The sequence below is a fragment of the Streptomyces sp. 8N114 genome (assembly GCF_052245835.1).
Lineage (GTDB): Bacteria > Actinomycetota > Actinomycetes > Streptomycetales > Streptomycetaceae > Streptomyces.
Map to the genome: position 1 here is coordinate 1 of NZ_JBQQBT010000025.1, position 89,461 is coordinate 89,461.

Annotated in this window: 68 protein-coding genes and 4 tRNA genes; 21 read left to right on the top strand and 51 right to left on the bottom strand. The window is 70.7% G+C overall.

What is annotated here, in order from left to right; all coding sequences use genetic code 11:
• Positions 1 to 116: 116 nt before the first annotated feature.
• Both leuS and ACTWQF_RS31175 read right to left on the bottom strand, forming a co-directional pair.
• A complete protein-coding gene (gene leuS / locus ACTWQF_RS31170) occupies positions 117 to 2,990 on the bottom strand; it encodes a leucine--tRNA ligase (RefSeq protein ID WP_443283089.1) in 2,874 nt (957 codons plus the stop codon).
• A 401-nt stretch (positions 2,991 to 3,391) separates the two neighbouring features.
• A tRNA-Ala gene (locus tag ACTWQF_RS31175) sits at positions 3,392 to 3,464 on the bottom strand.
• Positions 3,465 to 3,744: 280 nt separating this feature from the next.
• On the opposite strand from ACTWQF_RS31175, the gene ACTWQF_RS31180 reads away from it, so the two are divergent.
• A complete protein-coding gene (locus ACTWQF_RS31180) occupies positions 3,745 to 5,049 on the top strand; it encodes a glycosyltransferase 87 family protein (RefSeq protein ID WP_443283146.1) in 1,305 nt (434 codons plus the stop codon).
• Here the strand turns inward: ACTWQF_RS31180 and ACTWQF_RS31185 are convergent.
• From ACTWQF_RS31185 to ACTWQF_RS31195, 3 genes are all read right to left on the bottom strand, one after another.
• Complete coding sequence (locus ACTWQF_RS31185; protein ID WP_209241049.1) at positions 5,028 to 5,261, bottom strand: hypothetical protein; 234 nt, start codon at positions 5,259 to 5,261, stop codon at positions 5,028 to 5,030. The genes ACTWQF_RS31180 and ACTWQF_RS31185 overlap by 22 nt on opposite strands.
• Before the next feature lie 7 nt (positions 5,262 to 5,268).
• Positions 5,269 to 5,463: a hypothetical protein gene (locus ACTWQF_RS31190; protein WP_443283090.1), complete on the bottom strand. Its 195-nt coding sequence runs from the start codon at positions 5,461 to 5,463 to the stop codon at positions 5,269 to 5,271.
• Between the two features lie 87 nt (positions 5,464 to 5,550).
• Positions 5,551 to 7,131, bottom strand: a complete 1,581-nt coding sequence (locus ACTWQF_RS31195; RefSeq protein WP_443283091.1) for an MFS transporter — start codon at positions 7,129 to 7,131, stop codon at positions 5,551 to 5,553.
• Between the two features lie 93 nt (positions 7,132 to 7,224).
• Here ACTWQF_RS31195 and ACTWQF_RS31200 point away from each other — a divergent pair, with 93 nt between their 5' ends.
• Positions 7,225 to 8,256, top strand: a complete 1,032-nt coding sequence (locus tag ACTWQF_RS31200; protein ID WP_443283092.1) for a helix-turn-helix transcriptional regulator — start codon at positions 7,225 to 7,227, stop codon at positions 8,254 to 8,256.
• A gap of 107 nt (positions 8,257 to 8,363) precedes the next feature.
• Here the strand turns inward: ACTWQF_RS31200 and ACTWQF_RS31205 are convergent.
• The 6 genes from ACTWQF_RS31205 to ACTWQF_RS31230 form a co-directional block, all read right to left on the bottom strand.
• Positions 8,364 to 8,436, bottom strand: a tRNA-Ala gene (locus tag ACTWQF_RS31205).
• 118 nt (positions 8,437 to 8,554) lie between these two features.
• Positions 8,555 to 9,208 (bottom strand): histidine phosphatase family protein, encoded by a 654-nt coding sequence (locus ACTWQF_RS31210; protein ID WP_443283147.1) that lies wholly within the window; start codon positions 9,206 to 9,208, stop codon positions 8,555 to 8,557.
• A complete protein-coding gene (rsfS, locus tag ACTWQF_RS31215) occupies positions 9,205 to 9,669 on the bottom strand; it encodes a ribosome silencing factor (RefSeq protein WP_443283093.1) in 465 nt (154 codons plus the stop codon). Before rsfS ends, ACTWQF_RS31210 begins: the two co-directional genes overlap by 4 nt.
• 143 nt (positions 9,670 to 9,812) lie before the next feature.
• A complete protein-coding gene (locus ACTWQF_RS31220) occupies positions 9,813 to 11,531 on the bottom strand; it encodes an LCP family protein (protein WP_443283094.1) in 1,719 nt (572 codons plus the stop codon).
• Positions 11,528 to 12,172 (bottom strand): nicotinate-nucleotide adenylyltransferase, encoded by a 645-nt coding sequence (gene nadD, locus ACTWQF_RS31225; protein WP_443283095.1) that lies wholly within the window; start codon positions 12,170 to 12,172, stop codon positions 11,528 to 11,530. Before nadD ends, ACTWQF_RS31220 begins: the two co-directional genes overlap by 4 nt.
• A gap of 36 nt (positions 12,173 to 12,208) precedes the next feature.
• Positions 12,209 to 12,379, bottom strand: coding sequence for a hypothetical protein (locus tag ACTWQF_RS31230; RefSeq protein ID WP_443283096.1), 171 nt, complete (start codon positions 12,377 to 12,379; stop codon positions 12,209 to 12,211).
• Positions 12,380 to 12,605: 226 nt separating this feature from the next.
• Between ACTWQF_RS31230 and ACTWQF_RS31235 the strand changes: the two genes are divergently transcribed.
• Positions 12,606 to 13,718, top strand: coding sequence for a M48 family metallopeptidase (locus ACTWQF_RS31235; RefSeq protein ID WP_443283097.1), 1,113 nt, complete (start codon positions 12,606 to 12,608; stop codon positions 13,716 to 13,718).
• Here the strand turns inward: ACTWQF_RS31235 and ACTWQF_RS31240 are convergent.
• From ACTWQF_RS31240 to proB, 5 genes are all read right to left on the bottom strand, one after another.
• Entirely contained in the window at positions 13,672 to 14,835 is a 1,164-nt protein-coding gene (locus ACTWQF_RS31240) for an SCO2583 family membrane protein (RefSeq protein ID WP_443283098.1), read from the bottom strand. The genes ACTWQF_RS31235 and ACTWQF_RS31240 overlap by 47 nt on opposite strands.
• A 154-nt stretch (positions 14,836 to 14,989) precedes the next feature.
• On the bottom strand, positions 14,990 to 15,661 hold the full coding sequence (locus ACTWQF_RS31245) for an SCO2584 family spore wall biosynthesis protein (RefSeq protein ID WP_443283099.1): 672 nt from the start codon (positions 15,659 to 15,661) through the stop codon (positions 14,990 to 14,992).
• A gap of 70 nt (positions 15,662 to 15,731) precedes the next feature.
• Entirely contained in the window at positions 15,732 to 17,018 is a 1,287-nt protein-coding gene (locus tag ACTWQF_RS31250; RefSeq protein ID WP_443283100.1) for a glutamate-5-semialdehyde dehydrogenase, read from the bottom strand.
• A 57-nt stretch (positions 17,019 to 17,075) separates the two neighbouring features.
• The gene (locus ACTWQF_RS31255; protein WP_443283148.1) at positions 17,076 to 17,450 is read right to left on the bottom strand and encodes a hypothetical protein; all 375 of its coding nucleotides are present in this window, start codon (positions 17,448 to 17,450) and stop codon (positions 17,076 to 17,078) included.
• A 405-nt stretch (positions 17,451 to 17,855) separates the two neighbouring features.
• Positions 17,856 to 18,992, bottom strand: a complete 1,137-nt coding sequence (proB, locus tag ACTWQF_RS31260; RefSeq protein WP_443283149.1) for a glutamate 5-kinase — start codon at positions 18,990 to 18,992, stop codon at positions 17,856 to 17,858.
• Between the two features lie 414 nt (positions 18,993 to 19,406).
• Here proB and ACTWQF_RS31265 point away from each other — a divergent pair, with 414 nt between their 5' ends.
• Positions 19,407 to 21,500 carry a hypothetical protein gene (locus ACTWQF_RS31265; RefSeq protein WP_443283101.1) on the top strand — a complete coding sequence of 698 codons (2,094 nt, stop codon included), beginning with the start codon at positions 19,407 to 19,409 and terminating at the stop codon, positions 21,498 to 21,500.
• 296 nt (positions 21,501 to 21,796) lie between these two features.
• The gene (locus ACTWQF_RS31270) at positions 21,797 to 23,065 is read left to right on the top strand and encodes a phospholipase D-like domain-containing protein (protein ID WP_443283102.1); all 1,269 of its coding nucleotides are present in this window, start codon (positions 21,797 to 21,799) and stop codon (positions 23,063 to 23,065) included.
• A gap of 52 nt (positions 23,066 to 23,117) precedes the next feature.
• On the opposite strand, the gene obgE is transcribed toward ACTWQF_RS31270, so the two are convergent.
• The 16 genes from obgE to ACTWQF_RS31350 all read right to left on the bottom strand — a co-directional run bounded on the left by obgE (position 23,118) and on the right by ACTWQF_RS31350 (position 46,667).
• Entirely contained in the window at positions 23,118 to 24,557 is a 1,440-nt protein-coding gene (gene obgE, locus ACTWQF_RS31275; protein WP_443283103.1) for a GTPase ObgE, read from the bottom strand.
• Between the two features lie 151 nt (positions 24,558 to 24,708).
• The gene (gene rpmA, locus ACTWQF_RS31280) at positions 24,709 to 24,963 is read right to left on the bottom strand and encodes a 50S ribosomal protein L27 (RefSeq protein ID WP_443283104.1); all 255 of its coding nucleotides are present in this window, start codon (positions 24,961 to 24,963) and stop codon (positions 24,709 to 24,711) included.
• 13 nt (positions 24,964 to 24,976) lie between these two features.
• Complete coding sequence (gene rplU / locus ACTWQF_RS31285) at positions 24,977 to 25,300, bottom strand: 50S ribosomal protein L21 (protein WP_443283105.1); 324 nt, start codon at positions 25,298 to 25,300, stop codon at positions 24,977 to 24,979.
• Positions 25,301 to 25,523: 223 nt separating this feature from the next.
• Positions 25,524 to 30,083, bottom strand: coding sequence for an Rne/Rng family ribonuclease (locus ACTWQF_RS31290; protein ID WP_443283106.1), 4,560 nt, complete (start codon positions 30,081 to 30,083; stop codon positions 25,524 to 25,526).
• Positions 30,084 to 30,333: 250 nt separating this feature from the next.
• Positions 30,334 to 31,131 carry a TIGR03936 family radical SAM-associated protein gene (locus tag ACTWQF_RS31295; RefSeq protein WP_443283107.1) on the bottom strand — a complete coding sequence of 266 codons (798 nt, stop codon included), beginning with the start codon at positions 31,129 to 31,131 and terminating at the stop codon, positions 30,334 to 30,336.
• A 311-nt stretch (positions 31,132 to 31,442) separates the two neighbouring features.
• A complete protein-coding gene (locus ACTWQF_RS31300) occupies positions 31,443 to 32,582 on the bottom strand; it encodes a hypothetical protein (protein ID WP_443283108.1) in 1,140 nt (379 codons plus the stop codon).
• Between the two features lie 109 nt (positions 32,583 to 32,691).
• Positions 32,692 to 34,617 (bottom strand): TIGR03960 family B12-binding radical SAM protein, encoded by a 1,926-nt coding sequence (locus ACTWQF_RS31305; protein WP_443283109.1) that lies wholly within the window; start codon positions 34,615 to 34,617, stop codon positions 32,692 to 32,694.
• A gap of 115 nt (positions 34,618 to 34,732) precedes the next feature.
• Positions 34,733 to 35,932 carry a rod shape-determining protein RodA gene (gene rodA / locus ACTWQF_RS31310; protein WP_443283110.1) on the bottom strand — a complete coding sequence of 400 codons (1,200 nt, stop codon included), beginning with the start codon at positions 35,930 to 35,932 and terminating at the stop codon, positions 34,733 to 34,735.
• Positions 35,929 to 38,250: a penicillin-binding protein 2 gene (mrdA, locus tag ACTWQF_RS31315; protein WP_443283111.1), complete on the bottom strand. Its 2,322-nt coding sequence runs from the start codon at positions 38,248 to 38,250 to the stop codon at positions 35,929 to 35,931. Before mrdA ends, rodA begins: the two co-directional genes overlap by 4 nt.
• A 52-nt stretch (positions 38,251 to 38,302) precedes the next feature.
• Entirely contained in the window at positions 38,303 to 39,022 is a 720-nt protein-coding gene (gene mreD, locus ACTWQF_RS31320) for a rod shape-determining protein MreD (RefSeq protein WP_443283112.1), read from the bottom strand.
• Positions 39,023 to 39,027: 5 nt separating this feature from the next.
• Positions 39,028 to 39,963, bottom strand: coding sequence for a rod shape-determining protein MreC (gene mreC / locus ACTWQF_RS31325; RefSeq protein ID WP_443283113.1), 936 nt, complete (start codon positions 39,961 to 39,963; stop codon positions 39,028 to 39,030).
• 133 nt (positions 39,964 to 40,096) lie between these two features.
• Positions 40,097 to 41,116 (bottom strand): rod shape-determining protein, encoded by a 1,020-nt coding sequence (locus ACTWQF_RS31330; protein ID WP_026004902.1) that lies wholly within the window; start codon positions 41,114 to 41,116, stop codon positions 40,097 to 40,099.
• A gap of 266 nt (positions 41,117 to 41,382) precedes the next feature.
• The gene (gene ndk, locus ACTWQF_RS31335; RefSeq protein WP_443283114.1) at positions 41,383 to 41,796 is read right to left on the bottom strand and encodes a nucleoside-diphosphate kinase; all 414 of its coding nucleotides are present in this window, start codon (positions 41,794 to 41,796) and stop codon (positions 41,383 to 41,385) included.
• Positions 41,797 to 41,950: 154 nt separating this feature from the next.
• Positions 41,951 to 42,313 carry a DUF4233 domain-containing protein gene (locus ACTWQF_RS31340; protein ID WP_443283115.1) on the bottom strand — a complete coding sequence of 121 codons (363 nt, stop codon included), beginning with the start codon at positions 42,311 to 42,313 and terminating at the stop codon, positions 41,951 to 41,953.
• Positions 42,314 to 43,873 carry a bifunctional tetrahydrofolate synthase/dihydrofolate synthase gene (folC, locus tag ACTWQF_RS31345; RefSeq protein WP_443283116.1) on the bottom strand — a complete coding sequence of 520 codons (1,560 nt, stop codon included), beginning with the start codon at positions 43,871 to 43,873 and terminating at the stop codon, positions 42,314 to 42,316.
• Between the two features lie 160 nt (positions 43,874 to 44,033).
• Positions 44,034 to 46,667 (bottom strand): valine--tRNA ligase, encoded by a 2,634-nt coding sequence (locus ACTWQF_RS31350; RefSeq protein WP_443283117.1) that lies wholly within the window; start codon positions 46,665 to 46,667, stop codon positions 44,034 to 44,036.
• 132 nt (positions 46,668 to 46,799) lie between these two features.
• On the opposite strand from ACTWQF_RS31350, the gene ACTWQF_RS31355 reads away from it, so the two are divergent.
• From ACTWQF_RS31355 to ACTWQF_RS31365, 3 genes are all read left to right on the top strand, one after another.
• Entirely contained in the window at positions 46,800 to 47,813 is a 1,014-nt protein-coding gene (locus ACTWQF_RS31355; protein WP_443283118.1) for a hypothetical protein, read from the top strand.
• A gap of 257 nt (positions 47,814 to 48,070) precedes the next feature.
• A complete protein-coding gene (locus ACTWQF_RS31360) occupies positions 48,071 to 48,970 on the top strand; it encodes a hypothetical protein (protein ID WP_443283119.1) in 900 nt (299 codons plus the stop codon).
• A gap of 7 nt (positions 48,971 to 48,977) precedes the next feature.
• Entirely contained in the window at positions 48,978 to 49,760 is a 783-nt protein-coding gene (locus tag ACTWQF_RS31365; protein ID WP_443283120.1) for a hypothetical protein, read from the top strand.
• A 105-nt stretch (positions 49,761 to 49,865) separates the two neighbouring features.
• Here the strand turns inward: ACTWQF_RS31365 and clpX are convergent, their stop codons facing one another.
• From clpX to ACTWQF_RS31390, 5 genes are all read right to left on the bottom strand, one after another.
• A complete protein-coding gene (gene clpX, locus ACTWQF_RS31370; protein ID WP_433106620.1) occupies positions 49,866 to 51,149 on the bottom strand; it encodes an ATP-dependent Clp protease ATP-binding subunit ClpX in 1,284 nt (427 codons plus the stop codon).
• A gap of 171 nt (positions 51,150 to 51,320) precedes the next feature.
• A complete protein-coding gene (locus tag ACTWQF_RS31375; protein ID WP_443283121.1) occupies positions 51,321 to 51,980 on the bottom strand; it encodes an ATP-dependent Clp protease proteolytic subunit in 660 nt (219 codons plus the stop codon).
• Between the two features lie 70 nt (positions 51,981 to 52,050).
• Positions 52,051 to 52,656: an ATP-dependent Clp protease proteolytic subunit gene (locus ACTWQF_RS31380; RefSeq protein WP_209238803.1), complete on the bottom strand. Its 606-nt coding sequence runs from the start codon at positions 52,654 to 52,656 to the stop codon at positions 52,051 to 52,053.
• Positions 52,657 to 52,903: 247 nt separating this feature from the next.
• Complete coding sequence (gene tig, locus ACTWQF_RS31385; protein WP_443283122.1) at positions 52,904 to 54,274, bottom strand: trigger factor; 1,371 nt, start codon at positions 54,272 to 54,274, stop codon at positions 52,904 to 52,906.
• A gap of 101 nt (positions 54,275 to 54,375) precedes the next feature.
• Positions 54,376 to 54,452, bottom strand: a tRNA-Pro gene (locus tag ACTWQF_RS31390).
• Between the two features lie 69 nt (positions 54,453 to 54,521).
• Here ACTWQF_RS31390 and ACTWQF_RS31395 point away from each other — a divergent pair.
• Positions 54,522 to 54,592 (top strand) — tRNA-Gly (locus ACTWQF_RS31395).
• 165 nt (positions 54,593 to 54,757) lie between these two features.
• Here the strand turns inward: ACTWQF_RS31395 and ACTWQF_RS31400 are convergent.
• Entirely contained in the window at positions 54,758 to 54,952 is a 195-nt protein-coding gene (locus ACTWQF_RS31400) for a hypothetical protein (protein ID WP_443283123.1), read from the bottom strand.
• A gap of 622 nt (positions 54,953 to 55,574) precedes the next feature.
• Between ACTWQF_RS31400 and ACTWQF_RS31405 the strand changes: the two genes are divergently transcribed.
• Positions 55,575 to 56,771, top strand: coding sequence for an acyltransferase family protein (locus ACTWQF_RS31405; RefSeq protein WP_443283124.1), 1,197 nt, complete (start codon positions 55,575 to 55,577; stop codon positions 56,769 to 56,771).
• A gap of 168 nt (positions 56,772 to 56,939) precedes the next feature.
• Here the strand turns inward: ACTWQF_RS31405 and ACTWQF_RS31410 are convergent, their stop codons facing one another.
• Positions 56,940 to 58,103, bottom strand: a complete 1,164-nt coding sequence (locus ACTWQF_RS31410) for a PP2C family protein-serine/threonine phosphatase (protein ID WP_443283125.1) — start codon at positions 58,101 to 58,103, stop codon at positions 56,940 to 56,942.
• A 148-nt stretch (positions 58,104 to 58,251) separates the two neighbouring features.
• On the opposite strand from ACTWQF_RS31410, the gene ACTWQF_RS31415 reads away from it, so the two are divergent.
• Positions 58,252 to 59,505 carry a GNAT family N-acetyltransferase gene (locus tag ACTWQF_RS31415; protein WP_443283126.1) on the top strand — a complete coding sequence of 418 codons (1,254 nt, stop codon included), beginning with the start codon at positions 58,252 to 58,254 and terminating at the stop codon, positions 59,503 to 59,505.
• Positions 59,506 to 59,581: 76 nt separating this feature from the next.
• Here ACTWQF_RS31415 and ACTWQF_RS31420 read toward each other — a convergent pair whose 3' ends face one another.
• Positions 59,582 to 60,415, bottom strand: coding sequence for an Fpg/Nei family DNA glycosylase (locus tag ACTWQF_RS31420; RefSeq protein WP_443283127.1), 834 nt, complete (start codon positions 60,413 to 60,415; stop codon positions 59,582 to 59,584).
• A 3-nt stretch (positions 60,416 to 60,418) separates the two neighbouring features.
• A complete protein-coding gene (locus ACTWQF_RS31425) occupies positions 60,419 to 60,904 on the bottom strand; it encodes a ribose-5-phosphate isomerase (protein WP_443283128.1) in 486 nt (161 codons plus the stop codon).
• Between the two features lie 205 nt (positions 60,905 to 61,109).
• Between ACTWQF_RS31425 and ACTWQF_RS31430 the strand changes: the two genes are divergently transcribed.
• Positions 61,110 to 62,618 carry an amino acid permease gene (locus tag ACTWQF_RS31430; RefSeq protein WP_443283129.1) on the top strand — a complete coding sequence of 503 codons (1,509 nt, stop codon included), beginning with the start codon at positions 61,110 to 61,112 and terminating at the stop codon, positions 62,616 to 62,618.
• A gap of 104 nt (positions 62,619 to 62,722) precedes the next feature.
• Here ACTWQF_RS31430 and ACTWQF_RS31435 read toward each other — a convergent pair whose 3' ends face one another.
• A complete protein-coding gene (locus tag ACTWQF_RS31435; RefSeq protein WP_443283130.1) occupies positions 62,723 to 63,328 on the bottom strand; it encodes a biotin transporter BioY in 606 nt (201 codons plus the stop codon).
• Positions 63,329 to 63,739: 411 nt separating this feature from the next.
• Between ACTWQF_RS31435 and ACTWQF_RS31440 the strand changes: the two genes are divergently transcribed.
• Together ACTWQF_RS31440 and ACTWQF_RS31445 are read left to right on the top strand one after the other, a co-directional pair.
• Complete coding sequence (locus tag ACTWQF_RS31440) at positions 63,740 to 65,194, top strand: amino acid permease (protein ID WP_443283131.1); 1,455 nt, start codon at positions 63,740 to 63,742, stop codon at positions 65,192 to 65,194.
• Between the two features lie 219 nt (positions 65,195 to 65,413).
• On the top strand, positions 65,414 to 66,061 hold the full coding sequence (locus ACTWQF_RS31445) for a superoxide dismutase (protein WP_443283132.1): 648 nt from the start codon (positions 65,414 to 65,416) through the stop codon (positions 66,059 to 66,061).
• A gap of 127 nt (positions 66,062 to 66,188) precedes the next feature.
• Here ACTWQF_RS31445 and ACTWQF_RS31450 read toward each other — a convergent pair whose 3' ends face one another.
• On the bottom strand, positions 66,189 to 66,827 hold the full coding sequence (locus ACTWQF_RS31450) for a mycothiol-dependent nitroreductase Rv2466c family protein (protein ID WP_443283133.1): 639 nt from the start codon (positions 66,825 to 66,827) through the stop codon (positions 66,189 to 66,191).
• A 191-nt stretch (positions 66,828 to 67,018) separates the two neighbouring features.
• On the opposite strand from ACTWQF_RS31450, the gene pepN (ACTWQF_RS31455) reads away from it, so the two are divergent.
• The gene (gene pepN, locus ACTWQF_RS31455) at positions 67,019 to 69,673 is read left to right on the top strand and encodes an aminopeptidase N (RefSeq protein ID WP_443283134.1); all 2,655 of its coding nucleotides are present in this window, start codon (positions 67,019 to 67,021) and stop codon (positions 69,671 to 69,673) included.
• A 21-nt stretch (positions 69,674 to 69,694) separates the two neighbouring features.
• On the opposite strand, the gene ACTWQF_RS31460 is transcribed toward pepN (ACTWQF_RS31455), so the two are convergent.
• Positions 69,695 to 70,669, bottom strand: a complete 975-nt coding sequence (locus ACTWQF_RS31460) for a LysR family transcriptional regulator (protein ID WP_443283135.1) — start codon at positions 70,667 to 70,669, stop codon at positions 69,695 to 69,697.
• A gap of 244 nt (positions 70,670 to 70,913) precedes the next feature.
• Here ACTWQF_RS31460 and snpA point away from each other — a divergent pair, with 244 nt between their 5' ends.
• Entirely contained in the window at positions 70,914 to 71,603 is a 690-nt protein-coding gene (gene snpA / locus ACTWQF_RS31465) for a snapalysin (protein ID WP_443283136.1), read from the top strand.
• A 161-nt stretch (positions 71,604 to 71,764) separates the two neighbouring features.
• Here snpA and pepN (ACTWQF_RS31470) read toward each other — a convergent pair whose 3' ends face one another.
• Positions 71,765 to 74,338, bottom strand: coding sequence for an aminopeptidase N (gene pepN / locus ACTWQF_RS31470; protein ID WP_443283137.1), 2,574 nt, complete (start codon positions 74,336 to 74,338; stop codon positions 71,765 to 71,767).
• A 187-nt stretch (positions 74,339 to 74,525) separates the two neighbouring features.
• Between pepN (ACTWQF_RS31470) and ACTWQF_RS31475 the strand changes: the two genes are divergently transcribed.
• Positions 74,526 to 76,352 carry a TIGR03767 family metallophosphoesterase gene (locus ACTWQF_RS31475; protein WP_443283138.1) on the top strand — a complete coding sequence of 609 codons (1,827 nt, stop codon included), beginning with the start codon at positions 74,526 to 74,528 and terminating at the stop codon, positions 76,350 to 76,352.
• A 35-nt stretch (positions 76,353 to 76,387) separates the two neighbouring features.
• Here the strand turns inward: ACTWQF_RS31475 and ACTWQF_RS31480 are convergent, their stop codons facing one another.
• Positions 76,388 to 77,299 carry a LysR family transcriptional regulator gene (locus ACTWQF_RS31480; RefSeq protein ID WP_443283139.1) on the bottom strand — a complete coding sequence of 304 codons (912 nt, stop codon included), beginning with the start codon at positions 77,297 to 77,299 and terminating at the stop codon, positions 76,388 to 76,390.
• A gap of 74 nt (positions 77,300 to 77,373) precedes the next feature.
• Here ACTWQF_RS31480 and ACTWQF_RS31485 point away from each other — a divergent pair, with 74 nt between their 5' ends.
• Both ACTWQF_RS31485 and ACTWQF_RS31490 read left to right on the top strand, forming a co-directional pair.
• Entirely contained in the window at positions 77,374 to 78,288 is a 915-nt protein-coding gene (locus ACTWQF_RS31485; RefSeq protein ID WP_443283140.1) for a DMT family transporter, read from the top strand.
• A gap of 11 nt (positions 78,289 to 78,299) precedes the next feature.
• The gene (locus ACTWQF_RS31490; protein ID WP_443283141.1) at positions 78,300 to 79,445 is read left to right on the top strand and encodes a serine hydrolase domain-containing protein; all 1,146 of its coding nucleotides are present in this window, start codon (positions 78,300 to 78,302) and stop codon (positions 79,443 to 79,445) included.
• Positions 79,446 to 79,459: 14 nt separating this feature from the next.
• Here ACTWQF_RS31490 and ACTWQF_RS31495 read toward each other — a convergent pair whose 3' ends face one another.
• The 4 genes from ACTWQF_RS31495 to ACTWQF_RS31510 form a co-directional block, all read right to left on the bottom strand.
• Positions 79,460 to 80,365: a hypothetical protein gene (locus ACTWQF_RS31495; RefSeq protein WP_443283142.1), complete on the bottom strand. Its 906-nt coding sequence runs from the start codon at positions 80,363 to 80,365 to the stop codon at positions 79,460 to 79,462.
• A gap of 163 nt (positions 80,366 to 80,528) precedes the next feature.
• Positions 80,529 to 80,765, bottom strand: a complete 237-nt coding sequence (locus ACTWQF_RS31500) for a hypothetical protein (protein WP_443283143.1) — start codon at positions 80,763 to 80,765, stop codon at positions 80,529 to 80,531.
• 142 nt (positions 80,766 to 80,907) lie between these two features.
• Positions 80,908 to 83,280 (bottom strand): 4-alpha-glucanotransferase, encoded by a 2,373-nt coding sequence (gene malQ / locus ACTWQF_RS31505; protein ID WP_443283144.1) that lies wholly within the window; start codon positions 83,278 to 83,280, stop codon positions 80,908 to 80,910.
• The gene (locus tag ACTWQF_RS31510; protein WP_243085736.1) at positions 83,280 to 83,561 is read right to left on the bottom strand and encodes a hypothetical protein; all 282 of its coding nucleotides are present in this window, start codon (positions 83,559 to 83,561) and stop codon (positions 83,280 to 83,282) included. Before ACTWQF_RS31510 ends, malQ begins: the two co-directional genes overlap by 1 nt.
• A gap of 566 nt (positions 83,562 to 84,127) precedes the next feature.
• On the opposite strand from ACTWQF_RS31510, the gene ACTWQF_RS31515 reads away from it, so the two are divergent.
• Positions 84,128 to 87,475 carry a beta-N-acetylglucosaminidase domain-containing protein gene (locus ACTWQF_RS31515; RefSeq protein WP_443283150.1) on the top strand — a complete coding sequence of 1,116 codons (3,348 nt, stop codon included), beginning with the start codon at positions 84,128 to 84,130 and terminating at the stop codon, positions 87,473 to 87,475.
• Between the two features lie 68 nt (positions 87,476 to 87,543).
• Here the strand turns inward: ACTWQF_RS31515 and ACTWQF_RS31520 are convergent, their stop codons facing one another.
• Positions 87,544 to 88,083: an HNH endonuclease gene (locus tag ACTWQF_RS31520; protein WP_443249612.1), complete on the bottom strand. Its 540-nt coding sequence runs from the start codon at positions 88,081 to 88,083 to the stop codon at positions 87,544 to 87,546.
• Between the two features lie 275 nt (positions 88,084 to 88,358).
• On the opposite strand from ACTWQF_RS31520, the gene ACTWQF_RS31525 reads away from it, so the two are divergent.
• Complete coding sequence (locus ACTWQF_RS31525; protein ID WP_443283145.1) at positions 88,359 to 89,342, top strand: mechanosensitive ion channel family protein; 984 nt, start codon at positions 88,359 to 88,361, stop codon at positions 89,340 to 89,342.
• Positions 89,343 to 89,461: the final 119 nt, after the last annotated feature.

The following is an 89,461-nucleotide window of genomic DNA, read 5'->3' on the forward strand; positions in this document are numbered from 1 at the left end:
TCTGGGTTCCGCAGACCCCGGAGCAGCCCCCGTGAAGTCCCGTAAGGGACGACACCCGCGAAGGGCCTGCCGCTCCTACGCCACAGTCGCTACGCCACGGCCGTACACCGCGACGATCACGCCGGGACGATATTGACCAGCTTCGGCGCGCGGACGATCACCTTGCGCACCTCCGCACCGCCCAGCGACTTCACGATCACGGGCTCGGCCAGCGCCAGGGCCTCCAGCTCGGACTCGGAGACCGAGGGCGACACCTCCAGCCTGGCCTTGACCTTGCCCTTGACCTGTACGACGCAGGTCACGGCCTCGTCCACCAGGTAGGCCGGGTCGGCGACGGGGAAGTCCTCATAGACGACCGACTCCTCGTGGCCCAGCTTGCGCCACAGCTCCTCGGCGATGTGCGGAGCCAGCGGGGCGATCAGCAGCACCATGGTCTCGACCACGGAGCGGGGCACCTCGCGCAGCTTCGTGACGTGGTTGTTCAGCTCCGTGATCTTGGCGATCGCGGTGTTGAAACGCAGGCCGGCCATGTCCTGGGTGACGCCGTCGATCGCCTTGTGCACCGCACGCAGCGTGGCCTCGTCCGGCTCGGTGTCGACAACGGTGACCTCGCCCGTCGCCTCGTCCACGGCGTTGCGCCACAGCCGTTGCAGCAGCCGAAACTGACCCACGACCGCGCGGGTGTCCCAGGGACGGGAGACATCCAGCGGGCCCATGGCCATCTCGTACAGCCGCAGGGTGTCGGCGCCGTAGTCCGTGCAGATCTCGTCCGGGGTGACGGCGTTCTTCAGGGACTTGCCCATCTTGCCCAGCAGGCGGCTGACCTTCTCGCCCTGGTAGTAGTACGCGCCGTCACGCTCCTCCACCTCGGCGGCCGGTACGGCGATGCCGCGCGCGTCCCGGTAGACGTACGCCTGGATCATGCCCTGGTTGTACAGCTTGTGGAACGGCTCGCCGGAGGAGATGTGGCCCAGATCGTGCAGCACCTTCGACCAGAAACGCGCGTACAGCAGGTGCAGTACGGCGTGTTCGGCGCCGCCCACGTACAGGTCGACGCCGCCCTTCGGCTGCCCCTCCCGCGGGCCCATCCAATAGCGCTCGATCTCAGGGTCGACCAGCTTCTCGTCGTTCTGCGGATCCAGATAGCGCAGCTCGTACCAGCAGGAGCCCGCCCAGTTGGGCATGGTGTTGGTCTCCCGCCGGAAGCGGCGCGGGCCCTTGCCGTCGCCCAGATCCAGGGTGACGTTGGTCCACTCCTCGTTCCGGGACAGCGGGGTCTCCGGCGAGGTGTTCGCGTCGTCCGGGTCGAAGGTGCGCGGGGAGTAGTCCTCGACCTCCGGCAGCTCCAGCGGCAGCATCGACTCGGGCAGCGCGTGCGCGATGCCGTCCTCGTCGTAGACGATCGGGAACGGCTCGCCCCAGTAGCGCTGCCTGCTGAACAGCCAGTCGCGCAGCCGGTAGTTGACGGTTCCCTCGCCCAGCCCGTGCTCCTCCAGCCATCGCCGCATCCGCTCCTTGGCCTCGTGCACGCCCAGGCCGTCCAGGGAGATGTCGTGGTCGCTGGAGTTGACGATGGTCGCGTCGTACGAGCTGAACGCGTTCTCCCAGGTCGAAGTGTCCGTCCCGCGGCCGTCGGTGGGCTCGACGACACAGCGCACGGGCAGCTCGAAGGCGCGCGCGAACTCGAAGTCGCGCTGGTCGTGCGCGGGGACGGCCATGATCGCGCCGGTGCCGTAGCCCATCAGCACATAGTCGGCGATGAAGACCGGGACCTTCTCCTGGCTGACCGGGTTGGTGGCATAGACGCCGGTGAAGACACCGGTCTTGTCCTTGGCCTCCGCCTGGCGCTCCACGTCCGACTTGGCCTCCGCCTGCGCCCGGTACGCGGCGACGGCCTCGGCCGGTGTCGCGTGGCCGCCGGTCCACACCTGGTGGGTGTCCTCGGGCCAGGCTTCGGGGGCGAAGGACTCGACCAGCGGGTGCTCGGGCGCCAGCACCAGGTAGGTGGCGCCGAACAGGGTGTCCTGGCGGGTGGTGAAGACGTCGATCTGCGTGTCCCTCACGGGGAAGCTGATCCGGGCGCCCTCACTGCGGCCGATCCAGTTGCGCTGCTGCAGCTTGATCGCCTCGGGCCAGTCCAGGTCCTCCAGGTCGTCCACCAGGCGGTCGGCGTAGGCGGTGATCCGCATGTTCCACTGCCGCAGCTTGGCCTTGAAGACGGGGAAGTTGCCGCGCTCGGAGCGGCCGTCGGCGGTGACCTCCTCGTTGGCCAGTACGGTGCCCAGGCCGGGGCTCCAGTTGACCGGCGCGTCGGAGGCGTAGGCCAGCCGGTACTCGCCCAGCAGGTCGGCCCGCTCCCGCTCGCTCAGCTCGCCCCAGGCTCCCCAGCCCTCCGGCGTCTTACGGGCGCCCGAGGCGAACTGCTCGACCAGCTCCTCGATGGGGCGTGCCTTGCGCGCCTCGGTGTCGTACCAGGAGTTGAAGATCTGCAGGAAGATCCACTGGGTCCAGCGGTAGTACGAGGGATCGATCGTCGCGAACGACCTGCGCTGGTCGTGCCCCAGGCCCAGGCGGCGCAGCTGGGCCGTCATCTGGACGATGTTGGCCTCGGTCGAGCTACGCGGATGGGTGCCCGTCTGGACGGCGTACTGCTCGGCGGGCAGACCGAAGGCGTCGAAGCCCAGGGTGTGCAGCACGTTGTGCCCGGTCATCCGCGCATAGCGGGCGTAGACATCCGTGGCGATATAGCCCAGGGGATGCCCGACGTGCAGCCCCGCACCCGAGGGGTACGGGAACATGTCCATGATGAACTTCTTCGGCTTGGCAGCCTGCTCCGGGGCACCGCCCAGCGAGCCCTCGCCGGGGTTGGGCGCCTCGTAGGTGCCGTGCTTCTCCCAGAAGTCCTGCCAGCGTGCCTCGATGTCGGCGGCCAGGGCCGCCGTGTAGCGATAAGGGGCCGCGATCTCGGCGGCGGTGGTCGTCTCGCTCATCGTCCTCAAAGCTCCATCGGTCGTCTCTGCCCGGCTCTCCTGAAACGAAAAAACCCCTCGCACAGGAGGGGGAGCCGCGCCGATCCCGGTCCGCGGGAGAGGGACCGGTGCTGGTTCAGCGCGGCTCGCTAAGCAGAAGGCGTACGGCACGCATAGGGCACAGGGTACCGCACCCGCCGAACCCCCCGCCTGGAGACCACCTACAGCCCAAGCCGAGAGACCACCCCCAAACGAGAGGGCCGAACCCTCACACCGAGGGGCCGCTCCCCCACATCGAGGGGGCCACCCTCCAAAGGGGGTGTGGGTGGCGAAGCCCCCACAAGCGGCGAAGCCGCAAAAACAAAGGAAGCGAGGCGGCTACCTGCCATACGGCAGGAAGCACACCTCGCCTCTCGCTTCCGTGGAGCTAAGGAGAATCGAACTCCTGACCTCTTGCATGCCATGCAAGCGCTCTACCAACTGAGCTATAGCCCCAGATTTCTGGTCCGCCGGGGCTTCCCCGCGGCGGCTTCGCCAGCTTACACGGGGTACACCGCGTTCTGCCAAATCGCTTTCCGATATGCCCCGACCCGGGCCGAGTTGCGACCGGGCAGCTCCGCCCCGGCGATGCCGGGCGCCGGCCGGTCGATACTGTCGGCCCGTGAGCACGTTGTACCAGGCCGCCGAGAGCAAATGGTCATCGGCGCTCAGGGGATACCTTGGGCTCAAGGGATATCTGCTGCGTCGGCCGGTCACGCTGGCGACAGCCCTGTCCATGGTTTCCTTCGCCGCCTTCTGGGCCGCGCAGCGCACGGCGAACGTCTCGATGATCGACCTGATGGTCTACCGGGCCGAGGGCTGGACCGTGCGCAACGGTTACGACCTGTACTCGATGCGCGCCACCTACGCCGACCTGCCCGCCACCTATCCGCCCTTCGCCGCGCTGCTGTTCCTTCCGCTGACGCTGCTGGACGTGGCCGACATGCGCGGGGTGGCGACGTTCGCCAATCTCGGGCTGCTGGTGGTGCTCGTCCATCTGTCCCTGCGACTGCTGGGCCGCCCGCTGCACGTCCCGCGGGGCGCTGCGGCCCTGGGGATCGCCTCGTTCGTGGTGTGGTGCGAACCGGTGTGGACGACGCTGCGCTACGGGCAGATCAACCTGCTGCTGGCCGCACTGGTGCTCTGGGACCTGACCCGCCGCCCGGGGACCCGCTGGGCGGGGATAGGCATCGGCATCGCGGCGGGGATCAAGCTGACGCCCGCGCTGTTCGCCGTTTTCCTCGCACTGTGCGGACTGGTCCAGGGCTGGCGGCGGCTGCGGCACACAGGGCGCACAACAGCGCTGTGGAACCCGTGGCTGCGGCAGGCGACGGTCGCGACAGTGACGTTCCTGGGCACCGCCCTGCTGTCCGCAATTGTGCTGCCGCACGACTCCCGGCGCTTCTGGGGCTGGGCCCTCTTCCAGTCCGACCGGGTCGGGCGTACGGAGATCACCGACAACCAGTCGCTGAGCGGCGTGGCAGCGCGGCTGCTGCACACCGGCGACCCGGGCTGGCTGTGGATGGTGCTCGCCATCCTGGCGGCCGTGCTCGGCCTGGGCGTGGCCGTGGCAGCGGCTCTGGCGGGGCAGCGCGGGCTGCCGCACGGGACCGCCTGGGCCGCTGTCGCCTGTGCCGTGACCACACTGCTGATCAGTCCGATCTCCTGGTCGCACCACTGGGTGTGGTGCCTGCCGCTGTTGCTGCTGCTCGGCGCGGAGGCGCAGCGCCGCGGCAGTCGCCGCTGGCTGGCCGGGACACTGCTGACCGGCTTGGTGTTCTGCTCGTACGCGCTGTGGTGGGTCCCCCGGGACGCGGGCTCCTCCCATCCGCCCGAACTCCACCAGAACGGCGCCCAGATGCTGCTGTCGGCCTGTTATCCGCTCGCAGGGGCGGCGTTCCTTGTCGTCACGGCCGTGGTGACGAGGGACGCACTGCGCGGACGGGGCTGCCGGCGCGGCCCCGGAAGGAGGGAGACGGCAGCGGGGCCGGAGGCCGGAACGGTGACCCGGGCGGGGGCTCAGGCCGTCGCGAAGGAGTAGAAACGCTTCAGCGTGCAGTGGGCCTCCAGCAGGCGGCCGTAGATCGGCTCACCGTCCAGCTCCCGGTAGGTCTCGATCGGGTCGCCCTTTATGATCAGCGCCCGAGCGCAGTCCTCGCACCAGTACTGGTAGTCGCTGTTGACCGGCTCCATGTCACGGACGATCGGGGTGCCGCTGCCGCACCAGTCGCACTTCCTGCTGTGGGCGCCCATCCCTCACTCAGCTCCAGATGTGGCCGCAAGCCGTGCACACGTAGGACACTCCTCCATTGTCGCCGAGCACTTGAGCGACGTTCGCCGAACCGCAGGACGGGCACTGAAGGTTGCACGGAGCGCCCCGGGGGAGCTCCGTACGGGGCGGAGGCCACTCGGGCGCGGGCCCGGAGCCGTCCTCGTCGAGGACCGTCGCCGACATCGCACTCGTCCCTCCCCTTCCCCCTCGGCTCTCCCCCTTCCAGCCGTCACGATTCTGCCACGTTCCGGCGTCCGGCCTAAGGGCCGGTCAGCGATCCCCTGGCAATCCTCTTACCCGGCGCACCAGCCCGTTCAACGGCCCCGCCGCAGCACCGACGAGCGTTCCGGTCACCAGTGCCGCACAAGTGACGACAAGCGCGTGGGCCGAGGTGTCGGCGGACGGCGCCGTACCCTCCACCCGCTCCAGGAAGACGGCGCCGAACAGCGCCACCCCGCTCAGCAGTCCGAGCTGCGCGGTGGTCACCAGCAGGCCGCTGGCGTCGGCGGCTTCGCTCTGCCGCACGCTCGACAGCGTGCGCGACAGTACGGGGTTGTAGGCGAGGGACATCCCGATGCCGCTGACGGCCTGGCAGACGTAGAGCCATGCAGCGCCGTCGCCACCGTCCGACAGGAGCACCCCCAGCCACCCGAACGAGGCCGCGGCGGTCAGGAACCCGGCGGCCGACAGCCGCGGGTGCCATGACTGCGGGAGGCGCCGCCAGTTCGTACCGACCAAGGCGAACATCACGGCCGTCGGGACCATCGAGAACCCGGCCGACAGTGCGCTCTTCCCCAGCCCGCTCTGCAGGTGCAGCATCAGCACCAGGACGAATCCGGCGTTGACTGCCATCATCCAGAAGATCCGTACGACCGCCAGTGGTACGCCCGGCGCCCGCAGCACCAGCGGCGAGATCAGCGGCCTGCCGCCGCGCCGGGCCAGCTGTATCTCGTAGCGCGCGAAGGCCGGAACGAGAGCGGCGCACAGGGCCAGGGAGAGCCATCCCCACAGCGGCCAGCCCTGCTCCCGTCCGAGCACCACGGGGACGGTGAACAGCAGCAGCACCGCGCCGAGCAGCGCCAGCCCCGGCAGATCCAGCGCGCGCCGCTCCTCGGTGCCGCCCCTGGCCTCACCGCGTACGCCCATCAGCCAGGGCGCGAGGGCGAGCAGGGCGATGCCCACCGGGACGTTGATCAGGAAGACCGGGCGCCACCCCCAGCCGAACAGGTCGGCGCTCACCAGCACTCCGCCGAGCAGCTGCCCCGCCGCCGCACCGACGCCGAGCACGGCCGCGTAGGCACCCAGCGCGCGGGTGCGGGCGAGCCCGGTGAAAGTGCGCTGGATCAGGCTGAGCACCTGCGGCAGCATCGCTGCGCCGCCCGCGCCCTGCACCAGCCGGAAGGCGATCAGCTGGCCGGTGCCCGTCGCCAGTCCGCAGGCCAGCGAGGCGACGGTGAAGAGGGCGAGGCCGGCCAGGAACACCCGGCTGTGGCCCAGCAGGGCCCCCAGCCGCGCCCCGGTGATCAGCAGCACCGCGTAGGCGATGGTGTAACCCGCGATCACCAGTTGGAGCCCGGCGCCCGAGGCGTGCAGGTCCGCGCGCAGGTCGGGGGCGGCGACGTTGACGATGAAGGTGTCCAGCAGCGCCATGAACTGGCCGGTGAGCACGATCGCCAGCAGCCACCCGGGATGCGGGCCGCGACGTGCGGTGCCGGGTCCACTGTCAGTGGCGTGCTCTTTACTGAGAATACGGTCGTCGGGAATCCGGCGCTCGGAGGCGGTACTTGTCGCCGGGACCGAAGTCCGCGCGGCCGGAGCCGGAGAAGCGGAAGACGAAGGAGCGAAGGTCATGCACCGAGCCTGGCCGGGTCGGGCCGAAGATCACGAGAGCCCCGCGATGCTGGTACTGACAGCACCTGGCAGCCGGTTCACGCTGCCACGACGATGGGGGATGTGACAGTCATCGCCGAGACAGGAACGGAGCCACGAGCGGCGGGCCCCGCCGCCGGAACGTCGCGTTCGGCAGCCCGGCGCCGCCGGTCCGAGCTGGCCGCTTTTCTGCGTGGCCGTCGCGCCCGGGTCTCCCCCGCCGACGTCGGGATGCCCGCAGGCCCTCGCCGCCGCACCCCGGGGCTGCGCCGCGAGGAGGTCGCCCAGCTCTCCGGCGTGGGTGTGACCTGGTACACGTGGCTGGAGCAGGGCCGGCCAATCAACGCGAGCGCACAGGTACTGGACGCGGTGGCCCGCACGCTGGGCCTGGACGAGGCCGAGCGCGAGCATCTGTACCACCTGGCGGAGGTGCCCCACCCACCGTCCCCGGAGCGGATCGCCGAGACCGTCGAGCCGGAGGTCCACCGCATCCTCGGCGCGATGGACCCGATGCCCGCCGTGGTCTACAACGGCCGGTACGACGTGCTGGCCGCCAACGGCGGCTATCGGAGCCTCTTCCCGGTCCTCGATCTGGTGGGCCAGCCCGAACGCAACGTGCTCTGGCAGCAGTTCGTGACGATGCCGCCCTGCTGCTGCCCGATCCTCAACCGCGAGGCGGAGCTGTCGCTGATGGTGGCGACGCTGCGCGGTACGTACGGCCGACACGTCGGTGAGGCTCCCTGGGAGCAGTTCATCAGCCGCATGTGCGAGGCGAGCGAGGAGTTCACGCAGCTGTGGCGCAGCGGGGATGTGGCCCCGCCCGGAGCGCGGATCAAGCTGGTGCGGCACGCCTCGGTCGGTCAGCTGCGGCTCAGCTCGACATCGCTCCAGATCAGCGGTGCGGCCGAGACGCGGATCGTGGCCTATGTGCCGCACGACGATGAGACGGAGAAGCTGCTCGCGCGGCTGCGTACGACAGAAGACCCCATGATCGGCTGCCCGGAGCACGCCCAGCCGCTGTCGCGCATACGCGAGCGACTACTGCACGCGAGCCGACGGAAGACGAAGGAGCTGTGCACGATGGGCCTGGACGTGGACGTGGACTGAACGCCGGGAGCGCCCCCGCCCCCGGGCGCACACAGGCACACAGACACACAGGCACACAGCAAAAATCCCGCCCTCCGTGGCGGAGGACGGGATCCGAGAGGTCCGTGTGGAGCTAAGGAGAATCGAACTCCTGACCTCTTGCATGCCATGCAAGCGCTCTACCAACTGAGCTATAGCCCCGAGGACCGGCGCCGGAGCGCCGAGAACGAGATGCAGCTTAGCGGGTGGCCAGACCGAATGAGAAATCCGGCTTCCCGCCACCACCCTTCGACCGCCCAGCGGCCGCCCGTGGGCGTCCTCAGTCGTCGTCGCCGAGCACCGGCTCGGGCAGGCTGCCCGCGTTGTGCTCCAGCAGCCGCCAGCCGCGCACCGTCTCGCCCAGGACGGACCAGCTGCAATTGGACAGCCCGCCCAGCGCCTCCCAGGTGCCCGGCGGCAGCCCGATGAGCTGCCCGATGGTGGTGCGGATGGTGCCGCCGTGGCTGACGACGACGAGCGTGCCGCCGTCCGGCAGCTTGTCCACGCCGCGCTCGACCACGGGCGCAGCCCGCTCGGCGACCTCCGTCTCCAGCTCGCCGCCACCCCGACGCACTGGCTCGCCCCGCTTCCAGGCGGCGTACTGCTCGCCGAAGCGGGCGACGATCTCCTCGTGGGTGAGGCCCTGCCAGTCGCCCGCGTACGTCTCCCGCAGGCCCTCGTCGTGCGTGACGTCGAGCCCGGTCAGCGCGGCCAGCTCGGCGGCCGTGGCGGCGGTGCGCCTCAGGTCGGAGGCGAGGATCGCGTCCGGACGCAGTGCGGCCAGCAGCCGCGCCGCGCGCCGCGCCTGGTCGAGACCGGCGTCGGTGAGCGGGATGTCCGTCGAGCCCTGGAAGCGGCGCTCGAGGTTCCACGCCGTCTGGCCGTGCCGCCACAGAACGATCTTGCGGTTCCGTACCGCCCCCGTGCCGTTCAGCGCAGCTCTCCGTCCAGTTCGTCCACCGGCTCGGGGACCTGCTCGTCACCTGCCGCCGCCGCGTTCGCGTGCTCGGCGGCCTTGCCGCGGGTCGCCTTGGCGTCCTCGGGCAGCTCCAGCTCCGGGCAGTCCTTCCACAGCCGCTCCAGAGCGTAGAAGACACGCTCCTCGCTGTGCTGGACGTGGACGACGATGTCGACGTAGTCGAGGAGCACCCAGCGGCCGTCACGCTCGCCCTCGCGGCGGGCCGGCTTGGCGCCCAGTTCCTTGTTCAGCCGCTCCTCGATCTCGTCGACGATGCCCTTGACCTGCCGGTCGTTGGGCGCCGAGGCAAGCAGGAAGGCGTCGGTGATGGCGAGCACGTCGCTGACGTCGTAGGCGACGATGTCGTGCGCGAGCTTGTCGGCCGCCGCCTGGGCGGCGGTGTTGATCAGCTCGAGAGAACGGTCCGTGGCGGTCACAGGCAAGGCTTTCGGGTCGGAAACATCTCGTGTTCCAGGGTCTCACGGCCGCGCGACCGGATTTCAGCCTTGTCGGCGCGGCCGTCCCTCGTCGGGCCGTCCTCGTCGCAGCCAGGCCCGGCCCACGGAGCCGGCTCGGCGGCTCAGCCCCGGTAGTCGGCTCCCAGCAGGACCGTGACGTCCGCGTTGGCGGCGCCCCTGGCCTTGCGGACCGCGCTGCCGGGCAGCCCCAGCGTCTTGGCGATCTCCTGCGCCTTGGCCTTCTGCCCGGCCTCGGCATAGGCCACCAGCGACCTGGTGCGGGTGGTGCCCGTGCCGCCCTTGACGACGGTGTAGCCGCCGTTGACCAGCGCGGCGGAGGCGGCGTTGTCCAGGCCGCGCTTGCCGGTGGCGTTCTTCAGGCTCACCCGGGGCGCCGCGTCGGGGTCGGAGTTCTTGACGCTGCCGCCGAGCACCTTCTTGACGACCTCGTCGCTGACCTGCGAACTGAGCGTTCCGTCGGCCCGTACGGGCAGGGTCCGGGTGCTGTAGTTGCTCTGCTTTGCGTGGTTCGCCAGCTTGGCCAGCGAGGCGCCCAGCTGGGCCTCGGAGAGCGAGGGGTCGGGGATCTGGCCGAGGGACTCGACGGTCTTGGTGACCGCTCCCGGGTCGCTGGAAAGCTTTTTGAGCACCGCCTGCATGACCTGCCCGAACCGGGCGAGCTGCTTGGTCTGGAGCTCGCCCTGGGCCCGGTACGTGGCGTAGGCGACGGCGGCCCGGCCGTCCAGACCCTGGTTGCTGCCCCGCTTGACCTGCGGCTCTTGGCCCCTCTTCGTGCCGGGCACGGTGGTGTCGGTGTCCACGGCGATACCGCCGACGAGCTCGACGAGGTTCTCCAGATACGGGGTGTCCAGCCGCCAGGTGCCCTTGATACCGGAGCCGAGCAGGGTGTTCAGGGAGTCGCGCGTGGGCCCGGCGCCCTCGTCCTCCACGGACTTGCCGAGCGTGGTCGTCCTGCCGTCCTCCGTGGAGACGGCCAGCGAGTTCGGCAGCAGCACGGTGGAGCCCTCGCCCGCGCCCTCGTTGTCCACGAGCAGCGCCGTGGAGCTGACGCCGCCCCGCTCGCGCAGGTGCACCACGACGACGTCCCGGTGCGCGCCGGCCGCGGCGCCGCCCTTGCCCTGGCCGTCGCCGGTGCCCGGCAGCATGCCCGCGTACCAGAGGTAGCCCACGCCGCCCGCCAGCAGCAGCGCGAGGACGACGACGAGCGCGACGACGCGGTTGCGGCCCTTGCGCTTGGCCTCCTCGCGGCGCTCGGTGCGGCTCTCGGTGAATTTGAGCCAGTCGATGACGTCCTCGGAGTCGTCGCTGGTCTCCTCGACGAACGAGAACTGCTCGGTGCGGTAGTCGCCCGCCGGACCGGAGGAGGGCGAGGAGGGCTTCGCCGACTGCTCGTCATGCTGCTGACCGTACGGCTGCCGGCCGTACAGCTCGGGCTGCTCCTGCTGCGGCGGCTGTGCCTGGGTGGGCACCCAGTCGGATTGCTGCTGCACCGGCTGCTGCGTCTGCGGCTCGGTGTACTGGGCGGCCTGCTGCTGCGGCTGCGGGGCCTGCTGCTGCGCGTACGGGTCGTAAGCGTCGTAGTAGCCGCCCTGTTGCGCGCCCTGCTGCGTTCCATAGCCCGAGCCCGCATACGGGTCGTACGACGGGTACGCGTCCCCTCCGGCCTGTGCGGCCGGTGCGGCCTGTCCGCCGTCGTACGGATCAGGGCCGGGGCCCTCCTGCTGCGCTTCCTGTCGGCGGTATACGGGCCTGCCGTACTCGTCGTAGCCGATGATCTCGGGCTGCCGGCCGTACGGGTCGTATCCGTAGCCGTCGCTCACGCTCGCGGGTCCCCCTCCGTGCCGCCCCCGTCCTGCCGGTACAGCGCACGCTTGTTGATGTACCGCACGACGCCGTCAGGGACCAGGTACCAGACCGGATCCCCGCGTTCCACCCGGGCACGGCAGTCCGTGGAGGAGATGGCCAGCGCGGGGACCTCCACCAGGGAGACGCCGCCCTGCGGCAGCCCCGGGTCGGCCAGCGCGTGCCCGGGGCGGGTGACGCCGATGAAGTGGGCCAGCGAGAACAGCTCTTCGGTGTTGCGCCAGCTCAGGATCTGCGACAGGGCGTCGGCGCCCGTGATGAAGAACAGGTCCGTGTCCGGATTGGCCTCGGCGAGCTCGCGCAGCGTATCGATCGTGTACGTCTTGCCACCGCGGTCGATGTCGATCCGGCTGACCGAGAACTGCGGATTCGACGCCGTCGCGATCACCGTCATCAGATAGCGGTCCTCGGCCGGCGAGACCTGCCGGTGGCTCTTCTGCCACGGCTGCCCGGCCGGCACGAACACCACCTCGTCGAGGTGGAAGCGTGCCGCCACCTCGCTCGCGGCCACCAGGTGACCATGGTGGATGGGGTCGAAGGTCCCACCCATCACGCCGAGCCGCCGCTTACCGGTCCCGGGCACTATGTCCTCTCCCATGCGGGACGACTTTACGCTCAGCGATTCCGCTCGGGCTCAGCGATCCCGGTTGAAGCGGGTGGTGATCCACAGCAGCAGGAACAGCGCGAGCAGCGCACCCCCGCCGGTCACATACGGGTTCAGGCTCTCGTGCTGACCGCTCTCGCCGTGCTCGCCCCCCGAGGCGAGGGTCAGCAGGGCGTCATGTGCGGTGCTGGGCAGAGTCATCGTCGCGGAACCTATCCCGTGAGGCGCGGACAGTGGCTGCGCCGTACCCGTGCCGCACGCCGGTGAACACACCGGTGCGGCGCGGAACTGCGCAGCCACATCGTAAGCGGGGACGCTTCGGCGCCTCACCCCGACTCTTCCGGGACTGTTCCGGACGCAACGGGAAGGCCCCGCTCCGCGTCCCACCCTTTAGTGTGGACAGCCCAGTCGAAGAGGGGGAAGCACCATGACAGACGGCACAGGCGGCACGGAGCGCCTGCCCGGCCGCGAGAGGCGGCGCTTTGAGGGGATCTCGTCGCGCGCGTACGAGCACCCGACCGACCGCTCGGCCCTGGTCGCGCTGCGCAAGCTGAGCGGGTTCGACACCGCGGTCAAGGCACTGAGCGGTCTGCTGCCGGAGCGCAGCATGCGACTGCTCTTCCTCTCCGACTCGGTGCGGGTCAGCGACCAGCAGTTCGCCCATCTCAACGCGATGCTGCGGGACTCCTGTTACATCCTGGATCTGGAGAAGATCCCGCCGATGTACGTCACCCAGGATCCGAAGCCGAACGCGATGTGCGTGGGCATGGACGAGCCGATCATCGTCCTCACCACCGGCTTGGTCGAGCTCCTGGACGAGGAAGAGATGCGGGCTGTGGTCGGCCACGAGGTCGGGCACGCCCTCTCCGGCCACGCGGTCTACCGGACGATACTGCTGTTCCTTTCCAACCTGGCGTTCAAGGTCGCCTGGATCCCGCTGGGGAACGTCGCGGTCATGGCGCTGGTGACCGCGCTGCGCGAGTGGTTCCGCAAGTCGGAGCTGTCGGCCGACCGCGCCGGGCTGCTGGTGGGCCAGGACCTCCAGGCGTCGATGCGCGGGCTGATGAAGCTGGCGGGCGGCAACCACCTGCACGAGATGAACGTCGACGCCTTCCTGGCGCAGGCCGAGGAGTACGAGGCGGGCGGCGATCTGCGCGACTCCGTGCTGAAGATCATGAATGTGCTGCCGCGCTCCCACCCCTTCACCACCGTGCGCGCCGCGGAGCTGAAGAAGTGGGCGGCCAGCCGCGACTACCAGCGGATCATGGACGGCCACTACCCCAAGCGCGCGGACGACAAGGACACCTCGGTCCGGGACTCCTTCAAGGAGTCGGCGAACCACTACTCCGAGTCGGTGCGCAACAGCAAGGACCCGCTGATGGGCTTCGTCCGCGACCTGGCGGGCGGCGTCGGTGACGTCGGCGGCAGGCTGCGCGACACCTTCACGGGCCGCGGCGCCTCCGGCGGCGGCCAGGACGGCACGAACGGGCACGCTAACGGCTCGGACGGGAAGGATGGTCCGGGCTCGGCTGAGCGTTAGACGCCAGCAGCCCGCACATCGAGGCGGTGGACCGGCCCCGCGCGTAGGGGTCGGTCCCCGCCTTTCCCGCGTCTTTGGCCCGCTCGCCCGCCAGCAGCGGTGTCAGCGCGTCGGCGGGGTCCTCACCGCAGTTCATCGGCCCGGCGCGCATGGCGACCTGCCGCACGTTGACCTGGTGGTCGCGCAGGTCCTCGCGCTCCAAACGGAAGCGCACCTGGCGGCGTACGGAGAACAGGGAAGCGCCCTTGTGCACGTCCTCGCCCCTGCCCGCCTTTTCGCCCCTGCCCGGGTTCTTCCCCGCGCTCTTGCCCCCGTCGGCCGGGCGTACGGCATAGACGAAGACGTGGTCCGCGGTGACCTCCAGCCCGTCGCCGACCTCCTGCACCGTGAGGGTGCCGTCGACCCGCACCTTGGTGCTGGCCAGGGCCGCCTTGCCGCGGTCGAGGCGGACCATCCAGGCCGTGGCACCGTGCCGTCCGTCGTTACGGGGTTGCTCGACGCTCTGGTCGAACTGGCGCTGCTGGTGGGGGTTGAGCAGTACGCGCACCGGACGCACCGCGCCGCCGGTGAGCACGTCCGGGTCGAGCGAGCTCTCCACCACGTAGTCCTTGGCCACGGTGAGGGCGGACAGCACCTGGCTCTCGGAGAAGTGGTCGCTGCTCCGAACGGGTGGCAGTGCCACTCCGTCGGCCCCCGTCGCGAACCGGGCGGCGGGGCTGTTCGCGAACAGGTCCGCCGGGGTGCTGCCCGGGACGGGTTCGGTGGGTGCCAGCGGCAGCACTTCGCTGTGCAGCGGCTCGGCGCCGGTCCGCGTGGGGGACCGGTACGGGTTCCGTATGCCCATGTAGATGGCGGTGCCGAAGGCGAGGGCGATCAGCAGCACCAGGATCAGCCCCTGCCGGGAGAGGCCCAGGGCCGTCCTGCCGCTGCGCTCGGCCTCGGGGCGGGCGCGGACCGCGGCGTGCTCCTCGTCCTGGAGCCGCTCCTGCGCCGAGAACTCCTGGAGCCGGGCAGCCTTGATGAACGACTCGTCGAACACCAGGGATCGGTATTCGTCGTCGCCGCCGTTGGGACCGCCGTCGGGCGTCCCGTCAGGAGGATCCACTCGCCCGCCCATAACAACAGGGTAGGACCGACCGGGCGGACGCGAACGGCGCGGCCCCGGCCAACTTGCGGAAACCTGCAGGTCCTGTTCCACTCCTCGACCATGCCGCGATCGGCCACCGGGCGGGCTCGGCGGACTCTGGCGGGCTCGGCCACCGGGTGCGGGCTCAGCCGCCGGGCGGTTCGGCGGAGACGCTCGGCAGGGCGCCCGGCCCGCTGGGGTCCACGCCGGTGGTGGCGGGGGGCGGCGAAGGGTGCTGTCGCTGGCCGGAGGTGCCCCGATAGACGGCCGAGAAGGCGAGCGCCACCATGCCGATCCCCATCACCACGGCCAGCACCCAGGCGACGGGCCGCTGCCAGCTGCGGTGGCCGCGGTAGGGGCGCTGGCCCCGGCCGTGCGGCGCGTAACGGCCGTAGCCGTACGGGTATCCGAAGTCGGCGCCGTGCTCGTAGGCAGGGTCCAGCTCCGGGGGAAAGCCCTCGGAACCGTCGTACTCCGTGCGGTAGTCGGAGCGGTCGAAGCGGCCCTCGTCGTCGTCCGGGTCTTCGTCGAAGGCGTCGTCCGCGTCGGCGAACTCGTCGTGCGTGAACTCGCCCTCGCCGCGCGGATAGCCGAAGCCGTCCTCCGCGGACCGGAGGTTCTCGTTCTCCGTGTGCTCCGCGTGCGACTGGGCGGAGGCGAGTATCCGTTCGGCCGCGCTCGGCTCGTGGACCTCGGCGGCGCGTACGAAGTCCTCGTCGAGTACCACGGAGGCGAACTCGTCGTCCGCCGCCCCGTGGTCGCGGTACTCGGGCTCCTCGCCGTCCGGGAACGGCCTGCCCCCCACGTCGTCCGGCACGCGATCCAGCGTAGACCTGTGCGGTCGATTTGGGCAGGGCCGGAGGGAGGCGGGAGGAAAATCGGTACGGTCAGTTCCGGATGTGACCGTCCCCGGTGACCACGTACTTCGTGGAGGTCAGCTCCGGCAGGCCCATGGGACCCCGCGCGTGCAGCTTCTGCGTGGAGATCCCGATCTCGGCGCCGAAGCCGAACTGGGCGCCGTCCGTGAACCGGGTGGAGGCGTTCACCATGACGGCTGCGGAGTCCACCAGCGTCGTGAAGCGGCGGGCCGCGGCGGTGTCGGCGGTGACGATCGCCTCGGTGTGCCCGGAGGACCAGGCGCGGATGTGCTCGACGGCGGCATCCAGCGAGGGCACCACGGCCGCCGCGATGTCGTACGACAGATACTCGCTCGCCCAGTCCTCGTCGGTGGCCGGCAGCACGGTCCGTCCGGAGGCGCCGGCCGCCGTCTGCCAGGCGTTGTCGCCGTGCACGGTGACGCCGGCCTCGGCGAGCGCTTCGAGGGCGCGCGGCAGGAAGGCGTCGGCGATCCCCGCGTGCACCAGCACGGTCTCGGCGGCGTTGCAGACGCTGGGGCGCTGGGCCTTCGAGTTGACGAGGATGGCGAGCGCGGTGTCGATGTCGGCGCGCTTGTCCACGTAAACGTGGCAGTTGCCGGTGCCGGTCTCGATGACGGGGACGGTGGACTGCTCCACCACGGTCTTGATCAGCGAGGCGCCACCGCGCGGGATCAGCACGTCCACCAGGCCCCGGGCGCGCATCAGCTCGGTGACGCTCTCCCGGCTCTCGCCGGGCACCAACTGCACCGCGTCGGCGGGGAGTCCGGCCTCGGCGACCGCGTCGCGGAGCACGGCGACCAGCGCCGTGTTGGAGTTGTGCGCGGAGGACGAGCCGCGCAGCAGCACGGCGTTGCCGGATTTGAGGCAGAGGCAGAGCGCGGCGGCGTCGACGGTGACGTTCGGACGGGCCTCGTAGATGATCCCGACGACGCCGAGCGGGACCCGCACCTGGCGCAGCTCGAGGCCGTTGGGCAGCGTCGAGCCGCGCTGCACCTCGCCCACCGGGTCGGGCAGCGCGATCACATCGCGAACGTCGGAGGCGATGGCCGCGACCCGCTCGGGGGTCAGCGTGAGCCGGTCCACAACGGACTCCGCCGTGCTGGCGGCGCGCGCCTTGGCGACGTCGTCGGCGTTGGCGGCGACGATCTCGTCCGTCCTGGCCGTGAGCGCCCCGGCGATGGCCAGCAGCGCGGCGTCACGGGTGGTGCGGGGGGCCGGGGCGAGGTCGGCTGCCGCTGTCCGCGCGCGGCGGGCCGCCTGACGGACGGGGGTGTCCGGGGTCTCGGATGCGCTCATGGCGCGATGGTAGCCGGGGCACGCGGCGGACCGCCCCGGCGTCTCAGAACGGGCCGCTCAGAACGGGTGCACCCCCACCGGGCTGGCGGGCGGCGGGCCGTAACCCTCGGCGACCCGCTGGTGATAGGTCTCGCGGCCGATCACTTCCAGCCCCACGATCTCCCAGGGCGGCAGCTTGGCCGAGGAACGGTGCTCGCCCCACAGCCGCAGCGCCACGGCAGCGGCGTCGTGCAGGTCGCGGGCCTCCTCCCAGTACCGGATCTCCGCATGATCGTTGGCGTAGCGGCTGGTCAGCAGGAACGGATGGTCATGGGCGAGCTGTTCGAGGGCGCGCCGTACGTCGGCCAGCGGCGCCTCCGGCCCTGCGACGCTGAGCGTGATGTGCCAGAGCCGGGAGCCGACTCGTGTCTCGGGCTGGGGAGAAGACGCCATATCGACGCTGGCCAGTCGTCTCACCGGTGGCCTCCTGGAGTGGTGCTGGTGCTGCTGCGCTGGTGTCGGTGGGTAGCTGGTGCTGTGGTGTTCCGCGGGGTGGTGCTGTGGTGTCCGTGAAGGTTGGTGCTGTGGTGTCGCTCTGTGTCCGTGGGACTGCTCTGTGACTGTGGGTACCACTGAGGGAACGGTGCGTGCACGTGCGGGTGCACGTGCCGCTCGCATCGCCCGCGTCAAAGTTGACCAGTCCGGGAGCGCGTGCGGGGCCGTTTTACGGAAGGTGTCCGTGGAAAGGCTGGACTTTTTCCGGTACTGCAACCGTCCGCCCGAATCGGAAGCGCAGCAGACAGCAGCGATCAGCCGAGCATCGGACAGCACCGGTCGGCCGCGCGGCGGACGCACCGCTCAGGACCGCAGCAGCACCAGGTCGTCGCGGTGGACGACCTCGCGCTCGTAGGCCGGGCCCAGCTCCCTGGCCAGCTCGTACGTGGTGCGGCCGAGCAGCCGCGGCAGCTCCTTGGCGTCGAAGTTCACCAGCCCGCGCGCCACGGCCCGCCCCCTGGTGTCCCGCAGTTCCACCGGGTCACCCGCGGAGAAGTCGCCCTCCACCCCGGCGATACCGGCGGGCAGCAACGAGGTACGGCGGTCCACGACGGCGCGGACGGCGCCCTCGTCCAGCGTGAGCGCCCCGGTGGGTGTGGAGGCGTGCGCGAGCCACAGCAGGCGCCCCGCCGCGCGGCGGCCGGTCGGATGGAAGTACGTACCGGTCTCGCGGCCCGCCAGCGCATCGGCGGCGTGCACGGCGGAGGTCAGCACCACGGGCACGCCGGCGCCCGCCGCGATACCCGCCGCCTCCACCTTGGTGACCATGCCGCCGGTGCCGACACCCGCGCTGCCCGCGCTGCCGATGTCGATGCCCTCAAGGTCGGCGGGGCCGTGCACCTGGGCGATGCGGCGGGTGCCGGGGGTGGCGGGGTTGCCGTCGTAGAGGCCGTCCACGTCGGAGAGGAGGACCAGCAGGTCGGCCCGGACGAGATGGGCGACCAGCGCGGCGAGCCGGTCGTTGTCGCCGAAGCGGATCTCGTCGGTGGCCACCGTGTCGTTCTCGTTGACGACCGGCACCGCACCCATGGCCAGCAGCTGGTCCAGGGTGCGGTAGGCGTTCCGGTAGTGCGCGCGGCGGCTGGTGTCGTCCGAGGTCAGCAGCACCTGGCCGACGCGGCGGCCGTAGCGTGCGAAGGAAGCCGTGTAGCGGGCCACCAGCAGCCCCTGGCCGACGCTCGCGGCGGCCTGCTGGCGGGCCAGATCGCGGGGGCGCTTGGCCAGACCCAGCGGCGCCAGCCCGGCGGCGATGGCGCCGGAGGAGACCAGCACTATCTCCCGGCCGGGAAGTCCGGCGGGCTCACCCTCAGGGCTCCCGGCGTCGACGTGCTTGGCCAGTACGTCGACGAGGGCGTCCACCCGGTCGGCGTCCAGTCCGCCCGCTGCTGTGGTCAGCGAGGAGGAGCCGACCTTGACGACGACGCGGCGTGCCTCCCGCACGGCCCGGCGAGCCGCCCGCTCACTCTCCGTGGCGCTCGCAGGGCCCTGATGGCCGTCCCCCGTGACGCCCGCCACGCGCCCTGTTCCGCTGTCTCCTGTCACGCCCGCCCGTATCCCTCGCGCCTGTGCCGCCGCGGCGGTCCATGGGGCGCCGCTGTGCGCCCATGGCCGTGACCCGCCGTGCTCTCTCCTTCGCAATCTACGTCAGCGCTGCTCCGGGACGCTCATCCGTTTCGCGCAATGGACGCGTGCGGATGGTTACCTTTGACCAGGTAAGCCCGCATCTTGGCCCGGCGAAGATTGTCACTTGACCCGCGGGCGTCATACGGTCGGTGGTCGACCCTGGCCACCGCCACCGGCCACCCCTCAGCCCGTTCCCGTCGACCCTCGATCTCCATGCCAGGAGCCCAGCCCGTGCCCTCTGCCGGACTCTCCACACGACGCGCCGTGCAGCTCGCGGCCCTGCTCGCGCTCGCGGTGTTCTACACCGTGCAGCTCGCGGGTGCGCTGCTGCCGAACGTGCCCGTCTTCGTCGCCGCCTCGCTGGCGGGACTCGCCCTCGACCTGTACCTGACGCACAAGCAGCCGGGACTGCTGGCGCTGCTCGGGAAGGTCCGTTTCGACGTCACCACGCGCCAGCTGCTGCGCGACATGCTGGTCGTCATCGGCCTGGTGCGCATTCCCGAGGTCCCGCCGGACATCGAGCGCCCGCTCACCCTGCTGCTGCTGGCCGCGTACGCCGCGCACTTCCTGTGCCAGGCGGTGGCCCAGCTGGTGCGCCGCACCCGCACGCTGCCGGTCGTCACCCGCAACATCGACACCTCGGCACTGAACCTCGCCGACGCGCCCTCCCGGCTGCTGGCCCGCCAGCCCAGCCGCAGGCTGCTGCGCTTCTCGATCCCGGGCACCGTGGGCCTGATGCTCAGCGCGAGCCTGTCGGTCCAGGAGTGGGGCCTCATCGGCGTGAGCTGCACCCTGCTGCTGTCGCTGAGCAGCGCCTTCTACCTGGCCACCTGGCTGCTGCCGAAGAACCGCTCCAGGAGTGAGCAGGCCGTGCTGGCGTGGCTGGATCAGTGGCTGGAGCAGTACAAGCCCACCGTCGGCATGTACTTCTCCGGCGGTGCGTCCTCCGCCTATCAGGCGAACATGTGGCTGGGCACCCTCGCCCAGCTGGACGGACGCCCGCTGATCGTGCTGCGTGAGCGGTTCATGGTGCAGAAGATCGACGCCACCGACATTCCGATCGTCTGCATCCCCAAGGTCGCCCATCTGATGCGACTGGAGCACTCCACGCTCAAGGTGCTGCTGCACCCGGCGAACTCCGGCAAGACGTCCCAGGTGTTGCGCATCCCCACCCTCAAGCACGCCTTCATCAACCACGGCGAGTCCGACAAGCTCTCCTCCTGCAACCCCTACGCCAAGGCGTACGACCAGGTGTGGGTCGCCGGTGAGGCGGCCCGCGAGCGCTACCAGCTCGCCGAGGTCGGAGTGGACGACAAGGACGTGGTCGAGGTCGGCCGCCCGCAGCTGAGCCCCATCCAGCACGCCGACGAGCGCGCGGCGGCGTCCCGGAGCGAGTACACGACAGTGCTGTACGCGCCCACCTGGGAGGGCTGGGACGGCAACCCGGGCAACACCTCGGTGCCGCTGGCCGGCGAGAACATCGTCAAGGCGCTGCTGGCGGACCCGAAGGTGCGGCTGCTGTACAAGCCGCACCCGATGACCGGCTCGGTCGACCCCCGCGCGGGCGCCGCCGACCAGCGCATCCGCGCCCTGATCACGGAGGCCAACACGGCCCGCGGCGACGCCCGGCGCAATCCGGAAGCCGTCGCCGAGCTGGAGCGCCGCACGGCGGAGCTGGACCAGGTCTCCACCTCCGCGTTCCGCCGCAGCGCGGACGAGATGGAGCGGATGAAGATCCAGGGCACGCCCGAGGAGGGCAACGCCGATCGGGTGCGGGCCGCCACCGAGGCGTGGGAGGCGGCCTACTGGGCGTCCTTCCCGGAGTGGGAGCACCAGATCATCACCGGCCCGCGGCCGGCGATCTTCAGCTGCTTCAACCAGGCCGACCTGCTGATCTCGGACGTCTCCTCCGTCGTCTCCGACTACCTCAGCAGCGAGAAGCCGTACGCGGTCGCCAACACCAGCGGTATGACCGAGGACGAGTTCCGCGGCACCTTCCCGACCGTACGGGCCGGCACGGTGCTCACGCCCGACGCGGGGCAGATTCCCGCGCTGCTGGAGTCGGTGCGCCACCCGGAGAAGGACAATCTGGTGCGGGCCCGCCAGGAGCTCAAGACGCATCTGCTGGGCCCCTCCGACCCGCCCTCGCTCGCCCGCTTCAACGCCGCGGCACTGGAGCTGGCGGTTGAGGCCGAGGCCCGGAACGAGCGCGTCGCGCAGCGTACGACCGAGATCCCCGGCCAGCGGGAAGCGGAGGAAGCCGCCGAGGAAGCCGAGATGGAGGCGCCGAGCACCGCGGACCCGGAGGACGCGGTATCGACATGAGGCACTGACGCCGGTCGCCGACCTGCGCGGCCGGCGCTGCGCCACACCGCCACTCGTTCGCCGGGCCACTCGTTCGTGCGACGCGTACGGCATACACCGGCGCGCAGGAGCGCGGAACGGTGCGGGGCCCCGGGAGGAGTTCACCTCTCGGGGCCCTTTCGTATGCCTGCGTCACATCAGGTTCCACCCGCCCCAGGCCGTTACGTAATGCCCTGAAAGCCGGGCATCGCGTCCCTACGCTCGCTGACGACCCGGCATGCACGTTTGCCGGGTTCCGCACCATCAGCCAGGAGGGCATGCACGTGACACGCCTGAGAACCGCCGCAACACCGCTTGCTCTGCTCCTGGTGGCAGGGCTCCACCTCGCCGCCCCCTCCCCCGCCGCAGCCGCCGCTACCGGCATCGGTCCCGGCACCGGCCCCGTCTTCAACCGGCCCAACGGCACCGCCGCCCAGCAGCGCACCATCCGCAGCGACCTGCTGGCCCGCATCAAGGCCGCAGCGCCCCGCTCCACGATCAAGGTCGCCCTCTACCACTTCTGGGACGCCGAGGTGGCCCGCGCGCTCGCCAAGGCGCACACCTCCGCCAAGCGCCGCGTACACGTCCGGGTGATGCTGGACAAGTCCAGCGTGACCGCGATGCCCTCCAGCAGCTCCTACACGATCCTCCGCAAGGCGCTCGGCACCAACCGGGCGAAACGGTCCTTCGTCGGGCTCTGCCCGAAGGGGAAGTCCTGCCTGGGCAACCCGCGTTCGGGCGCTTCCATCGCGCACAACAAGTTCTGGCTCTTCTCCCGTACCGGCGGTTTACGGAACGTCGTGGTGCAGACGTCCTCGAACCTGTCCACCGGCAGCTACACCAAGTTCTGGAACGACGCGATGGTCGTCTCCCATGCCCCCACCCACGCGGCCTACAGCCGCTACTTCGACAAGGTCGCCGCGGCCGACTGGCGTGCCTGGCGCTACACCCGCTCACGCGCCTCGCGGTACACGGGCTACTTCTTCCCGCGGCCGAACGACCGCGACACCGTGCGCGGCATCCTCGACCACGTCACCTGCCGCTGGAAGGACGCGCGCGGCAGCCACCGCACCAGAGTGCGGCTGGCCATGTTCAAGTTCACCCGGCAGGGCGTCGCCGAGAAGCTCACCGCACTGCAACGGCAGGGCTGCGCCGTCGACATCGTCTACGCCGAGACCGACAGCAAGGACAGCACCGGCTCACCCGGCACCTGGGAGGCCCTGCACGCACGCGGCGGCCCGGCCGTACGGTGCCTGCACTACGACGACGACGCCAACCACAACACCTCACGCCAAGTCATCCACTCCAAGACCCTGATGATCTCCGGCCGCTACGCAGGCACCCCGGACAAGCTGGTGTGGACCGGCAGCCACAACTACTCGGGCCCGGCCCTCACCAGGAACGACGAAGCGCTGTTGAAGATCGACAACTCCGCCGTCCACGACACCTACGTACGCCGCTTCCGCCTCGTACGCGACTCCGCCTTCCCCGGCCTCACCGACAACACCCCCAGCTGCAAGGGAGTGAGCCCACAACCGGAGGACTGACGTCAGCCGGCTCGGAAACGCCGTCCGATCGTCCGGCGGTTGCCGCGGCCCCTCACTCGAACGGGTCGAAGTCCTCGTACTCGCCCAGGACTTCGTCGCGCTCGGCCTCGCGGTCGCGGCGGCGCTGGGCTGCGGGGCGGGGGGCTTCCATGCGGTGGTCCTCGCCGCGGCGGCCGAGCATTTCGGCGCCGGTGACCATGGTGGGCTCCCAGTCGAAGACGACGGCGTTGTCCTCGTCGCCGATGGCGACGCCGTCGCCCTCGCGGGCGCCCGCCTTCAGCAGCTCCTCCTCGACACCGAGGCGCGCGAGGCGGTCGGCGAGGTAGCCGACGGCCTCGTCGTTGTTGAAGTCGGTCTGCCGCACCCAGCGTTCGGGCTTCTCGCCGCGCACCCGGAAGAAGCCCTCCTCGATGCGGGTCACCGTGAAGCCCGCGTCGTCGACGGCCTTGGGCCGGATGACGATGCGGGTGGACTCCTGCGCGGGGCGTGCGGCGCGCGCCTCGTCCACCAGGCCCGCCAGCGCGTACGACAGTTCCTTGAGGCCCTGTCGGGAGACGGCGGAGACCTCGAAGACGGGCATGCCGCGCTGCTCAAGGTCGGGCCGGATGATGTCGGCCAGGTCCTTGCCCTCGGGGATGTCCGTCTTGTTGAGGACGACGACGCGCGGCCGGTCCTCCAGACCCCCGTAGCGGGCCAGCTCGGCCTCGATCACATCCAGGTCGGAGACGGGGTCGCGGTCGGTCTCCAGCGTGGCGCAGTCCAGTACGTGGACCAGCACGGAGCAGCGCTCGACGTGCCGCAGGAACTCCAGCCCGAGCCCCTTGCCCTCGCTGGCACCAGGGATCAGCCCTGGCACGTCGGCGATGGTGTAGACAGAGCCCCCGGCGGTGACCACGCCCAGGTTGGGCACCAGCGTGGTGAAGGGGTAATCGGCAATCTTCGGCTTGGCCGCCGAGAGCACCGAGATCAGCGAGGACTTGCCCGCACTCGGGTAGCCGACGAGCGCGACGTCCGCGACGGTCTTCAGCTCCAGGACGACGTCCCGCGCCTCGCCGGGCTCGCCCAGCAGCGCGAAGCCGGGCGCCTTGCGCCGCGCGGAGGCCAGCGCCGCGTTGCCGAGCCCGCCGCGCCCGCCGCGGCCCGCGACGAAGGTGGTGCCGGCACCGACCATGTCGGCCAGCACCTCACCCCGCTTGTCGAGGACGACGGTGCCGTCCGGTACCGGCAGCACCAGGTCCTTGCCCTCCTGCCCGGACCGGTGCCCGCCCTCGCCGGGCCGACCGTTGGTGGCCTTGCGGTGCGGGCTGTGGTGATAGTCGAGCAGCGTCGTCACATCCGGGTCGACGACGAAGATCACGTCGCCGCCGCGCCCGCCGTTGCCGCCGTCGGGCCCACCGAGGGGCTTGAACTTCTCCCGGTGCACGGAGGCGCAGCCGTGCCCACCGTTACCCGCGGCGACATGCAGCTCGACGCGGTCCACGAAGGTGGTCATAGGGATGTGCCTCCAAGGCGTGCTGGGGGGTGTACTACGCGCGTACTACGCGCCGAGGGCGGACCCGCTTCCCGTACGTACGCATACGCCGTACGTACGGGAGAAGGAGGTCCGCCCTCGGATGTGGAGAGTGTGTCGTCCGGTGGCTTGCTCAGCCGGCCGGGACGATGTTCACGACCTTGCGGCCGCGGTGGGTGCCGAACTGCACCGCACCCGCGTCCAGCGCGAACAGGGTGTCGTCGCCGCCGCGGCCGACGCCCTTGCCCGGGTGGAAGTGGGTACCGCGCTGGCGGACCAGGATCTCACCCGCGTTGACGACCTGACCGCCGAAGCGCTTCACGCCGAGATACTGCGGGTTGGAGTCGCGACCGTTCCGGGTGGACGATGCGCCCTTCTTGTGTGCCATCTCTCCTCAGTCCTTACTTCTTGGCCGGAGCGGGGATGTCGGTGACCTTCAGCGCGGTGTGCAGCTGGCGGTGGCCGATGCGCTTCTTGTACCCGGTCTTGTTCTTGTACTTCTGGATCCGGATCTTGTCGCCCTTGTGGTGGTCCACCACCTCGGCCTGGACCTTCACGCCCGCCAGGACCCAGGGGTCGCTGGTGACCGCTTCCCCGTCGACGACGAGCAGGGTCGAGAGCTCGACGGTGTCGCCGACCTTGCTTTCGGAAATACGGTCAACCTCGATGACGTCGCCCACAGAGACCCTCTGCTGGCGCCCGCCGGTGCGCACGATCGCGTACACGCGGAACTCTCTCTCGCTCGAATCGAAGCTCCTGACGCCAGCCGCCCGCCCGCGCCGAAGCGCGGATCTGATCCGGAAGGATTGAGCGGCCTCTCCCGGGAACCGGGAGGGATTTGCTCAGGAGCAGCGCGCCCAGGTGAGGGCACGCCGACGGTCAAGGGTACCCCATACGGACCTGGGGCCTGGTCGGGGCGGGGAGGGACCGGCCCTCCCCGCCCCTCGGTCACTCCTCGGAGGCCGCGGCGGACACCGCTCCGGCTCCGCCTTCCTGCTCGGCAGCGGCCGTCTTCTTGGCGGCGGACTTCTTGGCGCTCTTCTTCGCCGTCGACTTCGCGGCCGTCTTCGCCGTCGTCGCCTTTTCGGTCGCCTTCGCTGCCGACTTGGCCGTCGTCTTCTTGGCCGCGGCCTTCTTGGCCGTCGCCTTCTTCGCCGGGGCCTTCTTGGCCGTCGCCTTCTTCGCCGGGGCCTTATTGGCCGCCTTCTTCGCAGCGGCCTTCTTCGCGGGAGCGGCGGCCTCGGCCTCGGCCTCGCCCGCGCCCTCGTCCGCGGGAGCGGTCGTGGTGACCGTACGGGTCACCCGCCGCCGGGGCCGGACCGGAGCCACATCGGTGACGACCTCGCCGACCACCGGCTCGGGCTCGGCGGGGGCTGCAGCAGGAGCGGCCACCTCGTCCGAGGGGACGACCAGCACGGCAGCGGTGCCGTCACCCGTCCGGGGAGCACCGGCCGGAGCGCTGGCCTTGCGCGTCACCCGCCGCCGACGCCGCGCACCGGCGACCTGCTCGGCCTCAGCAGGAGCAGCAGCAGGAGCAGGAGCAGCAGCGGCTTCAGCCGGAACAGCAGCCTCGGCCGCGGCGGGCTCGGTCGGGGCGGGCTCTACGGCACGCTCCGAAACTGGCGGCTCCGAAACCGCCGGCTCCGGTGTCGCCGGCTCGACCACCTCGGCGGTCTCGCTCGCCGCCTGCCTCGGGGACCCGGCGGGGGCGCTGGCCTTGCGGCTGCCCCGGCGCCGTCGGCCGCCGCGCGCGGAGGCAGCCGCGGCCTCCGCCTCGGCGGCGCTGCTGAACAGCTCCTCGTCCGGTACGAACTCCACCGGCGCGGGGGCCGGTGCCGAGACGTCGGCGGCCTCGGCCACCATCTCCGAGGGCTCCACGGCGGCGGCAGCGGGCGCGGTGGCGGGCGAGGGCTCCGGCAGCGCCGGAACGGGCTCGACGGGAGCGGGCTGCGGCTGGACGATCTGCGGGCCGCCCTTGTCCGCCTTGCCCTTGCCCTTCTTGCCCTTCTTGCCGCCGCCACCGGCACCGGCGGCCGTGGCCTGGTCCATGTGCACGAGGACACCGCGCCCGTTGCAGTGCACGCACTGCTCGGAGAACGACTCCAGCAGCCCCTGCCCGACCCGCTTTCGGGTCATCTGCACGAGGCCCAGCGAGGTGACCTCCGCCACCTGGTGCTTCGTACGGTCTCTGCCCAGGCACTCCAGCAGGCGGCGCAGCACCAGATCGCGGTTGGACTCCAGGACCATGTCGATGAAGTCGATCACGATGATGCCGCCGAGGTCGCGCAGCCGCAGCTGGCGCACGATCTCCTCGGCCGCCTCCAGGTTGTTCCTGGTGACCGTCTCCTCCAGGTTGCCGCCCTGGCCGGTGAACTTGCCGGTGTTGACGTCGACGACGATCATCGCCTCGGTCCTGTCGATCACCAGCGAGCCACCACTGGGCAGCCACACCTTGCGGTCCAGCGCCTTGGCGAGCTGCTCGTCGATGCGGTACGTCGCGAAGACGTCCACGTCCGAGGTCCACTTCTGGAGCCGCTCACCCAGGTCGGGCGCCACGTGGGAGACATAGCCGTGGATGGTTTCCCAGGCTTCGTCACCGCTGACGATGACCTTGGAGAAGTCCTCGTTGAAGATGTCCCGCACCACGCGGACGGTCATGTCCGGCTCGCCGTAGAGCAGCGTGGGCGCGTTGCCCTTCTGGGCCTTCTTCTGGATGTCCTCCCACTGCGCCTGGAGCCGCTCGACGTCGCGGCGCAGCTCGTCCTCGCTTGCGCCCTCGGCCGCCGTACGGACGATCACGCCGGCGCCCTCGGGGACGACCCGCTTGAGGATCTGCTTGAGCCGCGAGCGCTCGGTGTCCGGGAGCTTGCGGCTGATGCCCGTCATGGAGCCCTCGGGCACATAGACGAGGTAGCGGCCGGGCAGCGAGACCTGGCTGGTCAGCCGGGCGCCCTTGTGGCCGATCGGGTCCTTGGTGACCTGCACCAGCACCGACTGGCCCGACTTGAGCGCGGTCTCGATACGCCGCGGCCCGTTCCCCATGCCCAGCGACTCGAAGTTGACCTCGCCCGCGTACAGCACGGCGTTGCGGCCCTTGCCGATGTCGACGAAGGCGGCCTCCATCGACGGCAGCACGTTCTGCACCTTGCCGAGGTAGACGTTGCCGACGTACGAGGTCGACTGCTCCTTGTTGACGAAGTGCTCGACCAGCACGTCGTCCTCGAGGACGGCGATCTGGGTGCGCTCACCGCTCTGCCGGACGATCATCTCGCGCTTGACGGCCTCGCGGCGGGCGAGGAACTCCGCCTCGGTGATGATCGGTACCCGGCGACGGCCCTGCTCGCGGCCCTCGCGGCGGCGCTGCTTCTTGGCCTCCAGCCGGGTGGAGCCCTTGATGGCCTGCACCTCGTCGGAGGGCTCGTCCTTCTTCTTACGGGGCTCGCGGACCTTGACGACGGTGCGCTCGGGGTCGTCCGCGGTGACGGTCTCGGTCGCGGGAGCCTCCGTGTCGCCCGACCGGCGACGGCGCCGACGGCGACGGCGCGAGCTGCTGCTGGAGGCGGCGCCGGCGGGCACCGTCTCCTCCTCGTCGCCACCGGCGGCCTCCGCCTCGGTTCCGGCTGCGGCCGGCTCGCCGGCCTCGCCTTCCTCGGCGGCCTCGGAGCGGTCCTCGCGCTCCTCCTGCTCGTCGGTCTCGGCGCCCTCCGCCTGCTCGGCGCTCTCGCCACGGCGCCGACGGCGGCCACCCCGGCGCCGACGGCGCGCGGGACGCTCGTCCGCCTGGGCGCCCTCCTGCTCCTCGCCCTCGGTGTCCTGGTCCGGGGCTTCGCGGTCCTCCCGCTCGTCCCGGGCCGCGGGCTGCTGCTCGGCGGGCTGCTGTTCGGCCGACTCCGCGCGGCGGCGACGGCGACGGCGCGGGGTGCCCGCGGTCTCGTCCTCGACGGCCTCGGGCTCGGCCCCCTGCTCGGCCTCGGCCTCGGCCCGCCGCTCCGCCTCGGCCGCAGCGGCGGCGGACTGCGGGGTCTGGAAAGCCGGCTCGGTGAAGACGGGCGGCTGGAACATCGCCACGGGCGGCGCGGGCCGCTTGCGGCGCCCGGCGCGCCCCTCGGTCTTCTCAGCCTTGCCGGGCTGCTCGGCCTTTTCCGCCTTCGCGGTCTGATCGGCACTCTCGGCGGCCGCATCGGCCTCGGCCTTACGGGTCGCTTCGCTCGTGGGGGCCGCGAAGCCCTTGGCGATGTGCGGCTCGGCCGGCTCCGCCTCCTGCGGCGTCTCGGCCACCTGGGCGCCCTTGCGGGTCGCGCGACGACGGGTGCGGCCAGGCGCTGCGGCCTCACCGGCCGCCGCCTGCTCGGCGCTCGCTGCCGCCTCGGTGGTCTCGGCGGCGGCCTCTTCGGTGGGCCCGTTCGCCTCGGCGGGCTCTGTGACCTCTGCCGCCTCGGCGGAGACGGGTGCGGAACCGGCGCGGGTCGCCCGGCGCCGGGTACGGCCACCGGGCGCGGGCTCGGCGGGAGCCTCGGTCTCCGGCTCGGCCTCCGCCTCGGCAGCGGCGGCCTTGCGGCTGCTCGTACGGCGACGGCTGCGCGCCTTCGGCGCTTCGGTCTCCGCCTCGGCCGGCTGGGCAGCAACCTCGGCGCCCTCGCCGGGCTCGGCGGCCTCGGCCGCGGGCCCGGACGCCTCACGGGTCGTGCGGCGGCGCCCGGCCGTCGCGGGCTTCTCCTCGGCCGTCTCGTCGGCGCCCTCGGCGGGGGCCGTCCTACGGCTGGTGGCCCGGCGCCGGGTACGGGCCTTCGGCGCCTCGGCCTCGGTCTCCGCCCCCTCGGTGCTCTCGGTCTGCTCGGCGCTCACCGACTCGGCGGCGGGCTCCGCCGGAGGCGGCGAACCGGCCGGAGCCGTGGCCTTACGGGTGGCGCGGCGGCGTCCGCCGGACTTCGGCGGCTCCGTCCCCACCTCGACGGTGCCCCCGGCCTCCGGCTGCGCGGCGGCAACGGTCTGCTCGGCACTCTCGGTCTGCTCCGCGGGCTCCGCCGGAGGCGGCGAACCGGCCGGAGCGGTGGCCTTTCGGGTGGCGCGGCTGCGTGTGCGGGCAGCGGGAGCCGGAGCGACCTCGGCGGAAGCGTCGCTCTCGGAGCTGTCCTGGGCCCCGGCGTCCTGCGGGGCGTCGGCGGCGCTGTTCTGCACGGTCGGCAGCGCGGGCTCGGCGGCCGTCACATCCGCGGCCTCCCCGGAGTCCGCGGCCTCCGCGGTGTCCGCAGCGGACGGCGGCCCCGCGGGGCGGCTGGCGGCGCGGCGACGGCGGCGCGGAGGCAGGGTGTCGCTCGGTGTGCTCAGCGCACCACCGGCGGTCTCGGGCGCACCGGCGGCTCCGCCGCCGACAGTGGCCTCACTGTCGACGACCGATCCGCCGGACACGGTGGATCCACCGGGAACGGCGGAAGTGGCGGCTTCCGCGGAAGCGGCGGTGCCGACTGCGGCTGCCTCGGCTTCGTTGGATTCAGTTGGTTCGAGCATGCGGGCGGTTCTCCCGTCACGCTCCCGGGCGCCGCGCTCTGGGGGTCCGGGGCGACCCACCCTCGCGGGTGGATCGCTCTCCGGGGCGCGGGCGCCGCACGGGAGCTCGTTGTCTTACTCGCCGGTTCCGGCCCTTGTTCCGGCCCGGCTACGGCGAAAGTCTGCTGGTCTGTGCGCTCGCCTGCCGTACGGCTGCCCGGGTGGCTCCCTGGCGTGCGTCGTCGGCGGCGGCGCGGCTTCGGCGGCTGTCCTACGCGGCGCCGCCCGGCACCGTCGCGGCGCTGGAGATCCCTGAGCCGATGGGCTCCGGAAGCGCGTCGCGGTCAGGTGCGAACGGGTCGGTCACCGTGCCGCTCTCCTCATCGAGCGGCCCCTGCGCCAGCCTGGTCACCGCTGCGGCGACTGGCGGCGCCAGGTCGGCCGTAGCGCGGAGACCGGACAGGACGTCGTCGGGTCGTACGGCAGGTGTCACGTGTCGTACTACCAGGCGCAGTATCGCACAGGCCCCCTTGCCGGGCCTATCGGCGCCGGTGGAGGCGTCCGCCTCGGCGCTCTGCGCGGCGACCGTCAGCGAGCGGACGGCTGCCCGGGCGTCGAAGGACCGGATGCCCTTCTTGGTCTGCCGCTGCACCTCGACGGACTCGGCCGCCAGAAAGGCGTCCGCCGCCTGCTGTGCCTCCTGCGGGGTGACGCCGTCGAGCCGGAGCTCCCATACGGACGCCTGGAGCCGGTCGCTGAAGTCGGAGCCGTTTGCCTCGACGGCGTCGACGATGTCGAGCCCGTCCGGCATGCAGCTGTCCAGCAGCGCGCGCAGCTGTTCGGCGTCGCACTGCCGGGCGAGGGCGATCTCCAGGTACTCGGCCTCGCTGCCGGTGCCGGTGGGGGCGGCGTTGGCGTAGCTGACCTTGGGGTGCGGGGTGAACCCGGCGGAGTACGCCATGGGTACCTCGGCCCGGCGCAGTGCCCGTTCGAAGGCGCGCTGGAAGTCGCGGTGGCTGGTGAACCGAAGGCGGCCTCGCTTCGTGTAGCGCAGGCGTAGGCGCTGCACGGTGGGTGCGGGCGGCGGGCCTTCGGGCTGTCGCTTGCCCAGTGGTTCTCTCCTCGGTGCCGGACGGCGCGCGGGGCACGGCCGCCCATGTCTTATGGGTCTGTCTTGTGCGTCATAGTGCGTCGTGTACGAAGGCGGAAGTCCGCACCACTCAGGCCGACGCCCTCGGTGACGAGGCGCCTGACCTGCGGTCGAACGCGGCCGGACACTGGTGCAGCGTCCGCCGGGCCGGTCCCGGGACACCCCCGGCGTCCGGCCGGGGACCCCCAGGTTCGTGCGGATGATCCTGCTGCCCAGGGTACGCGGCTGCCCTACGGCAGCGGCTCCCGCTCCTTGGAGCGGGGCGCTCCGAAGAGGGCACGCCGTATCTCTGCCCGCGTCGCGCGCGCCGATTCACGCGCTGCCCCGAGAGCCGCCCGCACCGACCCCGCGGCGGCCCGCAGCGAGCGGCCCACCGCCCGTGCGGCGACGGCGAGCGGGCGCCACAGCCAGTCGCGCAGCACCCGACCCATGGGGGCCAGCACATACCGCCAAAGCCCCACGAACGGGGCCACAAGCAGCACGTACAGCACCCGTCCGACGCACCGGAAGACCGCCGCCGTCACCCGGCCGGCCACCCGCCAGGCGACGACGACCGCACTCGCGATCTCCCGCAGGACCAACACCAGGCCGCGCCCCACGGGCGCGAGCACCCAGCGGTAAAGGGCGACGGCGGGCACCACGATCAGATACCGCCCCAGCCACCCCAGCCCCGCGCCCACCCCGCGCACCACGGCCACCACCGCATGCCCGAGGGGGGTCAGCACATACCGGTAGAGGCCCACCACCGGAGCCACCACCAGCCACCGCCACATCCAGCCGAGGGTCACGGCGATGCCCCGCCCCACGGGGGCCAGCACATAACGCCACAGCAGCACCACGGGCAGCAGCAGAAGGTGCCGCCCCAGCCAGGACAGGCCGCTGCCCAGACCGCGCAGCACGGCCAGCACCGCGTGACCGAGAGGGGTGAGGAGGGTGGCGTACATCCACACCAGCGGGGCGACGATCAGGACGCGTACGAGGAACGCGACGGCGACGGCGATGCCCCGCGCCGTCGGCACCACCACGTATCGCCACAGCCCGGCCCACGGCCAGACGAAGAGGGCCTTGGCCGTCCAGACCAGCGCCAGTCCGATCCCCCGGAACACCGGTGCGAGGACGGTCCGCCACAGCCAGCTTGCCGGGGCCACGACGAGCGTGCGCCCCAGCCATGCCAGCCCGCGCCCGACCGGCACCAGCACCCCGCGCCGCAGCGCACGCCCTGTCAGCACCAGCCCGTCCCACACCATGCGGACGGGCAGCACCAGCACGAACATCACGATCCGTACCGGCAGTCGCACCGCCGCCGTCAGACACCCTTCGGGTTCCTTCGCGGGAGCGGTGGCACCGTGGCGTGGCTGATATTCGTTCACGCTGGTGAGGACGGGATGAGCACGGTTGCCGGTTCGGCGGGCCGTGTGCGGATCCGGTAACGGGCGGATCCCGGCCCCGGACCGAGCTGTCCCGGGCCGGGACGCGGAGCTACTTCACCACCGTCAGCGGCAGCAGCTTCTTGCCCGTGGGCCCCATCTGGATCTCGGTGTCCATCTGGGGGCACACGCCACAGTCGAAGCAGGGGTCCCAGCGGCAGTCGGGGACCTCTGTCTCGTCGAGGGCGTCCTGCCAGTCCTCCCACAGCCAGTCCTTGTCGAGGCCCGAGTCGAGGTGGTCCCAGGGGAGCACCTCCTCGTAGGAGCGCTCGCGGGTGGTGTACCAGTCGACGTCGACGCCGGTGCCCTCCAGCGCCTTGGCGGCGGACTCCATCCACAGGGCGTAGGAGAAGTACTCGCGCCAGCCGTCGAACCGGCCGCCGCGCTCGTAGACCTCACGGATCACCGCCCCGATGCGGCGATCGCCACGGGAGAGCAGGCCCTCGACGATGCCGGGCTTGCCGTCGTGGTAGCGGAAGCCGATCGAGCGGCCGTACTTCTTGTCACCGCGGATCTTGTCCCGCAGCTTGGCCAGCCGGGCGTCGGTCTCCTCGGCGGAGAGCTGCGGCGCCCACTGGAAGGGGGTGTGCGGCTTGGGTACGAAGCCGCCGATGGAGACGGTGCAGCGGATGTCGTTGGACTTGGCGACCTCGCGGCCCTTGGCGATGACGTTGACCGCCATGTCGCCGATCTGGAGGACGTCCTCGTCGGTCTCGGTCGGCAGGCCGCACATGAAGTAGAGCTTCACCTGCCGCCAGCCGTTCCCGTACGCCGTCGCGACCGTACGGATCAGGTCCTCCTCCGAGACCATCTTGTTGATGACCTTGCGGATGCGTTCGCTGCCGCCCTCGGGGGCGAAGGTGAGGCCGGAGCGGCGGCCGTTGCGGGTCAGCTCGTTGGCCAGGTCGATGTTGAAGGCGTCCACCCGGGTGGAGGGCAGGGACAGCCCGACCTTGTCCTCCTCGTAGCGGTCGGCCAGACCCTTGGCGATGTCGCCGATCTCGCTGTGGTCGGCGGAGGAGAGGGAGAGCAGACCCACCTCTTCGAAGCCGGTGTTCTTCAGCCCCTTGTCCACCATTTCGCCGATACCGGTGATGGACCGTTCCCGCACCGGGCGGGTGATCATGCCCGCCTGGCAGAAGCGGCAGCCGCGGGTGCAGCCGCGGAAGATCTCCACGGACATCCGCTCGTGCACCGTCTCCGCGAGGGGCACCAGCGGCTGCTTGGGGTAGGGCCACTCGTCCAGGTCCATCACGGTGTGCTTGCTCACCCGCCACGGGACGCCGGAGCGGTTGGGCACGACGCGGGAGATCCGGCCGTCGGCCAGATACTCGACGTCGTAGAAGCGCGGCACGTAGACCCCGCCGGTCTTCGCCAGTCGCAGCAGCAGTTCGTCCCGGCCGCCGGGGCGGCCCTCGGCCTTCCACGCCCGGATGATCTCGGTGACCTCCAGCACGGCCTGCTCGCCGTCGCCGATCACCGCCACGTCGAGGAAGTCCGCGATCGGCTCCGGGTTGAACGCCGCGTGTCCGCCGGCCATCACGATCGGGTGGTCCTCGGTGCGGTCTGCGGCCTCCATCGGGATACCGGCCAGATCGAGGGCGGTGAGCAGGTTGGTGTAGCCCAGCTCGGTGGAGAACGAGACGCCGAACACGTCGAAGGCGCCGACCGGGCGGTGCGCGTCGACGGTGAACTGCGGGACGCCGTGCTCCCGCATCAGCTTCTCCAGGTCCGGCCAGACGCTGTAGGTGCGCTCGGCCAGGACCCCCTCGCGTTCGTTGAGCACCTCGTAGAGGATCATGACGCCCTGGTTGGGCAGGCCGACCTCGTAGGCGTCCGGGTACATCAGCGCCCAGCGGACGTCCGCTTCTTCCCACTCCTTCACGGTGGAGTTCAGCTCACCGCCCACGTACTGGATCGGCTTCTGGACGTGCGGGAGGAGGGCCTCTAGCTGGGGGAAGACCGACTCGACGGGCATCTGGGGCGCACTTTCTGGGGGCACCCCCGGCCGGAGGCTGGGGGAGGGGGGACAGGGCCAGTCGTCCAGAGTAACGGTTGCGGCCGGTCACCCCGATGGCCTTGTCCCCCGCACGCTACGCCGCTATCGGCCGCTGGGTCCGGATCGACTGGAGCAGCCCGACCGCGATCCACACCGCGAACATCGATGTACCGCCGTAGGAGACGAACGGCAGCGGAAGTCCGGCCACCGGCATGATGCCGAGCGTCATCCCGATGTTCTCGAACGCCTGGAAGGCGAACCACGCGATCACGCCGGCCGCGACGATGGTGCTGTACAGCTCCGTCGACTCGCGGGCGATACGGCAGGCGCGCCAGATCAGGACGGCGAGCAGGACGAGGATCAGCCCGCCGCCCACGAAGCCCAGCTCCTCGCCGGCGACCGTGAAGACGAAGTCGGTCTGCTGCTCGGGGACGAACTGGCCGGTCGTCTGGGTGCCGTCGAACAGGCCCTTGCCGGTGAGACCGCCGGAACCGATGGCGATCCGGGCCTGGTTGGTGTTGTAGCCGACGCCGGCCGGGTCGAGAGCCGGGTTGGCGAAGGCCGCGAACCGGTTGATCTGGTACTCGTCCAGCAGCCCGAGCGCCCACACCAGCACCGCTCCCCCGGCGCCCGCCAGGCACAGTCCGATGATCCAGCGGTTCGAGGCGCCGGAGGCGAGCAGCACGGCGAGCACGATGATGACCAGCACCATCACGGAGCCGAGGTCCGGCATGGCCAGGATGACCACGATCGACAGCGCCGCCATGCCGAGCGCGTGGACGACGGTGCGGTGGTCGGGGTGCTCCTGGTCGCCCGCGTCGACCTTGGCGGCAAGCAGCATCGCCATGCCCAGAATCACCGTGATCTTGATGAACTCGGCGGGCTGGATGGTGAAGCCGCCACCGAGGTTCAGCCACGCCCGCGAGCCGTTGATGGTGGCGCCGAGCGGGGTGAGGACGCAGACGCCGAGCAGCACGGCGATGCCGTAGAGCACCGGTACGGCGCTGCGCAGTCTGCGGTGGCCGAGCCAGACGGTCCCTATCATCAGCGCGATCCCGATCCCGAGGCTGATGACGTGCCGTACCAGGAAGTACTGCGGGTCGCCCTGGTTGAGCTCGGTGCGGTTGCGGGTGGCGGAGTAGACCAGCAGCGAGCCGATGACCGCGAGCGCGATGCCGCACAGCAGGATGATCCAGTCCATCCGCCACAGGATCGAGTCACGCGCGGTCAGCCGGTCCCAGGCCGAGCGGCGCCGGGGGCCGTAGCCGCCGAGGGCGAACGTCCGGGTGCTCATGGGCGTTCACCTCCGGCGAGCTCGCGGGTGTCGCGCGCCTGCTGGGCCCCGTCCCGGCGGCGCTGCTGCTGCTCGCCCTCGTTCCGTACGGCCTCGGCCGCCTCGCGGCGGGTACGGGGTGTCTCGCCCGGCGGCGAGGCGTTGGGGCTCTGGCCGGCCTGCCCGGAGGGCGAGGCGGACGGGCGCTTGGACGCGTCGTCGGCGGACCGCTTGTCGCGCTGGGGAACGATGGCGCCGTCCTTGTCGATCTTCGGCAGCTTGGTCTCCGGCTTGGACAGCAGTGCCTTCTTCTTGTCGATGTCGCCGTCCTTGTTGACGCCGTACATCGCGTCGTAGATCTTGCGTACGGCGGGCCCGGAGGCGCCGGAGCCGGTGCCGCCCTGGGAGATGGTCATCACGACGGTGAAGTCGTCGGTGTAGGTGGCCAGCCAGGAGGTGGTCTGCTTGCCCGCGACCTCGGCGGTACCGGTCTTGGCCCGCATCTTGATCTTGTCCTGCGGCCAGCCCGCCTCACCGAACCGCCAGGCCGCCGTGCCATGGGTGGCCACGCCCTGGAGGGCCTTGTCCATCTGGCCGATCGTCTTCTTGCCCAGCGGCAGCTTGCCGTGCGAGTGCGGCTCGATCTCCTTGACGGACTTGCCGTCGGGGCTGACGACGGCCTTGCCGAGGGTGGGGTCGTAGAGGGTGCCGCCGTTGCCGAGCGCCCCGTAGATGGTGGCCATCTGGATCGGGGTGACAAGGGTGTCGCCCTGTCCGATGGAGTAGTTCACGCTGTCACCGGCGCGCATCTTCATGCCGGATACGCAGTTCTCCTTGGCGATCCGCTCGGCGTAGCTGGGCCGGCCCTTGGCGCCTTCGGCCTGCTTGCACCAGGCGTCCTTGTTGGCCTCCCAGTAGTCCTTCTTCCACTTGCGGTCCGGGACCCGTCCCTCGACCTCGTTGGGGATGTCGACGCCCGTCTTCTTACCGAGGCCGAACTGGTGCGCGGCCTTGTAGAACCAGTCCTTGGCGCCCTTCTTGGGCAGGTTCCCGCCGTCCTTCTTCCACTGCTTGTAGGCCAGGTCGTAGAAGACGGTGTCGCAGGAGACCTCCAGCGCGCGGCCGAGGTTGATGTTGCCGTGGCTCTCGGACTCGAAGTTCTTGAAGACCTGGCCGCCCACCTTGTAGCTCGCCGGGCAGTCGTAGTTGCCGTTGAACGGGTAGCCCGCCTTGACGGCGGCCGTGGTGGAGATGACCTTGAAGATCGAGCCCGGCGCCGCCAGGCCCTGGATGGCGCGGTTCAGCAGCGGGTAGTTGGACTTCTTCCCGGTGAGCCTGGAGTACTCCTTGCCGGAGATGCCGCCGACCCAGGCGTTGGGGTCGTACTCGGGGTTGGAGGCCATGGACACGACTCGGCCGGTCTTGTTCTCCATCACCACGACGGCGCCCGCATCTGCCTTGTAGTTGCGGCCGGTGTTCTTGTCGTGCTCCTTGCGGGCTTCCTTCATCGCCTGGTCGAGCTGCTTCTCGGCCACGGCCTGGACCCGCGCGTCGATCGAGGTGACCAGGTTGGAGCCGGGGCGGGCCTTGTCGCTCTCGGCCTCGCCCATCACCCGGCCGAGGTTGTCCACCTCGTAGCGGGTGACGCCCGAGGAGCCGCGCAGCCGGCTGTCGTAGGAGCGCTCCAGCCCGTTGCGGCCGATCTCGTCGGAGGCGAGGAACGGCGAGTCGGTGTCCTTGGCCTTCTCGATCTCCTCGTCGGTGACGGGCGAGAGGTAGCCGAGGGCCTGCGAGGTGTTGGCCCCGTACGGCGCCGGATAGCGGCGTACGGCCTCCGGCTCGGCGGTGATCCCGGGGAAGTCCTCGGACCGCTCCCGGATCTGCAGGGCCTGCTTGGGCTTGGCGTCGTCGGTGACCGGAATCGGCTGGTAGGGCGAGCCGTTCCAGCAGGGCTGGGGGGTCTTGGCGTCGCAGAGCCGGACCTTCTCCTTGACGGTCTTGGGCGACATGCCCAGGACCTTGGCGAGCCGTTCGAGGACGGCCTTGCCGTCGTCGTCCTGCTTCATCAGCTCGGTGCGGGAGGCCGAGACCACCAGCCGGGTCTCGTTGTCCGCGATGGGCACGCCCCGTGCGTCCAGGATGGCGCCGCGCGTCGCGGGCTCGACGACCTGCTGGACGTGGTTGCCCTTGGCTTCCTTCTGGTATTCGTCGCCGTTGCGGACCTGGAGATACCACAGCCGGCCGCCCAGCGTCAGCAGCAGCGACAGCACCAGGATCTGAATGACGACCAGCCGGATGGTGACCCGGGACGAGCGGCCCGTGTCAGGGATGTTGGTCATGGCGCGAAGCGCCTCCTTGAGGGGCGGTGGTCGGGCGACGGGAGGGCATTCGTCACAGCCGCTTGACCCCCTTGATCTTGCCCGACTTGCCGCCGCCCAGGCTCACCGTCTTGTTACGCGGGGTACGCTTGCCGGCTTTCATCCCCTTGCCGCCCTTGCCGAGCAGGCTGCTGCCGGCCGAGGCGCTGAGGCCGGTGCCGGAGGTGAGCCAGCCGTAGGCGCGCATCCCGCCGTCCGCGCTGCCGCCGCCGGGCTCGGCGCCGATCGGGTCCTTCTCGCCGCGCCGCGCCAACGACATGATCAGCGGAACGACGAACGGCGCCAGCAGCAGGTCGTAGATGGTGGCCGTGATCAGCAGCCCGCTGAGCCCGACCTGGCGGGCCACGGTGTCCCCGACCAGCGCGCCCACCCCCGCGTACAGCAGCGTGGAGCCGATGGCGGCGGAGGCCACGACGAGCATGGGCACGGTGGCCGAGCGGTGCTGCCCGGCCTCCGGCTTGGTCAGCCCGGCGGCGTAGCCGATGAGGCAGAGCACCAGCGCGTAGCGGCCCACGGCGTGGTCGGCCGGCGGGGCGATGTCGGCCAGCAGTCCGGCGCAGAAGCCGACAAGGGCGCCCGCGGTGTGACCGTAGACCAGTGCGAGGCCGAGGACGACGAGCAGTAGCAGATCCGGTACGGCGCCGGGCAGTTGAAGTCTGGCCAGCACGGTGACCTGGAGCATCAGGGCGACGACCACGAGAGCGGCCGAGAGCAGCATCCGGTTGAGGTACACGTGGATCAGCTCCTGGGCGAGGGCTTACCGCTGGGCGTCTTGGTCACGGTCACGGTGGGTGCCGGCTTGGGCTTCGGTGGCTTCTTGGACTTGAGGACCTCGTCGCGCGGGTCCTTGCGCGGCGGCTGGACGACGACGCCGACCACGTCGAGCCGGGTGAAGCCGACGTAGGGCCGTACCCGCACCGTCCGGGTGAGGTCGCCCTGGTGCCGGTTGACCTTGATGACCTCACCGACGGGGACGCCCGGTACGAACGGCTTGTCGTTGCTGGAGCCGAAGGTGACCAGCCGGTCGCCCTTCTTCACCCGGGCGTTGCCGTTGAGCAGCTGGACGGTGAGCGCGCTGCCGCCGCGCCCGGCGGCGAAGCCCAGCTCGTTGCTCTTCTCCATACGGGTGCCGACGGTGAAGTCGGGGTCGTTGGCCAGCAGCACGGTGGAGGTGGAGGGACCGACGGTGGTGAGGCGGCCGACCAGCCCGTCGCCGTTGAGGACGGTCATGTCGCGGCGCAGCCCGTCCTCGTGGCCCGCGTCGATGGTGACGGTCCAGGAGAAGCCCTGGGCCGCGCCGATCGCGATGACCTGGGCGCCCTTGACGCCGTAGCCGCCCGCGCCGGCGGTCTTGAGGAGCTTGTCCAGCTCCTGGGCCCGGGACCGGTTGCGGTCGGTGGAGCCCAGCTTCTGCCGCAGCGCGGCGTTCTCCTGCTCCAGTCTGCTGAGTCGCTCGTGGCGGGCACCCGAGTCACGGACGGCGGCGATGGCGTTGCCGACGGGGTCGACCGCCGAGGCCATGCCGTTCTCTACCGGGCCAAGGACGGAGGCGGCTCCTCGCCGCGCCCCGTCGAGCGGAGACTGCTCGCCCCCTCTGAGATCCACCGTGATCAGTGCGAACGCGATGGCGATCAGCAGGACGAGCAGCAGCCGGCTTTCTCGTGTGTCCCTCACGTGCGGCGGCCGTGCCTTTCTCTGGGGCAGCCCCGCATCCGCGGGGTGCAGGGCGGCGGCCGCCACAGCGTTCGAACGACCCGCCGCGTGAACGGTCAGTTATGGCGAACAGGCGTACTCGCCGGTCCGGCGCTCAGCGCCGCGGCTGGGCGTCGAGCACCTGCTGGAGTGCCTCGAACTCCTCCACGCACTTACCGGAGCCCAGCGCCACCGAGTCCAGCGGGTCCTCGGCGATGTGGATGGGCATCCCCGTCTCGCGGCGCAGCCGCTCGTCCAGGCCGCGCAGCAGGGCGCCGCCACCGGTGAGCACGATGCCGCGGTCCATCACATCGCCGGACAGCTCGGGCGGGCACTTGTCGAGGGTGGTCTTGACCGCGTCGACGATCGCGTTGACCGGCTCCTCGATGGCCCTGCGGACCTCCGCCGCAGAGATCACCACGGTCTTGGGGAGCCCGCTGACCAGGTCGCGGCCGCGGATCTCGGTGTGCTCGTCCTTGTCCAGGTCGTGCGCCGAACCGATGGTGATCTTGATGCTCTCGGCGGTGCGCTCGCCGAGCAGCAGGCTGTACTCCTTCTTGATGTGCTGGATGATCGCGTTGTCGAGCTCGTCGCCCGCCACCCGGATCGACTGCGCGGTGACGATTCCGCCCAGCGAGATCACGGCGACCTCGGTGGTGCCGCCGCCGATGTCCACGACCATGTTGCCGGTGGCCTCGTGGACGGGCAGCCCGGAGCCGATCGCCGCGGCCATCGGTTCCTCGATGATGTGCACCTGGCGGGCGCCCGCCTGGGTGGACGCCTCGATGACGGCGCGCCGCTCGACACCGGTGATCCCGGAAGGCACACACACCACCACGCGCGGCCGGGCGAGATAGCGCCGCTTGTGGATCTTCAGGATGAAGTAACGGAGCATCCGCTCGGTGATCTCGAAGTCGGCGATGACGCCGTCCTTCAACGGCCTTACGGCAACGATGTTGCCAGGGGTGCGGCCGATCATCTTCTTCGCCTCGGCGCCGACCGCCAGGATTCCGCCTGTGTTGGTGTTGATCGCAACGACGGACGGCTCGTTGAGGACGATCCCGCGACCCCTGACGTACACCAGCGTGTTGGCGGTCCCGAGGTCGACAGCCATATCACGGCCGATGAACGACATGTTGGTTCCCATGGATGCGTCTGGCCTTCCAAGTGGGGCGATGTGGTGTGCGGCTACGGAAGGAAGTGGTCTACCGCGCAGGCATGCTCAAAGCGCGAGGCTTCCATCGTAGACGCGCTTGCTCGAACACGTAGAGACGGTTCCTCCGCCATTGTCGGCGGAAGTCCGAACGGCCACCGTAATGGTGACGTCGTGTCGGAGCCGAGCCCCGGTCCATTCCGCCTCTGGCGGCCGATTCGGCGTCGTACCTCGTTGAGCTGTCGAGCTCAGGAAAAGCTGGGGAAGAAAATCTTCATCTCGCGCTCGGCGGACTCCTCGGAGTCCGAGGCGTGAATGAGGTTCTCCCGCACAATGGTGCCGAAATCGCCGCGTACGGAGCCGGGGGCGGCGGCGATGGGGTCGGTGGGGCCGGCCAGTGCCCGGATACCTTCGATCACCCGTTCGCCCTCGACGACCATGACGACGGACGGACCCGCGGCCATGAACTCCACCAGCGGCTCGTAGAACGGACGGCCCTCGTGCTCCGCGTAGTGCTGCTCCAGCGTGGCCCGATCCAGCGTGCGCAGCTCCATGGCCGCGATGGACCAGCCCGCCTTGCGCTCGATACGGCCGATGATCTCGCCTACCAGGCCACGACGGACCGCGTCGGGCTTGAGGAGGACGAGGGTGCGCTGGCTCATGTGTGCGGCTCCTTGGCTGGGCTCGTACGGTGACCAGAGGTTACCTGCGGCCCACGGCTGTGGTGACGCCGGGGATCACTTTTCCGCCGCCTCCTCGCACCGTCCGGCAGCACTTATACGGCGCTTACGCGGCACTTATGCGCCACTTCCGGCGTCAGCCCGCGGATTCCGCTCCCGCCGCGGGTTCGGCTCCGGCCGCGAAGTGGGCTTTCGCCTCGTCGATCTTCTTGCCGAAGTGCACCGAAGCCCACCACAGTCCTCCGAAGCAGGCGCCCAGGAAGAACATCGCCGGGACCACGAACCCGCTGGCGAGCAGGGCGATCTGCAGCGCCCAGCCGAGTTGCACGCCACCCGGACGAGTGATGAAGCCACACAGCAGTACGCACAGCGCCATCGCGATTCCGCTGACGGTCCACACAGTGGCCGCCGAAAGGTCACTCGTTCGCATTGCGACCAATCCGGCGAAACCGATGACGAAGAACTCGCCGATCAGCGTGGAGGCACACAGCGTCCGCATCTAGCGCCTCCCTCCCAGCAGCAGCCGGGCCTCGCCGACCGTGATGACCGAGCCGGTGACCAGCACCCCGGCCCCCGCGTACTCGCCCTCCTCCTCGGCGAGGGTGACCGCCTCCTCCAGCGCCGCGTCCAGCCGGGGCTCCACCTGGACCCGCTCGTCGCCGAACACCTCGACGGCGACGGCGGCCAACTCGTCCACGTCCATCGCACGATGGCTGGAGTTCCGGGTGACGACGATCTCCGCGAAGATCGGCTCGAACGCCTCCAGCAGACCGCGCACGTCCTTGCCCGCGCTGGCCGCGACGACACCGATGAGCCGGCTGAAGTCGAACGCCTCGCTGATGGCCTCCGCCGTGGCCTGCGCCCCGCCGGGGTTGTGCGCGGCGTCCAGCAGCACCGACGGGCTGCTCCGCACCAGCTCCAGCCGGCCGGGCGAGGAGACCGAGGCGAACGCCTGCCGCACCACGTCGATGTCGAGGGTGCGGGCCTGCTGCTGGCCGATGCCGAAGAACGCCTCCACGGCGGCGAGCGCCACACACGCGTTGTGTGCCATATGGGCGCCGTGCAGCGGCAGGAAGATGTCCGGGTACTCACCACCGAGGCCACGCAGGGTGAGCTGCTGGCCGCCGACGGCCAACTGCCGGGAGACGACGCCGAACTCCATGCCCTCGCGGGCGACCGTGGCGTCCACCTCGACAGCCTTCTTCAGCACCACGGAGGCGGCCTCCACCGGCTGCTGGGCGAGCACCACGGTGGCGTCGGGCTTGACGATGCCGGCCTTCTCCTGGGCGATCCGCTCGGGCGTGTCGCCGAGCCGGTCGGTGTGGTCGAGGGAGATGGGGGTGATGACGGCGACGCCCGCGTCGATGACGTTGGTCGCGTCCCAGGTGCCGCCCATCCCGACCTCGACGACGGCCACATCCACCGGCGCGTCCGCGAAGGCGGCGAACGCCATGCCGGTGAGCACCTCGAAGAAGGAGAGCCGGTAGTCCTGCTGGGCGTCGACCAACTCGACGTACGGCTTGATGTCCTCGTACGTCTCGATGAAGCGCTCGGCGGAGACCGGCGCTCCGTCGATGCTGATCCGCTCGGTGACCGACTGGACGTGCGGGGAGCTGTAGCGCCCGGTGCGCAGCTCGAAGGCGCCGAGCAGCGCCTCGATCATGCGGGCCGTGGTGGTCTTGCCGTTGGTGCCGGTGATGTGGATGGACGGGTAGGAGCGCTGTGGCTCGCCCAGCACGTCCACCAGCGCGGCGATGCGCTGCACCGAGGGGTCCAGCTTGGTCTCGCCCCAGCGGGTGGCCAGTTCCTCCTCCACTCCGCGCAGCGCCCGGTCCACCTCGGGGTCCTCGGGCCTGCCCGGCACCACGTCCGACTGCGGGGGTCCGGCCTGGGCCCGCAGGGTGCGGCTGCCCGCCTCGATCACCGCGAGGTCGGGATCGCGGTCGGTCTCTTCTTCCACGATCTCCTCGAAGGAGGAGGGCCGCGGCTCGTGCGGCTCGCCTTCGTGGGGCTCGGGTTCGTGCGGCTGGGGCTCGTCGGGCCGGGGCTCGTCGCTCACGCGGACCAGTCTACGGAAGAGCTCCGCATGGTTTCCCGTGACCGGCGGTGCCGAACCAGCTCGGGCCGGTCCGGCACCGCCGGTCACATCGGGCCCGCTTCCCGGCGTCGCGGCGGGAAGCGGGGCAGCCGCGGAACAGGGCGCAGCGGCGGCGCTTCGGTCAGGGAAGCCGCTCCAGCTGCTGCTGCAGCCGCGCGATGTCGGCCTCCGCAGCAGCCTGGCGGCCCCGGATCTTCTCCACCACATGGTCGGGCGCCTTCGCCAGGAACGCCTCGTTGGAGAGCTTTGCCCCGGTCTGCGCCAATTCCTTCTCCGCGGCGGCCAAGTCCTTGGTGAGCCGCTTGCGTTCGGCTTCCACATCGATCGCGCCGGACAGGTCGAGGCTGACCGTCGCGCCCGCGACCGGCAGCGAGGCCGTGGCCTGGAAGTCCTCCCCCGCGCGCTGGAGCCGCAGCAGCTGGCGGATGGCGGCCTCGTGGGCCACCAGCGCGGTGCCCTCCAGGTCCAGCGAGGCCGGGACCTTCTGGCCCGGCTGGAGGCCCTGGTCGGCGCGGAAGCGGCGCACCTCGGTCACCGCCTGCTGGACGGTGGCGATCTCCCGCTCCGCGTCGGCGTCGCGGAACCCGGAGTCCTCGGGCCAGGCGGCGACGACGAGGGACTCGCCACCCGTCAGCGTCGTCCACAGCGTCTCGGTGACGAACGGGACGACCGGGTGGAGCAGCCGCAGCGTCACGTCCAGGACCTCGCCCAGCACACGGCGGGAGACCTCGGCGGGCTTGCCCCCCGTGGCGAAGGTGGTCTTGGACAGCTCGACGTACCAGTCGAAGACCTCGTCCCAGGCGAAGTGCCGCAGCGCGTCGGAGAGCTTGGCGAACTGGTAGTCGTCGTAGTAGCCGTCGACCTCGGCCAGCACCTCGTTCAGCCGGGAGAGGATCCACCGGTCGGTGGCCGCCATCTCGCTCGCGTCCGGCAGCGGGCCCTCGACGGTGGCACCGTTCATCAGCGCGAAACGGGTGGCGTTCCACAGCTTGTTGGCGAAGTTGCGGGACGCCTTGACCCAGTCCTCGCCGATCGGCACGTCGGTGCCGGGATTGGCGCCGGAGGCCAGGGTGAAGCGGAGCGCGTCGGAGCCGTACGCGTCCATCCAGTCCAGCGGGTCGACGACGTTGCCGAAGGACTTGGACATCTTCTTGCCGTGCTCGTCGCGGACGAGGCCGGTCAGCGCGATGGTGTGGAAGGGCGGCTCCTCCATCACGTACATGCCGAACATCATCATCCTCGCGACCCAGAAGAAGATGATGTCGTAGCCGGTGACCAGGACGTCGGTGCCGTAGAACTTCTCCAGGTCGGGCGTCCGGTCCGGCCAGCCGAGTGTGGAGAACGGCCACAGCCCGGAGGAGAACCAGGTGTCCAGGACGTCCGGGTCCTGGTGCCAGCCCTCGCCGGTGGGCGGCTCCTCGTCGGGGCCGACGCAGACGACCTCACCGTCGGGCCCGTACCAGACGGGGATGCGGTGGCCCCACCACAGCTGGCGGGAGATCGTCCAGTCGTGCATGTTGTCGACCCAGTCGAAGTACCGGGACGACATGTCGGCGGGGTTGATCTGGACGCGGCCGTCGCGCACCGCGGCGCCCGCGGCCTGCGCGAGCGGGGCGACCTTGACCCACCACTGCATGGACAGCCGCGGCTCGATGGTCGTCTTGCAGCGGGAGCAGTGCCCGACGCTGTGCATGTAGGGGCGCTTCTCCTCGACGACGCGGCCCTGCTCGCGCAGCGCGGCCACGATGGCCGAGCGCGCCTCGAAGCGGTCCAGGCCCTGGTAGGGGCCGTGCGCGGTGATGACACCGCGCTCGTCCATCACCGTGAGCATGGGCAGCCCGTGCCGGCGGCCGATCTCGAAGTCGTTCGGGTCGTGCGCCGGGGTGACCTTGACCTGTCCGGTACCGAACTCGGGGTCGACATGGCTGTCGGCGACGACGGGGATGGAGCGGTCGGTCAGCGGCAGCTTGATCAGCTTGCCGATCAGGTGCTGGTACCGCTCGTCGTCCGGGTGGACGGCGACGGCGGTGTCGCCCAGCATCGTCTCGGCACGGGTGGTGGCGACGATGACGGTGTCCTCACCCTCGCCGTACTTGAGCTGGACCAGCTCGCCGTCGTCCTCCTGGTACTCCACCTCGATGTCGGAGATGGCGGTCAGACAGCGCGGACACCAGTTGATGATCCGCTCGGCGCGGTAGATCAGCCCGTCGTCGTACATCTTCTTGAAGACGGTCTGGACGGCGCGCGAGAGGCCCTCGTCCATGGTGAAGCGCTGGCGCGACCAGTCAACGCCGTCGCCGAGGCGCCGCATCTGGCCGAGGATCTTGCCGCCGTACTCCTCCTTCCACTGCCACACGCGCTCGACGAACGCCTCCCGGCCGAGGTCCTGCCGGGACTTGCCCTCCTCGCCGAGCTGCTGCTCGACCTTGTTCTGCGTGGCGATGCCCGCGTGGTCCATGCCGGGCAGCCACAGCGCCTCGTAGCCCTGCATCCGCTTACGGCGGGTGAGCGCGTCCATGAGGGTGTGCTGGAAAGCGTGCCCGAGATGGAGAGATCCTGTGACGTTCGGGGGCGGGATGACGATCGTGTACGGCTGCTTGCCGCTCTTGGCGTCCGCCTCGAAGTAGCCCCGTTCTACCCAGCGCTCGTACAGCTTCCCCTCTACCTCGGCCGGCGCGTACTGGGTCGGCAGATCTGCGGGAATGGCGCTGTTCGGCCCGGTTGTTTCCGGGCTCTGCTGAGTGTTGTCGGTCACGACCGCCAGTGTACGGGCGGCAATGTCCCGGTCTCGAATCGGTTTGAGGACCGGTGCAGCGCTTGTCAGAACTATCCGTCACTATGAGCGGAGCGCATTCGACTACTTGTTCACGGAGGGGAAGCGCCGCTCATGAGTAACAACCAGCCCGGCCCTTACGGCCAACAGCCAGGGCAGCCCGGGCCGTACGGCCAGCAGCCGGGCCCGTACGGGCAGCCGCCACAGCAGGGTGGCCCCAGCCCGTACGGTGGCGCCCCCGGCCAGCCCGGTTACGGCTACCCGCAGCAGGGCGCCCCGCAGCAGCCCCCGGGACCGCCGCAGCAGGGCTACGGCTATCCGCAGCAGGGCGGGCCGGGTCAGCCCGGTCCCTACGGCCAGCCTGGGCCGCCGATGCCTCCGCAGGGCGGCGGCGGCAAGGGCAAGACCATCGGCATCGTGGTCGGCGCCCTGGTCGTCGTGGCCGCCGTCATAGGCGGCGTCGTCCTCTTCACCGGAGGGGACGACGACAAGGGAGGCGGCGGAGGCGGCGGCAAGGGCGGCGGCTCCTCGGTCGCCGACGACGGCAAGCGGTACAAGCTCATCACGCCCGCCACGGTCGCCGGCGAGTTCGAGAAGACGCCCGGCTCGGAGAACAACTCCTCCAACGGGTTCAGCGAGTCCGACAAGCAGAAGTTCGAGCAGTTCGGCGTCAAGGACCCGAAGAACGTCAATGCCGGCTACAAGAGCGGCACCGGAGTGAGCACCAAGCAGCTCAACTTCGGTGGCGTCTACGGCGAGATCGAGAACCCGGAGGCAGTCGTCAACGCCGCACTGCTGATGGTGGCCAAGGAGGCCAAGGAGGACCCGGACACCTCGGGCGGCGGCAAGGCGGAGCTGGACGGCGAGCCGCAAGAGGTCAAGCCCAGCGGCCTGGGTGACGACGCGATCATGAAGTGCCAGAAGGTCAAGTACACCGCGCCTCCCGGTGACAGTTCGGGCATCAAGGGCTTCACCATGCCGTTCTGCATGTGGGGCGACCACAGCACCATCGGCTTCGTGGTGACAGCGTCCTCGGCCGACGTGCTCAGCGGTAAGTCCACTTCGGTCTCCGAGGCGGGCGAGACGACCGCCAAGGTCCGGAAGGACGTCCGCGTCCCGATCAAGTGACGCCGTCCGCCCCGCGGTGCGCGGGGCAGCGACACAGCACAGGCGACGGTCGACGGCGCCCGGCGGAGCTCCGCCGGGCGCCGTCGACCGTTCCGAGTGCCCGCAAAGTTGCGGAACATAACCGGACAACTTGCCGAGAATTCTTCACGATTAGGTTCCCAGCCGGCTCCGATTCGGCGCCCGGTGCGGCGCTCTGGTCGTGCATCCGTCAAGATATCCGAGCGTTCAAGCACATCCACGGAGGGGAAAGCGCCACCATGAGCCAGAACCAGCCAGGACCGTACGGTCAGCAGGGACCGTACGGACAGCAGCCGCAGCAGCCGGGTCAGCCCGGTCCTTACGGTGGCGCTCAGGGCCAGCCGCAGCAGCCGGGCTACGGGTACCCGCAGCAGGGCCAGCCGCAGGGCCAGCCACAGCAGCCCGGTTACGGCTACCCGCAGCAGGGTCAGCCGCAGGGCGGGGCCCCCTACGGACAGCCGGGCCAGCCGCCTCAGCCGCCCCAGCCCGGTCAGCCCGGGATGCCGGGTCAGCCGCACCCGGGGATGCCGATGCCGCCGCAGGGTGGCGGGGGCAAGGGCAAGACGATCGGCATCGTCGTCGGCGCCCTGGTCGTCGTCGGCGCCATCATCGGCGGCCTGTTCATGTTCGGTGTCATCGGCGGGAGCTCGTACAAGCTCACGACCCCGGACACGGTGGCGGGCGAGTACAAGATCGAGCCCGGGTCCGATCGGACCTTTGACGGCAAGAAGGGTCTGACGGGCAAGAGCGAGGACAAGATTCCGGGCATGACCGCCGAGAAGGGGGTCTCTGCCAACTACTCCGCCGGTGCCTCCAAAAAGCTCAACTTCGGCGGCGCCTACGGCGAGGTCGACGACCCGGAGAAGGCGCTCGACTACGCCTTCGGCAAGACGACCAAGTCCCTTGGCTCCATGGCCAAGTCGGACGGCGCGGCCAAGGAGATGAGCCCGTCCGGCTTCGACGGCGACGCAATGAAGTGCCAGGCGTTCTCCGCGCCCACGGGGTCGATGAAGATCACCTACTGCGTATGGGCCGACTCCAGCACGCTGGGGCAGGTCGCCATCCAGAGCAGCGGCTCCCTCGACGAGGCCGCCGAGACGACCGCGAAGGTCTTCGAGGACGCCCGCAGCGAGAAGTGAGCCGACGATGAGTCAGCCTCCCGGATCTCCCGGGCCCTACGGGGCGGGCGGGTACGGGCAGCAGCCACCGGGTCCCGGTGGCGGTCCCTACGGGCCGCCGCCGGGGCCCGGTTACGGCGCTCCCGGCCCCTACGGCGCCTGGCCGCCCGCTCCCCCGCCGCGCCGCCGCGGACTGGGCGGAGGCGCCATCACGGCCATCGTGCTGGGCAGCCTGGCGGCGGTCGGGGTGGTGGTGTTCGCCCTGGCCGCGCTGGTACGGGCCGGCCAGCCGCAGGGCACCGAGAAGATCGCGTTCCCGGCCACGCTGGAGGACGGCAAGTACCACCGCATGGACGGCAACGCCCAGGTGAAGGCGCAGGAGCGGCAGTTGCAGGACCAGTTGCCCAGCAACGGCACCGCCAAGGTCGCCACGTACTCCCTCCGCTCGCCGGGCGATCCGACGGCGGGCGGCCTGGCGATCTCCGGCGCGTACGGCGATATCGACGTCTCTTCGTCCGAGATGCGCGACGACATGCTGGACGGCATGCGGCAGAGCCAGAGCGGCGAGGTCGTCGGGGAGCGCCGGGAGTTCACCCCCGGCTCGGGCGAGGTGAAAGTCTCCTGCCAGCTGACGCGGATCACCCGGGGCAGCACCTCGGTGTACGCGCCCGCCTGTGCCTGGGCGGACAACTCCACGGCGGCCACCGTGCTGGAGGTCGACGTCGCCAACACGACGCCCAAGAACATCGATCTGGAGGAGTTCGCCGGCGTCACGGTGCGCGTCAAGGACAGGGTGACGGTGCCGAAGTAGCGCCGGAGTACCCCGGCAGTCAGCCGGAACGGCGAAGGCCCGCCCCTTCCTCAGGGAGGGGGGCGGGCCTTCGCCGTTGCCGGGCGGCCGGAACCGGCCGGTCGCTCAGGCGCTCTTCTCGTGGCGCTGCTGCTCGCCGTTGCCGCGGGCGCGCGGCACCAGGGTCGGGTTCACGTTGGAGTGCACGACCTCCTCGGTGATCACGACGCGCTCGACGTCCTTGCGGGACGGCACCTCGTACATCACCGACTGGAGGACCTCCTCCATGATGGCGCGCAGCCCGCGGGCTCCGGTGCCGCGCAGGATGGCCTGGTCGGCGATGGCCTCCAGGGCCGGACGGTCGAAGTCGAGCTCCACACCGTCGAGTTCGAAGAGCCGCTGGTACTGCTTGACGAGCGCGTTCCTGGGCTCCATGAGGATCTGCAGCAGCGCCTCACGGTCGAGGTTGTGCACCGAGGTGATGACCGGGAGCCGGCCGATGAACTCGGGGATCATCCCGAACTTCACCAGGTCCTCCGGCATCACCTCCTCGAACTGGTTGCTCGCCTCGATCTCCCGCTTGGAGCGGATGTCCGCACCGAAGCCGATGCCCTTGGCGCCGGCCCGGGACTCGATGATCTTCTCCAGCCCGGCGAAGGCACCGCCCACGATGAACAGCACGTTCGTCGTGTCGATCTGGATGAACTCCTGGTGCGGGTGCTTGCGCCCGCCCTGCGGCGGCACCGAGGCCGTGGTGCCCTCCAGGATCTTCAGCAGCGCCTGCTGCACCCCTTCGCCGGAGACGTCCCGGGTGATCGAGGGGTTCTCGCTCTTGCGGGCCACCTTGTCGATCTCGTCGATATAGATGATCCCGGTCTCGGCCTTCTTGACGTCGTAGTCGGCCGCCTGGATGAGCTTCAGCAGGATGTTCTCGACGTCCTCGCCGACGTAGCCCGCCTCGGTGAGCGCCGTGGCGTCCGCGATGGCGAAGGGGACGTTCAGCATCCGGGCGAGCGTCTGCGCCAGCAGGGTCTTGCCGGAGCCGGTGGGGCCCAACAGCAGGATGTTGGACTTGGACAACTCGATGCCGTCGTCCCGGCCCTGGCCGTTCTCGCCCGCCTGCACCCGCTTGTAGTGGTTGTAGACGGCCACCGAGAGGGCCTTCTTGGCGGCTTCCTGGCCGACCACATAGCCCTCGAGGAACTCGTAGATCTCCCGCGGCTTGGGCAGCTCGTCCCACCGGACCTCGGAGGACTCGGCGAGCTCCTCCTCAATGATCTCGTTGCAGAGATCGATGCACTCGTCGCAGATGTACACACCTGGACCCGCGATGAGCTTCTTCACCTGCTTCTGGCTCTTGCCGCAGAACGAGCACTTGAGCAGATCGCCGCCATCACCGATGCGTGCCACGAGGAGCTTCCCCTTCGCCTGGGATCCGTCAGGGATACGGACCGAGGTACGTGCTCTCCGACGGTACCTTGCCGGGCCGCCGGAATGGGCCCCCCTTGGAACGACCCGACCGACACGTGTAGTACCGGTCCGGGTCGCGCCAAGGGGGCGCGGGTCGTGAACGCCGACCCGTCAGAGTCCGACGGAGGTCTTCCGGGTGGAGACGATCTGGTCGATCAGGCCGTACTCCAGCGACTCCTCAGCGGTGAGGATCTTGTCGCGCTCGATGTCATGCGAGATGATCTCGCGCTCCTTGGTGGAGTGCTTGTGCAGCATCTCCTCCAGCTGCTCGCGCATCCGCTGGATCTCGTTGGCCGCGATCTCCAGGTCGGAGACCTGACCGCGCCCCGTCTCGCTGTAGGGCTGGTGGATCAGGATGCGCGCGTTGGGCAGCGCCATCCGCTTGCCGGGCGTACCGGCGGCGAGCAGCACGGCCGCAGCGGACGCCGCCTGGCCCATGCAGACCGTCTGGATGTCGGGCTTGACGAACTGCATGGTGTCGTAGATCGCGGTCAGCGCCGTGAAGGAGCCGCCCGGCGAGTTGATGTAGACCGAGATGTCCCGGTCCGGGTCCATCGACTCCAGGCACAGCAGCTGCGCCATGACGTCGTTGGCCGAGGCGTCGTCGATCTGCACGCCGAGGAAGATCACGCGCTCTTCGAAGAGCTTCGCGTACGGGTCGTACTCCCGCACGCCCTGCGAGGTGCGCTCGACGAAGCGCGGGACGACGTAGCGGGACTCGGGCGCGACGCCGGTGAACTCGGCCCGGGGGCCCGTCTGAAGTGAGGTCATCGGGAGGTTCTCCTGGAGATGAGCTGGTGGCTGCGGTAGGGGCGTATGCCGTACGGCGCTGTGGCGGGGCTCACGCGCCCGTGCCGCCACCGCCGGGGAGCTGCGCGGCATTGCCGTAGACCTCGTCGATGAGGCCGTACTCGCGCGCCTCCTCGGCGGTGAACCAGCGGTCGCGGTCCGCGTCGCGGGTCCACTGCTCGACGGTCTGACCGCTGTGCGCGGCCGAGAGCTCCGCCAGCCTCTTCTTGGTGCGCAGCAGCTGCTCGGCGTGGATCTTGATGTCGGTGGCCGAGCCCGCCAGGCCCGCGGAGGGCTGGTGGATGAGGATGTCGGCGTTCGGCAGCGCGAACCGCTTGCCGGGCGTTCCCGCGGTCAGCAGGAACTGCCCCATGGAGGCGGCCAGGCCCATGGCGATGGTGACGACATCGTTCTTGATGTACTGCATGGTGTCGTAGATCGCCATGCCCGCCTGGACCGAACCACCCGGGCTGTTGATGTACAGGAAGATGTCCTTGTCCGGGTCGGCGGCAAGGAGCAGAAGCTGGGCGGTGATCTTGTTGGCGATATCGTCGTCCACCGGCTGGCCGAGGAAAATGATGCGCTCGTCGAGCAGCCGGTTGTAGACCTGGTCGCCGAGGCCACCACCGAAGTTGGGCTCGCCGGCGGCGGAAGGCATCGGAAGCGTCACGTGTCCACCTGCTCGTGTCCGGACGGCCACGCGAAGCTGGCCGTCACTGGGGTCTTCGTCTACTGGGGACCCTAACGCGCCGGTCGTCGGCCGCCATCCCGAGCCGAGCGCATTTCGCTGTGAGCGCAGGTACCCCGGACGGCCACTGACGTCGCGGCCAACAGCCGAACGGGGGGCGCCCGGGCGTGCACTCGCGCGCCCCGGCGCCCCCCGTTCGCGGGTCAGGCGGGCCGGATCAGCTCTCGGCCTTGTCGGCGTCGTCGGCAGCGGCCTCGGCGGCAGCCTCGTCCTCGTCCTCGTCGCTCAGGTCGACGACCTCGCCGTTGGTGTCCTTGACGGTGACGGCCTCGACCACGGTGGCCAGGGCCTTGCCGCGGGCGACCTCACCGACGAGCATCGGCACCTGGCCGCCCTCGACGACGGCCTGCGCGAACTGGTCGGGGCTCATACCGGAGGACTGCGCGCGACGCATCAGGTGCTCGGTCAGCTCTTCCTGGCTGACGTTGAGCTTCTCCTTGTTGACCAGCTCGTCGAGGACGAACTGGGTACGGATGCCCTTCTCCGCCTGCTCCTTGAGCTCGGCGTCGAACTCTTCCTCGCTCTTTTCCTGCATCTTCAGGTACGAGCCGAGGTCCAGGCCGAGCTGCGCGAGCTGGTGGTTGACCAGGTTGTGCTTACGGCTCTCGATCTCGTCCGCGAGCAGCTTCTCGGGCACGGGGACCTCTGCGAGCTCCAGGAGGGCGTCGAGCACCTTCTCCTGGGCCTGGGTGGCCTGCTCGTGCTTCTTCTGGTCGGCCAGCCGCTTGCGGCTGTCCTCACGCAGCTCCTCCAGCGTGTCGAACTCGCTGGCCAGCTGGGCGAACTCGTCGTCCAGCTCGGGCAGTTCGCGGGAGGAGACGGTCTCGACTGTGACGGAGACCTCGGCCTCCCGGCCGGCGCCGGAGCCGCCCTTCAGCTCGGAGGTGAAGGTGGCGGTGCCGCCCGCCTCCAGCCCGGTGACGGCCTCGTCGATCCCGTCGAGCAGCTCGCCGGAGCCGATGGTGTAGTCGACGCCCTGGGCGACACCGTCCTCCAGGACCTCGCCGTCGATCCGGGCCTCGAGGTCGACCTTGATGACGTCACCCTCGGCGGCCGCACGCTCGACGACCGAGGTGGAGGCGAAGCGCTCGCGCAGCTGCTCGACGGCCGCGTCGACATCCTCGTCGGAGACCTCGGCGGCGTCGACCTCGACCTCGATGCCGGAGTAGTCCGGGATCTCGATCTCGGGGCGGACGTCCACCTCGGCGGTGAAGGCCAGCAGCTCGTTGTCCTTCAGCTCGGTGATGTCCACCTCGGGCTGGCCGAGCACATTGAGCTCGCCCTCCTCGACGGCGGACTGGTAGAGCTTCGGAAGCGCGTCGTTGACGGCCTCCTCCAGGACGGCACCGCGGCCGAAGCGCTGGTCGATCAGGCGCGCAGGGATCTTGCCCTTGCGGAACCCGGGCACGGTGACCTGCTGGTTGATCTTCTTGTACGCCGCGTCGAGGCTGTCCTTGAGCTCCTCGAAGGGCACCTCGACAGTGAGCCGAACCCGGGTGGGGTTCAGAGTCTCCACGGCGCTCTTCACGGTCGGTCTCCTTGGGGCTGGCATTGGGGGTTCTGCTGATTCTTGGCTGCGCCCCGTATGCATGCAGACACGACACAGGCACGCGCGTCTTTCATAGTACGTGGTCGGGGTGGCCGGATTCGAACCGACGACCTTCCGCTCCCAAAGCGGACGCGCTACCAAGCTGCGCCACACCCCGTCGGTGCGACACGTAGAGTACATGTCGTAGGATGCAGGTCGTGCCGATCCGGCCGCCGATCCGGTTCACGCGGGCGTAGCTCAATGGTAGAGCCCTGGTCTTCCAAACCAGCTACGCGGGTTCGATTCCCGTCGCCCGCTCGCAGCACGAAGGCCCGGCCCCGAGGGGGGCCGGGCCTTCGTCGTTCCGTCAGCGGGGGGTCACGCTGAGCACCGGGCGCCGGGGAGGTGGCCCGGGAGAGGGCTCATCGGGGCCCTGGGGTGGCGGTGGGCCCTTGGAGTGATCCGTCGGCAGTGAGCCGACTGCTAGAAGCTGATCTGGTTGATCGTGTCCGCGACCGAGTTCAGGAACCGGTTGATGGACGGGGCCATGCCGGTGGAGGCGAGGAAGAAGCCGAAGAGTACAGCGACGATGGCGGGGCCGGGCTTTATGGACTTGCTCCGGATCATCACGACGAGGATGACCGCCAACAGCACGACTACGGACAGCGAGATGGCCACAACTGCTCACACCCTCATGGTCGGAACGCCTCACCCGGCCTTGGGGGTCTGCCACCGTGGCCGCACCCCCGCGCGCCCCCATCGTGCCACCAACTCCGGTGCCGGTGGAGCCGGGTGAGAGGCCGACGGCGCCATCGCCGGGCAAATACTGACCGCCGTACTCGGACACTTCTGGACACTTGGGGCGTAGTCGGCGTACCTGACAAGCCTTTGGGTCGCGCTGGAAAATCAAGCCATCAATTCGGCTTGAACAATGCACACCGGCTTGACGATGTGACGAATGCGCTGCGTGGTTCGGCGCACAGAGGGTGCACCTGGTGCATAAAGTCCGGCACCCGGTGCCGACCCGGCTCGTGCGTCCGGAAATCGCCCGCACACCCCGAAATCACTGGGCTCAGCCGGGAATTGTGTCCTCGCTCACAGCCGCTGCGGGGCGGCGGCGACGGGCCGGTACCAGGCGCCTCAGGGGCCTCATACGCCACGTTTAGGTGGGACATCGGCCATCAGACCGAACATTCGCGTCACGCCCCGTCAGCTCCGTTCCGTAAGCAGGAGGAATAGCGCTCGCGGAGGCGGGAAGGGGGAACGTGGCGAGAATTTACGGCTCACATGTTCAACCGCTATGGTGCGGCAGATGTTGCACGCTGGTTATGAGCGGGCGCCGCTCCCCCCCGTCCGCCAGGAGTCCCCCTCCCAGACGCCACCGGTGTCCACGGAGCAACCTGCGAAGTCGCAGCCCGCGAAGGCGCAGAAGAAGCCAGCAGCCCAGCAGCGGGACCCGTTCTTCGACAACGCGAAGTACCTGACGATCGTGCTCGTCGGGATCGGCCACACGTGGGATCCGCTGCGCCACGACAGCCGTACGGCCGAGGCGCTCTACTTCGTCCTGTACACGTTCCACATGCCGGCGTTCATCATCATCTCCGGCTATCTGTCCAGGAGCTTCGAGGGCAAGCCGAAGCAGGTGCAGCGGCTGGTCACCGGGGTCGTCGTGCCCTACCTGGCGATCCAGTTCGCCTACACGTACTTCATGCGCTGGGCCAACGACGACCCGGACCGTGACTTCCACTTCCAGGAGCCCGGGTTCGCGCTGTGGTTCCTGTGCGCGCTGTTCCTCTGGCGGCTGACGACACCGCTGTGGAAGAGCCTGCGCTGGCCGATGCCCGTCGCGCTGGCGATCGGCGCCGCCGCAAGTGTGACGCCGACCATCAGCAGCGACCTGAACCTGATGCGGGTGGCGCAGTTCCTGCCGTTCTTCGTCCTCGGCCTCCAGCTGCGCCCCCACCACTTCCAGCTGGTCAAGCGGAAGCAGGCGCGCTACCTCGCGGTGCCGGTGACGCTGTGCACGATGGTCTTCGCCTACTGGGCCGTGCCCCGGATGTCCAAGACGTGGTTCTTGCACGACAAGGCCGCTGCCGACATGCACGTCCCCTCCTGGGCGGGCGCGGTGATGTACCTCGCACTGTTCGGCTGCGGCCTGGTGATGACGGCCTGCTTCCTCTCCTGGGTACCGCGGCGGCTCATGTGGTTCACGCCGCTGGGCGCGGGCACGCTGTACGCCTACCTGCTGCACATCTTCTTCATCCAGAGCTCGCGGCAGTTCGACTGGTACGAGATGGACTGGGTCGACCACCCGCTGAGCCGGGTCGCCATCACGCTGCTGGCGGCGGCGATGATGACGGTGCTGTGCACTCCGTGGGTGACCCGGATGTTCAAGTTCATCATCGAGCCGAAGATGGACTGGTTCTTCAAACGGGACCCCGGGGCGATGGCCCGCCGGAGGGAATCCGGCAGGCCCGGCGCCCACCGCAAGAAGTAGTCCCGTCCCCGAGGGCTTCTTCCGGCCCCCTTCCGCAACTGCGGGAGGGGGCCTCCTCGTTGGGGGCTGTCTCGTTGCTCCTGTGCCGCCCTCGTCGCCCCCCGTTCCGCGGCACTTTCGAACGTGCGGACGGCGGGTGATCCGGAACCACCCGGTTTGCCGCTGCTGTCAGTCGCGGCAGATCAGCAGCAGGGCCCGGTCATCGTTGACGTCCCGCGCCACCGACTCGATCAGGTGCCAGGCCGCGCCGTGGAAACTGGAGGCGACATAGCGGTCGGCCTCCCCGGTGAGCCGGTCCATACCCTCGGTCAGATCGCGGTCGGCGGTCTCCACCAGCCCGTCGGTGAAGAGCATCAGCACATCGCCGCGCCGCAGCGTCCCCTTGACGGGGTCGAACTCGGCACCGTCGTACACCCCCAGCAGCGGGCCCTCGGCGGCCTTCTCCTCCCATTTCCCCGACCCGGCGTTGAGCTGCATCGCCGGGACATGCCCCGCGGACAGCAACTCGTAGTCGCCGCTGTCCAGATCGAGGACCAGGTGCACGGAGGTGGCGAAGCCCTCCTCCCAGGACTGGCGCAGCAGATAGCCGTTGGCGGCCGGCAGGAAGGCGTGCGGGGGCAGCGAGCCGAGCAGCCCCCCGAAGGCGCCGGAGAGCAGCAGTGCCCGGGAGGCGGCGTCCATGCCCTTGCCGGAGACGTCGGTGAGGACCACTTCCAGGGTGCGGCGGCCGGGGCCGGTGCGCGCCGCGACGACGAAGTCCCCGGAGAAGGACTGCCCGCCCGCCGGGCGCAGCGCCATCTCGTGATGCCATCCCGCGGGCAGCTTGGGCAACTTGCTCTGCACCCTGATGCGTTCGCGCAGGTCGAAGAGCATGGTGCCGCCGCGCCGCCAGGGCACGCCGACGCGGCTGCGGAACTGCGCGATGAGCAGCCCGGAGAGCCCGGCCGCCGCGACGACCAGGATGGTGCCCGGTGTGACGCTTCCCGCGCCGTTCGCCAGCTCCCACGGTCTCAGCAGCAGCGACTCCACCATGAGGGCGATCGCGGCGGCGGCGTACAGCGCCAGCAGGCTGGCGGGCCGCAGCAGCAGGCCCCCCGCGATCAGCGGCAGCACGAGTGCCTCGGGGGCGAACCACAGCGGGTTGAGGATGGTGGCGCAGGCCAGCGTGGGGACGGTGAGCAGGAGGCCGGCCAGTGCCACCCAGTCGGAGGCACCGCCTCTGAAGTAGTCGACGGCGGACTTGCGCAGGTTTGTACGGACCCGGTGCCATGCCTTGTACGCCTGGTGCGACCGGGCCGTCGCTGCGATGAGTCCTGCACGGCGTTCCGCCATGTTCAGGGAGCCTAGCCACCCGTTCGGCGGCCCGTCGATTCCCGGCACCGGTCAGGGGGCGTGCGGGCGCTCCGCGCACACAGGGGGCGGCGCGCCCGCGGACAAAAAACGTTCGCCCGCGTTCGAACTGACTGCTAGTGATGGCCGTATGACAAAGGAACCGCGGGTTCTTCAGCCGTCGGAGTGGGACGCCTGGTACGACGTGTTGCTGAGCGCGTTCGTCTCCCAGGAGTCGTCCGAGGAGCGGGAACTGTACCGCTCGCTGACCGAGGTGGAGCGGTCGATCGGGGTCTGGGACGAGGGCCGGCCGGTGGCAACGGCGGGGCTGCTGTCCTTCCGGATGACGGTGCCCGGCGGCGCCGTCGTCCCGACGGCCGGGGTGACGATGGTGAGCGTGGCGCCCACGCACCGCAGGCGCGGCCTGCTCCGCTCGATGATGCGGCGTCAGCTGGACGACGTGCGGGCGGCGGGCACCGAGCCGCTGGCGGTTCTGACGGCGTCCGAACCGGTGATCTACGGCCGCTTCGGGTACGGGCTGGCATCCCGCTTCCTCTCGGCCCGTATCGACACCAGCAGGGTGGAGTTGGAGCTGCCCGCGCCCCTGGCGGCGGAGGCGGACGGGCTGCGGCTGCGGCAGTCGGACGAGGCGGCGTCGCTGCTGGAGGAGTGCGAGGCCGTCTATGCGCGGGCGGTGCCGCGGCGTCCGGGGATGCTCGAGCGGGGCCCGGGATGGGAGCGGGTGCCGCTGCTCGACCCGGAGCGCGACCGCGAGCAGGCCTCGCCGCTGCGCTGTGTGGTGGTGCTGCGCGACGGTGAGCCGGTGGGGTACGCCCGCTATGCGGTGAAGCCGCACTGGACGGATGCGGACGCGGCGGAGGGAGAGGTGCGGCTGCGGGAGCTGGAGGCGCTCGATCCGGCCGGATATGCCGCCCTTTGGCAGTTTTTGTGGGGCATCGACCTGACGACGGCCATCGTCGCCGAGAACCGGCCCCTGGACGATCCGTGGCTGCACCTGGTGAACGACCCGCGCCGGTGCGGGACAGCCGTCGGGGATTCGCTGTATCTGCGCCCGGTGGACGTCGGTGCCGCACTGGCGGCCCGCTGCTATGGCGCCCCGGTGGACGTGGTGCTCGATGTCGAGGACACGTTCTGCCCGTGGAACACCGGGCGCTGGCGGCTGTCAGGTGACGAGAAGGGTGCGGTGTGCGAGCCGACCCGCGACGCGGCCGACCTGTCGCTGTCCGTACGGGAGTTGGGGCGCGCCTATCTGGGCGGTGTCTCGCTGACGGCGCTGGCGGGGGCGGGGCTGGTGTGTGAGGAGCGGCCCGGCTCAGGGGCGCTGCGGGCGACGGCGGCGGCCTTCGCGAGCGAGGTACAGCCGTGGCTGCCGCACGGGTTCTGAGAGGGCCGCGGCCGTCCCCCTCGGGCGTGCGTGCCGCTTCCGTCCCGTGAAAGAGGACCAGCCCCGTGCGAGCCCGTCAGCGGCGCTGGCAGGTCGGGCACCAGAACAGATTGCGGGCCGCGAGTTCGGCGGTGGCGACGGGGCTGCCGCACACCAGACACGGCTGGGCTGCCCGGCGGTAGACGTAGACCTCGCCGCCGTGGTCGTCCACCCGTGGCGGGCGTCCCATGGCCTCGGGGGTGTGCTCGTCGCGCACGGTGTCGATGCGGTTCTTACGCACCCCGTCGGTCATCAGTGTGACCAGATCCGACCAGACGGCTTCCCATTCGGCGCGGGTGAGATCGCGTCCGGCGCGGTACGGGTCGATGCCGTGCCGGAAGAGCACCTCGGCGCGGTAGACGTTGCCGACCCCGGCGACGATCTTCTGGTCCATCAGCAGCGCGGCGATGCTGGTGCGGCTGCGGGAGATCCGCGCCCAGGCGGCCTCGGGGTCCGAGGCGGCGCGCAGCGGGTCGGGACCGAGCCGGTCGCTGATCGCCTGCTTCTCCGGCGCGGTCAGCAGCTCGCACCGGGTGGGCCCGCGCAGCTCGGCGTAGTGCAGCGGACCCTCGGGATGAACGCCGGGGCGGGTGGCGAGGCGCAGCCGGATCTGTCCCACGGGCGCGGGCGGCGGGCCCTCACCGAAGCGGAGGGTGCCGTACAGGCCCAGGTGTATGTGCACCCAGCCGAGTGGGCCGAAGCCCAGGAACAGATGCTTGCCGTGCGCCTCGGTGGCGGTCAGCGCCGCCCCGTCCAGCAGCGCGGCGCCGTCCGCGAACTTGCCCTGCGGGCTGGAGGCGTCCAGCGGGTGCCCCGCGAAGCGGTCCGCGACATCGCGCGCGAGCCGGTGGATGGTGTGACCCTCGGGCACGACTCAGGACTGCGGGTGGTGGGCGGGGACGGGCGGCAGCTCACCGGTGCGCTGGTAGTCGGCGAGCATTCCGATACGCCGCTGATGACGCTCGCCCTCGGAGAACGGGGTGTTCAGGAAGGTCTCCACGAAGGAGACGGCCTCCTCGGTGGTGTGCATCCGCGCGCCCACGCTGACCAGGTTGGCGTCGTTGTGCTCGCGGGCCAGGGCCGCGGTCTCGGTGCTCCACGCCAGGGCGCAGCGGGCGCCGGGGACCTTGTTGGCGGCCATCTGCTCGCCGTTGCCGGAGCCGCCGATGACGATGCCGAGGGAGCCGCTGTCGGCGACGGTGCGCTCCGCGGCGCGGAGGCAGAAGGGCGGGTAGTCGTCTTCGGCGTCGTAGATGTGGGGGCCGCAGTCGACGGGCTCGTGGCCCGCGGCCTTGAGCCACTCGACGAGGTGGTTCTTCAGTTCGAAACCGGCATGGTCGGAGCCGAGGTACACGCGCATGACGCAGAGTGTGCCATCCCCGTCGGCCCGGGGGCCGCGCAGGGCGCGGTTACCAGACGTAGCGAGATGTGTTTCTGAGTCATACGCACTGTTTCCCCGATGTTCCGTAGGCAACAATCGGGATTCACCTCTTCCATCGGGAGCGGTACGGGCCGTTACATGTGATCGCTCAATCCGTGAACGACGCATAGGAGCCGGCTGCCCCATGAGTTCTCAGCACACCCCGCGTTCGTCGGGGAAGCCGCCGCACGGCCCGCCATCCGCCCAGGAGGGGGACGGCCTCCAGGCGGGTCTCAAGAACCGCCATCTGTCCATGATCGCCATCGGCGGCGTGATCGGCGCCGGACTGTTCGTCGGATCGAAAGCGGGCATCGCGGACGCGGGCCCCGGCATTCTGCTGTCCTACGCACTGGTCGGGCTGCTCGTCGTCCTGGTGATGCGGATGCTCGGCGAGATGGCCGCCGCAGATCCGACCTCCGGTTCGTTCTCCACCTACGCCGACCGGGCACTGGGCCGCTGGGCCGGGTTCACGATCGGCTGGCTGTACTGGTTCTTCTGGTCCGTCGTGCTCGCCGTGGAGGCGACGGCGGCCGCGGAGATCCTGGAAGGTTGGGTGCCCGACGTACCGCAGTGGGGCTGGGCCCTGCTGGTGATGGTGGTGCTGACCGGCACCAACCTGATCTCGGTCGGGTCCTACGGCGAGTTCGAGTTCTGGTTCGCGGGGATCAAGGTCGTCGCGATCGTCGCGTTCATAGTCGTCGGGCTGATCGCCTTCGTGGGCCTGCCGCCCGCCGACCACTTCGCGGGCATGGAGAACCTGACCGGCCAGGGCGGGTTCCTGCCCAACGGGCCGGGAGCGATCCTCTCCGGCATGCTGCTGGTCGTCTTCTCGTTCATGGGCAGCGAGATCGTCACGCTGGCCGCCGCCGAGTCGCCGAACCCGGTCACCGCCGTGCGCAAGGCGGTCAACAGCGTGATCTGGCGGATCGGCCTGTTCTACCTCGGCTCGATCTTCGTGATCGTCTCGCTGCTGCCGTGGGACTCCAAGGCCATCGCCACCGACGGCCCGTACGTGGCGGTGCTGAACGCGCTGGACATCCCGTACGCGGGCACCGTGATGGACATCGTCGTACTGACCGCCGTGCTGTCCTGTCTGAACTCCGGGCTCTACACCGCCTCGCGGATGGCCTACTCGCTGGGTGAGCGCAAGGACGCGCCGGCTTCCTTCGGCCGCACCAACGGGCGGGGCGTGCCCACCACCGCGATCCTGGCTTCGGTGGCGTTCGGTTTCGTCGCGGTGTTCTTCAACTACATCGCCAAGGACACCGTCTTCGAGTTCCTGCTGAACTCCTCCGGCGCCGTCGCGCTCTTCGTCTGGCTGGTCATCTGCGCCTCGCAGCTGCGGATGCGGCGCCGGATCGAGCGGGAGACCCCGGAGCTGCTGACGGTGCGGATGTGGCTGTATCCGTATCTGACCTGGGCGACCATCGCCCTGATCGTCTTCGTGATCGGCTACATGTTCACCGACCCCGACGGGCGCACCCAGATGATCCTCTCGCTGGCCGTCGCCGCCGTGGTGCTGGTGGCCTCGCTGGTCAAGGGCCGGGTCCAGCAGGGGGCGAGCGGGCAGCAGGGCGCGCCGTCCGTGCCGAAGCCTGCCGCCGAGGCCGACCCGCTGGACGCTGCGGGCACGCCGGAATCCTCGCGCAGTTGACCCTCCGCACCATGTGTGAGGGCCCGGCGCCGTACGACGCCGGGCCCTCACAACGAGCGGATGTCAGCCCCTGCAGGCGGGTGTGCCCGATGCAGGCGGAGGAGTCAGCCCTTGCGGCCGGCCAGCTTCCAGGCGGCGGGCAGCGCGCCCATCGCCAGTGCGGCCTTGACGGCGTCACCGACCAGGAACGGCACCAGCCCGGCGGCGACGGCCTCGCCGAGCGACATACCGGTGGAGACCGCCAGGTAGGGGACGCCGATCGCGTAGGTCACCGCCATGCCGACGGCCATCGTCCCGGCCGTACGCAGCACGCCACGGTCACCGCCGCGGCGGGCCAGCGCGCCCACTGCGGCGGCGGCCAGCAGCATGCCGAACACATAGCCGAGCGAGGGCATCCCGACCCCGGCGGACGCTTCGGCGAACCACGGCACCCCGGCCATCCCCGCCACCGCGTACAGCGCCAGGGCGAGGAAGCCGCGTCCGGCGCCCAGCCCGGCGCCGACCAGCAGCGCGGCGAAGGTCTGGCCGGTGACCGGCACCGGGGAACCCGGGATCGGCACCGACAGCTGGGCGGCTATCCCGGTCAGCGCGGCGCCGCCGACGACAAGTGCGACATCCCGGACCCGGGCGCGAGCAGTGCTGGAGGCGGGCAGCAGATCCGCGAGCACGGCTCCTGGACGCGGTGTGGCTGCGGAAGTGAGGGCACTCATCTGGCATCTCCGTGAAGGGTGCGAGCTGGTAGAAGCAGGCACGGGCGCGCAAGACGACGGCCTCGTGCCCGACGACGCTAGCCGAAACCACTCGTGCGCCGAGCGTGAGCGGGGCGTGAGCTTGGTGACAGTGCCGGCGCACGCAGGGCCTGCTCAGCCCTGTTCACCTCGGCTCACCCCGCTCTGCCGCGGTCCGTCGCCGAAAAGGGACTGTCCGCAATGCGGAAAGCACTGCACGATTATTGCTGTACCGGAGCGGCCTGCCCAGAATGTGCCCACAGCGGTGCCCACAGCCGATGCCCACAGTGGTGTCCACAGCGGCGCCGGCAGCAGTTTCCCCGAAAGCTGTGGGAGCACCCGAACCGCTCTGTTCCCCGTTCACCACCTCACACACTCCAGGAACGGCCACTGATGACGCGCACCGAGACCTCCGACGCGCCACACTCCCCCGGCGAGCCCACCCGGCCCACCGGACCGCCGGACGGGACCGACCCCTCCCGCCGCTCCCTGGCGCACGGCCTCAAGCAGCGCCACCTGTCCATGATCGCCCTCGGCGGTGTCATCGGCGCGGGGCTCTTCGTCGGTTCCGGCGCGGGCATCGCCGCCGCCGGTCCCTCGATCGTCCTCGCCTACGCGGCCTCCGGCGCACTGGTGATGCTGGTGATGCGGATGCTGGGCGAGATGTCGGCGGCCCGCCCGGCCTCCGGCTCTTTCTCCGTCCACGCCGAGCGGGCCCTAGGACCTTGGGCGGGTTTCACCGCGGGCTGGATCTACTGGACGCTGCTGTGTGTGGCCATCGCCACGGAGGCGACAGCCGCGGCGAAGATCATGACGGGCTGGCTGCCCGAGACCGAACAGTGGATGTGGGTCGCGCTGTTCATGCTCGCCTTCTGCGCCACCAACCTGGCGCAGGTGCGCAACTTCGGCGAGTACGAGTTCTGGTTCGCCGCGGTGAAGGTGCTGGCCATCAGCGCCTTCCTGGTGCTCGGCGTGCTCGCGATAGCCGGGCTGCTGCCGGGCACCGACTCGCCGGGGGCCAGTCATCTGACGGGCGACGGCGGATTCTTCCCCGCCGGCGCCGACGGACTCATCGTGGGGCTGCTCGCCTCGGTGTTCGCGTTCGGCGGCCTGGAGACGGTGACGATCGCGGCGGCCGAGTCGGAGAAGCCGGTCTCCGGCGTCGCCAAGGCGGTACGCACGGCGGTGTGGCGGATCGCGCTCTTCTACGTCGGCTCGATGCTGGTGATCGTCACGCTGATCCCGTGGCACGACAAGTCGGTGCTCTCCGGCCCGTACGCCGCCGTGCTGGACTACGTCGGCATTCCAGCCGCCGCACAGATCATGAACGTGGTGGTGCTGATCGCACTGCTGTCCGCGATGAACGCCAACATCTACGGCGCCTCGCGGATGTCCTACTCCCTGGTGGAGCGCGGCGAGGGTCCGGCGTTCCTGAACCGGGTGAGCGCCCAGGGGGTGCCGCGCTACGCGGTGATCGCCTCGTCCCTCTTCGGCTTCGTCGCGGTGCTGTTCAACATCTTCTGGGAGAAGACGGTCTTCCAGTGGCTGCTGAACATGGTCGGCGCGGCCACCCTGGTGGTGTGGGGCTTCATCGCCGTCTCGCAGCTCATCACCCGCAACCGGCTGGAGCGCGAGGCGCCCGAGAAGCTGGTGGTGCGGATGTGGCTCTTCCCCGCGCTGACCATCGTCGCGCTGGCGGGCATCGCGGCCGTGCTGCTGCTGATGCTGCGCGAGGGCGACACCCGCACCCAGCTGGGCTTCACCGCGGGTCTGACGGTGGTGCTGGCCGCCGTCGGATACCTGAGGCAGCGCAGGCGGCCGCGTACGCCGATCCCGGAGGACGCCTGACGAGCGTCGAGCTCTTGAGGCTGCCTGAGCCGTATGCCGGTGCCGGCCGCGCGCTCGCCTGACGGTGCCTCAGCGATCCGGCCCGGCCTAGGACTTCGGGCCGAGACACGACGGGCGGAGCGCCCCCAGCGCGCTGGGGGCGCTCCGCTTTTTTGCGCTCTCTTGCTGCTAACTTCTTATTGCAAGTAATATGCAATAGCGACCGAAGGGTGAGAGGGCATGTCGACAGCGACCTACACGTTGCCGGAGCTGCCGTACGACTACTCCGCACTGGAGCCGGTCATCAGCGGCGAGATCATCGAGCTGCACCACGACAAGCACCACGCCGGGTATGTGAAGGGGGCCAACGACACCCTCGAACAGCTGGCGGAAGCCCGTGACAAGGACCAGTGGGGAGCGGTCAACGGGCTGGAGAAGAACCTCGCCTTCCATCTGTCCGGGCACATCCTGCACACCATCTACTGGCAGAACATGACCGGCGACGGCGGCGGCGAACCGCTGGAGAAGGACGGCACCGGCGAGTTGGCGGACGCCATCGCGGAGTCCTTCGGCAGCTTCGCCAAGTTCAAGGCCCAGCTGTCCAAGGCGGCCGCCACCACCCAGGGGTCGGGCTGGGGCGTGCTGGCGTACGAGCCGGTCACCGGGCGGCTCATCGTCGAGCAGATCTACGACCACCAGGGCAACGTCGGCCAGGGTTCGGTGCCGATCCTCGTCTTCGACGCCTGGGAGCACGCGTTCTATCTTCAGTACCGCAACCAGAAGGTCGACTTCGTCGAGGCCATGTGGCGCGTCGTCAACTGGCAGGATGTCGCGGCCCGTCACGCCTCCGCGAAGGAGCGCGCCAACAACCTGCTGCTGGCGCCGTAACCGTACGGCGCCGCCACGGACTTCCTCCCTCGTGATCGTCTTCTCACCGTTCCGGGGGCGGAAGACGGAGAGGGCCCCTGCGTGGACGGGACACACGCAGGGGCCCTCGCGCTCCGGGCGAGCCGGCTCAGTCGAAGATCGGGCCGATGTCACGGGTGCGCTTGAGCTCGAAGAAACCGGGGATGGAGGCCACCATCAGGGTGCCGTCCCACAGCTTGGCCGCGGCCTCCCCCTTGGGAGCCGGGGTGACCACCGGGCCGAAGAAGGCGATCCGGCCGCCGTCCGCGCCCGGCACGGCGATGACGGGTGTACCGACCTCCTGGCCCACCAGCCCGATGCCCTCCTCGTGCGAGAGGCGCAAGGCGGCGTCGTAAGCGTCGGAGTCGGCGGCGTCCGCCAGCGAGGCGGGCAGCCCGGCCTCCTCCAGGGCCTCCAGGATCACGTCCCGGCCCAGCGACCGCCCTCCCGGGTGGGCGCGGGTACCGAGCGCGGTGTAAAGCGGGCCCAGCACCTCGGTGCCGTGCTCCTGCTCGGCCGCGATGCAGACCCGGACCGGGCCCCAGGCCTTGCCGCCGGGCCGCATATTGTCCCGGTACTCCTCGGGCATCTCGTCCAGCCGCTTCTCGTTGAGGACGGCCAGGCTCATCACATGCCAGCGCACCTCGACCGGGCGGACCTTCTCCACCTCGAGCATCCAGCGCGAGGTCATCCAGGCCCAGGGGCAGAGCGGGTCGAACCAGAAATCGGCGGGCGTCTTCTCCGGCATGGCTTCTCCTCGGCAGTGCGGCGGTGATCGGCAGTTTCAAACGTGATCTCGAAAGCCGACAACGTACCGGGCGGCCGATCGCATTCCCGGGTATGCCGTGTCAGTACCGCGTGCGATCCTGAGCAGGTTGTCGACCATGCGGTCCGCCCCGCCGGCCTGGGGCCGCAGCCGATGAGGAGAGGGAGCGCCGCGTGCCCGGAGAGAACCTGACCCGCACGGAGGCCCGGCAGCGGGCAGCGCTGCTGACCGTGAGCGGGTACGACGTGGCGCTGGACCTGCGCTCGGCGATCGAACCGCCCCCCGCCACGGGACCGCGTACCTTCCGCTCGACGACGACGATCACGTTCACGAGCGCCGAGGAGGGCGCCACCACCTTTGTCGACCTGGTGGCGCCGCACGTGCATTCCGTCACCCTCAACGGCGAGTCGCTGAACGTCGAGGAGATCTTCGACGGCGCCCGTATCACCCTGTCCGGGCTGCGGGCCTCGAACGAGGTGACGATCGACGCGCAGTGCGCCTTCAGCCGCACCGGTGAGGGCCTGCACCACTTCCTCGATCCTGAGGACGGCGAGGTCTACCTCTACACCCAGTACGAGCCGGCCGATGCGCGCCGCGTCTTCGCCAACTTCGAACAGCCCGATCTGAAGGCCCCGTTCGACTTCACCGTCACCGCGCCCGCGCGCTGGACGGTGCTGAGCAACGGCGTGCAGGAGGGCGAGCCGCGCCCGGTCGACGACGGAGCCTCCGCGCTGTGGCGCTTCGCCCGCACCCAGCCGATCTCGACGTACATCACCGCTGTCGTCGCGGGCCCGTACCACTACGTCACCGACACTTACCGCCGCAGCTTCGAGGACAAGAGGGGCCTGAGCGAAGCTCAGTCCAGTGTGGGCGGTGGCGGGCGACGGGCGGGCGAGTTGGAGATCCCGCTGGGTGCCCTCTGCCGCAAGGGGCTGGCGCGCTACTTCGACGCCGACGACATCTTCACCGTCACCAAACAGGGTCTGGACTTCTTCCACGACCACTTCGACTACCCGTACCCGTTCGGCAAGTACGACCAGGCGTTCGTGCCGGAGTACAACATCGGCGCCATGGAGAACCCCGGCTGTGTGACCTTCCGCGAGGAGTTCGTCTTCCGCGGCAAGGTCACCGACGCCTCGTACGAGGGCCGGGCCAACGTCATCCTGCACGAGATGGCCCATATGTGGTTCGGCGACCTGGTCACCATGGAGTGGTGGGACGATCTGTGGCTCAAGGAGTCCTTCGCGGACTTCATGGGCGCGTTCGCGCTGGTGGAGTCCACCCGCTTCAGCGACGGCTGGATCACCTTCGCCAACCGCCGTAAGTCCTGGGCCTACCGCGCCGACCAGCTGCCCTCCACGCACCCGATCACCGCCGACATCCGGGACCTGGAGGACGCCAAGCTCAACTTCGACGGCATCACCTACGCCAAGGGCGCCTCCGTCCTCAAGCAACTCGTCGCCTACGTCGGCAGGGACGCCTTCCTGGAGGGCGCCCGGCGCTACTTCAAGCGCCACCAGTGGGGCAACACCCGGCTGGAGGACCTGCTCTCAGCGCTGGAGGAGACCTCCGGACGCGATATGGCGGAGTGGTCCAAGGCATGGCTCCAGACCGCCGGGGTCAACACCCTCACCCCGCAGCTCACCTACGACGCGGGCGGCCGGGTCACCGAGCTCGCCGTCCTCCAGGAAGCCGCCTCCGAAGCGCATTCCACCCTGCGCCCCCACCGGGTCGCCGTCGGCCTCTACCGCCGCGATCCGTCTCGCTGCGCCCTGGAGCGGTACGCGCATACGGAGGTGGACGTCGCAGGCCCGCGTACCCCGGTCGCCGAGCTGGCCGGCGCCGAACGGCCTGACCTGGTGCTGGTCAACGACGCCGATCTGACCTACTGCAAGGTCCGCTTCGACGAGGTCTCCCTGGCGACGCTGCGCGACCACCTCGGCGAGCTCACCGATCCCCTGGCGCGCGCACTGTGCTGGTCCGCCGTGTGGAACCTCACCCGCGACGGGCTGATGCCCGCGCGGGACTTCGTCGGTCTGGTGCTCCGGTTCGCCGGAGGGGAAACCGAGATCGGCGTCCTGCAGATGCTGCACGGCCAGGCCAAGCTGGCCCTCGACCGCTACACGGCGCGCGCCTGGCGTGCCGAGGGCGGGCGGCTGCTGTCGGAAGGCGCCGTCACCCAGCTGCGGCAGGCCGAGCCCGGCAGCGGGCACCAGCTGGCCTGGGCCCGCTTCCTGGCGTCCGTCGCCTCCGGCGAGCAGGAACTGCGCCTGCTGCAAGGGCTGCTGGACGGGACAGCGCGGATCGACGGCTTGGAGGTCGACCAGGAGCTGCGCTGGACCTTCCTGGAGCCGCTCGTCGCCGAGGGCCTCGCCGACGAGTCGGTTCTGAACACCGAGCTGGCGCGGGACGACACCGCCTCCGGCAAGCGGCACCAGGTGCGGTGCCTGGCCGCGCGGCCCTCCGCCGCCGTGAAGGCACAGGCGTGGGCCTCCGTGGTGGAGTCCGACGCGCTGTCCAACGCGCTGGTGGAGGCGACGATCTCCGGCTTCGACCAGCCCGGGCAGACCGGGCTGACCGCGCCCTACGCGCCCCGGTACTTCGAGGCGCTGGAGTCCGTCTGGGCCACGCGGTCGATCGAGATCGCCATGGCCATCGTGCGGGGCCTGTTCCCCGCCGCGCAGGGTGACCAGGCCACGTTGGACGCCGCCGACGCATGGCTGGCCGGGCATCCGCACGCCGCGCCAGCGCTCCGGCGCCTCGTCGCGGAGTCCCGTGACGACCTGGCCCGCGCCTTGCGCGCCCAACGCGCGGACGCCGGGGCGTAACCGGCGAGGGGGCGCCCGCGCTCAGGCCACCACGGGAAGCCCGGGGTTCTGCTGGGCCGACAGCCAGCGGGCGTAGGCGGGGCTGCCCCGGGCCACCTCCTCGTAGGAGGCCCGCAAGTCGTCGAAGACGGCATCGCACTCGGCGCCCAGCCCCCACCCCCGCCGGAACCCGACCACCAGCCGCACCCCGAGCGGATCACCTGCCAGGGGGACGATGGACATGCCCGGCCGTGGCTGCGACGTCGGCTGGCACGGCGTGACGACCTCCCCCGCGGCGACGAGATCGCCCGCGGACAGATAGTCGCCGTACACCACCCGAGGATCGATCCGCGCGGCGGCGAACACCCGCCGCAGCCCGTCCCAGTCGCCGTCGACCGACGGGTCGACCATCCACTTCTCGTCCGCGAGCTCCGCGACGGCGACGGCCCGCCCGGCCCGCGCCGCGGGATGGGTGGCGGGCACGGCGACGAACTGGGGTTCGCGCCGCACCAGCACGCGCAGTTCGACGCCGTCCGGCACCCGTAGCGGCGAGCCTTCCACCTCGTGCACGAAGGCGGCGTCGAGCTGGTTGCCCGCGACCATCCGCAGCAGCGTGTTCGCGGAGACATCGGTCTGGAAGGTGATGTCGGTGTCCGGCAGCCGGTTGTGCAGGCGGCGCAGCCAGCCAGGGACGGCTCTGCTGCCGGTGCTGCCGAGCCGGAGCCGCGCCCCGGGTCCGGCATGGCCGAGCCCCGCCGCGTCCTTGGCCTCGCGGATCAGTTCGGCCATCTGCGCGACGATCGGCCGGGCCCGGTTGAGGACGGTGCGGCCGAGCGGGGTGGGCCTGCTGCCGGTGCGCTCGCGGTTGAACAGCTGGCCGCCGACGGCCTGCTCGATCCGCCTGAGCTGCGTCGTCAGCGAGGGTTGCGTCATGCCGAGCTGGCGGGCCGCCTTGTGCACGCTGCCCGTGTCGGCGATCGCACACAGCGCACGAAGGTGCCTCACTTCGAGCTCCACACGCGGAGCATAACGGCGGGGTCGCGCGCCACACCAGAGAGCGGCGGGCCGGTGAACGTGCCGCGAACGGCCGTGCGGCGCGGGGGGATTCACCGGTCCTATCGGCAGTTGGCATCATTCCGGAACGCCGCGCGCTCGAACACACTCTCCCGCAGCAGGAATCCGTCCGGAGGGACCGGCGGCGCCCCCCACGCCAACATCCCAGAGCGGCGCCGGTCCCTCGGAATTCGAGGAGAGACCCCCCATGAGATACCGCAGACCGGCTCTTCCAGCGGCGCTCGGCCTGGGCGTGACCGTCGCTCTCGGCCTGGGTGCCGCACCCGCCACGGCCCTGGACGGCGCCTCCACCGCGTCCGCCACCCACTCCGACGCGGCCTCCCACGCCACCCCCACCACACAGGGCTTCACCGGCGAGAACCAGCGCGAGAACGAGAAGTTCTTCAAGCTCATCGTCAAGGCAGCGCTCAAGAAGCAGGCCGAGAAGCCCGGCATCCAGCAGGTCACCATCAACTACGACGCCAGCGGCGCGCCCACCTTCCGCAACCAGATAGCCAACAGCACCTCCGTGTGGAACTCAGCCGTCTCGAACGTGAAGCTGGCCGAGGGCGGCGGCGCCACCTTCGACTACCGCGAGGGGAACGACCCGCGCGGCAGCTACGCGTCCACCGACGGGCACGGCAGCGGCTACATCTTCCTGGACTACGCGCAGAACCAGGAGTACGACTCCAACCGCGTCGTCGCGCACGAGACCGGCCATGTGCTGGGTCTGCCGGACCACTACGAGGGCCCGTGCAGCGAACTGATGTCCGGCGGCGGCCCCGGCCCGTCCTGCACCAACGACCAGCCCGACGCTGCCGAGCGCGCGAAGGTCGAGCAGCTGTGGGCGAACGGTGTGGCTGACGTCACGTTCGAGAAGACCGCTCTCTTCAAGTGAGCCGCACGTGAGCCTCAGTTGAGCCACACGTGAGCCGCACTGTCGGCTGATCCTCCCGATGCAGCTGCCCCCGGCATGGTCGGCCGGGGGCAGTTGCATGGACGTCGCCCTGAAGTCGGGGCTCCCGAAGCGGGGCTCCCGGGGCAGGGCGCCGCGTCAGGTCAGCCGGCGGCGCCCGCCGCCTCGTCGGCGGCCTGCGCCCGCAGCGCCCGCTCGACGCCGGCCCGGGACTCGGTCACCAGTCGGCGCAGCGCCGCGCCGGGCTCGGCCGAGGCGAGCCAGGCATCGGTGGCGTCCAAGGTCTCCTGGGAAACCTGGAGCGCCGGGTAGAGCCCGATGGCGACCTGCTGCGCCATCTCGTGGCTGCGCTGCTCCCACACGTCCTTGACGGCGGCGAAGTAGCGCTCGGTGTAGGGCGCCAGCAGGGTCCGCTGGTCGGTCTGGACGAAGCCGGAGATGACGGCCTCCTGGACCGCGTTGGGCAGGGTGTCGCTCTCCACGACGGCCCGCCATGCCTCCGCCTTCGCCTCGGGGGTGGGACGCGCGGCGCGGGCCGCGGCGGCGTGCCGTTCGCCCGCCGAGGTGGCGTCCCGCTCCAGCTCGGCACCGATCTGCGCATCGCCGGCCCTTCCGGTGGCGGCGAGCCGCTCCAGGAACGCCCAGCGCAGCTCCGTGTCGACGACCAGGCCCTCGATGGTCTCGCTGCCGTCCAGCAGCGCGGCGAGCAGATCGAGCTGCTCGTCCGTACGGGCCACGGCGGCGAACGCGCGGGCCCAGGCGAGCTGGTGGTCGCTGCCGGGCGCCGCGGCGCGCAGCTGCTCCAGCGCTGCCTCGGCCCAGCGGGTCAGCCCGGTCTCCCGCCAGGCCGGTGCCGCGTACAGGTCCAGGGCGAGCTTGACCTGGCGCTGCAGGGACTGGACGACGCCGATGTCGGACTCCTTGCCGATGCCGGAGAGCACCAGGTCGAGGTAGGAGCGCGCGGACAGTTCGGCGTCGCGCGTCATGTCCCAGGCCGACGCCCAGCACAGGGCGCGCGGCAGCGGGTCGGCGAAGTCGCCCAGGTGCCGGGTGACGTTGGCCAGCGACTCGGGGTCCAGCCGGACCTTGGTGTAGGTGTAGTCGCCGTCGTTGAGCAGCAGCACGTCGGGGCGCTTGCGCTCGCGGGGCAGCGGCACCTGGGTCAGCTCGCCTTCGACGTCGAGTTCGACGCTGTCGGTGCGCACCAGCTTGCCGTCCACCAGGTCGTAGAAGCCGACGCCGAGGCGGTGCGGGCGCAGCGTGGGCCGGCCGGTGGCGCCTGCGGGCAGCGCGGGGGCCTCCTGGTGGATGGCCAGCGCGGTGAGGGTGCCGTCCTCGGCGCAGCTGAGCTCGGGTCGCAGGACGTTGATGCCCGCGGTCTCCAGCCACGCCTTGGACCATGCCTTCAGATCGCGCCCGGAGGTCTCCTCCAGCGCGCCGAGGAGATCGCTCAGCCGGGTGTTGCCCCACTCGTGGCGCTTGAAGTAGGCGCGTACGCCCTGGAAGAACTCGTCCATGCCGACGTAGGCGACGAGCTGCTTGAGAACGGAGGCGCCCTTGGCGTACGTGATGCCGTCGAAGTTGACCAGGACGTCGTCCAGGTCCCGGATCGTGGCCATGATCGGGTGGGTGGAGGGCAGCTGGTCCTGGCGGTAGGCCCAGGTCTTCATCTGGTTGGCGAAGCTCGTCCAGGCGTGCGGCCAGCGGCTGCCCGGGGCGTGCGCCTGGCAGGCGATGGAGGTGTAGGTGGCGAACGACTCGTTCAGCCACAGGTCGTTCCACCACTCCATGGTGACCAGGTCGCCGAACCACATGTGGGCCAGCTCGTGGAGGATGGTCTCGGCGCGGCCCTCGTAGGCGGCGTCGGTGACCTTGGAGCGGAAGACGTACTGGTCGCGGATGGTGACCGCGCCCGCGTTCTCCATGGCGCCCGCGTTGAACTCGGGCACGAAGAGCTGGTCGTACTTCTCGAACGGGTACGGGTAGTCGAACTTCTCCTGGAACCAGTCGAAGCCCTGCCGGGTGACCTCGAAGATCGCATCGGCGTCCAGATACTCGGCCAGCGAGGGGCGGCAGTAGATGCCCAGCGGCACGCTGCGGCCCTCACCCTCCCAGCTGCTGTGCACCGAGTGGTACGGACCCGCGATGAGCGCCGTGATGTAGGTGGAGATCCGCGGCGTGGGGGCGAAGTGCCAGGAGTTGTCCACCGGCTCCGGGGTCGGGGAGTTGGAGATCACCGTCCAGCCCTCCGGGGCGCGCACGGTGAACTGGAAGGTGGCCTTCAGATCCGGCTGCTCGAAGGTGGTGAAAACGCGGCGCGCGTCCGGCACCTCGAACTGGGTGTAGAGGTACGCCTGGTCGTCGACCGGGTCCACGAAGCGGTGCAGGCCCTCGCCCGTGTTGGTGTAGGCACAGTCCGCGACGACGCGCAGCTCCTGGGGCCCCTGCGCCAGTCCGCGCAGGGCGATGCGGGAGTCGGCGAAGACGGCGGCCGGGTCGAGGGATTCACCGTTGAGGGTGACCTCGTGCACGGTGGGCGCGACCAGATCGGCGAAGGTGTCGCCGGCCTCGGCCACCTGGAAGCGGACCGTCGTCACGGAGCGGAAGGTTCCGCCCCCCTGGGCGCCGCTGATGTCCAGCTCGATCTCGTACGAGTCCACGGTGAGCAGCCGGGCCCGCTCCTGGGCCTCTTCGCGCGTCAGATTCGTGCCAGGCACTTGGTTGGTCTCCCCACTCTCGCGGATCTCGGCCCTGTCGTACTGATTGCTGAAGCCATACTTGCACGCGGTTGTGACAGCTGGTGGCGGGCGTTCCCGCGCTGTTCAGACAGGGGTCATCCGGGTCGCCAATACATCGGATGAGGGGCTTCCCCGGCCCCTGTGCACCTCCGTATCAGGAGACCGAATGTCACGTCGCAACCGCCGCGACCGCTGTGTCCCGACCGACTCAACCCCCCACACTTCCCCCGCCGATTCCACTGCCGCTCACGCTCCCGATTCCTCTTCCGCTCCCGCTGCTGCCCGACTCCACCCGCCCTCTCACGGCCCCGCCCGCATCCTCTCGGCCGGCCACGGGCGCCGTCGGGTGCTCGCGATCGCCGGGGCCGCCGGCGCCGCCGCGGCGTTCGGGCTGGTGACCGCACCAGCGCCCGAGCCGTCCCCTGCCGCCGCGTCCGCGCCCCAACGACCCCGCCGCGCCTCACGCGCCCCGGCTGTCGTGAGCGCGCCGCACACCGGCACCACCCTTACGGGGGTCGCGGTGCCCTCCGGGGACGGGCCGTTCAAGCGGCTGGTGACGGGGCCCGGCTGGCGGCGGGTGGTCCGCACCGAGCTGGCGTCGGCCCACCGGCAGCGCGCCGCGAAGGCCGTGCCGCTGGCGGCGTTCGTACAGTTCACCGATCTGCATCTGGTGGATGTGCAGCACCCGCTGCGCTACGAGTATCTCCGCGCGGAGACCGCCAGCGCGTGGCGGCCGCAGGAGGCGCTGTCGGTCGCCGGTGCGGTATCGCTGGTCGAGCGGGTGAACGCACTGACCGGCGGGCCCGCCACCGGCTCCCCGCTCTCCTGCGTCGTCACCACGGGTGACAACACCGACAACAACTCGCTCGCCGAACTGGAGTGGTTCGTGGAGGTGATGAGCGGGGGACGGATCACGCCCAACACCGGCGAGCCCATGCTCTACGAGGGCGTGCAGGACTCCGGGCTGCGGGACTACTGGCAGCCGGACTCCGACGTACGCGACCGCGACAAGGGCGTGGGTTACCCACGGATGCACGGTTTCTTGCGGGCTGCTGTCCAGCAGGTGACCAGTCCTGGTCTGAAGCTGCCCTGGTACGCCACGGTCGGCAACCATGACGCCCTGCCGGGCGGCTGCTTCGCCGCCGCGGACGCGCGCGGCTTCTTCGCCGACTTCTCCGTCGGTGACCGGAAGCTGATGGACCTGCCCAAGTCGGAGGCCGCACAGCTGTGGCGGGCCGTGGACAAGGGCCTCGACCCCAAGGGGAAGCTGTTCGAGGAGATGCTGCGCTCCGAGCGCCGCCGTATGCGCACCGTCACCCCGGACCCCAAGCGCGCGCCGGTCACCCCGCGCGAGTACGTACGGACCCTGGCACGGCCGCACGCCATGGGACGCGGCCCGGCAGGGCACGGGTACACGGAGGCGCACGCCGAGGACGGCAGGCTGTACTACACGTTCCCGATATCCAAGGACGTGATGGGCTTCAGCCTGGACACCACCCGGCGCGACGGGCACTACAAGGGCCGGGTGGGCAAGGCGCAGCTGCGCTGGCTGAAGCGCAAGCTGGCGGAGCACGACGACAAGTACGCGATCGTCTTCAGCCACCACACCAGCACCACCATCCCGGAAGGCGGCAAGGAGCTGCTGGCACTGCTGCGCGCCGCCCCGCACGCGGTGGCCTGGGTCAACGGGCACAGCCACCGCAACCGGATCACTCCGCACGGCACGTTCTGGGAGATCAGTACGGCCTCCCACATCGACTATCCGCAACTGGCGCGCACCGTCGAGCTGGTGGACAACAAGGACGGCACCCTCTCCCTGTTCACCACCTGCATCGAGTCGGCGGCCCCGCACCGTACGGACTTCACCGACCTGTCCCAGACCGGGCTGGCCGCCCTCTACCGGGAGCTCGCCTACAACGCTCCAGGAGCCCGCAGGGGACTGGAGGGCGGCGAAGGGGACCGCAACACCGAACTCCTGCTCCGCAAACCGTGAGGCACCGCGCCACGAGTCACGGCGCCGCGGTGGTCTCAGTCCATGGCGCCTCCTCCGTCCCACTCCTCGGCCGTGAGGGCTGCCAGGCACGCCCGTACCGAAGGGCTGTCACCGCCCGCGCGCCAGGCGGCCCGCACCTCGCGGTGCAGCGGTGGGCGCACGGGCACGAACCGCACGCCGGGCGGGCAGGGCGTCTGGGCCATCTCGGGGACCAGCGCGGCGGTCAGCCCACGCGCGACGAAGGCGAGCTGAGTGGCGTACTCGGTGACGGTGTAACGGACCCGTGGCTCGATGCCGCGCGCCCGCAGAGCCTGCACCAGCGCCTCGTACGGCTCGGTGCCCTCCGGGCAGCTCGACCAGACGACGCCCGCGAGTTCGGCCAGGTCCAGCGTGTCCCGGTCGGCCAGTTGGTGCCGGGACGGTAGCGCCGCCTGTACCTCCTCCACGGCGAGGGTCTTGACCCGGACCCCTTCGGGCAGCGGCATGGGGCGGCTGTGCCAGCTCTCGATCAGCAGCAGATCCAGCTCGCCGGCCAGCAGCAGCGGCACCATGTCCACGGCCTCGCCGTCCACCACGGTCGGCCGCAGCCGGGGGTGCGCCTCGGTGAGCGTGGCAAGCACGTCGGGCAGCAGGGCGCGCAGCGAGCTGCCGACGCCGCCGAGCCGGAGGGGCCCGATGATCTCGTCACCGAGGTCGGCCAGATCGGACTCCGCGGCGGACAGCTGCGCCACAACGCGTGCCGCGTGCTCGGCCAGCACCCGTCCGGCGTGGGTGAGGCGGACGCCGCGGCCGTGCGGCTCCAGCAGCCGGTGGCCCGCCTCGCGCTCCAGCTTGGCCAGCTGCTGGGAGACGCCGGAGGGCGTGATGTGCAGGGCGACCGCCGCGCGGGCCAACGAGCCGTGCACGGCGACCGCGTCGAGCGCGCGGAGCCTGTCAGAACTGAACACCCAAGCAATGCTAACGAGTACCGCACATAAATCCTCGCTTTTACTTGAGAGTTATGGCAGGCACAGTGACTGTCATGACCACCGCCAGGGAGGGAACCAAGGGGACCGAGCCACGCGCCGGACTGGCCGGGCGCAGCCCGGTACTGCTGGCCGTGGCAGCATCGGCATGCATCTCGGCCTCCGCGATGTTCGTGAAGCTGTCCGGCGTCAACGCGGGCACAGCGGCCTTTCTGCGCTGCCTGCTGGCGCTGGTGGCGCTGGTGCCCTTCGCCGTGGCGGAGCGGCGCCGGCTGGGACCGCGACCGGCCCGCGCCCAGCTGTTCGACCTGGTGGCGGGGGCGCTGCTGGGCGTCGACTTCGTCTTCTGGGCGCAGAGCATCCACGATGTGGGCTCGTCCATCGCCACCGTGCTGCTCAACATCCAGATCGCCGTCTTCCCGCTGCTCGCCCTTGTCGTCACCCGCACCCGCCCCGGCGCACGGTACTGGCGCACCCTGCCCGTGCTGCTGCTCGGCGTCGCGCTGGCCAGCGGTGCGATCGGCCACCCGGAGCCCGGCAGCAGCCCGGTCTCCGGAGTGCTCTACGGCGCCGCAGCGGGGGTGGCGTTCGCGGGCTATCTGTTCCTGACCCGGCTGGGCGGCGGAGGGGCGCACACCGTCCACCCGGTGTGCCTCTCCACGCTGGCCGCCGGCGTCACCTCCGGCCTGCTCGGCGCGCTGTGGACGGGGGTCGACCCGGCGCCCGGCTGGGGCCCGCTGGGCTGGCTGGCGGTGATGTCACTGTTCGGGCAGGTACTGGCGCTCGTTCTGATGGGGCCCGCACTGGTGCGGCTGGCCCCGGTCACCAGTGCCGCGCTGCTGCTGCTCCAGCCGGTGCTGGCAGTGGTGCTGGGTGTCGTCTTCCTCGGGGAACGGCCCACGGTGACCCAGTTCGCCGGGTGCGTCCTGGTCGTCCTCGCTGTTTGGCACACCAGCCGGGCTGATCACTAGAGTCACTGCCCATGCACCTGCCGCGCGCCCTCCTCAGCGGTCTGATCGCCACCGTGACCGCGTGCGGGCTGGCAGTGAGCTCCTCCACGGCCGCCGACCAGGGCCATACCCGCACTCGCGAGGTGATGGAGGCCATGGTCGAAAGGGACGGCGCCCCCGGAGTGCTGGCACAGGTGGAGGACGGCGCCGGAGCATGGGTCGGCAGCACGGGCACCGCCGACCGCACCACCGGTCGCCCCCGGCTGGCGCGTGACCGCTTCCGGATCGGCAGCCTGACCAAACCGTTCGTGGCGACCGTGCTGCTCCAGCTCGAATCGGAGGGCAAGCTGCGGCTGGACGACCCGGTGGGCCGCTGGCTGCCGGACCTGCGGCCAGGTGAGTACGGCCGGGCCGGAGGCGGGGCCGGACGCGCCGTCACGCTGCGCCAACTCCTCGGCCACACCAGCGGAATCCCGGACTACATCGCCGACCCCGTACTGCGCAGGAACTACTTCAGCCCGCGCTTCCTGGCACACCGCCAGAGCTCCCACACCCCCGAGAAGCTGGTCGAGCGCAGCCTCTCGAGGCCGTCGTTGTTCCGCCCGGGGTCGCGATGGAGCTACTCCAACACCAACTACCTGCTGGCCGGCATGGTCATCGAGCGTGCGACAGGGCACTCGTACGCGACGGAGATCGAACGCCGCGTGCTGCGCCCGCTGAAGCTGCGCGACACCTCGCTGCCCGGTACCTCGGCCCGCATCCCGGGGCAGCACGGCAAGGAGTACTCCACGCTGTTCGCACCGGGGGCGCATCCGCCGGTACGGGACGTCACCTCGCTCAACCCGTCGCTGGCCGGAGCCTCCGGCGAGATGATCTCCTCCGGCCGGGATCTGGTGCGCTTCGTACGCGCCCTGGTCACCGGAGGGCTGCTGACGACGCGTCAGCAGGCCGAGATGCAGACGACCCGCCGGGCCGACTCCACCGACCGCTACGGGCTGGGCCTGACCGAACGCACCCTCTCCTGCGGCGTCACGGTCTGGGGCCATGAGGGCACCATCCACGGCTCCCTCACCGCGGCGTTCAGCACGCCGGACGGCGCACACACGGCCGCCTTCAACATCAACGGCGACTGGTCGGGCGGCATCGACGACCTGGTCGAGGCGGAGTACTGCGACTGAACCCATCCCGCCGGTCAGCGCGGGAGGACCGTCACATACTCCGCCGGCTCCAGCTCGCAGGCCGCCATCAGGGCCGTTCTGACCACGGCGGCCTGCTGGGCGAGGGAGTCGCGCAGCTTGTCCGGGGTGACGTGGACGACGGTGATGCCGAGCAGTTCGAGGGACTCACGCTTGTGGGTGCAGGCGTCCCAGGCCGCCTCTGCACCGGCCCGCGGCGTGCGGGCGTCGATCTCCACCGCGACGGCCTGGTCCGGCCAGTAGGCGTCGACGGCACCCAGGTGCGGTCCGCCGGGGACGAGCAGTTCGACGTTCCAGCAGGGGTCGGGCAGCCCATGGCCGAAGACCATCTCGTACAGCAGGCCCTCGGTCAGTGCGCGCCCCTCCGCCAGCAGACTCTCCACGGCGTCCGCGACGTGCGGCAAGCCCAGCAGCCGGGCTCTGGTCAGCTCGCGCACCACCGGCTCCGGCCCGCAGTACCCGCCACGTACCGCCTCGATCAGCAGCCGCCGTACATCCTCGGCGTCGGCCAGCTGGGCCACGGCATCGGCCAGCGCCCGCGGCACGGGCGCGACGGGCAGCCCGGTGATCTCCTCGGGCTCGGGCAGGATGCGGGTCCGCATCAGATGCGCCGAGGTGTACGCGCAGCCCGCCGGGAGCGGCGCACGGGCGCCCGGTCCGGTGGGCTCGCCGAGGTCCGGGACGAGGACGTCGATCCGCTCCAGGTCCAGCAGGGAGGGAGCGGCGGAGAAGCAGTGCAGGGCGAGCGCGGCCAGGCCAGTGATCATCGCGAGGCGGGGCGCTCCGGGCCGGGCGCCGGGCGGTGCGGCGGCGTCGCTCTGCGCGTACAGCAGCGCGGCACGCAGCCGTTCCTCGCTGGTGGGCAGGCCGGTACGGGGCGGGAGTGGTACTTCGTGCGTCATGTGGTGGGCGATTCCCCGCCGCCCGCGGGATGCCAACGTGTGTGACAGAGCTGTCGCTGAATGCGGACAACCCTGTACTAAAGCACGGCAGTTCGACTGCCGATAACGGTTCGCTGTCCGCCGGGCCCGCGGTGCGGTCCCGGGCGGGCGAACTCGTGCGGCGTCAGCTGCTCTTCTTGCCCCTGTCGCCCAGCGACACAAGCCCGGCGATCACCAGGAAGAGCACGATCGGCGCGGCGACGTACAGCCCCAGGGTCTCGGCGACGCTCAGACCGGGGCCCGGCTGGTCGCCGTCGTCGGGCGCTACCGCGAACGCGGGCGACGACAGCAGCATCATCAGCGTCGCACCGGCGGCGACCGTGCCTGTGCGCAGGGCGTTCTTGTTGACCTTGTTGCTCACACAGCCAACATATCGGACGGGTGAACGGGTCGCGCGCCGGGGTGGTGCTACCGGGAGTTCATCGCATCGGATGCGGCTGGGCCGACGGCCCCGGCTGCGCCCGGTCACCCTGCGTCTGCTGCACCGTTCGGCACCGGCGGAGCTACCCCGCCGCGGGGTGACCGCCTGGGTGCAGGGCCCGGCGCAGCTCCGCGAAGAGGGCGTGGGCGCGCGGGGAGGCGGCCAGCTCCTCCAGCGTGCGGGGCCGCCCTTGCGCATCGGCCACGGGAAGCCGCCAGTTGGGGTACTCGTCACTGGTGCCCGGCACGTTCTGCGCACGCCGGTCGCCCACCGCGTCCGGCAGCCAGACGCCGACCATCCGCGCAGGCGTACCGGCGAGGAACCGGTACACCGCCTTGATCATGCCCTCCTCGTCGCCCCGCCCCTCCGGCAGCAGCCGCAGCCGCTCGAACAGGGCGAGCCACTCGGCGAGTTCGGCCCAGTCGGCGGCGTGCTCGGCGGCAGGGCTGTCCGCCAGCATCCCCAGCCGCCCGCGCAGCTCGACATGCGCGCCGGTGAACCGCGCGGCGGTGCTCGGCAGATCGTGTGTGGTGGCTGTCGCCAGGCAGTCGGCCCGCCACTGCTCCGGCGGCAGCGGCGCGGCCCGCCCGGACTCCCCGCTCCCACCGGCAGCACCACCGGCACCGCCTGCGCCGTCCGCACCGTCGGCTCCACCAGCGTTGCCCGTACTGCCCGCACTGCCCGCACGGATCGGCCCACCCGCACGGCCTGCACCGCCCGTACTGCCCCCACCGCCCGGCCCACCCGTACGGCCTGCACCGCCCGCCCCGGCGTCGCCCTCGCGGCTGACCGAGGCGCCGCCCTGCCGGGCACTCCCGTACGCGCGCTCGAACCACAGCACCGAGGTGCCCAGCATCCGCCGGGCCGCCAGTTCCTCGCGGACTCCCGGCTCGACCGTGCCCAGGTCCTCGCCGATGACCGCTGCGTCCGCGCGGTGGGCCTCCAGTGCGAGGACGCCGTGCATGGCCTCGGTGTCGTAGCGCACATAGGTGCCCTCGGTGGGCGGGCGGCCCTCGGGGACCCACCACAGCCGGGAGTGGCCCATCACATGGTCGAGGCGCAGCGCGCCCGCGTGCCGGAAGAGCCCGGCGAGGACCTCACGGTAGGGCGCGTATCCCTCCCGGGCGAGCGCGTCGGGGCGCCAGGGCGGCAGACCCCAGTCCTGGCCGCGGGCGTTGAACGCGTCGGGCGGGGCGCCGACCGTGATGCCCTGGGCGAGGATGTCCTGGTGCGCCCAGGCGTCGGCGCCGCTGGGGTGCACGCCGACGGCCAGGTCGTGCACCAGGCCGATCGCCATGCCCGCCGAGCGCGCGGTCTGCTGCGCGGCGGCGAGCTGGCAGTCGGTGAGCCAGGCGACCCAGCTGTGGAAGTCGATCCGGTCCGCGTGCTCGTCCCGCGCGCGTGCCGTACGGGCCGAGCGGGGGTCGTCCAGCCCGCCGGGCCAGGAGCGCCAGTCGGGGCCGTGCAGTTCGGCGAGGGCGCACCAGATGGCGTGGTCCTCCAGCGCCTGTCCGCACTCGGCGAGGAAGTCGCAGTAGGCGGCCCGGCGCCCGGGGCTCAGCGGAACCGTACGGACCAGCTCCAGAGCCTCGCGTTTCAGCTCCCAGGTGGCGTCCCGGTCGATGTGCGTACCCCTGTGCAGTACGGCGTCGCGCAGCTCTGCGGCGCGGGCCGGCAGGGCGTCGGCCGCGCGGCGCTCGGCGGGGCCGAGGTAGGCGTATTCGGGGATCTCCTCGATACGCAGGTGCACCGGGTCGGGGAAGCGGCGGGAGGAGGGGCGGTAGGGCGAGGGGTCGGTCCGCCCGCCCGGCGCGGCGGGGACGGCGCTGTGCAGCGGGTTGAGCTGGACGAAATCGGCACCCAGGCAGCGTCCCGCCCAGCCGGTGAGTTCGCCCAGATCGGCGAGGTCGCCCATACCCCAGGAGCGGGTCGACAGCAGCGAGTAGAGCTGTAGGAGCAGTCCGTACCCGCGCGTCTTGCCGGGGCGGGTACGAGGCGCGGGGAAGACATCGGGGGCGACGACGAGGGTGCTGTGCGCGGAACGCTCGTCGGGCGCATGGGCCAGCAGCGTGTGTACGCCCGGTGGCAGCGCGGTCCGCGGGCCCCAGTCGAGAGTTTCGCCACTCTCGGTGACGACCCGCAGTGCGGTGTCGGCCGGGAGCGCGGAGCAGTTCGTCAGGCCGGATAAGTTCGTCAGGCCGGATAAGGAGGCGGTGGTGACCGACCCGGAGTGCGCGCCGGAGCGCAGCACGACGGTGGGCGGCAGCAGCCGGCGGCTCTCCCACTCGTGCTGCTCCAGCGCGGTACGGACGGCGCGCGGCGTCGAGGCGTCCACGCCCAGGGCCGCGAGCACGGAGACGACCGTCTCCTCGGGCACCCGGACCTCCCGGCCCGGTACGGGCTCGTAGGAGAGCGAGACGCCGTGTGCCGCGGCGAGCCGCGCGAGCCCGGTCATCAGATGTCTGCCGGCTCCGTACCGTAACCGACCCCGGTGGGTTCGCTGGTCAGCGGCGCCTCGGCGAGCGGGGGCTCACTGGTCAGCGGGGTGGCGTCGGCGAGCGGGGGCTCGCTGGTGAGCGGCGCGTCGGCACAGCCGCAGGTGCACGAGCCGTCGAGTCCGGAGTCGGGGTCGGACACACCGGACAGGTCTACCGGCTCGTGCCCTCGTTTGGAGAGCGCACGCTGTTGGGGGAGCGGGGTGAGAGCGGAGATCAGGAGTTCAGCGGACGCGGCCACGGGGGCCTCCGTTCGTTGACGAAACGATGGTCAGGACTCGCCCTACCCAGTCGACGGGCGTACAGACGTGTCCGACGAGGGAACGTGTCCCAGCTCACCTCGGTTCCCGCGGCGAATCGGCGACAGTTCCGGCCCGGAGAAGGAGAACCAGGGGGCAAACCGGTCATGCAGTGCGAGTATTTGCGGACCGGCGAGTAGATGCGGGCGCGGGCGGGGATGCGGGCCCCACGGTGCCGGTGCCGACGACTGCGGTCAAAGCCCGCGACGGCCGCGCCGCCGAACCATAGAATCCGCGGGCGCCCGCGTTTCGCGGCACCTCCGTGGCCTCCCGCGGTGCGCCCGGTGGGGCCGCCGCCCCTACGGTGTCGCGGAGGTCACGGCGGCACGTACGGTACGCACGGCTCGAGCGCGCGGCAGCGGCGTACGCGCTGGACGGAGGGGTTCCGGTCGGACATCGGGAGGAAGCGGTGGGGACAGCGCGCGGCGAGGACGTCCCGGAGGCATCCGGGGCCGGCACGGGCACCGTCCCGCTCACGCGCCCCGGCGTGCCGGGCGGCTGGAGCCGGATGAGCGCTGCCGCGCTCACGGCGGCGGTCGTCTCCGGTCTGCTCGGCAGCGCACCCGCCGCACAGGCCGCTCCCCCGGCCACCCCGGACGGCCCGGCCGCCGGAAGCCCGGACGACGAGAGCTCACGCGAGGGACTGCCTCCGGTGTGGCCGCGTCCCCAGACGATGCGCGCCCAGGGCGAGTTCGTCCCGGCGGGCTCCGAGGCCACCCTGATCGTCGACAAGGACGCGGACAAACACGCCCTCCAGCTCATCCGCGCAACGCTGCGCGAGGCAGGCGTGCGTACGGTGCACGAGATACACCCGGGCCCCAGCGACCGGTCCACGGAAGCATCCGTGCGCTCCGGCGATCTTGTCGTACGGGTGGGCACCGAGTCGGCCGGTCCCGCGCTGCGCGACCTGCGCGCCCCCGCACACAGCGACCTGCCCGCGGGCGGCTACCGCCTGGCTGCGGGGCAGTCCGGAGGGCACTACACCGTGGCGCTCGAAGGGACGGACGGGGACGGGCTGTTCTACGCCGCGCAGACGCTGCGCCAGCTCGCCACCGAACGCAACGGCCGACGCGGCTTCCCGGGTGTCCTGGTACGCGACTGGCCCACCGCCTCCGTACGCGGCACGACAGAGGGCTTCTACGGGCAGCCCTGGACGCACCAGGAGCGGCTGAACCAGCTGGACTTCTTGGGCCGTACGAAACAGAACCGCTATCTGTACGCGCCGGGCGACGACCCGTACCGCCAGGCGTCCCGCTGGCGCGACCCGTATCCGGCCGCGCAGCGCGCCGATTTCCGCGAACTGGCCGAGCGCGCCAGGCGCAATCACGTCACGCTCGGCTGGGCCGTCTCGCCCGGCCAGGGGCTGTGCTTCTCCTCGCCGGACGACCGCAAGGCGCTGCTGCGCAAGCTGGACGCGATGCGCGCCCTGGGGGTACGCGCCTTCCAGCTGCGCTTCGAGGACGTCAGCTACAGCGAGTGGCACTGCGACAAGGACGCGGACACCTACGGCACGGGCCCGCAGGCGGCGGCGCGCGCCCAGGCGGAGCTCGCCAACGCCGTGGCCGACCATCTGGCCGAGCGCCATCCGGACACCGCCCCGCTGTCCGTGGTGCCGACGGAGTTCTACCAGAAGGGCCGCACGGAATACCGGGCCGCGCTCGCCAGGAAGCTGGACGACCGGGTGGAGATCGGCTGGAGCGGTGTGGGGGTGGTGCCGCGCACCATCACCGGTGCCGAACTCGCCCGCGCACGCAGCGCCTTCCCGCGCCACCGGCTGGTGACGATGGACAACTATCCGGTCAACGACTTCGCGAGCGACCGGATCTTCCTCGGCCCCTACCAGGGCCGCGAGCCCGCTGTCGCCTCCGGTTCGGCGGCGCTGCTGACCAATGCGATGAAACAGCCGACGGCCTCCCGTATCCCGCTGTTCACGGCGGCGGACTACGCCTGGAACCCGCGCGGCTACCGCCCCAAGGAGTCGTGGCGGGCAGCCGTGGACGAGCTGGCGGGTGGCCGCGGCAGCGCGTCCGCCACCCGGGCCGCCGTACACGCGCTGGCCGGAAACGACGCCTCCTCGGTGCTCGGCAGCGACGAGTCGGCGTACGTCCGCCCGTTGCTGGACGCCTTCTGGAGCGCCTACGAGCGGGGCAAGGGCCCCGAGCTCGACCGGGCCGCCGACAAGCTGCGCAGCGCCTTCACCACGATGCGCACGGCCCCTTCCCGGGTGCCCGACGGGCTGGGCAAAGAGGTCGAGCCGTGGCTGACCCAGCTCTCGCGGCTCGGTGCGGCGGGCGAGCGGTCCGTGGACATGCTGCTCGCGCAGCTGCGCGGTGACGGACCCGCCGCCTGGAAGGCGCAGTTGGAGGTGCGGCGGCTGCGCGCCGAGAGCGCCAGGAGCAAGGTGACCGTCGGCAAGGGCGTGCTGGCCGACTTCACGGACAAGGCCCTTGAACTGTCGGACGGATGGACAGGCGCGCAGCAGCACAAGCCCACGTCGAAGTCGCAGTCGAAGGGCGGGCCGAAGGCCGGGTCCGGGCCCTCAGGCGGGCACGGCCGGCGGCTCGCCGTGAGCGGCCGCCCGTCGGGTGCCCCGCACCACCCGCTCTCCGCCGCGGCGGACGGCGACCCGAAGACCTCCTACCGGGCGGCAACAGGCCCGGCCGACGGGACCTTCGCGCCGAAGCAGCCGCCCATGCTCGTCCCGCCGTCCGCGGCAGCCGACGCGGCCGAGAGGGCCGACGCAACCCGCAAGCGCGACGACAGCCGCCACAAGCGCTCCGCGGAGGCGCTGACCGTGCGGCTGCCCAAGCCGCGCCCGCTGCGTGCCGTCACGGTGCTGACCGGCCCGCACTCGGGCACCCGCGGCGCGGTCGAGGCGCACATCCCCGGCAAGGGCTGGGAGCGGCTGGGCCCGCTCTCGCAGACGGGCTGGACGCAGCTGACCGCCGGCCGGCACGGCGCCGAGAAGGCCGACGCGCTGCGGCTCGTCTGGAGCGAGGAGGCGAAGCCGCCGGTCGTCCACGAGATCACACCCTGGTACGCCGACACCCCGGCGGCCTCCCTGTCGCTGCCCCGTACGACCGTGGACGCGGCGATCGGCGGCGGTGCCACCCGGGTCACGGCGCGGCTGACCGGGAACCGGCCCACTGACGTACGCGGCAAGGTCACCGCGAAGGCCCCCAAGGGCTTCACCGTGCGTGCGCCGCTGCGCACCACAGTGCGACGGGGCAGCACGGTGGACGTGCCGCTGCGGATCACCACGGACAGCTCGGTCAAGACGGGCAGTTACCGCATCCCCGTCTCGTTCGGCGGGGAGCAGCTCACACTGACCGTACGGGCGTATCCGCGCACCTCCGGGCCGGATCTGGCCCGGCACGCGCAGGTGACGTCCTCCGGGGACGAGACGAAGGACTTCCCCGCCGCTGCGGTGGCCGACGGCAAGCGCGGCACCCGCTGGTCCTCACCCGCCAAGGACGGCGAGTGGGTGCAGCTGAAGCTGGCCGAACGGACGCGTGTGGGGCGGGTCGTGCTGCGCTGGCAGGACGCCCATCCCTCGCACTACCGCGTCCAGGTCTCCCCCGACGGCAAGCGCTGGCGCACCGCCGCAACGGTGCGGAACGGCGAGGGCGGCAAGGAGTCGGTCCGGATGGACACTCCCAGGGACACCCGCTATGTGCGTGTGGTCGGTGACAAGCGGGCAACGCGTTTCGGGATTTCGCTGTGGTCGGTGGAGATCTACGGGGTGGACTCCACGGGCCAGGCCAAGCACGCCCGGCGAGACGACGACCGGGGCGCCCGCTCCCGGGCGGAACAGCTCCACGAAGCGGGGGGCGCCGCGGGACGGCACCCCCACTGAGCGTACGGACATCACAGTCGGTCGAACGGACGTCACTCAGGCCGTGCGGGCATAACAAAGCCCGGGTCTCAGGCAGTGGATCTGCCGTCGATCCGGGCGAGATCATCGTCCGCGCCGTATGGCTGAAGGTAGGGCAGCCAGCGCGGGTCCCTATGCCCCGTGCCGATGATGCGCCAGGCGAGGCCGGAGGGCGGGGCTGGTTGGTGACGCAACCGCCAGCCCAGTTCCGCGACATGGCGGTCGGCCTTCACATGGTTGCAGCGGCGGCAGGCCGCCACGACGTTCTCCCAGGCGTGCGCCCCTCCCCGGCTGCGCGGGATGACATGGTCGACGCTGGTTGCGACGCCACCGCAGTAGGCGCAGCGGCCGCCGTCCCTGGCGAACAGGGCGCGGCGGGTGAGGGGAACGCTGCCGCGAAAGGGCACCCTCACAAACCGCTTGAGACGGACGACACTGGGTGCGGGTATGACATGGGTTGCGCTGTGCATCAGGGCGCCGGAGTCCTCGAGGCTGATCGCCTTTCCGTTGAGGACCAGTACGAGCGCGCGGCGAAGCGGTACGACGCCGAGCGGCTCGTACGACGCATTGAGGACCAGGACGTGCGGCACGGTGCCTCCTTGTACGTCGGCGGCGCGTGGCTCGCGCCGTGACGATCTCCCCTCAGTGTGTCCCGTGCCCTGGTCACTTCGCCACCACGACCGGGCAACCCACTGAGCGTGTTTTGAACCACACCGGCTGTCTCCCCCCTTGAACAGTCTTCTCACTCGAACACCTGGCCTCATACTTGCCCGGTGGCACCAAATGTGAAGGCCCTGCGCCGTTAGTGTGGTCCTGGCATTCTTACGGGTGCCTTGCGGATGTGTCTCGCACGGAAGGTCAACCTGTGTACTGGCTGCTCAGCGCGTCCCCCTCGCCCGACGGCCCGCAGCCGCCGAAGTCCTTGGAGGACGCCCAGGACAGCGCAGGAGAAGCTGCCGGATGGGTCCAGGAGAACTGGTCGGACTGGCTTGCCACGGGTCTGCGCATCGTCTTCATCTGCGTCGTCGCCATAGTCATGCGCTATCTCATCCGTCGCGCGATCACCCAGCTGATAACGCGGATGAACCGCAGGGCCGAGATCGCCGACAGCGGCAATGCGCTGCGCGGGCTGCTGGTGAGCGGCGAGCGCCGCAGACAGCGGTCCGAGGCGATCGGCTCCATCCTGCGCAGTGTGGCCTCGTTCGTGATCATGGGCACTGCCGCGATGACGGTGCTCTCCGGGCTCGGGATCAACCTCGCGCCGCTGCTGGCCAGCGCCGGCGTCGCGGGCGTAGCACTGGGCTTCGGCGCCCGCGACCTGGTGAAGGACGTACTGGCGGGTATGTTCATGCTCCTGGAGGACCAGTACGGGGTCGGCGACCGGGTGGACGCGGGAGAGGCGTCCGGTGTCGTCCTGGAGATCGGGCTGCGGGTGACGCAGCTGCGTGGCGACGACGGCGAGATCTGGTACATCCGCAACGGCGAGATCAAGCGCATCGGCAACCTCAGCCAGGGCTGGTCCATGGCAGCGCTCGACGTCCGCGTACGGGCCGACGAGGATCTGGACGAGGTACGGGCCGCCGTCGTCGCGGCGGGCGAGGAGATGGGCAAGGACAGCCCCTGGGACGAGATCCTGTGGGAGCCCGTCCAGGTCCTCGGCCTGGACGAAGTGACGCTGGACTCCATGGTGCTGCGGGTGTCGGTCAAGACCATGCCCGACAAGAACCTGGCCGTGGAGCGGGAGCTGCGCTGGCGCATCAAGAAGGCGCTGGACTCGCGGGGCATCCGGCTCGTGGACGAAGCGTCCCTCGCGCTCGAGTCCGTGCGCCCCCCGTCGCTGGAGAAATAACCCGGGAGAAGTCCCCGGGCCTGGAGAAGTAGCCCCCGGCGGCGCCCCGTTGCCGCCCGTCGGGGCGGCTTCTCGACCCCTGTCGGCGGTGCCGGCCGCGGGGGGGTGTGCTTTCTCCC

Coding starts and splice junctions, on each gene's coding strand:
- ACTWQF_RS31415 (WP_443283126.1), top strand. CDS start 58,252: ATGACAAAGGAACCGCGGGTTCTTCAGCCGTCGGAGTGGGACGCCTGG.
- ACTWQF_RS31450 (WP_443283133.1), bottom strand. CDS start 66,827: ATGCCGGAGAAGACGCCCGCCGATTTCTGGTTCGACCCGCTCTGCCCC.
- ACTWQF_RS31445 (WP_443283132.1), top strand. CDS start 65,414: ATGTCGACAGCGACCTACACGTTGCCGGAGCTGCCGTACGACTACTCC.
- ACTWQF_RS31440 (WP_443283131.1), top strand. CDS start 63,740: ATGACGCGCACCGAGACCTCCGACGCGCCACACTCCCCCGGCGAGCCC.
- ACTWQF_RS31255 (WP_443283148.1), bottom strand. CDS start 17,450: ATGGCGTCTTCTCCCCAGCCCGAGACACGAGTCGGCTCCCGGCTCTGG.
- ACTWQF_RS31230 (WP_443283096.1), bottom strand. CDS start 12,379: ATGACTCTGCCCAGCACCGCACATGACGCCCTGCTGACCCTCGCCTCG.
- ACTWQF_RS31340 (WP_443283115.1), bottom strand. CDS start 42,313: ATGCGGACGCTGTGTGCCTCCACGCTGATCGGCGAGTTCTTCGTCATC.
- ACTWQF_RS31240 (WP_443283098.1), bottom strand. CDS start 14,835: ATGGGCGGGCGAGTGGATCCTCCTGACGGGACGCCCGACGGCGGTCCC.
- ACTWQF_RS31410 (WP_443283125.1), bottom strand. CDS start 58,103: ATGGCGGAACGCCGTGCAGGACTCATCGCAGCGACGGCCCGGTCGCAC.
- snpA (WP_443283136.1), top strand. CDS start 70,914: ATGAGATACCGCAGACCGGCTCTTCCAGCGGCGCTCGGCCTGGGCGTG.
- ACTWQF_RS31375 (WP_443283121.1), bottom strand. CDS start 51,980: ATGACCTCACTTCAGACGGGCCCCCGGGCCGAGTTCACCGGCGTCGCG.
- ACTWQF_RS31430 (WP_443283129.1), top strand. CDS start 61,110: ATGAGTTCTCAGCACACCCCGCGTTCGTCGGGGAAGCCGCCGCACGGC.
- ACTWQF_RS31330 (WP_026004902.1), bottom strand. CDS start 41,116: ATGTCGTTCATCGGCCGTGATATGGCTGTCGACCTCGGGACCGCCAAC.
- malQ (WP_443283144.1), bottom strand. CDS start 83,280: ATGACCGGGCTCGCGCGGCTCGCCGCGGCACACGGCGTCTCGCTCTCC.
- rodA (WP_443283110.1), bottom strand. CDS start 35,932: ATGAGCACCCGGACGTTCGCCCTCGGCGGCTACGGCCCCCGGCGCCGC.
- ACTWQF_RS31475 (WP_443283138.1), top strand. CDS start 74,526: ATGTCACGTCGCAACCGCCGCGACCGCTGTGTCCCGACCGACTCAACC.
- ACTWQF_RS31185 (WP_209241049.1), bottom strand. CDS start 5,261: ATGGGCGCCCACAGCAGGAAGTGCGACTGGTGCGGCAGCGGCACCCCG.
- ACTWQF_RS31405 (WP_443283124.1), top strand. CDS start 55,575: ATGGTGCGGCAGATGTTGCACGCTGGTTATGAGCGGGCGCCGCTCCCC.
- ndk (WP_443283114.1), bottom strand. CDS start 41,796: ATGAGCCAGCGCACCCTCGTCCTCCTCAAGCCCGACGCGGTCCGTCGT.
- leuS (WP_443283089.1), bottom strand. CDS start 2,990: ATGAGCGAGACGACCACCGCCGCCGAGATCGCGGCCCCTTATCGCTAC.
- obgE (WP_443283103.1), bottom strand. CDS start 24,557: ATGACCACCTTCGTGGACCGCGTCGAGCTGCATGTCGCCGCGGGTAAC.
- ACTWQF_RS31195 (WP_443283091.1), bottom strand. CDS start 7,131: ATGACCTTCGCTCCTTCGTCTTCCGCTTCTCCGGCTCCGGCCGCGCGG.
- ACTWQF_RS31180 (WP_443283146.1), top strand. CDS start 3,745: ATGGTTTCCTTCGCCGCCTTCTGGGCCGCGCAGCGCACGGCGAACGTC.
- ACTWQF_RS31485 (WP_443283140.1), top strand. CDS start 77,374: ATGACCACCGCCAGGGAGGGAACCAAGGGGACCGAGCCACGCGCCGGA.
- ACTWQF_RS31250 (WP_443283100.1), bottom strand. CDS start 17,018: ATGAGCGCATCCGAGACCCCGGACACCCCCGTCCGTCAGGCGGCCCGC.
- ACTWQF_RS31425 (WP_443283128.1), bottom strand. CDS start 60,904: ATGCGCGTGTACCTCGGCTCCGACCATGCCGGTTTCGAACTGAAGAAC.
- ACTWQF_RS31365 (WP_443283120.1), top strand. CDS start 48,978: ATGAGTCAGCCTCCCGGATCTCCCGGGCCCTACGGGGCGGGCGGGTAC.
- nadD (WP_443283095.1), bottom strand. CDS start 12,172: ATGGGAGAGGACATAGTGCCCGGGACCGGTAAGCGGCGGCTCGGCGTG.
- ACTWQF_RS31360 (WP_443283119.1), top strand. CDS start 48,071: ATGAGCCAGAACCAGCCAGGACCGTACGGTCAGCAGGGACCGTACGGA.
- ACTWQF_RS31290 (WP_443283106.1), bottom strand. CDS start 30,083: ATGCTCGAACCAACTGAATCCAACGAAGCCGAGGCAGCCGCAGTCGGC.
- ACTWQF_RS31200 (WP_443283092.1), top strand. CDS start 7,225: ATGGGGGATGTGACAGTCATCGCCGAGACAGGAACGGAGCCACGAGCG.
- rpmA (WP_443283104.1), bottom strand. CDS start 24,963: ATGGCACACAAGAAGGGCGCATCGTCCACCCGGAACGGTCGCGACTCC.
- ACTWQF_RS31380 (WP_209238803.1), bottom strand. CDS start 52,656: ATGCCTTCCGCCGCCGGCGAGCCCAACTTCGGTGGTGGCCTCGGCGAC.
- ACTWQF_RS31435 (WP_443283130.1), bottom strand. CDS start 63,328: ATGAGTGCCCTCACTTCCGCAGCCACACCGCGTCCAGGAGCCGTGCTC.
- ACTWQF_RS31305 (WP_443283109.1), bottom strand. CDS start 34,617: ATGCCCGTCGAGTCGGTCTTCCCCCAGCTAGAGGCCCTCCTCCCGCAC.
- ACTWQF_RS31490 (WP_443283141.1), top strand. CDS start 78,300: ATGCACCTGCCGCGCGCCCTCCTCAGCGGTCTGATCGCCACCGTGACC.
- ACTWQF_RS31355 (WP_443283118.1), top strand. CDS start 46,800: ATGAGTAACAACCAGCCCGGCCCTTACGGCCAACAGCCAGGGCAGCCC.
- ACTWQF_RS31235 (WP_443283097.1), top strand. CDS start 12,606: ATGACAGACGGCACAGGCGGCACGGAGCGCCTGCCCGGCCGCGAGAGG.
- mrdA (WP_443283111.1), bottom strand. CDS start 38,250: ATGACCAACATCCCTGACACGGGCCGCTCGTCCCGGGTCACCATCCGG.
- ACTWQF_RS31190 (WP_443283090.1), bottom strand. CDS start 5,463: ATGTCGGCGACGGTCCTCGACGAGGACGGCTCCGGGCCCGCGCCCGAG.
- ACTWQF_RS31515 (WP_443283150.1), top strand. CDS start 84,128: ATGAGCGCTGCCGCGCTCACGGCGGCGGTCGTCTCCGGTCTGCTCGGC.
- ACTWQF_RS31270 (WP_443283102.1), top strand. CDS start 21,797: ATGCACGTGACACGCCTGAGAACCGCCGCAACACCGCTTGCTCTGCTC.
- ACTWQF_RS31495 (WP_443283142.1), bottom strand. CDS start 80,365: ATGACGCACGAAGTACCACTCCCGCCCCGTACCGGCCTGCCCACCAGC.